Below are 115343 nucleotides of genomic sequence, written 5' to 3' on the forward strand. Positions count from 1 at the left end.
AATGAAGCTCAAATAGATCAATTTGGCGACAATAATGAAGCTCAGATAGTTCAATTTGCTGTAGATTGGAATATTACTGGAAATAATGAAGGCTCTATTGTTCAAAGAGGTAATGATAATTCAGCATTAATTAATCAAACTGCAGCAGAAGATATTGCTACAATAAATCAAGAAGGAAATTCTAATTCTGCAACAGTAATTCAGGGGAATTGATTGAATTTCAATTCATTGCAGCCTGTTAATTCAGGCTGTATCAAAATCACTTTAAGTAGGTGATATAATGGAAAAATTGGCCTTCAAAAATATAATAAGAAAACTAAACAGTTTATTTATTAAAAAATTTATGTTAGTTATTTTAATATGTGTATTTGTTCTGTCTGCTGGAATTTTTGTTCAGGCTGAAGATATTAATGATGAATTGCTAGAATTAGAATCTGAAAATCAAAAAAATTTATTAGGCGAAGTTTCAATCCTGGATTACAATGATATAAGCTATAATACTTATACAGATAATTTGGCTAATATAAACCAGGTGGGAAACATTAATTTTGCTTCAATAGAACAAGTAGGGGTAAACAATTATAGTTTGATTAAACAAATTGGTAATAATAATTCAACAGAGATTTATCAAGAAGGAGACAATAATATAGGAATTACTCATCAAGACGAATTTGCTTGGTGGTCTGGAAATAATGAAGCCTCTATTGAACAAAATGGAGATTATAATATAGCTTTAATAGCTCAATATGGAAGCAATCATACAGGACAAATAAATCAGAGTAAAGATGATAATGAAGCTGGAATTATTCAATTAGGAACAAATACAAGTAAAAGGATAGATCAAAACGGAGAGAATAACTCAGCTGATATCATGAGTTTTAAAAATGATGAGAGTTTAGAAGTAATTCAACACGGTGACAACCAGAATATAGAAATCCTGATCGGTGAGTAGAAAGGAGGTGAAATAGTGAGAATCATAAAAAGCCTCCTTTTTCTTCTGTTAATTTTACTGGTTATATCTGGAGTTACAATCCAAACCGCCACAGTAGCTGAACTCAATCTTAACTTAGAACCAGGTTTCAATTATGAAATAACAATAGATGATAGCTGGAATATCAGGATCATTTTCTCTGATAACAATAACTATCAGGAAGTTTTTCAATCTGGCGATAAAAATTTTTCTCTTATTTTTCAGCAGGGCGAAAATTCTGAAGCCCGTATTTCTCAGGAAGGTAGCGGCAATCAGGCAGTAATCAATCAGCAATCAGTTAGTGATGCTGAGAGTAATGCAGATGCAGAGACCAATAATAGTCCAGATGGTGACGATGATGATAAGGAGGATGATTAACTTTGACTAAAAACTATAAGAATATGGCAGCAATAATTACAATTAGTTTATTTCTGGCAGTAATTATTCTGGCAACACCTGCCCTGGCAGAAGAGGATGAAGATTTAGAATGGAGAATGGAGCTGATTGAGGCTTCCAGGGCAATGATGGAAGAGGAGGATACCCCGGAGTTTAGAAACCATAAACTGGGCTCTGTCTTTACAACCTATGGCGAAGGCGACAATCTAATTAATACTGGCCTGAGATTTGCACCCCAGCTAGGTTCTCCAGCTGGCAGGCCATTAAGGTTTATCGGTGAAGTCTTTTATCTCAGAGCCGAGAGCGAGATCGCCGGGTTTATGTCATTATCCTTTGAGCCAATTGAGAATATTTACATTGGCGCCGGTGGCGATGTTATCGGTGAGGCAGAATACCATCTCTTTGCCGGCTGGGATATCACAGATAATATCTTTGTTGAGGCCAGAGCTATAAATACAGGTGGAAGTTTCGAAGATAGCAATGTCTATCCAGTAGCTGGCTTCCAGATTAGCTTTTAGAGGAGGTTTAAATAAATGAAAAAGATAATTCCTATAATTGTTGCATTTGCGCTGGTTTTAGCATTTGCAGGTAATATCGAAGCCTTTAATGGCTATAACTATACCATGAGCTGGAGTTTCCAGACCTTTAATGATCCAAATGCCCGGCAGGTGGCAATCAATACCGCTGAAACCCAGAGAGAATTAGTTGATGAAGAAGAGGACCCAATTCAGGATTTTGCTGATGGCCTGGAGCGGAGACTATATAGCTCAGCCCAGCGGGAAATCGTTGATATGATCATGGATGAAGATGAAGTACCCTATGGCGAATTTGATGCCGGTAACTTAAATATATCTGTAGCCGAAGATCCCCAGACTGGCGAGGTTATCGTTGAAATAGTCGACCAGATTAGCGGTGACAGCACAATTATAACCTATTCAGATGATGATTTCGGTGGTGACTTTGGCGGCTGGTAAATCACAAGCTGTTAGGAGGATATAAATATGACATATGAAGCTAAAACCTTAATAGGTATTATAGCATTAAGCCTTGTTGCTATACTAATAATTCCCGGGGTTACCCTGGCCGAAGATTTAGATGATGCCAGTATCGATGAACTAATGGATAAAATCTTAGAAGAAGCCGATGAAATTAAATCTTCGGAGAAGAATGTAACTGTGGCCACCCAGCTGCTGGCAGCTCTGCCTGAGCCAGCTGAAGATGAAAAAGCCTCAATTGCAGTCTATAATATTGCCGATAAGACTGGACAGCGCCAGGAGACTGGTTCAGCAGTCGTCACCCAGGGGGCAACAGATATGCTAATTACCGCCCTGGCCAGGTCAAGGCAGTTTAATGTCCTGGATAGATCCAGTCTCGGTGATTTCATGAATGAACAGCAGCTCCAGGCTGAAGACCGCCTTGCATTCGGTGAAGGACCTGATCTCGGCGAGATGAAAGGCGCCGACTATGTCCTTGAAGGCGCTATCACCGAATATCAAGTCGATAAAACCTCTGGTGGCATGGGTATTTCAGTCGGTGGCGTCGGCGGCTCCACTGAAACTGCCGTTGCCAGAACTGCCATAGATTTAAGGCTGGTCGATACAACCACAGCTGAAGTTGTCTGGGCCAGGAGTTTAAAGGACGAGATAGAGGGCGAAAGAGTTGGAGTTCAGGCATTCTCCTTTATGGGAGATAATGTCGTTGAATTCGAGACCGGTGAAGGCAAGCAGGAAGTTATAAACCTTGTCGTTAGAACACTTCTTGAGGAGGCAGTCTTTGATTTAGCCGAGAGCGATATTGTCAATTAATCGTTATTAAAACTATATAACAATTGATCATCTCCAAATTAGGAGGCAGATTATGAAAAAATATAAATTAGCAGGAGTTATCTCTCTCTGTTTAGTTCTAATAATCAGTGGATTTTTAGCAGTAGAAAGTTCTGCCGATGGGCTGGATTTAGAGGATGACCAGGAACTAGAAGACTTAAAGGATGAGATCCTGACTGATAGCGATCAGATCTTATCTGCCGATCCCAATGTCAATACATCTACCCAGCTGCTGGCTTCTTTAGATGAACCAGAGGATAAGCCGGCAGTGGCAGTCTTTGAGATTGACGATGAGACCGGTGAATTCACTGAAGATGGCTCATCGCTGGTCAGTCAGGGAGCAGGCGATATGCTTGTTACAGCCTTAAAACGCTCCAGGCAGTTTAAAGTATTGGAGAGAATAAGTGATGAACATCTAATGAATGAACATGACTTAAAGGATAATAATCTGATTGCAGCAGATGAAGGGCCTGAGCTCAATGAACTGGCAGGAGCCGATTATATCATAGATGGTTCTGTAACTGAGTATCAGGTCGATAAAGAATCAGGTGGTACCGGCTTATCAATTGCCGGAGTCGGTGGTTCAGACGAATATGCTGTGGCCAGCACAGCCATTGATTTAAGACTGGTAGATGCCACCACCGGTGAAGTTCTCTGGTCCAGGAGTTTAAGAGATGAGATAGAAGGCGAAAGAGTCGGAGTTGAGACCTTTGAATTTATGGGTGAGAATATTGTAGAGTTTGAAGCCGGCCAGGGCAAACAGGAAGTTGTTAACTTGGTTTTAAGGAGATTGCTGGAAGAAGCAGTCTTTGAGCTCTCTGAATTTATCCATTAATTACTGTCAGCCCTGGAGAAATGGAGGTTGATAATCTTGGCAGGATATCTGAAAAAATTTGGAGTAATTCTTATTATATTAGTCTTATTGCCCGTTTTAAGCAGCTGTGATGGGCTACAGGATGAAGCTGAGATTGAATATAATTATTTAAATATATCTGCAGATAATCAGTATGGCGTTGAGCAGATTGAGCCAGATTTAGGCCGTTACCGTTATGAAGACGGTGCTGTTGTCGAAATAGAATTTGCCGAGGCTGCAGGCTATGAATTTCTCGGCTGGGAAGGCGATGACAGCGGAGATGTTGCCGGTTCTGATGGTGACTATAGCATTCAGCTTGATGGCGATAAAAATATCAGGGCAGCCCTCAGGCTTAACGAATTTAAACCCCTGGAAATAGATTTTAGCGGTATCGAACCTATCGATTATACTGATACCGATGATATAACCGGAGTTCCCCATAATCTTGAAGATGTCACCATCTTCTTTAATAATGCCCTTTATCCTGACAATGAACTGGAAGTCAGAATTGAAAAGGTTAATGATAACGGCAATGACAACGGCAATGACACTGGCGATAATGATCAGGATGAGGATATTATAGAAACTAATAATGTCGAGATAGACGAGAATAAAATAGAGATCAGTCTGACCGACTGGCGGGATAGATTTTTCACTGATGAAGATCAGGATGAATACTTAGAATTTGCAGAAGAATATCAGTTGATTGTTGAAACTCCCTATGATGATTATATCATCGATGTCGATAATCGTGAGTATCAAAATGATGAGATTGTTGTAAACTTCATGGTCGAAGAGCCTTATCCTGAAACTCCAGAGAATGTCAGGATTGAAAGAAAAGGCGATGATTACGAAATTTCCTGGCAGCGGAGCAGAGCCAATGCACAGATTGATGTCGATGAATATGTAAAAGAATACAGGCTATATAAATTCACCGGTGAGAGCGATTTTACTGAAGATGATGCTGATGAAGAAATTGAAATAGATGTTGACAATCCTGATGATAAAAAAGTAATCAGATATGAAGGAGAAATTCAGGATACCGAGAATATATATTATAGAGTCAAAGCAATTAATGAATATGATAATGATAGTGGGTTAAGCGAGACTGTTGAACTTGATTAGGAGGTGAAAGGGATGCCAACCTGGTTTAAATGCAAAAAATGTGGAAAGAAATATTATACTGCTGCCTCCAGTGATGCCGGTAAATTTGATGACTTATGCGAAGAATGCGACGGCAAGTTGGCTGAAGTCTATTATGACGTCAAACAGTATTTGAAAAAGAGTATGATGGTTAATTTCCATCTCAGAAAGAAAGAGCCAGCGAAATTATATAGTGGCAAGGTACTCTCAGTTGATGACAGAGAGATAAATTTAATTGTTTATAGCAAGCGCTCTGATATCATTCTAAAGGAACTTTCAGCCTGTCATGTCAGCTTTGCCAGAGATGAATTTCCTGAAGGCAGGTATTTTTTCCATGGCAAAATCTTAAGTTTTTACGAAGAGATGAATCCTCAGATTATAATAGAAACTCCTGAATATATTGAAAGAAAGCAGGAACGCCAGGCAGAGCGGTATCCTCTTAAAACCAGGGTTAAGTACAGACTTGGTGATGATATTAAAGAGCTGATGGCTAAAGCAGATAGCGACTATAAAGTTGGCCAGAGTCTTGATATTAGCAGAACCGGACTTTTATTGATGGATGAAATGTCCAGTTTCGAGGAGCTTAACCCTGATAAATATGTCGATTTAGAAATAGAATATGGTGATTATAATATCTCAACTATCGGGAATATTGCCAGGGTCAATCGCTTAAAAGAGGCTGATGGTAAGCTGGCTTTAGGTATAAAATTTCTTGATAGAGATTTCAACAATTTAGATATAATAAAAGAGCTCAAGGACAGAAGAATTGTCAATTAATATTCAGGTTTTGCTCTGGTCTGGATATAAAACTATTTAAATTTCTCCCCTTATAAATTGCCCTCTATAGTAATTGCTGAAATTCAGATGCTTTTGCTATAGAGGATATTTTTTTGCGTTATCACAGCGTCATTTAAATTCAGTAGAAATTATAATATAATTAAAGATATCTTGTTTTAGATAATGCTGATGACAAAAGATGAGTTGTGAAGGAGATTTCAATCTGGCAGAGAATACAATAATATAAAGCTAAAAGATAAATATTTAGCTTTGAGTGAGGGGTGATGAAAATGCCTGCATGGTTTAGGTGTGAGCAGTGTGAAGAAAAATATTATACTGCATCTTCAAGAGAGGCAAGTAAATTTTCCGATGAATGTGAGAAATGTGGCGGTGATCTGCAGGAAATTCTTTGGGATGTTCCAGAGCTGATTGAACGGGAGACAATTGTTGATTTTCACTTAACTGAGAACCAGCTGACAAGTATCTATCAAGGAAAAGTTTTATCTCTTAATAGTGATGAGATCGGGTTGCATGTATATAGTAATAAATCTAATAATCTCTTGAATGAGCTGGCTACCTGTTATCTTAGTTTTAGCAGGTCTAAGAGACCTAAAGGGAGGTTTTATTTTAACAGTCAGATACTTGGGTTTTATGATCATGATGATCATCAAGTTGTAATTAAAACTCCTGAATTCCTGGTCAGAAGAGAAGAGAGAAGCTCGCCACGGTTTGAGCTTGAAACGACTGTTAAGTATCGGATTGCCGATGATTTTGGAAAATTAATGGCTATCTCTGATGATAATTATAATATTGGTGAAACCAGGGATATCAGCAAAAAAGGTCTGCTCTTAGTTGATAATTTAGGCTTGAGTGTAGTTAATGATAAATATATTGATCTAATGATTGAATATGATGATTACAAAATTTCAACGATTGGTAATATAGCAAGGGTCAATTCAATTGATCAATCTGGTGATAAGAAAGCTTTAGGTGTAAAGTTTTTGAGGCGGAATGTTGATACTCTTAAGATAATTGATGAATTAGGCCTTAAGAAAGTCGCCAATTAATTTTATATAAGATTGACTAAGCCTCTCTCCAGATTGCCTGGATAGGGGCTTAAAATTATTGAATAATATACAGGATATGTTAAAATAATAGTAGGAGGTGACCTCATGCAGACTATCGCTAACTGGGCTTATAATATGTATTTTGGGCTACCTTTAGTTGGCTGGCTCGGAATTTTAACCTATATTTTTCTGATCTCTACAGGTGCCGTCATGGTTTTAACCAGAAAGAAGATCAAGCGATTTCCTTTATCTGTTCATGTTACTCTTGCCAGGATTACAATAGTTTTAGCAACAATACATTTTATCTTTGGTATTTCAGCATATATTTAACTTATACTAAAACAATGATTTTTAATTTATAGGAGGATTTATAATGCCATATACAGGCAAAGTTTATCGGCCACCAAGTGAGGCCAGGAGTCTGATTCTCCAGGCTACCACAGGCTGCCCCTATAATCGCTGTAATTTCTGTTCAATGTATAGCGATCAAGATTTTTCAATCAAATCTCTGGCTGGTTTTAAGGAGCACATCCAGGCAGTCAAACAGTTTCATAGAGGTCCAGTTGAATCAGTCTTTCTGGCTGATGGCAATACAATTATTATTAAAACAGAGCAGCTCCTTGAGTTCCTTGAAACAATCAGGGAGGAGTTCCCCAAAGTTGAGAGGATTACCTCTTATGGTTCAGCCAGGTATGTTAATAAGAAATCGGCTGAAGAATTAAAAAGTTTGCGAGAAGCAGGTCTGGCCAGAACTCATACTGGCATGGAATCTGGCGATGCAGATACCCTGGAGCTTATCAATAAAGGGACAACCCCTGAAGAGATTATCGCTGCCGGCAAAAAGGTTAAAGAGGCTGGCATTGAACTCAGTCAGTATTATCTGGTCGGTGTCGGGGGTCAGGATTTATCAGAGCAGCATGCTGTTAACAGTGCTAAAGTATTAAATCATTTTGATCCAGAGTTTATCAGGCTCAGGACATTTATTCCAATTGAAGGAACTAAGCTCCATGAGCTGTATCAAAAAGGGAAATTCAAACTTTTAAATGCCCATCAGGCCCTGGCAGAGACCAGGATTTTGATTGAGAATTTAGATGTAAGCTCTCAATTACTCAGCGACCATATTTCCAATCACTGGGATATCAATGGCAGACTGCCTGATGATAGGGAAGAAATGCTGGCAGAGATTGAAAAAGCCAGCAGAGTTGAGCTCAGTCAATTCAGGGATCCAGCAGCAGGCCATTTATAATTAGCTGATTGTGATTTTATTATAATGACAAACCCCATAACAGGCAGGAATTATCAGGTTTGTCTTAATTATTTTCGATTTAATGCAGGGGAATCCACTCAAGTATACAATTATATAATATAACGGCCAAGAAATCATTGTCTGGTCGGGCTTCATATTTTATAGAGGAGGAGAAATATGACTGCTGTGAACCATAAGTTATATGTTTATACTTTTGGCAATCTGCTGGTGAGAAAAGAAGAGGAAGTACTCTTCTCTGGAGAGAATAAGAATTTGAATAAGCGCTGGCGGCTCTTTTTGCTCTTGCTTTTTAATAAAGGAGAAAAATTGACTGACCAGGAATTAATCCGGGAACTTGAACTTGAGGAAAATGTTGCACCCAGGCAATCCCTTAGAGCTTTAGTTTATAGGCTCAGGAAAGATATTGAAATGAAGGGTACAGAATTTATTCTCAGCGAACAGGGCGGCTATACCTTTAATCCAGATAGCAAATACTGGCTTGATATAGATTATTTCTTTAATATTATTGAAAAGGCCAAGGAGAAGGATGATAAAGAACGGGCATTGAGATTATATCGGCGAGCACTTGATCTTTATGAAGGGGCATTTCTAAAAAATCAGTATATTACAGATAGGTATCTAATTAAGTTAAGACAGTATTACCGGGAACTCTACCTTAAGGCTGTGGCTAAAACAGGAGAGATTCTCGTTGATTTAAACAGGTTCCAGGAGGCCATTGAAATTTATGAGTTGGCTTTAAAGACCCATCCCAAAAGTGTCGGGCTTTACTTAGATATGATCGATGTCTTTAAGAAGAATAACCGACCTGATCTGGCCCTGATCAAGACCGAGGAAGCAATGGCCTTTTTGAAGAATTCCAATCTGCCGATGCCACCTGAATTGCAGACAGAAATCTCCGATTTTTTTGAAACTGATATCGATGAAGATCCAGCCAGTATTTTTGAAGATAATAAATTATGTCAGGGTGAGATCTTCCAGTGTGGTCCAATGACTTTCTCCAGCATCTTTTCACTGGAAAAGCGGCGGGCTGAGCGGAATAGAGATGATATTTCTTTAATCCATTTTCAGTTAAATGGCGAGGCCCCTCCTGAAGAAACAAATAAGGCGGAGACTATTCTAAGAGATATCTTAACTGAAAATTTGCGGTCCAGCGATCTTATTACCCGCTGGCAACCCAGGCATTACCTGATGCTGGCCAAAGAACAGAATGAAGAAGAGATTGAAGCTCTGCTTGCAAGAATAGACGAGCTTTATTATGAAGAATTTCCACCAGCTGAGGTTAACCTCAGTTATAGCTATCAGAAATTAAATTAGCAAATTCTGTCCCTGCTTATTAGCAGGGGCTAAATTTTTGTTCGAGAATGAAGAAAAAGGAAATATAAGTTTAATCTAGAATATATTCATAAGCTTTAAATATTCTCATGGAAAGAAGCGGTGGAAAGATTACTCTAATAGTATTGATTAAATGTAGAGTATAAGTAATACCAGAAAGTGAAAGGTGGTTTTAATGGAAAAGCAAGGTAGTATCAAGGACTGGATAGAGTTACTCAGGCTATTTTCCTGGCCCTGTATCTTTTTGCCAGCAATTTTAGGCGGTAGTTTTGCTTATAGCCATGGAGTTTTTAATGCCAGTATATTTTTTCTGCTCCTGGTCGGGATTCTAATGATCCATATCGGGATCACAATTGTTAATGAATATTATGATGTTAAAAATAATATTGATACTTTAGAGCAGGAAAAACCGAGCAAGGTCCTGGTCGAAGAGAGGATTGCTCCTGATTTCGCCCTGAAAGTTAGCAAGATTTTTATGCTGGCAGGTGGTTTAGGTGGCAGTATTTTTATAATTATTACAGGCCACTGGCCATTATTTATTCTTCTGGCAATTGGTCTTAGCGGAGGTTATTTTTATACTGCTCCGCCGATAAGTTTAAAATATATTGGCCTGGGGGTTCCTGCTAATTTCATTATTCTCGGTCTCCTAATTCCCCAGACCATTTATTATGGGATGGCCGGAGAATTTTATCTGCCAGGGATTGGACTGTCCCTACCGATGGGTTTATTGACAGTCGCTATCCTGTGGTCCAATGATATGCGGGATATTGAGGCTGATAAATCTATTATTACACTGGTTGGTCTATTAGGTTTAAAGAACAGTTTTTACGTTTATTTATGGATTTTACTGATGCCCTATCTACTGCTGGTATATTATGTGCTGGAAGGAACTTTTGGGATAGTTGCCCTGGCAGGGTTTATAACACTTCCGCTGGCAAATAAGCTGGCCTGGTCTGCTTATTTAGGAGTTAAAGGGAATAAAAGGAAGCTGGCCTTTATCGATCAGAAATCAGCAGTATTAATGCTTACTTTTAATAGTATCTGGATTATTAGTTATCTTATTAGTTGAGGAGGGAGAAGCCAGACATTGACTTCTATAAATCATGAATTTGAGACAAGATTTAAATTATGGCTCGATGAATTAGATAAATTTATAAATAATAATATTACCTCTACTGAACCAGTATTTAATCAGGCTCAGTCCAGATTAATAAATGCTGGTGGCAAAAGGATCAGGTCACTACTCTTTTTAATCTCCAGCCAGGCTGATAGAAACAGGGAAGAACTCTCTAATAGATTAATTGAAATAGCTGCTGCCATTGAGATCTTACATATGGCTACCCTGGTTCATGATGATATTGCCGATCAGGCCAGGTTAAGGCGAGGAGAACCTTCGGCTTTAGATGAGTTTGGTTCTGAACCAGCCCTTTTTATCGGTGATTATTTTCTGAGCAAAGCCTATCATTTATTCTTTAAAAACTTATCAGCAGAGAGTTTAAAGTTTTTAAGCAGCAAATTGCCGGAGATCTGTGCCGGTCAGATGTCTGAGTTCAAAAATAGATATAATTACGATATTACAGTTAGAGACTATTTAAAGCAGGTTCGGAGAAAAACAGGCTTATTATTCGGGGTTGCGTCATATACCGGAGCGATTGAGGCAGGTTTTTCTAAAGCTAGCTCTGTGCATTATTACAGGTATGGCCTGGCTCTAGGGATGGCCTTTCAGATCCAGGATGACCTTCTTGATATTCTTGGAGATACTGAAACTATGGGTAAGCCCCCGCTTCAGGATATCAGACAGGGCATTTATACTCTGCCAGTAATTCTGCTCCTGGAGGATAATGAGCTTAAGGTTAGATTTATTAGACTTATTGAAAGTGAGAGCTATCTTAAAATTCTGGAACTGCTGGAGAATAATCAGTATTTGAATCAGGCTAGAAAAATTGAAGAGCAGTATTTTAAGAGAGCGGCAGCAGAATTAGATTATTTTGTAGATGACCCTGCTGGAGATGATCTGGAATTTATCTTAAACTGTCAGAATAATAGAAGAGAATAAAAAAAGCCCTGGAGCAAAGAGCTCCAGGGTCTTGCTTTTTATATTCAATTATTCTTTAGTCCCAGCCTAAGTTTTCAAGGTCAAGTTCAAATAGTGCTCCATCTTCAGTTTCTTCAACAAACTCGATACCCTGAACTCTGTCGAATTCTTCGATGTATTCAACAGCATCAGCATGGGTTTCAAACTGAACTGGACCGGCTGTATCAACAGGCTTTAATCTCCAGTTGCCAGACGGCTCAGGATTGATTGTGCCGTATTCTTCGATATAATGGATGATCTGATCTCTATTGGCATCTGCAGATGAGAAGATTACCTCTGCATCATCACCGGTATGTGGGAAGTCGCCACCGCCACCGGCACGGTAATCATTGGTGATTACTGCAAATTCCTGATCCATATCAAGTGGTTCGCCATTATATTCAACATTGGTGATTCTTTCGCCTTCTGGCTGAGTTATATCTATCTCGTAATCAATACCTTCAACAACATCGTAATTGAAGGAAGGTCCCAGTGTATCAATTACCTGTGGATCTGGATCATCAGGATCTATCTCGCTGAAATGGAGGACTGAATGCTCGAGGAATTCAACCAGGCCTTCTCCAGTCATCTCCAGGATATAGACAGTATTGTCATAGAGGTAAATATCAGTAACATCACCGATTGTAATATCGCCTTCTACTGAAGTTGAAGTCTGGAATGGAGCTGCTACTCCAACAATTGGGTGATCTTCATAATCAGTATTGGCTAGCTGCTCTTCAGCAAACCAGAGCTGGGCCTCATTAACAACCTGGGTTACTGCACTATCTTTAACCTCTGAGAAATAAGCCTTTACTGGAACTTCAGTTGAACCAATTGGTGTTCTAACATATTCTACAGTTGCATCATGAACATCGCTTGCTATCTCAACGATATCAGGATGCTCAGGAGTATCTTCATCGATTTCTCTTAAATCAACATTGAAGTCTACAATATCCCATTCGCCATTCTCATGAGCAATTTTTAAGTCGATTATACTGAGAGCTTCACCCCAGCGTCCAGGCATTGAAGCTGGCTTACCAAAGATTGTACCTTCTTCAACATTAATGTTTTCAACATCAGCATAATCTTCAGATGGGAATGTGCTGTGTGAATGGCCACCTAAATAGGCGTCAACTTCATCCATCTGGGCAAGATGATAACCGGCATCATAGGAATCAGCATGATCTCTTGCTGTGCTGCCAACTCCGGTATGGGAGGCAACAACAACTAAATCAGTAATACTTTCTAGCATTGGGATATAATGTTCTGCTGATTCTATAATATCATCTATAGTTACTTCACCATGGAGATGAGTTCTACCCCAGGACATTGTCTCATGGGGAACAAAACTGATAACTCCTATTCTAACTGTCTCGCCATCAATATCTTTTTCAAAGATTTCAAATGGCTGGGTATAATATTCGCCTTCCATTGTATAGAAGTTAGCTCCTAGCCATGGAAATTCAGAGCCTCTTAAAGCCTTGTCAAAGAAATCAAGTCCAAAGTCCTGCAGCTCATGGTTACCAACTGCTGCTGCATCATAACCTGCAAAGTTCATAGCCTCAATAATTGCCTGAGTTTCAAACATTTCGAGAGGCTCTACTAAAGCTTCGTAATTACCGATCATTGAACCCTGAATAGCATCACCGGTATCAAATAAGAGTGTGTTTTCGCCAAATTCCTCTCTGGCTTCCTCGATTAGTGTGAATGTTTTTGAAAAACCATAGGCATCAAATGGTTCATCATTCATATAATCATATGGAACTAAATACTGATGGAGGTCACCAGTTGCCATCATTCTCAAATTGTAATCTCCATCTTCTGCCATTGCCGGACTGGCTATTAAAGTTACTGCCAGGAATGCCATAGCAATTGTTAAACCAATAAGTTTCGTCTTTTTCATGTTTTTAATTGAATACATTAAACCCCTCCTTGATAGATTATTGTACTTTTAATTAAAGATTTGTATTTTAAATTATATAAAATATTCTGTTTTATTTCAAGTTTATAATTGGGAAATTTTTATTTAAGTTTTTCTCTAATTTAAAGGAGTTATCATGTTTAAGCTAGAAGTAATTAAATAATAGAAATCAGGAGAAATTAGGAGGAGTGATTTTTGATGGATAAAAAATCTTTGAACTGGCAGGTCGGGCAGGCCATGCAGGTTAAGTTGCCGGCAGAATTGCCGGAGAAGAAAGAATTCAAACCAGGAATCAGAAGAGCACCAAAGCGGAAGCTAAATCTTGACAGAGAAGAAATTAAACTGGCTTTAAAGAATGCCTTAAGGTATATCCCTGAGGAATTACATGAGGAGCTGGCACCGGAATTTCTAGATGAATTAATGACCCGGGGTAGAATTTACGGCTATCGCTATCGCCCTGAGGGCAATATCAAGGCCAAACCAGTTGATCAGTATCAGAGTAAAACCCTTGAAGGCAGGGCTTTACAGCTGATGATCGATAATAACCTTGATTTTGATGTAGCTCTATACCCCTATGAACTGGTGACCTATGGCGAGACCGGTCAGGTCTGCCAGAACTGGATGCAGTATCGTTTAATCAAAAAATATCTCCAGGTGATGACTGAGGAGCAGACTTTAGTTGTAAATTCTGGCCATCCTTTAGGTTTATTTCCATCAAAGCCTGAGGCACCCAGGGTTCTATCAACTAATGCCCTAATGGTCGGTATGTTTGATGACTCAGAGCATTTCAATAAGGCTGCAGCTTTAGGCGTTGCCAATTACGGTCAGATGACTGCCGGTGGCTGGATGTATATCGGTCCCCAGGGAATTGTCCATGGAACCTATCTAACCCTTTTAAATGCCGGGCGGAAGTTCTTAAATAACGACCAGGATGAGGATTTAAGCGGTCAGCTCTATATAACATCAGGTCTCGGCGGGATGAGTGGAGCCCAGGCCAAGGCAATTGAGATTGCCGGTGGCGTCGGCGTTATAGCCGAAGTCGATAAGTCGGCAATTGAGACCAGAAAGAGTCAGGGCTGGCTCAGCAAAGTCTCCGATGATTTAGATCAGATCTTTAAATGGGTCAGAAGATATCAGGCCTCAGGCGAAGCTGTTTCTATTGCCTATCATGGTAATATTGTTGATCTATTGGAATATGTAGTTGTAAATAGTATCCATGTCGATCTCCTTTCAGATCAGACCTCCTGCCATGACGCCTATACTGGCGGATATATACCGGTAGGCTATCAGTATGATGAGGCCAGAGAACTCCTGGCTGAAGACACAGATAAATTTAAGGAAGCTGTTGATAAGTCTCTAAGAAAACATTATGATCTAATCAGCAAATTAGTCGATAGCGATACCTATTTCTTTGATTATGGCAATAGTTTTATGAAGGCTGTATATGATGCCGGAGTTAAAGAGATTGCAATCGATGAAAATAATCCTGATAAAGGCTTTATCTTCCCATCCTATGTTGAAGATATCATGGGGCCAGTCTGTTTTGATTATGGCTACGGGCCATACCGCTGGGTCTGCTTAAGCGGCAAAGAGGAAGATTTAAAGAAGACTGACCGGGCTGCCCGGGAGATCATTGATCCTGATAGAAGAGCCCAGGATTATGATAACTATCAGTGGATTAAGGATGCCGAGGAGAATGATTTAGTTGTCGGTTCAAAGGCCAGGATTCTCTATACTGATGGCTTTGGCCGGGTCGAGATGGCACTGAAATTTAATCAGATGGTCAGAGATGGAGAGATTGGACCGGTAATGCTTGGCCGGGACCATCATGATACCGGCGGTACCGATTCGCCATTTAGAGAAACCGCCAATATCAAGGATGGCAGTAATATAATGGCTGAAATGTCGATTCAGTGTTTTGCTGGTAATGCAGCCCGGGGTATGACTTTAGCTGTTCAGAGTAATGGCGGCGGTGTCGGTATCGGCAAGGCCTTTAATAGTGGCTTTGGCCTGGTACTTGATGGCAGTGAAAGGGTCGATAGAATTATTAAAGCTTCAATTGACTGGGATGTTCATGGCGGTGTGGCCAGAAGGGCCTGGGCCCAGAATCCCCATGCTGTTGAGACGATGCTGGAATGGCAGAAAAAGCGGGGCGATAATGGCGCAGTGACCCTGCCCTATCAGGCTGATCAGAATTTAATCGATAATCTGGTAGAAGACCAGTTTGAATAAAAACCTCTGTTAGAGATAGTTATTCTATCTGAAATAAAAATGCAAAACTCATGTTTGCCAAACCTCTGTATGGATGGTAAAATTAATCTATAGACTGATTAATAATATGTCAGTTATCGTTAGATTAATAAATTGTCATCCAGGAGGTGGGGCAGATAGATACCCGGAAGAAAGTTGAAATTTTAGCTGAAGCGGCCAAATACGATGTTTCCTGTTCATCCAGTGGCAGCAGCAGGGCAAATCAAAAAGGTGGAATCGGTAATGCTGCTCCATCTGGGATCTGTCATAGCTGGTCATCTGATGGCCGCTGTATATCCTTATTAAAACTACTCTTTTCCAATGACTGTATCTATGATTGTGCTTACTGTATCAATAGGGCCAGCAATCATAAACCCAGGGCAAGTTTTACAGCTGAAGAGGTTGCAAAATTAACGATTAATTTTTATAAACGTAATTACATTGAAGGTTTATTCTTAAGTTCGGCAGTTTTTCTTAATCCTGACTATACCATGGAGCAGCTGGTGAAAACTCTAAAGATTTTACGGAATAGCTATCAATTTAACGGCTATATCCATGTCAAAGCCATACCTGGGGCTGATTATAGGCTAATCCGCCAGGCAGGTGAGCTGGCTGACAGGATGAGCATTAATATCGAGCTGCCATCCAGGGATAGCTTAAAAAGTCTGGCTCCCCAGAAGAAGGCAACTGACATTCTCCAGCCAATGGAGCAGATCGGAACTGACTTAGTTGAGTATAAAGAAGATAAGAAAAAGTTCAAATCGACACCTGATTTTGTTCCGGCAGGCCATACGACCCAGTTAATAGTCGGGGCCAGCCCTGAGAAGGATTTCCAGATCTTAAAACTCTCAGAAGGCCTGTATAACAGGTTTAATCTCAAAAGAGTATATTACTCTGCCTTTATGCCTGTAACTCCAGATAAGAGGCTTCCTGCCGTCTCTGGGCCGCCTTTATTAAGGGAACACAGGCTCTATCAGGCTGACTGGTTACTCAGGTTTTATAATTTTGGAGCAGATGAGATTTTAGGACCTGACAGGCCAGATTTCAATCTTGACTTTGACCCAAAACTTGACTGGGCTTTAAACAATTTAGATAAATTTCCAGTAGAGGTCAATCAGGCCGGTTACTGGCAGCTTTTAAGGGTTCCAGGGATCGGCCCGACTTCAGCCAGGCGGATAATTTCTGCCAGAAAAGAGGCCAGGCTTTCCCCTGATAACCTTAAAAAGCTTGGTCCAGTTTTAAAGCGGGCAAAATACTTTATCCTCTGTGATGGCAAATATCTGGCCGGGATCCCCTTTGACCCTGATTTAATCAAATCCAGGGTCGCCCGAGATCAAAAAGGTAAAAATCAGCAGCTCAGCTTATTTGCTGAGACCAATCTGGATAAAGAGCAGGTGATCGGCTAGATGAAGACCTATTTGTATGACGGTACTTTTACTGGTTTTATGACCCTTATCTACTGGACCTTTAAAGATAAAGTTAGACCGACCAAAATTTTTAAGCAGGCTGATTTTCACGGCGATTTATTTTCAGAGACTGTTAAGATTGAAACTGATGGGGAACTGGCTGATAAAGTTATTAAATCGGCAAAGGCTAAGCTCTCTACCAGAGTTTTCAGGAAGGCCTATTATTCCTTTTTATCTGAATTTCCAGGAATTGAGCTTGCGATTTTTGACTATCTCTATCTAGGTTTTGCTGATAGGGTCAATCTAAAGAAAAATTGGACAGATAGTTCAGTCCTTAAAGTCAAAAAGGTTGCCAGAAAGGTCAGTAGAGAACGGCATCGTTTTAAGGGGCTCCTCAGATTTAGGGAACTTGATCAGGGTATTCTTTATGGCCCCTATAAGCCAGACTATAATATTTCAGGATTACTTGCGCCCCATTTTGCAGCAAGACTGGCCAGTGAACAGTGGATTATCCATGATCTGGGCAGAAAGATGGCGGTTATTTATAACGGTAAAAGCTGGCTTGAAATTTCAGATGATCTCCTGCCCCGGCTGGAATTAAGCGAGCAGGAGGCTGATTATCAGGAAATCTGGCAGGAGTTTTTTAGAAGTATAGCAATTGATGAAAGATATAATCCAGAACTTCAGGCCAATTTTATCCCCTATAAATACAGAGAATTTTTGCTTGAATTTGAGAATCAGGATAGGAGGCTATAAGAATGGGAGAAGATTCAGGTTGTTTATTTAATTTATTAATACTTGCATTAATGGTCTCTTTATTTTATGGAATTACCGGTTATTATCTGCTTTTGCCGATTCTCTATTTATTTGGAGTTGTTGCTGTTATAGTAATTGTAGTCGGATTTTTTACCGGTGATTGAATTAATCTTAAGTTTTTCTTGCAATTTATCTAAATAGGGGATATAATGGTTAGCAATAATAAATACTTGTTAAAGGATTAAAGTCGATGATCAGGAGAGTAGGTCTAAATTAGTGGAAAGAGCGAGCTGGGTTTGGTGGGAGCCAGGGAAGCTATTTAGATTGAACCGCACCTGTGAGATGTTTCAGTCAAAGCTAATATGCTGATAGCTGAAATCGCCTACCGGCGTTACAGAGTAGAGTGGATCGTTATCCAGTAATGACTGGATGACCGTCAACTAGAGTGGTACCGCGGTGAAATTATATCCCCGTCTCTTTCTGGCAAATTTGCTGGTCTGGGACGGGGTTTATTATTTTAATAGGAGTGAAATAATATGATAGATCAGGAAATAAACTTACCGCCAGCAAATTTTGAAGAGCTCTATGAAAATGCAGTTGATATTTCCAGCAGGATGGCAGCCCAGAATCTTATAATAGCCGGACCAGAAAATAGGGCTATCATGGAAGCTGTAGATCAGGCCTATCAGGATGGCCTGATTATGCCCTACTTAGTCGGTGATAGAGAAGAAATCTTAAAGATCGTTGAAGAACTTAATCTAAATCTCGATAATTATAAAATATTTAATGCAGTTGAAGCCAGCTCTAAATCCCTGAAATCTGTTGAACTTCTTACAACTGAAGGAGATATCCTGATGAAAGGCTTAATCTCAACATCAACAATTTTAAGTACATTCCTGGATACTGGCAAAGAGCTTTTAAAAAGAGAAACATTAAGCCATTTAATTCTAGCCGATATCCCAATTTTAGATCGGTTGATTTTTATTTCAGATGGCGGGATGAATATCTCCCCTGATTTTCAGGCAAAGAAGGCCATAATTAGTAATGCAATTGAAGTTGCTAAAAACTTTGGCTGGGAGAAACCTAAGGTTGCTCTCCTGGCAGCTGTTGAAAAGGTAAATCAGAATATGCCAGAAACTGTTGAGATTGAAAGAATCATCTCTGAATTTGATGAATGCATGATAGGTGCCCGACTTGATGGCCCATTTGCTCTAGACCTTGCAATCTCTAAAGAAGCTGCAGAAATAAAGGGGGTTAACAGTCCAGTTGCCGGTGAAGCTGATATCCTGATAACCCCGGAGATTGTTTCAGGAAATCTATTAGGAAAAAGCAGCATTTATTTTGGCGGCGGCAAAATTGCAGCACTTTTAGGCGGTGTCGTCAAACCGGTCTCTATTCCATCAAGGGCAGCAGATAAAGAAACCAGGCTGGCTTCAATAGCAGCGGCTGTCATCCAGGGGAGTCGATATAATGAATAAAGTAGTCTTATTTGCAGGAACCGATCAGACCAGGGAAACCCTTGCCAGTCAGTTAAAAGAATATCTTCCAGATTATATTGAATTAAGCAGTTTTGCAATAGATGAGTATTTACCTGAACAACTCCCTGATGGTTTAATAGTTATATCAAGCAGGCTGGCCTATGAGGAGCTTCTGGAATTCTGGGATTTAGATAAGATAAGCTCCAGGCTGATTATTGCCAGAAGAACTATTGATTTTGATGCCCTGGATGAGCTTTTCTTTCTCCCTGAAGGCAGCCCGGTGATCTTTGTTAATGATGTTAAGGAAGCTGCAATTAATGGCATTGAAGCTTTAGAGGAGGTAGGCCTTGATCATTTAGAATTGATTCCCTTTTATCCTGGCCTGGATGAAAATGAGATCCAGGAAGCCAGGCTGGCTTTAACACCTGGTGAAGTTGATAAAGTTCCTGGCTTTGTTGAGGAGGTTATAGATATTGGCCCCCGCCTAATGGATTACACAACTATTGTCAGCATTTTAAATTCCCTGGGTATCCTTGAAAATCAGGCCAATCGCTTTTCCAATAAATATCTCCAGAAGATTATCAAGATGGGTAAAAAACTGGCCCATTCTGCTCGGGAAATCAATAGATTAAACTCTCAGTTAAACCAGATCATCAACGGTTTGAATGAGGCAGTACTTGTTTATAATCCTGAAGGCAAGATTTCTGTGGCCACTGGCCAGGTTAGAGAATTGCTGGATCTCGGAGATAAGGACCTGCAGGGTAGAGCTGTCCAGGATATTATTTACAGGAAAGACCTGCTCTCATTTTTAATGAATATTGAGCAGGAAGAAAAAGAGATTTTTGCCCTTGGCGGCACCAGCACCTCAGTAAATAAGTTTTATCTTTCTGAATCTGATAATATAATAGCTGTCTTCCAGAATGTCCAGGAGACCCTGGCCAATAATCGCCAGTTAAAGCAGGACCTAATTAATCGTGGCTATTATGCCCGCTATACCTTTAAAGATATTATTGGCACCAGCAATAAGATTAAAAAAGCAAGAAGAGTTGCTAAAAAGTTAGCTGAGACTGAATTGACTATTTTACTGGAAGGAGAGACTGGAACAGGCAAAGAACTCTTTGCCGGGGCCATCCATAATGCTTCCAATAGGCGGGAAGGGCCTTTTCTGGCAGTGAATTTTTCTGCTCTCCATGATGATCTAATCGAAAGTGAGTTATTTGGCTATGAAGAGGGGGCCTTTACTGGAGCTAAAAAAGGCGGCAAAGCCGGACTCTTTGAACAGGCTGAAAGCGGAACGATCTTTTTAGATGAAATCGGTGATGTATCTAAAAAGGTGCAGGCCAGATTATTGCGGGTATTACAGGAAAAAGAGGTTATGAGAATAGGTAGTAATGAGATAAAACCTGTTGATGTAAGAATAATTGCAGCCACCAATAAGAATATTGCCAGTCTGGTGGAGGCTGGAGAGTTCAGACAGGACTTATACTATCGACTTAAGACAGGTTATATTAGAATCCCGCCATTAAGGGAAAGAAAAGGCGATATCAGAGAGCTTTTAGATTATTTTATCGAGATAGAATCTGCCCATAAAATTGAAATAACTAATGAGGTAATCGATGAACTCTTAAGTTATAACTGGTATGGCAATGTCAGAGAGTTAAAGAATATTTTAAATTATATGCTTGCTGTCAGTGATGACAACTATTTAACCCTTGAAGATATTCCAGATCCAGGATTCTTTCAGATAGGGAGTCAGGAGAAATCCAGAGTATTTGACGATTCAACCGGTCTTGAAGATTCAGTTGTTGTTAAAGGTTCACCCGGCTATGCAAAAAGCTTAGCTGGTTTAAATAATGACTTAAATAAAGAAGAGTTATATATTCTTAAAAAGATTAAAGAGATAAGAGCTGAAGGCGATTTAGTTGGCAGAAAAACTCTTGCAGAAAGCCTTAAGGGTTCAGAATATGAATTAACAGAGTACCAGGTTCGAAATCGCCTGGTTAATTTAGAGGATAAAGGTTATCTGGAAAGAAAAAGAGGAAGACATGGAACATTATTATCAGGTAAGGCAAAGAAATTATTAAATTAATTGGTGTATTGGCGCCGATAATGCCAATAAGACCACCAATGAACAACCAATAAAGAACCAATTAGATTTTAAAATCTCTTGATAATGTAATGGAGAGGGCATATTTAAAAAAATATACATTTATAATTCCTATAATATCAACGATCATAGAAATAATAGATAAAAATCAGGCAGAAACTCTATATCTGGCATAAAAAATGCAATTATTAAATAGTAAGATATTTTCTAAAATAAAAACTATTTGGTCTATCCTGGAGGTGCCGTTTAAATGGGTTTTAGTTCAGATTCTGTTTACTTAAAAAATTGTAAGATATTAGATGGTCAAAAAGAAGAAATTGCTGAGATAATTATTGCCGGAGGCGAGATTATTGCTATAGATAAAGAATTTAATTCTATTGCAATTCCAGGCTTAAAAGAAGTTGATCTTGGAGGAGACTATATTCTGCCTGGGTTTATAGATAATCACGTCCATTTAACAGGAGGTGGAGGAGAAAGTGGATTTGCCAGCAGAACACCACCAATTAAATTGAGTCAGATAACATCTGGTGGAGTTACAACAGTTGTTGGCTGCCTTGGAACTGACGGCACAACCAGAAATATGGCCGACCTACTGGCTAAGGCCAGGGGACTTGCTGAAGAGGGTATCTCTACATATATTTACACAGGTTCATACCAGTTTCCAGTTAAAACCTTAACCGGCTCCATCGATAAAGATATTATTTATATTGATAAAGTAATTGGCTTAGGCGAGATAGCAATTGCTGACCATCGTTCAGCTCATCCTGGTTTAGGTGAATTTCTTAGAGCTGTATCACTTGCCAGGACTGGCGGAATGCTCTCAGGGAAAAGTGGAGTCGTTAATATCCATTTAGGCTCTGGCGAGTCAGGCTTTGATTTTATTGAAGAAGCAATCAATAGGAGTGAAATTCCCAGGTCTCAGTTTCTGCCAACCCATGTTAACAGGAATGAAGATATATTGAAAAAAGGGCTGAAATATGCAAAAAATGGTGGCAGAATTGATTTTACAACATCCAATGGTGGAGTTGAACCGAAAGCAGGTCTTAAGAGCAATGATTTATTAATGGCTGCCAGAGAAGCGGGAGTAGATTTTGATTTGATCTCATTTAGTTCTGATGGCCAGGGTAGTTTACCAGATTTTAATGAAAAGGGAGAGTTAGTTGGTTTAAAAGTAGGAAAAGTCACATCTCTTTATGATGAAGTCAAAAAAATATTGTATTCTGAGGATTTTGAGTTAGGAGAAATTATTCCATTAATAACATCTAATCCAGCAAAAGCAATAGGATTAGATAATAAAGGTAAAATTGGTGTAGGTTTCGATGCAGATCTAGTGATAGTTGATAAAGATGATTATAGTATTGACAAGGTATTTGCCAGCGGCAAATTAATGGTTGATGGAGGAAATCCTCTTATAACTGGAACCTTTGAGGAAACAAAAGAGGAAGGTGGCAATAGTGAATAAAAAGTTTTTATTAAATAGATTAGGAAGAACATTATTGACTCTGGTTGGTGTTTCTATTATCGCTTTTATGATTCTCCATTTAGCACCAGGCGATCCAGCTAGAATAATGTTAGGTCAGTTTGCAACTGAAGAAAATATTGAGATTTTTAGAGAACAGCATCATTTAAATGAACCATTGCCTGTTCAGTATGGTGCCTGGATTGGCGGAGTTCTCCAGGGTGATTTCGGTTATTCAATCAGATATAACCGGCCTGTTCATGAACTTATTTTGACCAGGATGTGGCCTACTTTAACCCTGACAGTCTCTGCGCTGGTGCTGGCTGTGATTCTAGGATTTACTTTAGGAATTCTGGCCGCTATTAAAAGAAATAGCTGGCTCGATTATTTAACTACTATACAGGCAATGTTCTGGATATCGATTCCAGCTTTCTGGCTTGGAATATTATTTCTCTACTTTTTTGGACTCCGGCTCCGCTGGTTTCCAATCGGTGGAATGGCTGGTGTAGCATCATTAGTTCTGCCAGTATTTGCCCTGGGCCTTAGAGAAGAGGCCTGGTTTGCCAGGCCAATGCGGTCTGAGATGCTTGAAGTATTAAACCAGGCCTATATTAGATCAGCCCGGGCCAGAGGAATCAAAGAACGGGTAATTATTGCCAAACATGCCCTCAGGAATGCGCTGATACCTCTTATAACAATGATTGCCTTGAGATTGCCCTGGATAATAGGAGGCAGTGTTGTTATCGAAGTTGTTTTTGCCTGGGGCGGTATGGGTTCATTGCTGGTTAATAGCGTTCTTTCAAGGGATTTCCCGGTTGTTCAGGCAATCCTATTACTGATTTCTTTTGCAGTTGTTATGGCTAATTTACTTGCTGATTTATTATATTCTGTTATCGATCCCCGGATCAGATTGGAGGACTAACCGATGGAAGATACTTTAACATATGAAGAGATTAAAAAAGATATAGATAATTTAAAACAGGAAAAAACCAGTCAGCTGGCCCTGGTCTGGTCCAGGTTTAAAAGAAATAAGCTGGCTTTAATAGGTGGAATAATTGTTTTAATAATGGTTTTAATAGCAATTTTTGCTCCGGTACTGGCGCCTCATGATCCCTACAGAACCGCTCCTTTAAGAAGACTTGAGGCGCCCTCCTTAGAACATCCACTTGGCACTGATGCCATGGGAAGGGATATGCTTTCCAGGTTAATCTATGGTGCCAGGATTGAATTATCAATTGGGATTTTAATAATCCTGTTTGAAGGTACAATTGGAATAACTATGGGACTTTTAGCCGGTTATTTTGGTGGCTGGGTCGATAGTGTTATCATGCGGCTCGTTGATATTTTAAGGTCATTCCCTGTTATAATTCTGGCTATGGCTATTGCAGGTGTTTTAGGTCAGGGAGTTTATAATGTTGTTATTGCCCTGGGAATAGTGGGCTGGACAACCTTTGCCAGGATGGTAAGGAGTAAGATTCTATCCATTAAAGAAAGTGATTATGTGGAAGCGGCAAGATCGATTGGAGAATCTACCCCTTCAATAATTATTAGATATATACTCCCTAATGCTGTCTCAACTGCTATCATCATGGTCTGTATAATGATGCCAACGGCATTAATAGCCAGTGCAACATTAAGCTTTTTGGGGCTTGGAGTTCAACCTCCAATAGCTTCCTGGGGCTCTATAATCTCAGCAGGTAGAGATTATTTATTACAGGCTCCCTGGATTTCAACGACTGCCGGATTATTTATCATGTTTACTGTATTAGGATTTAATTTTATTGGCGATGGGCTGCGGGATGCTTTTGATCCGACAGCTGATAGATCGTAAGACTGGAGGCGAATAGATGATGTCACCAATACTCGATATCAATGATTTATATCTCTCCTTTTCAACAGAAGAGGGAGAATTAGAAGCAATAAATGGTTTGAATTTAGAAGTTGAACAGGGTAAAATCCATGGTTTAATAGGCGAGACTGGCTGTGGCAAAAGTGTTACTGGTAGAACAGTTTTAGGCCTCTTTGACAGTAATACTATGATTAAAGGCGGCGAAATCCTTTATAATGGAGATGATCTTCTGGCAAAGACTCAGCATGAGTTGCAGAGGGATTATCGAGGCAATGAAATAGCCATGATTTTTCAGGACCCGGGCTCATCATTAAATCCTGTTTTTACAATTGAAGATCAGTTAGATGAAGTATTAAGAATATATCAGCCTGGGAAAAAGGCTGATAGAAAAAAGAAGATGATTGAAGCCTTAGATAGTGTCAGGTTACCTGATCCAGAAAGATTGTTAAAAAAATATCCCCATCAGCTATCTGGGGGCATGAAACAAAGGGTGATGATTGCTTTAAATCTGGCCTGCCAGCCAGCTTTATTGATTGCAGATGAACCGACAACAGCTTTAGATGTCTCGATTCAGGCCCAATTTATCAAGGTATTAAAAGACTTACAAAAAGAGATTGATATTACGATTCTATATATAACCCATGATATGGCAGTAGTTAGTGAAATCTGTGACCAGGTTTCTGTTATGTATGCAGGTCGAATAGTTGAAAATGTTCCAATGGAAGAACTTTTTAATAATCCTGTCCATCCCTATAGTAAATTACTGGTAAGTTCTGTTTTAGGACCTGAGACCAGTATTGATAATCTAGTTGAGATTTCAGGGTCTGTACCGAGGTTAATTAATCCTCCTCCAGGCTGTAGATTCCATCCCAGATGCGATCATGCAAAGCCAGAATGCAAAGAAGAGCCACCTGAATTAAAGGAAGTAGCTCCAGATCATCAGGTTGCCTGTTTTAAGGAGGACTTATCATGAATTCAACAGATATAATATTAAAAGCTGATAAGATACAGAAAATTTTTCCCAGCAAAGAAGGTGATGTAAGGGCAGTTGATGGTGTAGATCTGGAATTAAGGTCTGGTGAAGTTTTTGGTCTCGTTGGCGAATCAGGCTGTGGCAAATCAACCCTTTCTAGATTATTACTTAAATTATTAAATTCAAGTGGTGGAACGATCAAATTTAAAGGAGAAGATATCACTGGTTATGAAAAAAATCAGCTAAAGAGACTTAGAAGACAGATGAGCCTTGTCTTTCAGGATCCCCATACTTCCCTTAATCCTAGAATGACAATCTATGATAACCTGGCCAGACCCTTTAAGATTCATAACCTTGCTAATGGTCGAGAAGAAATAACTGTTGAAATTGTAAGGTTGTTAAAAAGTATGGGGCTGCAGGCAGAACATATGATCCGCTATCCCCATGAACTGTCTGGAGGTCAGAAACAGAGAGTCGTTGTTGCCAGGGCTTTAGCCGTTGACCCAGAGGTTGTCTTTCTGGATGAGCCGACATCAGCTCTGGATGTTTCAGTCCAGGCTAAAATCTTAAAGTTACTGGCAAAAATAAAAGAGGAGAAGGATCTAACATATTTCTTTATCTCCCATGATATTAATCTAATCCGTGTGATTTCAGATAGAATAGGTGTTATGTATCTTGGCAGAATGGTGGAACAGGGAGAAGTTGGAAAAATGTTTAAAGAACCCTTGCATCCATATACTAAAGGTTTATTTAGTTCAGTTCCAGAGCCAACGCCAGCCAGGAGACTCGACTCAGTATTGATGGGCGAAGTTCCAAGCCCGGTAAATCCACCGGCTGGCTGTCATTTTCATCCAAGGTGCCCGGAGAAGATGGCTATCTGTGAAAAGGAAAGTCCAGCATTTGAATATAGAGAGGGTAGAAAAGTTGCCTGTCATTTATATGATTTAGACTGATTCTTTTATTTGAAATTTTAGCAACTAATTTGGGGAGGTGGTTTTAACTAAAATAGCGATAGTTTTTAGATCTATTATTATAAAACTCAGGAGGGATTAATTTGAAAAAATTAAGTATCATTTTAGCATTAAGTTTAGTTTTAGGCCTTGTTGTGATGGCGAATGGAGAAGTTATGGCCCGTGATACTGTCAGAGTAGCGATACAATCAGAACCTTCCAGACTTAATCCAGTTACCCGAGAAGATACTGAAGCTGGATATATTCTTAGCATGATCCATGATCCATTAATTGAACTGGATTCTGAAGGTAATTATATTACTGACGGCGCAGTTGCTGAGGATTATGAAGTATCTGAAGACGGAACTGTTTATACATTTTATATTAGAGAGGGTATCACCTTTCATGATGGCAATGAATTAACTGCTGAAGATGTTAAATTCTCATATGAGCAGTTTATGGATGAAGAGATGGGCTCACCTCATCACAGTTATTATGAGGGTATTGAAGAGTTAAATCTACTTGATGATTATACTCTGGAAATAGTTTTAGAGAGTCCAGATGTAGCTTTTCTAACAACAGCCCGTTTAAGAGGCCATGTTATGCCTAAAGATTATATAGAAGATGTTGGCTGGGAGGCATATGAAAGAAATCCAGTCGGTAGTGGACCCTATAGATTTGTAGAACATCATTCAGGAGCCTTTATTGAATTGGAAAGAAATGAAGATTTCTGGCATCATGTTGCAGAGATTCCGAATCTAGAGTTCCGCTTCTATCCTGAAATTAGTACAGCAGTTATGGCTCTAGAGGCAAAAGAAATTGATTTTATCGCTGAATTACCTGCAGATGAATATAATAGCTTAAAAAATAATCCAGCTGCAGAGTTAAAATTTGGCTCCTTTGAAATTTTCCAGGACCATAGAATTGTATTTAACAAGAGAGATGATTCTATCTTTTCTGATAAGAGATTGAGGCAGGCTGTTGCCTATGCGATAAATAGAGAAGAATTAATTGCCTTAACCCGTGGAGATCTTGCAGTTCCTGCAGTTGGTAGAGTTCCAGGTTTCCATGCAGCCTCAGCTCCTGATGCCAATGCCTATGAGTATAATCCTGATAGAGCAAGAGAGTTACTAGAGGAAGCAGGTTATCCAGATGGTTTTGAGACTGAGATCTATGCTCCTTCAGGTTATCGTGAAAGAGTTATGGAATCTGAACAGATTCAGCAGCAGTTAGCTGATGTTGGAATTGAGGCTGAAGTTGTAACCCTGGAATGGGGTACTTATCTGGATGCAACCGGTGAAGGCGAGGCTCCTATCTTTAGAGAAAGATGGTCTGCTACAGCTCCAGATCCCTTCAGTTTTATTGAGAACTGGTACTCAGAATCCAGCTGGAATCCTATCTTTGGTGTCTATCACAATGATGAAGTCGATGAATTAATTAGCCAGATAAGAGTTGAGACTGATACAGAAAGACGCTGGGAGTTATTTAGAGAAGTTCAGGAAGTTGCCATGGAAGATGTTCCTTCATATCCACTATACTGGCCAATTGATGGTTTAGCTTATAATGACCAGCTCCATATTCCAGAAGATTTATTTAATGACTTTAGAAACCCAATTTCCCATATTAATCTCTGGAGTTTTGAATAAATCTCTATAGTTGAATAGAAAATGGTAAAAGATAATTAAAATAGATAATTTAAATTGATAAAGGCCCTGGTTTCAATAGCCAGAGCCTTTGTCTTTTGGATTTATCTATAAATTTTAATTTAAGTCCTTTATAATTCTAAATCAACAAAATCTCTAGGATCTAAAAATACACGATTATAGGATATCGACCAGTGGAGATGGGGGCCTGTTGAAAAGCCTGTCGAACCAACAGCACCAATTTCCTGGCCCTGTTTAACAGATTCACCTTCTTCAACAGACAACTCACTTAAATGTAAATATGATGAATAAATATTCCAGCCATGATCAATTATTATTGTTTTGCCAGTTACAAGTAGATTAGCTGCCAGGGTAACCCTGCCAGTATTACTGGCTATAACCGGTGTGCCTGTAGGTGCTGCTATATCTATACCATTATGTCTATTAGCCAGTTCATTATTATGATACCTGGTTGCCCCAAAATCTGTTGTTAAGCGTCCTTCCAGAGGCCAGATAAAACTGTCAGACCAGAGCCGGTCTGGATGGCTATCAGCTCTAGCTGCCTGAACCATTTCCTGATCCCTGGCTCTCCTTGCCTGATTCTCAGGATCTGTTGGCCTCACAGTTTCTTCCTGCTCGTCATCAATAGTTAAGTAACTTTTATCAAAATCGGCATCTTTTATTTTAACATTCTCTTTAAGCCAGGTTCTTCCCTGGTTATCAACAATAGTAGCGGTATATTCACCTGGAGACCACCAGTAAGAGATAGGCACAATGCTTATACCACGGTCACTATCAGCCCTGATCGGAAAACTTTCATTATTTAAAATGACTTCACCATCTATCAGGTCAGCATTGGTTTTTACAGTTATAAAACTACCGACTTCAGGCTCCAGTGTATTAAATGAAATATCAGCAGTAAAACCTGATTGAGTTAAAAAAACTAATGTAATTAAAATAAAAATTATTATATCTGGCGATCTTTTTTTAGTCATAATATCTATCCCTTCAATTTAGTTATTTGTTTTATTAAGATTTGATGCTATAATTATATTGTAACAGGATAATTGATATTTACAAGTAAATAGGAGGGGAAATCATGTTATTATCAACTACTGATTTAAAAAGAGAATATGAGACTTTAGGCCTTGTTAGAGGCAGTGAAATGAAAGCCGTTCATCTTGGCAAAGATGTGACTGCTGGTATTAGAAAGATTTTTGGTGGAGATGTTAAGGAGTATTCTGATCTATTAAAAGAGGCCAGAGATCAGGCCCTAGAAGAGATGAAAGCTGATGCCGAACAGTTAGGAGCAGATGCAGTAATTGGTGTTAGATTTGCAACCTCAACTATTACTTCTGGTGCTGCAGAGATTGTGGCCTATGGCACTGCCATTAAGTTTTAGGTGATATAATTGGTTTTAATAAATTTATTTGTTGCCTTTTTCAGGGTAGGAGCATTAAGCATTGGCGGAGGCTATGTATTATATCCATTAATAGAAAGAGAAGTCGTTAATAATTATCAATGGATGACAGGGGATGAGTTTGTAGAATTCACTGGAATAATTCAGGGGATTCCAGGTGCCATTTCAATCAAATTTGCGACCTTAACAGGTTATAGAGTGGCAGGGATTCCAGGGATGATAGTGGCTAATCTTGGAGTTATTTTGCCGCCGGCAATAATTATAATCCTTTTAATTTCTTTAATGGCTCAGCTGCAGGACTCGCCAAACTTTGCATCCTTTTTAAAAGCAGTTGGCTTTGCTACAGCCGGTTTAATAGCTTATTTCCTGTATACATCTTCAGCTGCACTATCCTGGAACATATCAGGTTTTATAATAGCAGGTTTAGTATTTCTTATATTATTATTAACTAATTTACATCCTGGCCTTTTGATTTTACTGGTAGGTATATTAGGTATATTTATATTTTAAAAAAAGCCCCGGTGAAGGGGCTTAAATTTATGCTGATTTGTCTGTCTGGATCTCTTCAACTGTTATAAATAATTGAGAAAAAATCGGTAATCTATTCTCCCAGATACTTAAGAATCTATCAGTCGATAAAGTTTTGTTACCAGGCTTTTCCCGGGCTACCATCGATGGACCAGTCTCAGGGTCATAGAAATACATCTCATTGTCATCTTCACTATATCCGACTAAGACCATATAATGTTGCCATTTCAAACCTTCACCCACCAGGACAATTACAGGTATTTCTTGAGAGGAGAAATATTTTAGCTCATCTAAACCACCAGTTCTGGCAGAGGCATTTAAATTGTTATCTCTAAAGTGTGAGATTAATCTATGAGGTGGAACGCCTATATCAAAGGGCAGTCTGTATGCAATTTCTCGATAAATCTGAGTTCCAGTTGCAGGTTGGCCATAATATCTACGAATAAATGCTGCTGCATAACCTGAACACATATTATAACCCTGCTTATCAAAACTTGTAGTTTCTAGATCTAAATTAAGACTAAAATTGATAGGATTAAATGGGTCTGCAGATAACCTGGTTTCAGTTGGCAATAAATGATCTATAGAAATTAATGGAGTTGTAAAAGTTCCAATAAATATGATTGCAATCACTAGAGGTATTGCTGTTAGATATTTTAACATATAGCCATCTCCCTTTTGTGAAGTTTTATCAAAATATATTCACAAAACTATCACATTTACTGTTTCAATTATACCTTATTTTTTTGTAAATGGCAAGAGAATAGCTCTTAATGATATGAATTACTTAAATAAATTTTGTAAATTAATAATCTGTTTTTTGACCTGCTCAGGAGCAGGGCCACCTGGAATATTTTTTCTTCTGACAGCATTATTTAAGTCTAACCAGCTATAGATTTCCTGATCAATCATAATATTATAATTTTCGCTCTGATTTTTATTATTCTGGCTGGATTTTATAACTTGATCCAGGATTTCTTGGAATTTTTCAATTTTAATTTCAGAGAGCTGGCAGTCATTCTTTATTCCATAATTTACTGTCTTACCGGAAACCTGATGGGCAAGTCTAAAGGGCAGGCCTTTATCGGCTAAATAATCAGCAAGTTCAGTGGCATTTAAATATCCACTATAGGTTGCCTTCTCAAGATTTTCTCTATTAAAAGAGATAGATTCTAAAAAATTAGGGAGGATATTTAGAATTTCTTTTAAATTATCAACAGTATCAAATAGGCCCTCTTTATCCTCCTGTAAATCCTTATTATAGGCTAATGGTAAACCCTTTAAAGTTGTTGCAAGGGCAGTATGGTTGCCTAAAATTCTACCTGATTTTCCCCGGATAAGCTCAGCAACATCTGGATTTTTCTTCTGTGGCATAATGCTACTTCCTGTTGACATTTCATCACTTATTTCAATGAAATTATAATTTGGGCTATTCCAGACAATTATTTCTTCAGCCAGGCTGCTGAGATGGAGTATTATATTAACAGCTGAGCTGTGAAAATCAAGAATAAAATCCCGGTCACTAACAGTATCCAGAGAGTTTTCTGTTATTCCTGAAAAACCTAGTTCCTCTGCCACCATCTCTCTATCCAGAGAAAAACTACTGCCAGCCAGAGCTCCGGTGCCAAGTGGGGAGAGGTTGTGTCTATTATAGATATCAGCTAATTTATCATAATCCCGTTTTAATTTCCAGGCATAAGCCATTAGATGATGACCTAAAGTAACTGGTTGAGCCGCCTGGAGGTGAGTATAGCCAGGCATTAAAGTTTCAACTTCCTGTTCAGAAATTTTAGCCAGGGTGATAATTGATTTTTTTAAAAGATCCTGAAGAATTTTTATCTGATCCTTCAAATATAGCTTAATATCCAGAGCTACCTGATCATTTCTGCTTCTACCGGTATGCATTTTACCGGCTACTGAGCCTATTTCCTCAGTTAATAATTCTTCAACTAAACTGTGAATATCTTCGGCATCAAAATCAAGATAGGCATTATTTTTAATAGCGTCTTCGATCTGATTTTCAACTATCGCCAGGCCATTTAAAATTTTATCTTTATCCTCTTCAGCGATTATATTTCTGGCTGCAAGCATTTTTACATGGGCCCTGCTGCCTGCAATATCATATTTATATAATTTAATATCAAAGGGTAGTGAAGAATTAAAGCTATTTAATTTACTGTCCTGTTCCCCCTTGAAATTTCCGCCCCAGAGTTTCATATTATCTGCCTCTTATTTATCTTATTTTCATCTTCTATATTATTATCTTCTCCTGTTGAATTTTTAGCTTTGCCGGCAGTCTTTAATGGCAGTGACCAGAGCTTGATAAAACCAGCTGCTGCATCGTGATCAAAACTATCACTCTTATCATAGGTGGCAAGGCCGTTGTCATAGAGGGAATTATTAGACTTTCTGCCAACAACTTTGGCCTGGCCTTTATATAATTTTATCTTAACTTCTCCATTGATTTTATCCTTAAAGCTATTAAAGAATGACTGCATGGCCTGTCTTAATTCAGAGAACCAGAGGCCATAATAGACTGTCTCGCTATATTTAGGCATTAAAGTTTCTTTAAAATGCATTGTTTCCCTCTGAAGGACCAGGGCTGATAAATCCTGATGGGCCTGCATAAGAATAGAGGCAGCTGGAGCTTCATAGATTTCTCTGGATTTAATGCCGACCAGTCTATTTTCAACCATATCAATTCTGCCTACTCCATAATTTGCTCCAATCTTATTTAACTTTTCAACCAGTTCAATCGGTTTTAATGTCTGGCCGTTAAGTGTTACAGGCACTCCTGACTTAAAACCTAAAGTCAGATAGATTGCTTTATCTGGAGTATTTTCAATGTCATTTGTCCACTGATAGGCATCAGAGGGTGGCTCTAACCATGGGTCTTCCAGCTGTCCACATTCAACACTTATTCCCCAGATATTCTCATCAATACTATATGGAGACGAACTTGTAGCCTTTACAGGGATATCATGTTTTTTAGCATATTCAATTTCTGTATCTCTAGTTGTAAAGCCCCAGTCTCTCAAAGGAGCTATAACTTCTAATTCTGGGTTTAAAGCCGCAAAGGCAGTCTCAAACCTGACCTGATCATTACCTTTGCCGGTGCAGCCATGGGCGACGGCATCTGCGCCAACAGCTTCGGCAGCTGCAACCATTTTTTTGGCGATTAAAGGCCTGGCCAGGGCTGTAGCCATCGGATATTTGCCTTCATAGACAGCACCTACCTGGAGTGCCGGGAAGACATATTCATTGATAAACTCAGATTTTAAATCTTCAATTATTACCTGACTGGCTCCTGTTGCTAATGCCTTTTCTTTTAATTCCTTTTTATTTAAACCCTGCTGTCCTAAGTCTGCTGTATAAGTTATAATTTCTGCGTCATATTTCTCCTGTAACCATTTAATTGCGACTGATGTATCTAGACCACCTGAATATGCTAAAACTATTTTATTAATCATTATTTATTCCTCCTAAAATTTTTTAGTCAATCTTTATTTTCTGCGATAATGTACTTATCAATGATTTCATTCTTTTCAGTTAGTCTATATCGTCGCCTGTTAGTTTTTAAGTTCATCTTAACCTCTCCTTTAAAATTAAAATTTTATAAAACTAAAAAATCCCCGTCTCAGCCAGCTGTTGCTAGCAAGAGACGGGGATATAATATCACCGTGGTACCACTCTAGTTGACGGTCATCTGGTTATTGCCAGATAACGATCCACTCTACTCTGTAACGCCGGTAAGCGATTTCAGCTATAAGCAGTTAGCTTTGACTGAAATATCTCACAGGTGCGGTTCAATCTAAATAGTTTCCCTGGCTTCCACCAACCCAGTTCGCTTTATCCACTATTTTAGACCTACTCTCCTGATCAACGATTTTTGCAAACTTATTTTATTGCTTTTTATTATAACCTGTATTAAAATTAAATGCAAGCTTTATTTTTAATTTTTCACTTTAATTTGTCGAAGAGATGAATTCACTGTATAATAGGTATTAGTGGATTATAGTATTTATTATATAAAGGAGATATGATTTTTATGAATTACTTAGAAGTTAAAGTGCCTGTAACTTCAGCAAATTTAGGGCCAGGCTATGATACATTAGGGATGGCTCTCCAGATTTATTACAGGTTTAAATTTGAAAAGATCGATGGTGAAATATTAGAAATTAATTTAAAAATTTCAGGAGATAAGAACTATGATCTCCAGGATGATTTGATTAAAAGAACTTTAAACTATCTGGAAAACAAAATTGATAGAGGCTTTAAGGGCCTTAAGATCACAGAAGAATTACCCTTTTTAGCCGGTAAAGGGCTTGGAAGTAGCGCAGCAGCAATTATCGGGACCCTTGTTGGCTTAAATAGTTTATATGAATTAGGTTTATCCCAGGGTGATATTTTAAGTATGGCCTATGAGATTGAGGGTCATCCAGATAATATCACTCCGGCCCTTTTTGGTGGCTTGAATATAACTGCTGTAGGCGATAGGATTTATCGGGAAAAACTCCATCCCCACCCGGATCTCTCATTAATTCTAGCAGTTCCTGATTATATGGCCAATACTGAGGAACAGAGAAGGTTGCTGCCTTCCAGGATTAAAATGAAAGATATTACATATAATCAGAGTAGAACAGCTCTATTGCCATTTGCACTGGCAAGTGGCAACTGGGAGATGTTACAGGAGTTATTAAATGACAGAATCCATCAGCCATACAGACTGGCTGAAACACCGGCCTGGAATCAGCTTGTGGATCAGGCCAAAGCTGAGGGGGCAATTGGTGTTGTCTTAAGTGGAGCAGGGCCATCAATTCTAGCATTTGCCCGGGATAGAGAGGAAGAGATAGCAGAAACAATCAGGAAAGTCTGGCTGGAATATGGTGTAAAGGCTAAAACAGTAATTACTGGAGCCGATATTTTAGGAGCTCAGGTTACAAACTTTAATTCAAAAAGGGAGGATAACGATGAGTGTTAATAAAAATTTATTGAATAATAACTGGCCAGGAGTAATTGAGGCCTATAGAGAATTTATGCCATTAAAAGCAGGGGCAGCTCCAATTACATTACAGGAGGGGAATACCCCGTTATTGCCTGTACCAGAACTGGCTAAGAAGTTTAATCTTGATATAGAGCTATATTTAAAGTATGACGGGGCCAATCCAACTGGCTCTTTTAAGGATAGAGGGATGACACTGGCTGTAAGTCAGGCAGCTGCTGAAGGCAGTAAGGCTATAATATGTGCCTCAACTGGTAATACATCGGCAGCAGCTGCAGCCTATGGGGCCAGGGCTGGGATTGAGACAATTGTTGTTGTTCCTGAAGGTAATATAGCATTAGGAAAGCTGGCCCAGGCTGCAATCCATGGGGCTAAAATAATCCAGATTAAAGATAATTTTGATAAAGCACTGGAGCTGGTCAAAGAATTAACTGATAATTATCCTGTAACTTTAGTGAATTCCCTGAATCCATACAGGATTGAGGGACAGAAGTCAGCAGCCTTTGAGATTGTTGATGCTTTAAGTGCTGCCCCGGATATTCTGGCGATACCAGTTGGGAATGCCGGGAATATAACAGCTTACTGGCAGGGTTTTAATGAATATTTTGAGGCTGGCAGGATAAGAGAGAAGCCTGAGATGTGGGGCTTTGAGGCTGAAGGAGCAGCGGCAATTACATATGATAGAGTAATTGAAAAGCCTGAAACACTAGCAACTGCGATCAGAATAGGTAATCCAGCCAGCTGGGAGAAAGCAAAAAATGCTGCCAGAGAATCTGGTGGTCTAATAAGCTCAGTAACTGATGCTGAAATATTAGAGGCTTATAAAGCTATCGCAGCAACTTCCGGGATCTTTTGTGAACCGGCCTCAGCAGCCTCTGTTGCCGGGTTGATTAAACAGGCCAGAAAAGGTGAATTGGCTAATGGGAGTAAAGTTGTAGCAGTTCTATCAGGTCATGGTCTGAAAGATCCTGAACTTGCTTTAGAGGAGATCAGTCCTCCAAAAGCAGTTGAGGCTGATCTAAATATTTTATTAAAAGAAGCAGGTATTTCAAAATAAATTTAGAAGTAATATAGTACAAATATTTAAAAATAAGGGGGAGGGTTTAATTGAAAAATTATAAATTATTTAGTTTTGTTTTAGTCTTAGTTGTCATCATTACTCTTTCAATGGCAGTCTCTGTTAATGCTTCTGATAGAGTCTCAGCGATTGATTTAACGACTTACTTTGGCCGTATTCTTGATTCAGCGCCAACTCAGTTAATTAATGAGGCTCAGATCTGGTATGGCGAAAGGGAACTGGCTGATACAGAGTATGCAGATCTTCCAGTTTTATCGGCAGCAGCACCATTTAAAGCAGGTAGACTTGGCAGAAATGATTTTGCCTATGTTGAGGCCGGTGATTTGAGCTGGGATGATTTAAATGAGATCTATATCTATCATGATAATGAAGTCAGGGGAGTCAAATTAAATGGAGTTCAGATTATTGACTGGTTAGAGCATGTTGGCAACCATTTTGAGCTGATTGATCCTGAGCTTGAAGAAGAACAGCATATTGTCAATTATGATCAGAATGCCTATAATCATGATATTATTGAGGGTATTGAGTATCAGTATGATTTGACTAAACCAGTCGGTGAGAGGGTAGTATATGCCACTTATATGGGCGATGAGTTGAGTGAAGACCATGAATTTATTGTGATTACCAATAATCACCGGGCAGATGGCGGTTTTCCCCATATGGATGGAGAATCAACTGTATATAGTTCTGATGACAGAAATCTTGACATTCTGATTGAATATGTTGAGGCCCATAGTCCAGTTGAACCAACTCCGTCTAATAACTGGAGTTTAAAACCTTTTGAAACTGCAAGCCCTTTAGTCTATCAATCCCATCCTGATGCAGTTGATTTTATTGAAAAGTATGAGATTCAAGGCCTGGAGTTAATTGAGACAACTCTTCGTGGCTGGGGAGTATTTGAAGTAGATTTATTTGAGTTAAGTAATTAATTTATATTTTAATAGTAGCTTTATTTAATCATTACAGGAGGCCAAGTTAATGGAGAAAAGGTGGAGTTTAGAAAAGTTATTTCCGGCAATTGATAGTGATGAATTCAAAAATACCAGGAAAGAGTTTTCAGCTAAGCTGGAAAGTCTGTCTGGCTGGGAACCTGCTGAAGATAAGAGTAACCAGGAAATTGCAGAAGAATTCATTGAAAATATGCAGGAATTCTACAGGCTAATGACATTATTAATGGCATATTTACAATTGAAGGTAAGTGTTGATGCCCGGAACCAGCAGGCATTAAAGTTGATCGATGAGCTAGAAAAAGAAGCTGTAAAGATTACAGCTCCTAGAGTTAAATTTATGCTCTGGCTAAAGGAGATAATCTCTGATGAAAAGACTGTCTCTGGTTTTGTGGCAGGCTCTGATTTATTGGAGGAACATCAATTTGTTCTTGAAGAATTACTGGAGGAGAGTCAGTATTTATTGTCTGAAAATGAAGAGGTTTTAGTTGCTGAGATGAAAAGAACTGGCTCTTCAGCCTGGACAAAATTACAGCAGAAATTAACTTCTACTTTGATGGTTGATATTGAACTGGATGGTGAAGAACAGGAGCTACCTCTTTCTGTTGTCAGGAATTTATATTTCAAAGCTGATCCTGAAGTTAGAAAGACAGCCTATGAAGCTGAGCTGGCAGCCTATGATAAGATAGATGAATCTGTGGCAGCAGCTCTAAATGGCATTAAAGGTGAAGTCCTGACAGTTACTGAAAAGAGAGGTTTTGATGAACCTCTAGATGAAACTCTTGTTAATTCAAGAATGGATAAAGAGACTTTAGATGCGATGCTTGAAGCCATGAAAAATAATCTTTCGGCTTTCCATGATTTCTATAATGCTAAAGCAAAAGTATTAGGCCATGACAGAGGCCTGCCCTTTTATGATATCTTTGCGCCTTTAGGTGAGGTTGAGATGGAATTTAGTTATGAAGAGGCTAAAGACTTTATTATTGATAATATAAGGGAGTTCAGTGATGAAATGGCCGACCTTTATGAGGAAGCCTTTAATAATAATTGGATTGATGCTGAACCTAGAGATGGCAAAAGAGGCGGTGCTTTCTGCTATAATATTAATCCGATTGAAGAGAGCAGGATTTTGAGTAACTTTACCGGTTCATTCAGTGATATGACAACTCTGGCCCATGAACTTGGCCATGCCTATCATGGTTACTGCTTGAGTGGCGAGAGTATCTTAAATACTGATTACCCAATGCCATTAGCTGAAACGGCTTCTATCTTTAGTGAGACTATCGTGACCAATGCAGCTTTAAAAGAGGCTGATCAGGATGAGCAGTTTGTTATTTTAGAAAACAGTATTTCTGGCGCAGGTCAGGTGATTGTTGATATCTATAGCAGGTTCTTATTTGAGAGCAGGCTATTTGAGGCCAGAAAGAATGCTTCTTTAAGTGTTGATGATTTAAAAGAACTGATGGTAGAAGCTCAAAAAGATGCCTATGGTGACTCATTAGACCATGATTATCTCCACCCCTCAATGTGGATTAATAAATCCCATTATTATTCTGCAGGCAATAATTATTATAATTTCCCTTATGCATTTGGCTTACTATTTGGTCTCGGTGTATATGCGCTGTATCTAAAAGATGAGGATGATTTTTTAGATAAATATAATGAGCTATTGCGGGCAACAGGTCAGAAGAAGGCTCTTGATGTAGCTGAAATGGTTGGCATTGATCTTCATGACCCTGAATTCTGGGAAGGTTCCCTGGAAGTTATAAAACAGGATATTGATAGATTTTTAGAATTAGCTGAAGATCAATACTAGGATTAAAATTAGGATTAAAATTCAGGACAAAAAATATAAATTAACAATTTAAAGTAATAAAGAGCCGCTATCTGAGAGGATAGCGGCTTGCCTGTTATATTGAATTTTTTATGTTAGTTTCTGTATAATGGCCAATTCTGTGAAGCAGATCTATTAACCATATTCTGGTGCTCAGAATCTACTCTATTATTGCCATGGGTTCTGCTACCTTCGAAATGGAGACAGAAGTGACCGTTAAAATTATTATTATTAATGCTCTGGCCTCCATGTGGAACTCCATTAATTGAGCCGGCAATTAATCTACCATTGATATTAACAACAACAGCTCTCCGGTCCCAGCTCCAGCTGCCACCATATATTCGACGCATTACATTTGTATCCTGGGCAGTTAATGGTTCTACATCTGCATGGTTAGTTCCATATAGACGTTTAATTCTAAAGCTCAGGCCAGTTTGGACATCGGTTACTGTTGCTGTGCTATTTCTCGGGAATAGTCGATTGACCTGACTCCAGCTCAATGCTTCTACAGATTGTTGATTGATATTACTGTCGCCATTACCTGGTATTGTAATACTCTGGCCGGCTCTAATGGTATCTCCGTTGATATTATTAGCTGCTCTGATATCATTAACTGAAGCGTCAAATCTATTGGCAATCGTCCAGAGACTATCACCAGACCTGACCTGATAGGTTGAACTCTTTTCCTCACCTTCTTCATCAGTCAGGAGTTCTTCCCAGGTTGCCGGACCAACAACACCATCAACATCCAGGCCTGACATCTCCTGAAATTGGCGGACCGCCATTTCGGTTTGATGACCGAAATCTCCATCTGCACTTAATGGGTAAAGTCCAATTGCAATTAAATTTTCCTGTAATTCTGCAACTGCCTCTCCTGAATCACCGCTTCTGATTATTTCCATTTCATCAACATTTACTTCTGCTGTTTGCTCGGTTGTTTCTTTTTGATCTTCAGCTTCGGCTACTGCTTCTTCAGTATCATCTTCTATATCTTCTTCAATATCATCTGTATCATATGTAGCGTCTCCTAATTGATCGAACTCTTCTTCTAATGCCTGCCAGGTAGATCTGCCTACAATTCCATCGCTATCAATTCCGTGATCAGTCTGGAATTCTTTTACGGCTGATTGGGTCTGATTTCTAAATAAACCTGTTGGTTCAGTAGCCAGGTAACCTAGCTGACTCAGCTTATATTGAAGATAAATAACGTCTACATTATGGGTATAAATTTTTAGCTCTTCTCTCTGGGATATATCGATACTATTTAAAGCTCTATCGATTGCGTTTAATGTTTCTGGACCTGCAATTCCATCTGGCCTTAAATCTGCTGCTGCCTGGAATCTCTCGACTGCTCTCCTTGTTTCTTCACCGTAGAGTCCTGTCTGAGAAACAGAGAAGAAACTGAGCTCTTCAAGTTTGTTTTGTAATTCTTCAACACTTTCATCTTCCTGGCCTGGACTAAAGACTTCACCTGCTAATAGATTGTTATTCTGTGCAATGACTAATGTTGCTAAAAATAAAATCAAAAAAACTGTAGTTTTAAAAATTAAGGACTTGCGTACGCTCGTTAGTTGAAATTTAAAACACAATTTTTTTAACACCTGCCTTTTCTTTTTAGTTTATGTTGCTTAAAGCATTTAGTAGATCTTCATTTTTTTCATAGATATCTTCATGGAAGCTTAAATCGCCGTTCTCATCAGGAACTACTGTAAAATAGGTGAGATAGATAGGTAAAGTACTATTAAGGTTTAACCAGGTTTCATCTCTGTCAGAAATTTTTTCTTCTAATCTTTCTTCAGGCCATTCAGGCATATCTTCCAGCAAATATTTTGCTAACTCCATAGGTTTTTCAAGTCTGATACAACCTGAGCTTCTTGCTCTATCATCTAAAGCAAAGAGATGGGTATCGGGAGTATCATGGAAATAGATACTCTGATTATTTGGAAAGCGAAAGACTAAAGACCCTAGAGCATTGCCTGGGCCAGAATCCTGCCAGAAAAAATATGGGAACTCATCTTTATCTGCTTCAACATCTTCCCAGTCAACAGTTTCAGGATCGACCTGAACATAATCGCCATTTTCCAGGGTATAGACCCTATAATTTCCACGTTCCAGATGTTCTACATCTTCTTTTACCTTTGGCAAGTGATCTTCAACTGCTATAGAAGTTGGCATAAACCAGCGAGGGCTGATTGTCATTCTATTTAAATTGCCTTCCATTACAGGAGTAGGCCGATTTTGAGTTCCAACAACAGTCTTCATGTTAATAACAGATTCGCTTCCCTCAAATACTTCTAAACGGAATGATGGAATATTAGAGATCAGATGGTTGTCAGGTAACTGTCCATATTCCATTCTCCAGCGCTCAATATTTAAAATGATTTCGTCTATTTGATCATCGCTAAAATTATTTCTGTTTTCTAATCCTTCTAATAAAGCAAGATAATAGGGATGGTCTGGTTCATAGTCTGATAAAACTTCTTTAACTGGACGACCTGATTTAATTGATTCAATAATCCAGGGGAAGCCATTAAGAATCTCTTCATTAACAATTTCTCTTTCTAAAGTTTCAGAATCTAATCTTCCAGTTGCTAAATCACTTGTATATTTAAGTAAAGCTCTGGTTAGTAGTTCATCCAGTTCCTTTAGATTTTCAGTTTCTATATTGTCTACATCCTGGTAGCGGATATTCATCCAGATACCGTTTATATCTCCGAGTAAATAATCCTGGCTATTTAAACCCTTTGCCTCTGCCTGGTTGATTAGTTCATATATTTCTAGGCCGTGCCGGTTAAATTCACCATCTTCAAGCCAGAGATAATCTGTTTCTATATCATTTTCAGTCTCTAATAATTCATGAAGTTCATCAATATATTCAGAGGCATCTACTGAAGGAGTAAATAATATGCCTGTAATTAAAAAGATTAATAAAAACTTGGTTATCATAAATACTTCACCTCTTATTATAATTGGCCATAAGTTGAGAAAATCCTTCTTATTGCAACAAATTTTATTACTTTTTTATTATCATATCATATTATTAATAACAATGCATATCAATAGTATATAAAATTGTGGTATTATTGTGGAATATTTATAAAATTTATTGTATATTTTACTCTGTTAGACTTTGTGAAATTTGTTAAGAGATACTACTTGGTAACCGTCGGGTAAGGAGGGGGTCAATTTTAGTCTGTGGTATAATTATGCAAAAAAGAAAGTTTGGCTTAACTTGATTTCTATTTCTGCAAATAGTATTAATTTATGATATTATAATTAAAAGAGATAATAATTTTTTATTTTACAGGAGGATTATAAATCATGACAGATTCTCAAGAGAGTAGAAGACGAAGAATCAGAGAATGGGGAATTATTCCTGGAGTCTTGCCAACTGGCGATAAAAACTCTATTACTGATATTAATGGAGTTAAAGTTGGTCATGTTACAATTATGAAAGGTGATGGCAAATTGGTCCCTGGGAAAGGTCCTATCAGGACTGGTGTTACAGCTATTTTGCCTCATTCAGATAATATATTCTCTAATCCTGTTGAAGCAGGAGTTCATGTTATTAATGGTTATGGGAAACCTACTGGCCTGGAGCAGATAAAAGAGTTAGGCCGTTTATCTTCACCAATTTTATTAACATCAACTCTGAATGTGCCCAGGGTTGCTGATGCCTTAATCGATTATGTTTTAAAGGATAATCCTGAAATAGGGATTAATGGGCCCAGCTTTAACCCTGTTGTTCTTGAATGTAATGATGGTTATTTAAATGATTTGCAGGGTAGGCATGTTAAAGCACAACATGTTCATCGGGCTCTGATTTCAGCCAGTAGCGATAGAGCAAGTGAAGGCGATGTTGGGGCTGGAACCGGTATGACTGCCTTTGGTTTTAAAGGTGGGATTGGCTCTGCATCTAGAAAAATAAAATTTGATAGCACTGAATTTAATCTCGGTGCTTTAGTTTTAAGTAATTTTGGCCGCCGGGAAGAGTTAAAGATAAATGGATATCCTTTATATCAATTGGACCAGGACCTTTTGAATTTACATGAAACTGGCGGTGGAGATGGTTCGGTAATTGTGATTTTAGCTACTGATCTGCCTCTAAATAATCGGCAGTTAACCAGGCTTGCCTCAAGGTCTAATATTGGCCTGGGCCGGGTTGGTTCTTTAGCTGATAATGGCAGTGGCGATTTTGCCCTGGCATTTTCAACTACTAAAAAATATAAGCGAAATGATAAAGGTAAGATTATTTTAAATCATGAAGATTCACAGAAACAGGAGTTGCCAGTTAATTTAACTGAGAGTGATTTAATGAAGGAATTATTTCAGGCAGTCGTTGAAAGCACTGAAGAGGCGGTTTTAAATTCATTATTTATGGCCGCAACTGTTAGGGGCAGAGATGGGCATAAAGCTAAGGGGCTCCCAGGTGATAAGGTGGCAGCAGCTTTAGAAAGAAATAGGTTATGTCGTCCTAATAAATAAGGAGTTGGTTTTAATGGAAGAAGTATTAAATATAATTAAAGATGGCACTTTGACTCAGCAGCAGAAGATTATTGCATTAGCCAGGCAGGCTGAAAATCAACTTGAACTTCCTGGTTTAACTGAGAAGGAAAAAAACTATTTAAATTCAGATTTAATCTGCGATCTGGCAGAAGGGCAGGCACCCTATCGGCCAAGATATAATCTTGTGGATTTTGATAAATTTATGGAACAGGGGAGTGAGTTTTTAGAGCTTTTCAGCCCGGAATCCCTGGAAGAGGCTACTAATAATCTGATTATCTTATATCAGAATATTCCTTCTGTGACTGGTATGCCAGTTTATATTGGAGAACTTGATAAATTACTGGAGCCTTATATTGATTTAAGTTCTGATCCACTAAAAACAATCAGGCTTTTTTTGACAGCAATCGATAGAACATTGCCAGATAGTTTTGTCCATGCTGATATTGGCCCTGAAAAGACACGGGCAGGGGGACTCATTTTAAAGGCTGAAAAAGAACTTGCCAATTCAGTACCTAACCTGACACTCAAATATGATTCAGAGTTAACAGACAGGGATTTTGCTCTTCAGGCTATTGAAACTGGCCTTGAAGTCTCAAAACCCTACTTTGCCAATCATAGAGATTATCAGGGGATTTTTGGTGATGATTATGCAATTGTAAGTTGTTATAATGCCCTGCCAGTTGGTGGTGGCAGCCATACATTAGTTAGAATGAACTTAAAAGCTGTTGTCGAGAAGGCTTTAGAAAAAGAAGAGTTTTTAGCAGATACTCTAAGAGATGTCAGCAAGACAATGTTATCAATTATGGATAAAAGAATAGCATTTCTCTGTGAAGAGAGTCCATTTTTTCAGAGTAATTTTCTGGTAAGAGAAGGCTTGCTGGATAAAGAAAAATATACTGCCATGTTTGGCATTTATGGTATGGCTCAGGCTGTTAATCTATTTTTAGATGGAGATAGTGAGTCTGGTTCCTATGGCAGGACAGATGAGTCCCAGGAGGTAGCTAAAAATATTTTAGAGGTTATTCAGAATGAAATTAATGAGCATGAAAATGAGCATACTTCATTTAATAATGGCCATTACCTGCTCCATGCCCAATCCGGAATAGGGGAAGATGTTGACACTTCACCAGGCTGTCGGATTCCTTATGGTGAAGAGCCATCGATTCCTGAACATCTAAATTTTATTTCGCCACTCCATCAATATTTCCCTGCAGGGGTCAGTGATATCTTTACATTTGATAAGACCTATAAAAGAAATCCTGAAGCTATTTTAAATATTATCGAAGGTGCTTTTGAAAAAGGGTTAAGGTTATTCTCTTTTTATAATTCAGAGAATGATTTAGTAAGGATTACTGGCTATCTGGTTAAGAGATCTGAAATAGAGAGGCTAAATCAGGGAGAGGCAGTCCATAAGGATACTGTAGTTCTGGGCCGTGACACCTTAGAAAACTCTCCTGAGGAAAATAGGAAAGTTAGATAGTTGATGCCAGTGAAGAAAAAAGCAGTGGTTAATAGATGGATAGATTTTAGCCCGATTGATGGTCCAGGTAATAGAACAGTAATATTTTTTCAGGGCTGTAATTTAAATTGTAGTTACTGCCATAACCCGGAAACTATTGAGATTTATGAGGATGATAAGGTTCCAGAATCGCTATATTTGTTAACTGTAGATGAGCTAATAGAAAAGATAGAGCATAATTTTTCCTATATATCAGGAATTACAGTTTCTGGCGGTGAACCATTGCTCCAGGTGGATTTTTTAAAAGAATTATTTTCTAGAACTAAGGAGTTCGGTTTAACTAATTTTATTGATACCAGTGGGACAGTTCCTTTTTCCAGGCAGAAAGAATTATTAGCATTGACCGACGGTGTTATGATTGATTTTAAGGCTGGAAATAATAGTGATTTTCTTAAAGTAACCGGATCTGACAAACTTGAAATCATTAAAGAAAATATTATTCTTTTAGATGACCTAGGCTTATTACATGAGATAAGAACAGTAATTGCAAAAGGGTTAATTGATTATAAGAAAAATACTGCCGAGATAGCAGGCTTTATAGCTGAAATAGATCCAGAAATTAAGTTTAAAATGATTGGATATCGAGATCATGGCGTTGAAAATGGTGAAGATATCAGGGAGCCGACTGAAGAAGAGATGAATAAACTGGTAAAGCTGGCAAACTCAAAAGGCTGTAATAATATTCAGATAATAGGTTAGTATAAATTAGCCCCAGGCCTGAATAGGTCCTGGGGCTTAAAATATTAAGGAATAATTATTTAATTCTCCTCCAAGAAGAATTTAGCTTACTTTTTTTGCTGTTATTTATCCAGGTAGTTAAGGTTTATAAGGCCAATTTATTTTAGAATGCTTAATTATGCTCAAGTGTCTTTGGATCAAGAGCATCGCGTAAGCCGTCACCAAATAAATTTAATGATAAAACAGTTACAACAATAGCGATTCCTGAAAATGTAACTGGATAATGGGATAGCCTGATAAACTGTCTGGTACTGGCAATCATACTTCCCCATTCAGGTGTTGGAGGCTGAGCTCCTAAACCAAGGAAACTAAGACCGGCAGCTGATAAAATAGAACCAGCCATTGCTAGAGTTGCCTGAACTACTATTGGATTAATTGAGTTTGGAATAACATGTTTAAAAATTATTTGAAAATCATTTCCGCCAATTCCTCTGGCTGCTGATATATAATCCTTTTCGATTACTGACATAACAGCACTCCTCATTAATCTTGCAAAGACAGGTATATAAGATATTCCTACTGCAATCATAACGTTGTTAATTGTTGCTCCAAGGGCAGCAACAATCGCAAGTGCAAGTAGAAATCCTGGTAGTGCAAGCATTATATCAATAAATCTCATAATTACACTATCTATCCAGCCACCATAAAAACCAGAAAGAATTCCCATTATACATCCAAAAAATATAGCAATTCCAACAGAAATAAAGCCAATTCTTAATGAAATTCTTCCTCCATATAAAATTCTGGTTAAAATATCTCTACCAAAGTTGTCTGTTCCTAAGGGATGTTCTCTACTCGGGGGCTGCAGTCTATTTCTCATATTCTGTTCAATAGGATCATAGGGGCTAATAAATGGTGCAAAAATTGCTGATAATGCTATCAGAAATAATAAAATTCCCCCAACTATAGCTTTTTTATTGAACAAGATTCGCTTTAAAGTTCTGCTATTAGCAAATTTTTTTCTTTTTAATTTTTGATTTTTTTCTTTAGCCATAATAACTCTCCTTTATAATGCTATTCATATTTGGCTCGTATTTTAGGGTCGAGAAATCCATAGAAGATATCTGTTCCAAGATTTACTAATGCATAAATAATTGCAAATACCATAATAGTTCCCTGGACAACTGGAAAGTCTTTTGTCCTGATAGCATCAACAAGAAGACGACCAATACCTGGCCAGGCGAAAATAGTTTCAGTCAAAACTGCTCCACCCATTAACCGTCCAAAAGCTAGTCCGATAATTGTTACAACAGGAATTAATGAGTTTCTTAAGGCATGTTTATAGATAACTGATCTTTCATTTACCCCTTTTGCTCTTGCAGTTCTTACATAATCTTCTTTTAAAACATCGAGCATAGTAGATCGTGTTATTCTAATTATACTTGCAGTTGTTACAGTAGATAGCGCTATTGTTGGCAAAATGAAATAACTGATATTAGGGCCCATTCCAGATGAGGGGAACCAGCCTAAAAATACTGAAAAAATTAAAATTAACATGATTGCCTGCCAGAAGACTGGCATACCTACTGCCGTAAAAGCAATTGCAGTAAAGAGGTTATCAAAAAATGAATTAGGTTTAGCTGCTGAAAGTACACCAACCGGAATTCCGATTATCACAGCCAGTGTTACTGATGCTACTGCTAAAATAGCTGTGTTTGGCAGCCTATCGAGTATTTCCCAGATGACTGGTCTACGAGACCTTATTGATCTTCCAAAATCTAATTGAACTGCATCTGCTGCCCAGGTTGCGTACTGAACAGGTAGAGGCCTATTTAATCCCATTTGTTCACGCATTATCTCGAGTTGTTCAGGAGGGGCCTGTTCTCCCATCATAATTAAAGCAGGATCTCCAGGGGTTAGATGGATTAATAAAAAGACGAATATTGATACTCCAATTAGTACTGGTATTAATGCTAGTAATCTTTTAACTATATATTTCCACATAAAACTAGCCACCTCTTTGGCATAAAAATTTTATAATTTAATAAAATATTAAAATAATATTAACGATAGGCGGAATTAACCGCCTACCGTTAATATATAAAGCTATTATCTTAGAGATTATTTATTAATCTTTGACTACATCCTTAAGTCTATGATGTCCTGCAGGATGAGGCTCAAAATTAGAGATGTTATCTCTTAAAGCATTAACAGCACTTGTATGGATTAAGAATACCCATGGTGCTTCTTCTGCTATAATTTCCTGAGCTTCCATATAGGCTTCATATCTTTCATCCGGGTCAGCACTGGCACGGCCAAGATCTAATAGTTCATTAACTCTTGGTGATGACCAGAAAGTTCTGTTACCGGCTGAACCAAAGTTGTCTTCATGGAATAGAGCATAAAGACCATAGTCAGCGTCACCAGTTACAGAAACCCAACCTAGAATGAACATGTCGTGGAGACCATCGCCAGTATCCTGGAGATAGGTACCCCATTCTAGAACCTGAATTTCAACATCTACGCCAATTTGACGGAGATCAGATTGAACCATTTCTGCAATCTGCATTCTTAATGGATTATCATTGGTCCAGATAGTTGTTGAGAATCCATCTTCATAGCCTGCTTCTTCAAGTAATGTCGCTGCTAAATCTGGATCATAAGCATATGGCTCTAGATCAGTATTAGCACCCCATACGTTTGCAGATAGAGGGCCACTGGCAGTAACAGCCTGGCCGGTATAAACAAATTCAGTAATAGCTTCTTTATCGATAGCATGGTTGATAGCTCTTCTTACCCTTACATCGTCGAAAGGCTCTTTATCGGCATTAAAGCCAATATAACTTGTTGATAGAGTATCATACTTTTGTAGATATAATCCATCGACGCCTTCTAATCTTTCTTCATCGACAGGATCAATATCGTATGCTATATCTACTCCACCTGTCTCAACTTCTATAGCTCTTACAGTATTTTCAGGAATAGCACGCATTCTAACTGTTTCTGCCTGGGCATTTTCTCCCCAGTAATCTTCAAATCTTCTTAAATCAATATGAGAACCAGTTGACCAGTCAACAAATTCAAATGGACCAGTACCGATAGCATACTGGGTACCATAATCATCGCCAGCTTCTTCTACTGCTTGCTGATTTAACATACCAGTGACAGGGTGAGCAAGGTGGCTGAGCATTGGAGCAAATGGATACTCAGTATGAATTCTGATGGTATAATCGTCAATAACTTCTACATAATCTAGAAATCCAACAATAAATGCGCCATCAGCAGCAGTTTCAGGATCTGCTAATCTTTCTAAGGTAAACTGAGCATCATAAGCATTAAATTCTTCTCCATTATGGAACATAACGCCTTCACGGAGTTTAAATTCCCAGACTAACTCATCGACATGTTCCCATTCAGTTGCTAGTCCTGGTAATAATTCGAGGTCAGTATCCTGATAAACTAAAGTTTCATAAATCTGTGAACGGACTCTAGATGATGGCTGATCATTTTCACCATGAGGGTCTAAAGTTACTGCATCAGCACCCTGTCCGACTGTTAAATTAAATGCCTGTGCCTGAGCACCCAATAAAGCAACTGATAATACTAGAATAAAAGTAATAAAAAGGCTCTTTTTAAACATTAAAATACACTCCTCCATAAGTTTTTTCTACTTCTCAAAATTAATGTTTTCAGACAACCTTACTGAAACTATCCCCCTTTTTGTTAAATTTTTACTTCACAAAAGAAACAAAAAAACATTAAAAAAAGTTAAAATATTATACTATAATATTAGCACAATTGTTTTGCATTGTAAAGAAGAAAAGACATTTAAAATAAATATAACCTTATAGCTCAAGAATTTACAGATGGGTATCCATTAGAATTTTCAAAAAATTAATGACATCTGCAGGGCTATCAAGATAAAAATTGGCCTTAGTATCAAGCTTTTTATCTTCATTTTTAACATAAATATTAATACAGGGTTCTGATAAGATTTCAAATACATCTTCATCAGTTCTATCATCACCGATATATATTGCCATGATATCTGAATCACGATACTTCTTTACTGCATTGCCTTTATTCCAGTCAGCAGGTCTTAATTCAATTACTTTTCGTCCAGAAATGAACTCCCAATTATCATTGAAATTTTGATTTATCAATATCTTATTCAAGGTATGGTAGATAATCTCCTGCAAGTTTGAATTATTTTTTATATGAATTGCATACGAGTTATTTTTCTGCTCTAATTTAACCGGGTAATTTTCATTGATTTCAATGATCTTTTTTAGTAATTTGTCTGGAATGGTTTTCACCTCTGGCCCAATTTTAATTGGTTCATCCTGTTCTGCCGGCAGGAACTCACGGCCATGGAGGCCTATAACAGGAACTATTGGTTTTATAAACTTATTTCTTATATCTAAAGCATTACGCCCGGTGACGATTGCCACCGGAATATTGGTTTTTAAATAATCTCTAATTACTTGATTGGTTTCATCAATTGGATAAGCCTTATCAGGGTTTTCATTAAAGGGAGCCAGTGTGCCGTCATAATCTAAAAATAATTGAAACTTGTTGTTTTTAAGTTTTTCTGGCCACTTTTCAGGTGATAAAGGGTCTAAATATTTGACTTTATTTTTCATAGATATCATTCCAGATTTTAAGGAATTTATCCCTCCACCAGTTTATATCCTGGTTTTTAGCAATTTTGCTCATCTGTTGATATCTGGCTTCTTTAACTTTTTCTTTAGAACTAATAGCCTTAGCAATTGCCTCTGCAGTTGCATCAACATCATATGGATTGGTTAAGACGGCTCCTTCTAATTGGTTGGCAGCTCCAGCAAATTCAGAAAGGATTAGTTGGCCATTTTCTTTTACAGCAATATATTCCTTTGAGACCAGGTTGAGACCATCGATTAATGGTGTTATCAAAGCAGCATCAGCTGCCAGGAAATAAGGGAGTAATTCATCCTGGGGAACAGCGCCTTTATAATAGACAATAGGTTGCCAGTCTGCTGTCTGATATCTTCCATTTATGTCGCCAATAGTTCTGTCAATTTCATTTTCCATTTCTTCATATTCAGATATATGGACTCTGCTTGGAGCTATTCTCTGGATCAAAGTGATTTCCTCTTTATATTCAGGGTGTTTTTCCAGTAAGCGATCAATAGCCTGTAATCTTTGTATTATTCCTTTTGTATAATCTAATCTATCGACTGCCACTAATAGTCGACTGGCAGAATAATATTTTTTTAGGTCTCTGGCTTTGCCAATAATCTCTTTAGATTGAGCTTTTTTATTAAGTCCAGTAAAATCAATCCCTAAAGGTAATGCTACTATTCTGGTCTTATGATTATCCTGTTTGATAAATCCTATAAGATCAGACCCTTCTTCATATTTAATTTCCGAGCCATTTTTTCTGGCTGTTTCCATAAAATTAATAGCCTGTTCTTCAGTATGAAAACCAATTAAGTCGTTAGATAGCAATCCCTCCAATATTTCTCTGCGCCAGGGTATTGTATTAAAAATTTCAGCTGGAGGCCAGGGGATATGCCAGAAATGAGCAATCTTAGTATCAGGCCTTTCATCTCTTATAAATTTAGGCACCAGAGATAATTGATAATCCTGTACCCAGATCATCTCATTACCATTAATTTCAGCTAGAGCAGCTCGGGCATACTTTTTGTTTACTTCTTTATATATTTTCCAATTCATTGGAGAAAAGTTTGCTTTAGTGATAAAATTATGACAGATAGGCCAGAGAGTTTGGTTTGAAAATCCATAATAGAAACCGTTTTCTTCAGTTTTGTCCAGGTTAATTCTCTTTAATTTATATCCGTTTTCATCAGGCACTTTAATTGAGTTGTCGTTGTCAGTGACTTCAAAATCTGCTTCACCTCTTGCCCAGGCAACCCAGATGCTTTTATCAAGATCCTGCATAAGTGGGTCTAAGCCAGTAGTTAAACCCCCAGGCTGTTTTTCTTGAATAATTTTATTGTTTTCGTACTTGTGAGCATATGGTTCAGCATTTGATATCATTATAAGTGACTTTTTAATCATTTAAAGCACCTCCTCAACTTCAATTATAGCAACCTGATAATATAAATCAAATTCATCTATAAAGGGGGAAAATTCATGGAAAAGAAAAAGTTAAGAAGAGCAACAGAAATTATTAAAAATGCAGAATATCCAGTTGTTTTAACAGGAGCTGGTATTTCAGCAGAAAGTGGAGTTCCTACTTTCAGGGGGAAATCAGGTCTCTGGAAAAAATATGATCCTGAAGCAGCAGTATCTATTTCTGGATTTAAAAAAGATCCTGAGCCATTCTGGGACTTTGCCCAGGAACTTTTGCTTAAAAATGATATTAAACCAAACCCTGGCCATAAAGCTCTGGCAGAACTTGAGAGCTCAGGAATTATAAAAACGATTATAACTCAAAATATTGATTTTTTACATCAGAGAGCAGGCAGTCAAAATGTACTTGAACTCCATGGCACCTTAAATAAAGCAACCTGTCTGAAATGCCGAAAAAAATATGATTGGGAAGATCTAGTCCCAGTAATTAAAGCAGGCAATATACCAGAATGTGATAATTGTAAGAGCCAAAAGATTAAGCCTGATATAGTCTTTTTTGGTGAGAGACTACCGGAGAATGCTTTAAATCAGGCCTGGCAGGCGGCTAAAAATTCTGATTTAATGATTGTAATTGGAACTTCTCTGGCGGTTTACCCGGTAGCATCTCTGCCATCATTAACAAAAGATAATGGCGGTAAGTTAATTTATATTAATGCTGCTTCAGGCCAGCAGGATTATTTATTTGATTTAATTATTAAGGGCAAAGCTGGAGAGGTTTTGCCTGAAATATTAAGAATGATAGATTAAAATATCTGGAAGATTATATATAAACTTGACAAATAGAATTAGATATTTTAGTATAGTTATATGCAAACGATTTGCAAATAGCTAAAGAGGTGATTATTTTATGAAAAAAATTCTAATGGCAATTTTTATTCTGGCAATGATAATTTTCCCGGCATTTAGTAATGTTCAAGCAGAAGAGCCTAATGTTCATGTCAGTATTTATCCGATTTATGAAATAGCTGACAGAATCGGAGGAGAAAGGCTTAATATTCATCAGGTAACACCAGATGGAACAGAGATTCATGGTTATGAACCTTCTCCAAGAGTCTTAGGGCAATTAGAGAACACTGATTTATTTATTTTTATTGGTGAAAAATTACAGGGATGGACTGATAATGTAGCAGAAAACTTAAAAGCAGATGGTATTCAGGTTATCGATTTAACAGAGCATGTAAATTTAATTGAGTATAGAGGTGATCATGACCATAGTCATGACCACGGAGATGATGACCACCATGGCCATGACCATGGAGACGATGATGATCACGGGCATGACCACGGAGACGATGATGATCACGGGCATGATCATGGAGACGACGATCACCACGGCCATGATCACGCTCATGGAGAATATGATAATCACATCTGGTTAGATTTTAATAATATGATAATGATAGCAGAATTAATTGCAGAAGAGTTTTCAGCATTAGATCCTGAAGGAGAAGATGAATTTCATGCTAATGCTGATGAAGTTATTAATGAACTAAGAGAATTAGACCAGGCATATAACGAAGGTCTTCAAGACTTAACCCATAATACTATTATAGTTTCCCATGCAGCCTTTGGATATTTAGCTGAGAATTATGGTTTAAATCAAGTCGCTGTAACTGGATTGGATCCACACTCAGAGCCATCTTCTCAGACTATTCGTGAATTAATTGATCTTGCTCATGAAACAGGACTTGAGCATATTTTCTTAGAAGTTCTTGCAAGTCCTAGAGCTGTTGATGTAATAGCTGAAGAAGCTGGTTTAGAAGTTTTAACTTTAAATCCTGCAGCAGGTCTCAGGGAAGAAGATATAGAAAATGATGAAAATTACTTTACAATCATGTATAATAATCTTGAGAACTTAAAAGAAGCATTGAAATAATTTCAAATAAATCCTGGCTTACTATATAAAACTGTAAGCCAGGTAGTTTTTTATTGGAGGAGATCATATGAATGTTCTTAAAATTGAACATGTCGATTTTTCTTATGATGATGAAAAGGTTGTAAATGATGTTTCACTATCTTTTCGAAAAGGAGATTTCGCAGCTTTTGTTGGCCCAAATGGATCCGGGAAAAGTACTTTGATAAAGATGATTACTGGAAATTTAAAACCTGATGCCGGTGAAATTAAAGTTTTTGATCAATCAGTTGACAAAGTTAAAGACTGGACAAAAATCGGCTATATATCCCAGGAGGTAAGAGATTTTAATCAGAGCTTTCCAGCAACTGTTAGAGAGATTATTGCCAGTAACCTTTATGGGAAAATGGGATTAATTAAAGTTATGACATCCAGTTTAGAATCAGAGATACTTAAGGCTTTAAAACTGGTAGATATGGAGAACTTTATAAACAGAAAGATTGGAAATCTGTCTGGTGGTCAACAGCAGAGGGTCTTTATTGCTAGAATGATGGTTAATGATCCAGAATTGATTTTACTCGATGAACCATTAGTCGGTGTAGATATTAAAGCTCAGGATGATTTTTATCAAATCATCGGAGATATTAATCATAACCTCGGTAAAACAGTTATTATGGTCTCCCATGATGTTAACCTAATTAGCATGCAGGCTAATAAAATTGTATGTTTCGAAGAGGGGAAAGCTTATCCTCATAAGTCAGACGACTTCAGTTATGATCATTATATTGAAGGTTTAAGAGATACATCTATTAGAATTTTACCAGAGCATGGTCATTAAGGAGGTGTTTTAGCTGGAATTTTTAAATTATGCATTTATGAGGCGTGCCCTTTTAGCAGGTAATCTGGTAGGGATAGTTGCTCCTTTAGTTGGGGTATTTTTGAATTTAAGGAGGCTATCATTAATCGGACATGCTTTATCCCATGTTGCCCTGGCGGGAGTTGCCATTGGGCTTTTTGCAGGTTTTTTTCCGATTTACTCAGCAATCATTGTTTCAATTATTGCTGCCTTAGCTATTGAAAAATTGCGTAGAGATTATTCAGATTATGCAGAATTATCACTGGCGATAATATTAGCTGCTGGACTTGGAATAGCAACGATTTTAATAAACTTATCTCAGCGCAGTGCAGGTATCCAGAGTTATTTATTTGGCAGTATATCTTTAGTTGGAACTAGAGATATTTATATAATTTTTTCATTAGCTATACTGATAATTGCAATTATAATTAAATTTTATTATGGATTTTTCTTTTTAGCTTTTAATGAAGATGAAGCAAGGTTAGCGGGTGTTCCAGCAAGGTCATTAAATATAATCTTTATGATAGTAACATCACTTACAGTAGCTCTATCAATTCAGATAGTAGGTACTTTATTAATAGCCTCTCTAATAACAATTCCTGTTGCGACAGGTATGTTACTGGGGAAAAGCTTTAAAATGACAATCTGGTATAGTATTTTATTTAGCTTAATTTCAGTTAATACAGGAATAATATTATCATTTTATTTTGATTTAGCTTCAGGTGGAACGATTATATTATTTAGTGTTATTCTTTTATTGTTTGTCATTATCTTTAAAAAGATATTTAATATAAATATTTAAGTTGGTAACTTTTTAAACAGTTTGATATAATTAAAGCAATCAGGTTAATATAAGTTTAAAGGGGGGCTTATTTTGCTTAGTGGACAGGTTTTAGTTGCTACAGATTTTTCTGATGAAGCTAATATGTTAAAGGAAAGATTAATTGAATTCAAAGAGGCAGGGTTAGAAAAGATTCTTCTTGCCCATGTTTTAGAGACTAAGTTAACAAAAAAAATAGGTGGTATTGAGGAAATAAAGGAAAAAATAGACGATTTAGCTAAAGAGTACAAAGATGAAGGCTTAGATGTTGAAACCCAAATTTTAAAGGGAGAACCGGCAGTCAAACTTAAGGAACTGGCAGATGAGAAAAACTGTTCTTTGATGCTAATAGCTTCTCATGGTCAAAGTTTTATAAAGAATATTCCGATTGGTCATACTGCCTATGATATTGCTCGCCAGGTTAAGACTCCTTTAATAATAGATAAATTTACAAATTACGCAGATAAAGAATATTTGCAGAAAAATAAAGAACTTAAAAGTCTTGAGTTGATTTCACCAAAAATTTTCAGGAGACTTTTATTGCCACTTGATTTATCTTCTGCAAGTGCTAAAGTTGTTGAAATGATAAAATCTTTAAAAGGTAACGCAGAATTTACAAAAATAGAGTTACTCCATGTTATTGAGAGTTCAGTTGATAAAGATGATTTGGTTGAACAAAAATCTTATGCAGAATCTGAATTAAATAAATTAGCAGACTATTTAAAAAAACATGATCTCACTGAAGATATAGAGATTAAAATAGAAGAAGGTACTGCTTCAGATAAAATTAATGAGATTGCAAAAAAAGAGAAGATTAATTTAATAATGATGACTAAAACTGGTGAGAACTTTGCAGACAATAAATTTTTGGGGAGCACTACAGATACAGTGATAAAAGAAAGTTCAATACCTGTATTAACTGTTCCTCCATCAATATATTAAGATACTTGACAGCTTTTATTTCGTGTTATATCATGATAAAGTAAGTTATAAGAATAGATGTTTTTGAAAATGAATATTGCTCGTTAAGTGAGGCTACTATTTTGAATACAGGTTGCTGCCCAAAAACGTCTAGAGACGCCAATGGGTATAACAGGCTACTTCGGCGTAAGGAGAGCTTAAAGTAACTGATAGCATGAGCTATCTACGTCTTATAGTGCTAAACCCTGGACGAGGAGCTTGAACTATACCTATTAGAACGTATCAGATAAAATTTTAAAAAGTGGGTATGTATTACGGCTTCCAGACCAGGGAAGTCGTTTGTTTATTTAGGGGAGGGATTGAGATGGCAATATATGATAAAGTAATCGAACTACTTGAAAATGAGAATGTTACAGAGTTAAAAACGTTACTTAATAACGAAGACATGGTTGATTTAATGCAGATAATGCGTGAACTGGACAGAGCTAACAGGGTTGTATGTTATCGTCTATTAAATAAAGATTTAGCAATGGAAGTCTTTGAAAGACTTGATATTGAAGTTCAGGAAGATTTAATCTCTGATTTTGCTGAAACAGAGGCAAATTCTGTCTTTAAAGAATTGGCCCCTGATGATAGAGTTCGTTTGCTTGATGAATTACCAGCTAGAGTTGCCAAAAAGTTATTAAATAATCTGAGTAAAGAAGAAAGAAATCAGACTTCAGAATTAATGGGTTATGAGGATGAGACAGCAGGGCATATCATGACTCCTCATTATATACGTTTTAAAAGAGGGACGACGATTGATGAAGCTATGAAAAAATTAAGAGCTGTTGGAGAAGATAGAGAAACAGTTTATAATCTTTATGTTACAACAGATACCCGCTTGTTAGAGGGAAGTGTGTCTTTAAGAGATTTGATCATGGCAGATGGTGATCAAAAAATTGAGGAGATCATGAAGCCTGACCCGATAAAGGTTGCTACAGGGACTGATCAGGAGGAAGTAGCTCGTTTACTCCAGGAACAGGATCTTCTTGCAGTCCCAGTTGTTGATAAAGAAAATAGACTTGTCGGTATCATTACTGTTGACGATGCCTTTGATGTTATAGAAGAAGAAACAACTGAAGATATTTTTGATAAAGTTGGTATTAGTGCTTTGAATCAGAGACAGGAAGGTAGGAGCCGCGTTTTAATAGAAGGGTCTTTACCAGAGATCTGGAAAGCTCGCTTGCCATTTCTAGTTATAACTTTAATAGGTGGTTTCATGGCTGGATTTGTCATTGAAGGTTTTGAGGCCAGCCTTGAAGCAGTCGCAGCAATAGCTGTTTTCATTCCAGTAGTGATGGATATGGGAGGTAATGTTGGTACTCAGTCTTCTACAATATTTTCTAGAGCTCTTGTCCTCGGGCAGATAAATGTTCGTTATTTTATGCGCCATCTTTTTAAAGAAATATTAGTTGGTATTACAATGGGGGGCATACTTGGAATTATATCTGGTCTAGTTGCTCATTTATGGCAGGGGATGGCAGGCTTTGGTATTGCAGTTGCGCTTTCAATTGCTTTTACTGTTACACTGGCTAGTAGTCTTGGTTTTATAATACCTTATATACTTTTCAAGCTAGATTTTGATCAGGCTGCTGGGGCAGATCCAATTATAACAACCATTAAAGATATCACAGGTTTATTCATCTATTTTTATTTAGTAAACTTTTTCTTAGGTCATTTAATGGGATAAGTGAGGCAGGTGACTAATTGATGTTAAAAGAAATGGAAAGTTGGGCCAGGAAAGCTGGTCGACTTCAGATGGATAACTTTCAAAAAAACATAGAAATAGATAGCAAGGACAGAAAGATCGATCTGGTTACAGAAGTTGATAAGAAATCAGAAAAAATACTGGTAGATAAGATTTCAACTGCTTATCCTGATCACTCTATCATGGCTGAAGAGGGGAGCAACAAAAGTAATGATTCAAGGTATTGCTGGATCATAGACCCTCTTGACGGTACAGTTAATTACGTTCATGGGTTTCCCATATTTGCTATTTCTCTTGCTTTATATAAAGATGATCAGCCAGAATATGGACTGGTATATCTTCCATATTTTGATGATTTTTATGTCGCTCAAAGAGGTCAGGGCAGTTATTATAATGGAAAAAGAATTCATGTAGATGAAGATTACACTGTAAAAGATGGTATTATTGCAACTGGGTTTCCTTACTCCCATCAGGAGAGTAATGAGTCTCTTGAACTATTTAATAAGATTTTACCAGAGGCTGGAGGCATCAGGAGAACAGGAGCAGCAGCCTATGATCTTTGCCAGGTAGCCAGTGGAGTTTTTTCAGGATTTTGGGAGATCGAATTAAACCTCTGGGATATTGCAGCAGGTATATTATTGATAGAAGAAGCTGGTGGAGTGATTACTGATTTTAAAGGTAAAACTTTAAGAATGGATAGTGAGCAAGTAGTTGCAGGAAACAAGCAAGTTAATTATAGATTGAGGGAAATTTTAAATAAATAGAGCAGGGGGTAGCCTAATGTTCGATACAAAAATCTTGCTGGCAACAGATTTCTCTAAAAGTGCACATAAATTGATAGATTGTCTGGATGAATTTAAAAGCCTGGGGTTAAATACTGTTATCTTGTTTCATGTAGTTGAGGCAAAAAGGCGTGGAGTTAGTGCTGATGTTATTGATGAGAGAAGAGTAAAAATGAACAAACTAGAAGAAGAGGTTAGAGATAAAGGCTTTAAAGTTGAATCTGAAATAGTAATTGGAAAGCCATCAAAAGAGATAACAAAATATGCTGAAGAAAATAGTTGTGCAATGATTTTAATTGCTTCTCATGGCCAGGGAATCATCAAGCAAATAATATTAGGAAGTACGACTTTTAAAGTTCTTCATAATAGCAGGGTTCCAGTTTTTATTGAGAAATATGAAAAGGGCAAGGAAGACGAGATTGATCCTATTTGTAAAATTAAGTTTAGCCGAGTTGTTGTTCCTATTGACTGTACAACTTGTTCAGACTTAATTGTCAGGATCTTAAAGTCTCTTGACAATATTTTTCATGACATTATCTTAGTCCATTCAATAGAGAAAAGTTTTGATGAGGAAGAATTTATGATTAAAAAGAGCAAGGCACTGGAAGACCTTTCTTCTTATAAAAAAGAGTTAGAAGATCATGATAAGATAAAAAAGGTTACTATAAAAATTGGGTCTGGCTCAGCATCTGACTTGATTTTAGAAGCTGCAGAAGAAGAAAATGCAACAATGATAATGATGCCGACATTGGGAGTAAATCATCTAGAAGAATTGAAAATCGGGAGTACTGCCGATAGAATTGTCAGGAAAGCAGAATTACCTCTTTTCATGATCCCATGTGATCCTGTCCTGAATCAGGACTTAACAACTCTTTTTAGTGAAAAAAAGGATGATTAATTGTGAAAACACTTATTGTTTTTTACTCCAACACAGGAAACACTTCTAAACTTGCTAAAATTATAGGTGATAAGCTTGATGGTGAAACTTTAGAAATTAAAGACCAGCGGAACAGGAATGGTTTAATTGGATTTTTAAGAGCTGGTTTTGATGCTGTTACATCAAATGTAACTATTATAGAAAACTTTAATCTAGAGTTATCAGAATATGATCTGGTCATAATTGGAACTCCAATTTGGGCAGGCAGGTTAACACCTGCTATTAGAACTTTTTTAATAGGAAATAGTGAAGTTTTGCCTGAAGTTGCTTTTTTTACAACCCATGCAGGTGGAGGTAGCTCCAAAGCTTTATTGCAACTTGAAGAGCTAGCTGGAAAAGAACCATTAGCCTGTCTTTCAATTGAGAAAAGCAAGCTTAAAGAAGATTCATCTGATAGTGAACAAGAGATTGATAAATATGTTAAGACTTTACAGAATAAGTTTGAATAATTATTTTATAATTGATATGATATAGATTGAGTTCAAAGAAAATATCAAAGGGGGTTAAACCATGGAATATGAAGAAAGAATTCAAGAAGCTCTGGAAGCGACTGAAATTTTAAAATCCCCCCGCCAATTGCTGTCGAATGAAGAAGACACAGAATTAAAGTATTATGTTTTAACTGAACCTGCTTATCTAGATATCTATCCAGATGAGGGGCCTGAAACAAGAATTAGAGAAGGCTGGATCAACTGGAATAAACCTAAATTAATAACTCCAGGTTATCTATTAAAAGCTGATGGTTTTAGCGAAGAAGCTAAAAAAGCAATTAAAATGATGGCCGGTCAGGATCCTGATATGGCAAGTATAGCTTATCAGATGCATTATACTCAAAAAATTGATAATGTGAGAACTATTAGTGCTGATATTGATGAGACTGCCAGACGTTTAGAAGAAGAGATTGATGAGGCATCAGAATTTCTAACTGCAATTATTGTAGGCCTTGATGATCTCTGGGATGTTTCATTGATGAAATTTGCTCAGGAATATATGACAAGAAGTGCTCAGGAGTCACAGGTTCCAGAGATGGAATCAAAGGGTTATTTAACTAGAGGCCGGGATGGTAGAGCAAGAGTAACCAGGAATTTAGATGGCCTTCCAATAGCTGCTAAAGATGAGATAGAAAATTTATTTCAAAAAGTAGAAAGTGGAGACAAAGATCCATCAGTCTTAAAACAGGAATTGGACCGCTGGGGAGTTTATCATTTATATGAGGATCGCTTCCTGAATTTATTCAGATAAAAAATTAACCTACCTCAATTATGAGGTAGGCATTTTTTTATTTATTCATAAGACTTTTGCCAGTTTCTTCAGCCAGATAAGAACTTCTTACATGTGGGCCAGCTGCTACTGTTTTAAAACCAAGCTTTAATGCTTTATCTTTAAGTTCTTCAAACTTTTCAGGTCGAATATATTCTTTTACCTGGATATTTCCATGGCCAGGCTGTAAGTATTGTCCCATAGTTAAGATTTCACAACCAGATTCTAAAAGATCTTTCCATACCTCGATAAGCTCTTCTTCAGTCTCTCCCAGGCCAAGCATTAATCCAGATTTTACTATTATATTACCTGCATCTGAAACTGCTTTTAAAACATCCAGTGATTGTTGATAATCAGCCTCTGGTCTAACCTCATCATATAGAGAAGGAACTGTTTCTATATTATGATTAAATATTTCAGGACTGGCTTTAATAATATTATTTATTGCCTGCTTATTATTATTAAAGTCTGGAGTTAGAATTTCAATAGTAACATTTGGATTCATATCTCGAATTGCATTTATAACCCTGACAAATTGCTCTGATCCCCCATACTCTAGATCATCTCGAGTAACTGAGGTTATCACAGCATGCCTGAGCTTTAATCTATCAACAGCCTTAGCTATTCTGGCTGGTTCTTCAGTATCGACTGGTTCTGGCTTTTCTCCTGGGACTGCGCAAAACTTACAATTTCTTGTGCATTTATTACCAAGGATCATAAAAGTTGCGGTTTTTTTAGCATAACATTCACCTATATTAGGACAGCGAGCACTCTGGCAAACAGTATTTAATTCAAGTCCATCTAACATCTTTTTAGTATCTACCATACCCCTTTGTAATGGGTCTTTTCCCCTTAACCATTCAGGCAGCCTTTTCCTTCTATTACTAGTATCTTTAGCCATGAATAACCTCCTAACGTTTTTTATTCCAGTGATTATTTGAATACTTTTCTTCTCTCAATTTTTTAGCTAAATTTATTTCCTCAGGTGTTAACTTTTCATATGAATAATTAAAACCTAAGCTTTTTGCTAATCCATCTATTAAAGCCTGTTCAAGCTTATTTTTTTTAACATCATAACCTGCTGATTTTAGTGCAGTAGATTTAGCTGCAAAGATTCTTCGTGCTTTTTTCCTTTTCTTTTTATCTTTATAATTAAATAATTCAAATGTCTTTTTAGGATCTATTTCAAATGGTAATGATCCATGTTGGAGTATAGTCCCTTTTTTTCTTGTTTGGGCACTCCCTATTAATTTCTTATCTTTAAGAATTACTTCATACCAGGATGGTGCATCAAAGCAGGCAGCTGAATTACCTTTTGGAGATTTTTTGCCCCGTTCCATTGGCTTAAGCTCCGCTGGTATTTTTAATAAATTTAGACCAGCTACTAAACCCTGGCTAATCTCTTTATAACTTTTAACAATTGAATTAGAAAGGAGATTATAATCTTCTCGAATAGTAATGCTATAAGTTAACTCTTTATCATGAAGAATAGCACGTCCTCCAGTTAAGCGTCTAACAATATCTATGCCTGCATTCTGACATGCTTCTTGATTAACTTCTTTTTCTAGTTTTTGAAAGTAACCAAGAGACAAAGCTGGTGGATTCCAGCTATAAAACCTTACTGTAGGCGGGACTTTTTTATCTTGATGACATTTCATAATAGCTTCATCAATTGCCATATTATAATATCCATCATTTGCTTCTGTTTTAATTAAGCGCCAATTTTCCAAAATAAAGCCTCCTTGCAATGTTTCATATTTTACTGCTAATATAATATTTACTATATATAATATTAACAGAACGATAGAGAAGAATCCAGTAAAAAAGAAGAATAGCTTGGAGGTAAAAATTATGTTAAAAGAAAATAAAAAGATAATTGCTGTTGAAAAGCCGGAAGGTGATGGCGCAGTAGTAAAAAGATTATTTCCAACTGTTTATCATAATCACTTTGATCCCTTTGTCTTAATAGATGAGTTTTTTGTTGAAGCTCCCAATGAGTTTGCCCCCCATGAGCATAGTGGCTTTGAAGCGATAAGTTATATGCTTGGAGGAGCTTTTCGTCATGAAGATAATCAGGGAAATGAAGAAGAAGTTGATCAGGGTGGCTTACAAACTTTCAATGCAGGTAAAGGTATTGTTCACTCTGAAGCTCCAGGTACAGCCGGTTACGCACATGGTATGCAAATCTGGGTTAACCTGCCATCTGAAATGAAAGAATCAAAACCTGAATATCAAGCACTTAATCCAGAAAATGTTCCTGTTCAAGAAAAAGAAAATGTTATAATTAGAAGTTTAATTGGACCTGGTTCACCAGTTAAGTTAAAAACAGAATTATTGCTCCAGGATATCACATTAGTTAAAGGTGGGAGTTATAATATTCAGCTGTCAGATAAAATGCATGGAATTATTTATGTAATTGATGGTATAATAGAAACAGAGAAAAAACTAAATGAAGGAGAAGCTCTTTTATTAACTTCTAAAGCTTCTATTGAAATCAAGACACTTGCAGATGAATCTAGATTTATATTTATGGCTGGTAAACCCCATGGCCAAAAAATCAAAATCGAAGGATCACATGTTCTTTAGATGCAGAAAGGTGGACTTTTTTGATGAAATTTGAGTGCTTAAAATGTGGCAAAAAGTATCCACATGATGGCAAAATGTTCAAATGTAATTGTGGAGGTTTATTTAAAATTCCTGAAAAACCTCTCCAATACAAAACTGATCTTGAATTAGGAGAAGTAAAGACACCTTTATTAAAAAAAGAATTATTAGGGCATGAAATTTTCTATAAACTCGATTATTATCACCCTTCTGGTTCTTTTAAAGATAGAGGAGCAAGATTAATGTTAGGTAAATTAAAAAATGCTGGAATAGATGAAATAGTCGAAGATTCATCAGGGAATGCCGGGGCAGCAGTTGCTGCCTATTCAGCTGCTGCTGGCATTGACTGCAATATTTTTTTACCAGAAGCTACAAGTTCAGCAAAGATATCGCAGATACAGTCAACAGGTGCAATTATCCATAAGATTTCAGGTGATAGAGAAGCAACATCCAGGGCGGTAAAAAAGGCCGCTAGAAATAAATATTATGCTTCTCATATATATAATCCTTTATTTTTTGCCGGGGTTGCAACTATAGCTAAAGAACTTATTGAAGATCTTAAAAAAATTGATGAAATTATTCTGCCTGTTGGCAATGGTTCTTTATTATTAGGTATCTGGCATGGCTTAAAAGAAATATTGGCTAAAGATAATCTCCCTAGATTAATAGCTGTCCAGGCAGAGCCAGTTTTCCCGATCTGGGAAAAATTTCATAGTAAAAGTAGAAAAAGTAATACATATTTAAATAATTTAGCAGAAGGTATAGCTATTAAAGAGCCTGCAAGAATAAATGAGATTATTAATGCAATTAAAGAAAGTAAGGGAGATGTTATTTTAGTAAATCAAACTGAAATAAAGAATTCTTTAAAACAACTGTGGAAGCAGGGTATTTATATAGAACCTACTTCAGCAGCGGCTCCTGCAGGGGCTATAAATCATCTTAAAGATAAGAATACTTCTTTTGGTAATATTGTTATTATATTAACAGGGTCTGGTTTGAAATATAATTAAATTCGGGAGGGATGACAATCCAACTAATATACAATGCAAAAATAATTTCTGAAAATAAAATTATTGATAATGGCTGGTTAATCATTGATGAAAATAAAATAAAAAAAATAGGTGAAGGTGCTCCGGAGCAAAAGCAATATCTAAAAAAAACTGATATTGGAGGCTTATTTTTAGGGCCAGGTTTGATTGATATCCACTGTCATGGCGGAAATGGATACGATGTAATGGATAACCAAGAAGATGTTTTAGATAAGATAAGCAAGTATAAATTAAAAAATGGTGTAACAGGTTGGCTGGCTACACCATTAACTGCCCCCCCTGAAGAGCTTGAATCTGCCTGTAAAAGAATAAAAAATGTAATTGATACTAAAAATAAAACAAATTTACTGGGGGCTCATATTGAAGGACCATTTATCAGTCAGGCTAAAAAAGGGGCTCAAAATGCAGAATTTATAAGAACAGGTGCAATTAAGGAAATTAATAATTGGATAGATATTTTAGGTGAATATTTAAGAATTGTAACCCTTGCACCAGAAAAACCTGGCGCAAAGGCAATAATTCAAAGCCTTAAAGATAATAATACATTAGTAGCAACAGCTCATACTGCAGCTGATTATGAAACTATGACAGAAGCTATTAAAAATGGTGTGGAACAGGCAAGTCATTTCTATAATGGCATGACAGGTTTTCATCACCGTAACCCTGGTACTGTTGGAGCATTTTTAGATAGCAAAGATACTACAATGGAGATTATTGCCGATGGCATTCATCTTCATCCAGCTACCATAAGAATAACTTTGAAAATAGCTGGCTTTGAAAGGATTATATTAATAACTGATGCAATGAGGGCAGCTGGTATGGAAGATGGAGATTATGATTTAGGTGGTTTAAATGTTTCTATAAAAAATGGTGAAGCCCGTCTGGCAGATGGAAACCTGGCTGGCTCAACTTTAAAGCTTATAGATGCTGTTGAGTATATTTATAATAATACAGAACTAGACTTAATTGATAGCTGGCATCTGGCCAGTTATAATCCTGCAAAGCGGCTTGGCCTTGATAGCTTATATGGTTCTTTAAAAGGTGGTAAAATAGCAAATATAGTTGCCTTTAATAACAATTTTTCAATTAAAAATATCTGGTTAGAGGGAGATGATCAAATTGGCAAATAAAACATTAAAACCAGGTGATAGGCGCCAGGAAATCGTAAATATTTTAAAAAATAGTGAAGAACCTCATACAGGCTCTGAATTAGCAGAAAAATTTCAAGTAACCCGACAGGTTATTGTTCAGGATATAGCTCTTATTAGAGCAGAAGGAGTAGATATTTTATCAACATCTAGAGGGTATTTACTTCAGAAAAATAAGTCGCCATTTTTAGAGGCTACCATTGCCTGTCGCCACAGAGACGATCTTGTTAAAAACGAATTAATGATAATGATAGAACACGGGGCTAGAATATTAGATGTTAGAGTTGAACACCCTATTTATGGAGAATTAAAGGGTAATTTGATGTTAACTAATAAAAAAGAAGTTGAAGAATTCTTGAAAAAGGTAGAAGAAAATGATGCAGGTTTATTGGCTGAATTAACAGATGGAATCCATCTCCATACTGTAGAGGTAGCTAATAATGAGGTCTTAAAAAACTTGAAATCATCATTATCAGCAGAAGGGTATTTATTAGAAGGGTAAAATAAATTTAAATTTACTGTATATACACTTGACAAATCACCTGTATATTGAGATAATATAATAGAAATAAAATATGGAGGAGGATTTTGATTTGTTAAAAAGAAAATTGAAAGTTAAGGAACTTGTATATGCAGCTTTATTAACCGCACTGGCACTAATGATACCTTTAGTCTTTGGAACTTATTTAAGAATTTATATTCCACCATTTTCAGCTACTCTGGCTTCACATTTACCGGTATTTTTATCAATGTTAATTAGTCCCTTTGCAGCAATCTTTGTTGGATTTGGCTCTGCTTTAGGATTTTTCCTAGTCACCGGACCAGTTATTGGGGCCAGGGCTGCTATTCATATTCTAGTTGGAGGAACCGGAGCACTATTAATTAAAAAGGGCTATAGTTTTAAACTTGCTTTATTATTAGTTTTGCCAATCCATGCTATTGGAGAAGCGCTAATAGTATTACCATTTGGTTTTTCACTGGCAGACGCAGGAATAATTGTTGGAGTTGGTACAGCCTTGCACCATGTAGCAGATGCATTTCTGGCAGTAGCTGTTTATGAACTATTAAAAGCAGCCTCTTTTGATTTAAAACAGGAGGGAATTCCCAAACAGATTAGTAATTAAAAAATATAAATTGCAGGCAGATTAGTTCTTGCCTGCAATTTCTTTATTTTTATATATTAGAGCTTTTTAATACTTTTTTAGGGACCCCCTTGAATAAGGAACTAACAGAAATTCCATTATGAACCCGATAGATAGTTTCTGCAAAAAGAGGTGCCACAGAAACTAATTTTATTTTTCTAGAATCTGTAATCACCTTATTATTTACAGAATCGGTGCTTACCAGTTCTTCTATAGGGCTATTTTCAATTCTTTCTACACCTGAATCATTTAATAATATATGTGATAATCCAGCAAATATTCTTCTAGCTCCCCGTTCCTTTAAGCCTCTGGCTAGATCGACTAAAGTTCCACCTGATATGCTAAAATCATCAAAAATCAAGGCATCTCGATCTCTAACATCACCTATTATTTCAAGTATTTCTGCGCTCTCATTATGATATAATCTTCTTTTATCTCCAATAGCAACTGGTCTATTTAAATAAGCTGAATATCTTCTTGCTTCTTTAGCAAACCCTGCATCAGGAGACACAACAACTGTATTACTCAAATCATAATTTTTCATAAAATATTCACAGAGAATAGGCATTGCATATAAATGATCAACTGGATTTTTAAAAAAGCCCTGTATTTGAGGGCTGTGGAGATCCATTGTAATAACTCTATCAGCACCTGCAAGCTCTATTGATTCTGCACAGACTCTTCCTCTAATTGAAACTCTAGGTTCATCTTTTTTATCTCCCTGGGCATAACTGAAAAAGGGTATAATAGCGGTGACTGACTGTGCACTTGCCCTTTTAAATGCATCCATCCAGAATAATATTTCTGTAAATTCATTATTGGGCTCAAGACCAATAGACTGGACAAGGTAAACATCTTTATCTCTGACAGTCTCTTTACTTTTAACCATTATATTTCCTTCAGTAAAATTAATAACTTCAGATTTTCCAGGTTTAATCTTCAAATACTCACAGATTTTGTCTGCAAACTTTTTACCTGAACTTCCTGCAAATATTTTAATTTCATTATTATCAGACATAATTATCAACTCCAGAGTATTAAAATATATTTCTTATTCATTACTTATATAAAAAGTTAGATAATCCTGCATTTGCATAATTAAATTTATTCTGCTATAATTTTATTTCTAGGAAGCAGGAGGTTATAATATGAAAAAGTTGATTTTTAAATACTATATAGAGCTCCATAAAGTTATTAATAAAAAGTTTGATATTAAGCATATATTACAATATTTTATTGGTATTTTCGCAGGAGCAGTTGGTCTATATTCTTTATTATATCATGATTTAGTTACAGCAGTTATTGTATTGATTGGTTTTTCAATTTTGAACCAATTATTTCATAAGTTATTTAAGAAACTTCCAATGACAAGGATTATGATTAAAGCTGATGATATGTCTAAAGAAGATTTTAAAAAAGAGGTAAGAGATGTAATCCAGAAAGATATCGAGCAGAAGATCAACAATAATAATAAAGATTAATTTTAAAAAGCAACCCTTTCAGAAGAGAACAGGGTTGCTTTTATCATTGGTTTTAAATTATTTATGAAACATTAAATCTAAAGTTGCAGACGTCGCCATCATGAATTATATAATCCTTGCCTTCTAATCTCAAAACTCCTTCTTCGCGAGCGTCTTTATATGAGCCAGTTTCATTTAAATCCTCAAAACTAACAACTTCTGCACGAATAAATCCTCTTTCCATATCTGAATGAATCTTACCAGCAGCATGGGGAGCAGTTGAATTTCTTTTTACAGTCCAGGCTCTAACTTCCTTTTCACCTGCAGTCAAGAATGTAATTAAATCTAATAATCTATAACCTGCTCTTATTAATCGATCAAGTCCAGAATTTTCAATTCCTAAATCTTCTAAAAATAATTGTTTGTCTTCTTCATCAAGCTCAGCAATATCAGCTTCAATTTGTGCGCTAACAGTTATAACTTCTGCGCCTTCTTCTGCAGCATATTCCCTGACCATTTCAACATATCTATTATTATCATCGTTAATCTTATTTTCATCAACATTACAAACATAGATTGTAGGTTTTGCAGATAATAATTGAAGTTCTTTTGTCAATCTCTGGCCAGTTTCATTTAATTCAACTTGCCTGATATTTTTTCCGTTTTCCAGTTCTTCTATTAATTTATTCAATTCCTCTAGTTCTTTTAAATATTCTTTATCTCCACTTTTGGCTTTCTTTTCTGTTTTCTCTAAACGTTTTTCAATTGTAGCCATATCAGCTAGCATTAGCTCCAGATTAATAGTTTCAATATCATCTATAGGATCAATTTTATTATTAACGTGGGTTATATTATCATTAGTAAAGCATCTAACAACCTGAGAAATAGCATCTACTTCTCGAATGTGAGATAAAAACTTATTTCCAAGACCTTCACCCTTACTTGCTCCCTTTACCAGACCAGCTATATCTACAAATTCTATCATTGCAGGGGTCTTTTTTTCTGGATTATATATATTCGTTAAAATATCCAGTCTCTCATCAGGAACATTAACAACTCCTATATTGGGATCAATTGTACAAAAAGGGTAATTTTCAGCATCAACCTGGACCTTTGTGAGAGCATTAAATAATGTGGACTTTCCAACATTCGGTAAACCAACAATTCCTATTTTCATTTTTTCCTCCTTATAATTAGCTTTCCTTATATATCATATATCATTTGAAAAGATTTTTAAAGGCTTTAAATAAATTATTATTAAATAAAAATTACTTAATAAAATAAAAATTAATTTTGTTGCTGAAAACTATAGATTTTTAGATTTAAATATGTTATATTGAATACTGATTTATTATATTGAGTAGATAGTAGGTAAATATAAATTGCTAAATATTATATTAGGGGGAATTCAAAATGAAGAGAAAAATTGTGTTTTCATTAGTGTTTATTTTAACAATCACGTTTATAGGTGCTGCATCAACTAATATTCTTTCATTAAACATTAATCAAGAAGAGACTATCTGGAGATTCAGTTATACAGATAAAGCAGGTAGTTATATGGATCAATATGCTCATAAGTTTAAAAATAAGATTGAAGCTGAAACTAAGGGGAAAGTTAAGGTGGAACTATATCCAGCCAGTATTTTAGGAACAGGGGAAGATATGATAGAACAGGCCCAAAATAATGTAGTACATTTTAATTTAGTTTCAGATAAGAATATAGCTAGTTATATACCTGAAAGCCAAATTTTCCAGCTGGAATATCTATTTCCAGATGATATTAATAAGTTAACTGATTTAATCAATAGTGAGAAATTCTCTAATCTTATAGAAGAATCTTTTATTGAGAAAAATATCTTTCCATTAGGATATTTTGCTTCCGGTTGGGAACTTATCTCTGCAAATGACTATATCAATCATCCAGATAAATTAAAGAACTATAATCTTAGGGTAGCGCCAAATAAGTTTAATATAAGAAATTATGAAGAATATGGAGCAAATGTTACAGCTATAGATTCTGTTGAAGCCTACAGTGGCCTTTATTTTGGGGTTTTTAATGGGCAGGTAGCTAACCTGTCAACTATTAAAGAAATGGGATTTTATAATACACAAGAATATTTAATTGAGACAAAATCAAATCCTGATATTAATATTTTGATTACAAATCCAACTTTTTATAATTCATTGACAGATGATTTAAAAGATATATTGAATAATGTTATCTTAGAAATGAAAGATTTCTCAAAGAAATTACAGCAAAAACATTATGATGATAATTTAAGAAATATTAAGCATGCTAAAGAAAACATAAAAATTCTTAGTTTAACTAAAGAAGAAAGACAGTTATTTAAAAGAGATGCTCAAAAGATTTGGAGTTATTATGAAGAAATTCCAGGTGATAATGCCTCAGAGCTACTAAATTATTTAATAAATATAAATTAAATCTTAAATACTCCGGAAAAAGCCCTTGCAAAAGGGCTTTTTTAATTTTTTTTCCAAAAAAATTTTATTAATTTATTATTTAATAAAGTCTATAAAATGATATCGATTAATCAATTATTTTTGATAATTAAATAAAAGTATTAAATTAATGTGATAATATATTGATATTTGAATACTTTAAGTGTTTTTTAAAACTTTAAATTTTTGAAGGACTTTTATATTTTATCGAGTATTATAATATTAAGATATTATTTTTATTTATTAATATTTGAATTGAAAGGGGGATAGGGGAGATACATTTTAAGTTGTTTTCATAGAAAATCAAGAATTGAGAATCAATAAAAAAATTAGGAGGAGTATTTTTATATGAAAAAACTTACCATATTAGTCTTATTATTTGCTTTTGTTTTATCAGCATCTGTTGTAACGATGGCCGAAGAAGTAGAACTTAAAGATCCCTGGGTTTCAGAAAAACCTCAGGGTGAGCATGGAGGAACTATAATGCAGGCAGTATTAGGAGATCCAAGAACTTTTAATACTGTAATAGCTAATGAAACATCGTCAACCGATGTTACTGATGGTCCTATATTTGAGGGCTTAGTGACCAGGCATGGTGTAACCACCGAATTTATTCCTAGGCTAGCACATGACTGGGAAATTAGCGAAGATGGAACAGTTTACACTTTCTATTTAAGAGAAGGAGTTCAATGGCATGATGGTGAACCCTTTACTGCTGACGACGTTATCTTCACAATGGATGTAATTAGCGATGAAGATATTCCAACAAGTACTAGAAGTGTCCTAAGAGTAGCTGGAGAATTTCCTGAGTATAGGAAGATTGATGACTATACAGTAGAATTTGAGCTTCCAGAGCCTTTTGCTCCATTTATGAATTCTATTGGAACTTATATTATTCCGGAGCACAAACTCAGAGATGCTTATGAGGCAGGAGAATTTACAGAAGCCTGGGGTGTTGATACTGACCCAAGTGAAATAGTTGGTACAGGTCCATTTATGTTAACAGATTTTGTTCCAGGTGAAAGAATAGTTAAGGATGCTAATCCTTATTACTGGCGTTTAGATCCTGAAGGAGAAAGACTTCCTTATTTAGATAGATGGGTTAAAGTTATTGTAGAAAGTACTGAAGTTCAGGATTTATTATTCCAGAATGGCGAGGTTCACTTTAACTCCATACAGGGTAGAAACTATGGCCGTTTTGAACAGTTAAAAGAAAGAGGAGATTTTGAACTAATAGATGCTGGTCCAACCTTTAGTACAAATTTCTTGGTTTTTAATCTTAATCCTAATAATCCTAACTTAGAAGATAGGCCAGAGAAAAAGGAATGGTTTGACATTCTTGAATTTAGAAGAGCTGTTGCCCATGCCTTTGATAAAGATACAATGATAAATCAGGCCCAGGCTGGCTTTGGAACTCCTCAGTGGAGTCCGGTTAGTACCCCTAATCAGCAGTTCTTAAACGAAGATGTTAGAACCTATCCTTATGATCTAGATCGCTCAAGAGAGCTTCTTGAAGAAGCAGGATTTGAATGGGATAATAATGGTAATTTAGTTGACTGGGAAGGCAGAGAAGTTGAGTTTAATATTGCTACCAATGCAGGTAATGATGAGAGAGAGACAATAATGAATATAATTGCTGATGACCTGAGAGAATTAGGTATGCAGATTAACACAGCTCCAGTTGAATTTAATGCATTAGTCAACCAGCTTCAGAGCGAGTTTGATTTTGATACAATCTTAATCGGTCTGACTGGTGGAGTAGAACCACATAGTGGCGCTAATGTTTGGACATCTGATGGTCCTCTTCATATGTGGCATCCAATGCAGGAAGAGCCTCACAGAGATTGGGAAGCTAGAATAGATGAACTCTTTGAATTAGGGGCTCAGGCTGTTGAAATTGAAGATAGAATTGAGTATTATAATGAGTTCCAGGAAATCATAGCTGATCAGGTGCCATTAATTTATACAACAGCACCTAATGCTATTTATGGAGTTAGAAACAATTTAGAGAATCATAATATCAGTGCTTATGGTGGGGTAACCTGGAATCTATATGAACAGTATCTTGCATACTAGTATTTTATCATTATAGATTTAGTACTGCCAGGAAGGGGGGCTATCCCCCCTTCTTATTTTTAAGCAATTATAATATTTTTATAGAAAGGAGCCTATAGTTCATGAAAACGTATATAATAAGAAGAATACTATATGCTATCCCACTACTTTTAGCAATTTCATTATTTTCATTTATGATAATGCAATTATCACCAGGTGATTATCTTGATCAATTGAGAATGAATCCAGATATATCTAGACAGGTGCTTAATACAATGGAAAGAGACTTTGGACTGGATAGATCAGTACCTGAACAGTATGCACTCTGGTTAGGACAGGTGCTTAGAGGAAATTTAGGTCGCTCTTTTACTTATCGAGTTCCTGTTACCCAGGTTATTGGGAGTAGAATAATGAATACACTTATTTTATCTTTTGCAGCTATGGTCCTGGCCTGGGGTGTTTCAATCCCGGTAGGAATCTATTCTGCAACAAGAAAATATACAATAGGTGATAATATATTTACCAGTCTGGCCTTTGTTGGCTTATCCATTCCAAATTTCTTTTTTGCCTTACTTTTATTATATGGAATAGTTACTTTCAACTTGAATTGGCCGATTCAGGGCATGACTAGCATTACTCATGATATGATGACCCCGGTGCAGCAATTTATTGATATTTTAAAACACTTAGCTGTTCCGGCAGTGGTCTTAGGTACAGCTTCAATGGCTGGACTAACCAGACAGATGCGAGGGCAGATGATTGATGCTATGACTTCAGATTATGTAAGAACAGCCAGATCTAAAGGATTAATGGAGAGGGTAGTAGTTTATAAACATGCTTTAAGAAATGCTATTAATCCAATGATTACGATCTTTGGTTTTCAAATTAGTGCATTGCTTGGAGGAGCAGCCTTAACTGAAATAGTAACTGGCTGGCCAGGTTTAGGTACCTTAATGCTAAATGCGGTTAGATCAAAAGATCTTTATCTTGCTATGGCAGGTTTAATGATGGGTAGTGTATTATTAATATTAGGAAATCTTATTGCTGATGTTCTTTTAGCAATGAGTGATCCAAGAATAAGGTATAATTAAGGGGGGGATAAAATGGAGAGAAAAGCATTTAACGAGAATGATCAAAAAGAACTTGCTCAATCGACAATAAAAAGTAAAGATCAATATTCTTTCTGGCGTGAGATGTGGAAACGTTTAAGCAGACACAGGATAGCAATAGTCGGAGGAATAGTTGTTTTGACTTTATATATCATGGTTATATTTGCTGGTTTTCTGTCACCATATCATCCAAATAGAACTTTTAGACAATATTTTTATCACCCCCCAACAAGAGTCCATTTCACTGATGAAACTGGAAGTCTTACAAGGCCATATATTTATGGAACTGAATCAGTCGGCTGGGGCCAATATGAAACTGTTGAAGATGAGAAATATGAAATTCAGTTTTTCCATAGAGGTGATCCACACACAGTTGGGCCCTTTACAACTAATTTTCAACTCTTTGGGATTGAAGGATATGAACAACCGTTTTTTCTTCTCGGAAGTGATGGATATGGTCGGGATTTATTTACCAGGTTATTATATGGTGGTAGAGTCTCAATGTTTATTGGATTTGTTGCTATCTTTATTTCAACATCGATAGGTATGCTAGTTGGAGGAATATCTGGATATTATGGTGGCTGGGTAGATGAGGTATTAATGCGATTTGCCGAAGTGATTATGTCAATACCAGGATTTTATTTGCTTTTAGCCCTGGCTGCAGTCATGCCCATTGATATACCTTCACAAATGAGATTCTTCTTTATTATTTCTATTCTTGCTTTCAGAGGCTGGGCTGGAATGGCTCGTGTTATTAGAGGAATGGTTCTTTCAGCTAAAAATGAAGAATATGTACAGGCTGCAAGAGCTATTGGTGCTTCAGATAAAAGGATAATAATTAAACATGTATTACCTGTTACAACTACCTATGTAATAGTTAGTGCAACTGTTGCTGTTCCAGGATATATTATAATGGAATCTGGCTTAAGCTTTATTGGTTTAGGAATTCAGGAGCCAGCAGCCAGCTGGGGTAATATGCTAGCAGCTGCTCAAAATATTACTTCTATTACGGGTTTTCCATGGATGTTAATACCAGGCTTTATGATATTTATTGCCTGTTTAAGTTATAACTTATTAGGCGATGGACTAAGAGATGCCCTGGATCCAAAATCGACGATCAGGTAAAATAAAAATATGAATTAAACTTCCTGGACCAGTTAGTTCTGGTTCAGGTTTCTTAATTAAGTAATAACTAGAGGTGTTTTATATAATGAAGAAATTGCTTATTATAAAGGCAGGAGCATCATTAAATAAAATAGTAAAAAAATATGGAGATTTTGAAGAATTAATTATTAATAAAGCTAATTTAAGGATTGAAGAAATAGAAATTTATAAACCCTTTGAAAATAAAACTTTTCCAGATATAGATAATATAAAAGGTATAATAATAACAGGCTCTCATTCAATGGTTACAGATGATTCGCAATGGATAAAAAATTTATCCCAGGAACTTAAACATTATCTTGACAATTATAATATTCCTGCATTAGGAATCTGTTTTGGTCATCAGCTTCTGGCTAAAATATATGGAGGGAAAGTAGATTATCATCCAGTTAAAAAAGAAATCGGAAGTAAAGAAATATTTTTAACAGAAGCAGGTAAAGTTAATAGTCTATTTAAAGGTTTACCTAATAAGTTCTCAAGTTTTCTTGTTCATGAACAGTCAGTTTTAGAACTTCCTGAAGGAGCCATAAGACTTGCCAATAATAATTTTGAAAATAATCAGGCATTCTATTTAGAAGATAATATCTGGGGAGTTCAGTTTCACCCGGAATTTACAGCTGGAGTAATGAAGGAATATATTTTAAATGATAGGGATAAGCTAATAAAAGAAGGTTATAATCTGGATAAATTGATCAGAGATTTAAAGAAAAATACTCCTGGTGAAAAGCTAATAAAAAATTTCATAGAAATAATTAATAAATAATTAAGACTAATAAAGGAATTTCAAAGTATTTATAGAACTATACTTCAAGCAGAAATATATTCTAAGGGGTGGAGATATGGCAAATAATAATAACTTCTTGTATATTGGAATAGCTGTTGCAATTGGTTCTGGTATTGGCTTAATTGTTAGTATGTTTTTTGGAGGAAGTATTGCTTTAGGTTTAGTGATTGGTGGAGCAATAGGACTATTAAAAGAAACTTTTTGGAAGAGTATATAAAATATCATAACAGGAGAGATAATTTATATGGTTAAAGAAGATACATCAGTTTTTATTTCTGCAGATATGGAGGGTATTAGTTCTTTAGTTGTTGGAGATGAAGTAAGAAAAGGCAAGAGTGAATATGATGAATTTAGAGAAATTATGACTGGTGATGTAAATGCAGCAATAGAAGCAGCTTTTGATAATGGGGCAACCAGGGTTGTTGTTAGAGATGCTCATGCAACTGCCAGAAATATTCTGCCGGCTCAACTAGATAAAAGGGCAGAATTAATTAGAGGCTGGTCAGGAAGACCCTATAGTATGATGGATGGTATAGATAATACATTTGATACAGTTTTTTTCGTTGGATATCATTCAAGCCCGGGGCTTGAGAGTGGAACACTTGCCCATACCATCTCTGGAAAATTTCATAAGATTTATTTAAATGACCAGCCTGCCAGTGAAGCTTTAATTAATGCTTATACTGCAGGTTATTTTGGAGTACCGGTTAGCTTTATTTCAGGAGATGAAAGTTGCTGCAATCAAACTAAAAAGTTAATTCCAGGAATTGAAACTGCAACAGTTAAATATGGTTTAGGAGGCGCAATCAGGGCGCTCCCAATTGCTGAAGCCAGAAAAAGGATTAAAAATGGAGTAGAGTTAGGGCTGAGAAAATTAGAAATTCTCAACCCATTAGGTCAGGAGATTGAAGAATTTAATGCCCACCTGATATATAGAAGAATAGAAGATGCTATAACTGCAGGGAATTATCCTGGAGCTGAACAGGATAATTATGAAGTCAAATTTAGTGCCAGTGATTATTTTGATTTAATTACATTTCTTCACTTTGTGAGTTAATTTAAAACAGATTGGTAACATAGAAATTTAACAGCAACAGAACCAGTGCAAAAAGAACCCAGGAGACATATCTTACCATATCTCCAGTATGAATTTTAGATACTGTATTGTCAAATTCTATGAAGGAGTTACAGATATCACAGTAAAAGTCAGGCTCGATCGGTTGTTCTGGATGGGGTTCAATTGTGTTTTGTAAAATCGGGAATAATGCCAGACCAATAAGGATAGGTTGAACTCCATTCCAGACTTCATAGGCTGAGAAATAATTAATCCCGGTAGAAATATTAAATAAAGATTCCATCTGTTCCGGCAATAAAGCTATTACCATCATAATACCCGCAATAAAGACCATTGAGAATCTCATTGAAAATAAAGGCTTCTTTTTCATTCTAGGGTTATTGCCCTTCCTAATAAATCCAAAATACATAATTTTTATAAATGAAAGAGCAGTTCCAATTCCGGCAATCATCATTCCATAATAGATGATTTGATTATCAGTACTATGTTTAATCATTGTTTTACTCAAATAACCATTAAAGAATGGGAAGCCTGCAATCGATAGGGCTGCAATTAAACTGGTTACAAAAGTTATAGGGATCTTCTTCCAGAGACCACCTAAGTCCTCAAGATTTTCATATCCGAAAGAATAAATTACAGTACCGGCCATTACAAAAAGTAAACCCTTATAAAGTATATGGTTAATTATGTGAAAACTACCACCAACAATCCCTAATTCATTACCTATACCAATACCTATAATCATATATCCGATCTGACTGACTATATGGTATGATAATATCTTTCTAATATCTGAATGGGTCATAGCAAGGATAACACCAAGAATAGCATTAAACACCCCAAAATAAGCGATTAACATATTATCCATTTCTATCAGTCTGTATAATCCGTAGACTCCGATCTTTGAGGTGAAGGCAGATAGGATTACACTGATATGATAAGGAATATTTGAGTATGTCCTTGGTAACCAGGTATGAACTCCAACATAAGCTAGTTTAACACCAATAGATATCAAGAAAAAGATTAAGCCCCGTTCAGGAACTGTCAGGAGAATACTACCTGTCTCTGTTACATGGAGAACTATTCCCCAGAGTAACATTAACCCACCAAAAACATGCATTAGTATATAATATTGAGCAGTATGCTGTCGGACAGCATCATTAATATCATAAATTAAAAAGAAAGCAGAAATAGTAATAATTTCCCAGGCAACAAAAAAACTAATAAAATCGCCTACAAATAATATCATAAATGAGAAACCAAGATAGAAATTGATTAAAGGAAATTCTTTCTTGCCACATAGATTATATGAGTATATAAAGGCTCCAGCCCCAAAAATCACAAATACTAAAGCAATGTTTCTGGATATAGCATCAACTTCCAGTAAAATTATTTCAAAATCTAAAAAGACAAAAGTTAATAACCTTTCACCCTCCGGTAGTCCCAGTAAAATAAACAAAGATGTGGCCAGGCCGGCCATAGAAAAGATAAAACGTTTTTTGCTATTTTTTATAAATATAGATAGTATCCCGGTTAGAATCAGGATAAATCCAGGGTTAATCAGTATCGATGGCATAATTTAACCTCCCAGGATATGAAGAATAAAGTTGGATTGTTCAAGTAAAAAGTCTGGAGCTGCATCAATAATATTCAATATATAGCCAGGAAATAAGCCGATCATTAAACAGACACCTGCTAAAAATAGAGTTGGAATATACTCATTAAATTTTAAAAGTGGTAGCTTTCCTGGAAAACCAGAATAACCTGTATAAATAGTAATTACAGGTCTTAAATAATATCCAAGTGAAATAAAACTACCTACAAGTATCATAAAAGCAGGAACAAGATAACCTGCTTCAACGGCAGCTGTTAAAATCAACCATTTACTAACAAAGATATTTGAAGGTGGAATCCCAACCATAGCTATTAACATCAAAACAAAAATTATACTCATTACCGGCATCTTTTCAGCCAGTCCTTTCATATCTCTGATTTGATAACTATTGGTGGCCTTATACAAATTACCAGCAGTAAAGAAGATAGCTCCTTTTAAGAAAGCATGATTAATCAAATGGAAACTTCCTGCAACTATTCCAGCCTCAGTCCCAATGCCAAAGGCAATAATAACATAGCCTAGCTGGGCTATTGTTGAATAAGCAAAAAGCCGCTTAAGATTATCCTGCTGCAGAGCTGCGCCATGGCCAAAGAGCATTGAAGCAACTCCCCAGCCGACAATTAAGTTGGTGAAGATAGTCTCCTGAAAGAACTGGACTCCAAAGAAGATAAAAAGAATCCTTACCAGCACAAAGAAATAGACATTAACAACCAGACCAGAGGATAAAACAATATATGAGATCGGTGAACCCTGATAGGCATCTGGCATCCAGGCATGTAAAGGTACAAGAGCAAACTTAACCCCTAATCCAATAATAAAGAGTGACATTAATACCTGGCGAGTAACAACAGGTATTTCAGCCATTCTTTCAGGAATTATTGCCATATTTAAAGTTCCGGTAGCCTGGTAGGTTAGCACTATTCCCAGTAATAAGAAAACAGCACCAATTGAACCAATAATTAAATATTCAAAAGCAGCCTCTAAACTGATATCCTCGTCTTTAAAAGCAACAAGGGCATAAGAACTGATTGAAGCTATCTCAAAGAAAACATAGAAATTAAAGAGATCAGCCGTCATTACCATACCAGAAGCCCCTAACAATAACACATTTATTAACAGATAAAATTTAGCCGGTTTCCTCTGGATTTCAGTAATTGAATAAAGCAGGCTCAACAATGGCATGACAGCAATCAGCACAAAGACTACAAGAGTAAAATTATCAACTGAGAGGTTAATAGCTATATCATTCTGCCAGTTTCCAACATTATAAAGTTGTGGCAATAAATTATTTCTATTGAGAATATAATAGATAGCTATTCCAGACTGGAGAATAGCAGATGTAAAAACCACTGGTAAAACATATTTTTTATTTATGTAATTAAAAATCCCAATAGAAAAAATAGTAAATAAAGGTATTATAATTAGCCAGATTAAAAGCTCCATATTTTATTATCCCCTTAATCTCTTGATTTCGTGAATATTCAAAGTGTCATAGCGGTTATGCAATTTAATAACTAAAGCAAGCATTATTGCAGTTGTGCTAGCATTAATAACAATTGCAGTTAATCCTAAAGCCTGGGGCAGCGGATCTGCAACTAATTCAAAGGGCTGGTCCAATACTGGAGCAGCAGCATCAGGAAAATAAGCCATAGCCCCTAAAAGCAGAATAATTGAAGATTCAACAATGCTGATCCCAATTATTATTTTTATCATATTTGTCTGAGTTAAAACTGTATATAATCCCATACAGATTAACAATACAATTGTTGGGTATAATAAGATCATTATTTAATCCTCCCTGGTTAATGAGATAAAGATAATACTTAATCCGGTACCAACTTTAGCCCCGACGGCAAGATTTGATAATGGCATAAGTCCGCCACTTAATAATTCACCAGGGGTACCTAAATAAATTCCAGCCTGGCTATTGGCCAGAAAACTGCCACCATAGATCAATCCAAAGATACCGATCAATAAGAATAATAAAGCACCAAAATCTTCAATTAAAGAAAGCCTGGTTACATTAAAGCGTTTAGTCATATAATGGAAGCCATAGGTAAAGATTATCAGGATAGACATCGCACTGATTATAACACCACCAGAAAACCCTCCGCCAGGGGAGAGGTGACCATAAGCAATTAAGAATATACTGATAACCCAGAAAAAAGGCAGTATAAAAGCAATTGATTGATGAACTATTGGTGTAAATTCAGTTTTAAGCATTGAAGCTTCATGCTGGGGCAAAATTAAAGCTACAATTGAGGCAGCAGTAAAAATCACAGTTGCCTCACCGATAGTATCAAAAGCTCTATAATCAAATAATATAGCAGTAATCAAGTTTATAGCACCAGTTTCTTCAACGCCATAATTTATATAATGTTCAGAAAGGCTGAGAGTAACTTCTAAATTTGAAATATCATAAAAAGTAATCAGCAAAAAAATGCCTAATAATGAAACCAATCCAGCACTAAATAATTTATTGAAGGAAATATTATTCATTCTATCTCCTCCGTCTTATTAATAGTTATAATAAAGAAGCTGGTCATGATTCCAGCAGCTATAACAGCTTCAGCCAGAGCCAGATCAGGTGCCTGGAGAATAATAAGTAATATAACTAAAAGTGTACTGAATAATGATAGGATTACAACAGAGTTTAAAAGTTTCTTAGAAAATAATGCAAGGGCAGCCGTTACAACAAGCATCACCAGAATTATACCAAAGATTAGATCAATCATTGTCAAAAACCCTCTCATGTAAATCATCTCTAGTCATTTTTATAACATGGCCATAATGATATGAAGCTCTACTTAGGGCATGGCCAACAACAGGATTAGTAATTAGTAAAAAGACAATTAAAAGCAGTAATCTAAAAGATAGAGGTGATGGACCTTCCTGGATAATTAAAGCTATTAAGATTGAAATACCTCCACCGATCAGACATTTAGAAGCAGCATGCATTCTTGAATAAAAGTCAGGAAAGCGGATTAAAGCAATGGCAGTTGTTAAGAAAAATACCATTCCGCTAAATAAAAAGAACCTGATAATCCAATCTACAATCATGACTCTTCCTCCTCATGTCTCCCTGGAGTCCCAAAGTATTTAGCCATTACCAAAACATCAATAAATAAGAGGACACCATATACTAAAGCAACATCAATAAATAATGCCCGATTAAAATGGGCTCCAAGCAGAACAAGCACTATCAAAAGCATAATACCAATAGCACTGACAGCCGCTATTCTGTCAAGGGGATGGGGCCCTTTTATTAACCTGTAAAATGAAATCATTGAGCAGAATAAAACAAAAATTATAACAAATTCTAGATTCAAGGCAAATCCTCCTGACTTTTAATAGGGTTTTAATCTTCAAAAATTCTAAGTACCCAGGGTTCAAAAGCCCCGATAATCTCTTCTTTATGATTAATCGTTTCTTCCATTGGGATATTAATACAGTGAATAAATAGTTCACCGGTATTTTCATCAATATCAACAGAGATTGTACCTGGAGTTAGAGTAATTAAATTAGCCAGCATAGTTCTGCCACTTAAGTTCTCAACATCAGTCCTTATCTTAACAATCCCCTGATGTAAATCTAAATCTTTTTGAAAGACTAATTTAAGAACAGTAAGTGAAGATTTATAGGCCTGATAGAAGAAGACAGGCAGAAAAAGAAAGAAAATAATAGTTCGGCGTATGTAAGAAAAGACTGAAGATCTATCCTCTGGTTCCTGCAAGAGAAAGCCCCGGAAAAAATAGAGAGTAAAACTGCAGACTAAAAAACCCAGGATTAAATTGGCTGGAGCCAGATTTCCGGATAAAAGTAACCAGAAAGAATAAAAAGCAATAAAAACAAAGGCTATCCTAGCTTTATACATAAACTCATCCCCTGAAAAATTAATATTTCTTAGTTTTTCAAACTATTGTTTAAATTATATCAAATAGAATAAACTATTTCAATCTTATAAAATAGCAAAACCTCCCTGAATAATCAGGGAGGCAATAAATCTAGATTACAATTTATACCATATGGTTATGATTATAGAAATAAGCTTTCTGGAATAATTCTCTCTCAAAATTCTTAGTCTCTTTGTCAGGGTGGTGGTCACGTGTGATATTATCTAAAAATGTACCTTTTTTTAAAAGTTTCATTATTGCCACCTCCATAATAGTAATGGACTTTTATTTTATCTTTTTCTTAATTACATTATATATTGTTATAATTCAAATAAACGTTAAGTAATTTACAAATTTCACATAAAAAAGAGGTAGGTTCTCACCTACCCCAGACCTGATCTTAATTACCTGCTCTCATTCGCTGTGCCCTTTTTTGGTCCTGCCTGTATTCACCATTTTCCCCATTCTCTAATCTTCGACTTTCCTGGAACTGTCTCTGTAAATTTTCAGGCTCACCGTCACATTCACCACAATAGACTCCTGGACCTGTCTCAGCTCTCTGGAACTGGGCTGCATTATTTACAGGTTCGTTTTTGCTTTCGACTGCAAGAGTTGAAACTCCGACTAAAAAGACTAAACCTAAGATTAAAACTGGAACTAAAAACTTTCTTTTCATCTCTTCCACCTCACTTAATTTATATTTATTTGATTCTAAATAAATTATAATAATCAATTGTAAAGGAAATATGAATTAAATCTTTAATATAATATAGTAACAGGAAAAACATTAACAAGAAGATCAGGAGGTAGAGCCTATGAAAATAATTATAGCCCCGGATTCATATAAAGGTAGCCTGACAGCTTTAGAGGTAGCTGAAAATATCGAAACTGGTATTAAAAAAACAATCCCAGAGGCAGAAATCATTAAAGTTCCAATGGCTGATGGCGGTGAAGGTACAGTTCAGGCCTTAGTCGACGCCCATAATGGTCAGATCATTGAAGAAGAAGTGATTGGCCCTGAAGGCGATAGGGTTAAAGCATTTTACGGGATCTTAAATGAGAGCCAGGCAGTTATTGAAATGGCGGCAGCCTCTGGAATAAGTTATATAGATCCAGCTACTGCCGATCCCAGGAAAACAACAACCTATGGCACCGGCCAGCTTATCAAGTCAGCCCTTAAAAGAGGTGCCAGCCATATTATCCTGGGTATTGGCGGTTCTGCCACCATGGATGCCGGAGTCGGAGCTCTCCAGGCCCTGGGTTTTAGTTTTAAAGATAAAGCTGGCCAGGAAATCGGCAGAGGTGGCGGCCAGATTGGCAAAATAGCAAGTGTTTCTAAAGAAAATCTGTACCCGCCGGCAGAAGAACTTTATTTAGAGATAGCCTGTGATGTTTCCAATCCTTTTTATGGTGAGAATGGAGCAGCCTATATCTATGGTCCCCAGAAAGGCGCCAGCCAGAAACAGGTAGAAGAGCTGGATCAGAATTTCCGCAAATTCAATCAATTTGTCAGAGATAATTATAATAAAGATCTCCAGCAGCTGCCAGGCGCCGGGGCAGCAGGTGGCCTGGGGGCAGGATTGATAACATTTCTAAATGGTGAATTAAAAGAAGGGGCAGATATTGTGGCCAGAGCCAATCAACTGGCAGCTAAATTAAAAGGAGCAGATCTGGTGATTACAGGAGAGGGCCAGCTCGATTACCAGACAGTCAATAATAAAGCTCCAATCCATGTAGCCCATCTGGCCGGAGCAGAGGGGATTCCTGTGCTAGCAATAGCCGGCAGTTTAGGTGAAGATTACCAGAAAGTATTCCAGAAAGGAATCGATGCAGCCTTCTCGATCATAAATAAGCCAGCATCATTAAATAAAATAATCCTGGCCACTCCTGAATTACTCCAGGAGACAGCCAGGAATATAGGCAGATTAATTACTTTAGATATTGATTAAACCAGTCCAGCATTTCCTGATAGCGGCGGATCCTGTGCTCAGGCTTGCCGCTTCTGGAAAGCTCATGGTTTTCCCCTTTAAAAATAGTCAGCCTGCTCTCAACCCCATGATACTTAAGGGCTGTAAAGAACTGGAGCGCCTCAGTTAGCCAGCAGCGATAATCCTCCTCTGAATGAATCAATAAGGTCGGAGTTGAAACCCTGTCAGCATACTTTAAAGGCGAACTATCCCAGAGCTCATCAAGATTATTCCAGGGGGTTGCACCGTCAGCCTGATCCTTAACGAAATAATAACCAATATCAGTAGTTGCAAACATCGAAACCCAGTTAGAGATACTCCGCTGGGAGACAGCAGCCTTAAATCTATCAGTCTGGCCAACGATCCAGTTAGTCATATAACCACCATAGGAACCGCCAGCAACTCCAAGCCTATCAGCATCGATCAGATCATAACGCTCAAGTGCAGTATTTGCTACCTCCATTAAATCCTGATAATCCCTCTGGCCGTAACCGCCTCTAATATCAGCAAATTCATTACCCCGACCATCACTACCTCTAGGATTGCTAAAGATAACAGCATAGCCTGCATTGGCGAGTATCTGAAATTCATTAAAGAAGATAGAACCATAAACAGTCTTGGGACCACCATGGATCTCCAGCACTGCCGGGTATTTCTCGCCTTCCTGATAGCCAACTGGTTTGATTATCCAGGCATCCAGCTCAACTCCATCAGAGGCCTTAACAGTAAAATGTTCAGGCTCAGAGATCATCTTTTCAGCCAGAAGTTGATCATTAAATGAACTAACCTGCTTCTCCCTGCCAGATTCAAAGAGATATAACTCCTGGAGCTGATTGCCTCTAAATCCGATAAAAGCTATCTGACCATCATGAATATCAAACATATCAACGGCACCTTCAGTTTCGATAATTCTTTCAATATCACCGGAATTCAAACGATTTAAATAGGAATTATAACCCTCAGTTGAAATAAAATAAAGCTCACCATCATCAGCTATAAAGGTCTGGCCGCCACCTAAGCGACAGTCATTCCCGACAGAAGTCCAGAGACTCCTGTCCATTCCATCAGTTAATTGACTGATTTCATTATTATCAGTATTAACCAGATAAAGCTCAGGGTTAGAATTAAGCCCCATTCCCTGAAAATCATTGGCAGCAAAACAAATTTCATCTGTATTCTTAAATTCAATCATACTTATTGACCAGTCTCTATCAGTTAGCTGAAATAAATTGCCGCTATCAAGCTCATATAGATAAAGATTATTTATAATTTCAGCCTTATCCTCAAAATAATTCATGGTAAAGGCAATCTTATCACCTTTAATCACAAAATTGCCAACATTGTTTTTACCTTTAACAAGTTCCTCAATTTCTCCAGAGTCAATATCCATGCTATATAAATGGTTCCTGTAACTATCAGTATAACCCTTGCCATTTGCCCAGAAGGGAATCTCCTCTAAAACCTGATAATCCTTATCTTTCTTTAATTCCTCTTCATCCCGCTCCTTTAAATCTTTCATGGCAGTAAATATTAGCTTCTCCTGGCCCTTAACTTTAAAATCACCGACAGCCTTTGCAACTGTCTTAATATGAACGGCCTCGCCACCATTAATATTTATTTTATAAAATTCAGTCTCAGATATCAGCTTTTCTTTATCTTTATCCTGTTTATCCTGGCGCTTAGAAGTAAAGATTATCTCATCGCCATTTAACCACACAAAGCCACCATCATTTTTGCCAGAGGTCAGCTGATAAAATCTATCACTGGCCAGATTATAAATCCAGAGGTTTGAATCATAGTTATTATCATCCTGATTGGCCTGACTGACTTTAAAAGCCAGATTCTCTCCATCAGGTGAATATTTTAAATCAGATAAAAATCTATAATCTAAAAAACTATCGACTTTAATCTTCTCCACAAATTATCATCCTCTCAAATATTTTTAATTATAAAATAGCCCCGGAATATCCGGGGCTGAATATACTTTAATAATTAATTTCTTTTAGATCCTGGATGAATTTCTCCAACTTTTCTTTGTTTTTATTTTCCCAGTCAATAATAAAGTCCTTGACCATACCCTTTTCAGTCTCAGTAAAATTTTCTAGCGCCTTTTTAATATTCTTCTCATCAGTATCAATCTTTCTTAACTTTGCAATCGCTTTCTTCATAGGATACTGAATCTTATAATAAATTTTATCAGCCATTAGAATCACCCTCTATAATATCTTTAATCTTTTTGAAATCCTCAATTCCGTCTCTTTCTAGAAATCTTAAATAACTCTCTATAGACATAATCCTGTTATCCATAATTTTTTCTTCCATTTCGATTTCATCCAGATCAATATCATCTATCCTCTTGAAGGCAGCATTAAAATTCTCGATTGCAAAAAGAACAGATTCTCTCAAATTACCCATGATTATGACACCTCTCTTTAATAATTGGTATTTTAAAAACTAATCTTATTATTCAACTATATTTTTTCAATATAATTATATCACCATGAAAAAATATTATCAAGTTTTTACATATTACATTCTAAAAAATAATAAAAAAACATAAAAGTGGCTAATATAGCAGATAAAATGCCTTATTTCAATTAATTTAAAATAATTATACGATTGATTGCATAAAGACGACTAATAGTGTATAATAAACAATGGTCTTAAAAAGGAGTAGATACAAATGAGAGAAAAAGAAATTATCAATATAGCAATAATTGCCCATGTAGATGCAGGCAAGTCGACTCTGGTCGATGCATTTTTAGATCAGAGTGGAATTTTTAGGGAAAATCAGGAAGTCGTTGATTGTATTATGGATAGTGATGACTTAGAAAGAGAAAGAGGAATCACCATTTATTCCAAAAACTGTGCCATCGAACATGATGGATATAAAATAAATATAGTCGATACACCAGGACATGCCGATTTTTCATCAGAAGTTGAAAGGGTTATCAGGTCAGTCGATACAACAATATTACTGGTAGATGCCGCTGAAGGTCCAATGCCCCAGACCAGATTTGTCCTTCAGAAATCCTTAGAAAAAGGTCTTAAGCCAGTTGTTTTAATCAATAAAATTGACAAGAAGAATGCCAGACCAGAAGAAGTTAAAGATATGATCCTTGATTTATTTATCGATCTCAATGCCAGTGACGAGCAGCTTGAATTTCCAACAGTCTATGGTGTGGCAACTGAAGGGATTGCAAAATATAATCTAGAAGATGAAGGTGAAGACTTAACCCCGCTCTTTGATACTATTATAGATAGAGTCGAAAGTTATCCAGATAAAAACGAAGAACCGCTCCAGATGCAGGTTTATGACCTGGCCTATGATGATTATTTAGGCCGAATGGGAATTGGCCGAGTCTATCAGGGCCAGATCGCAAAAGGCCAGAAAGTAGAGGTCAGCAAGCGAGACGGTTCCATTAATAAAGGTAAGATCAACAAACTCTTTAGCTATGTCGGATTAAGTCAGTCTGAAACCGAAAAAGTTGAGAGTGGTGATATAGCAGTTATTACAGGCCTGCCAGAGATTTCAATCGGAGATACAATTGGCCAGCCAGGTAAAGTAGATCCACTACCAGTAATCGATATTGAAGAGCCAACCCTGTCAATGAATTTCCAGGTTAATGACTCTCCCTTTGCCGGTCAGACTGGGGAATACCTGACAACCCGTCACCTAAAGGCCAGGTTAGACCGGGAGCTTGAAGTTAATGTCGGCCTGGAAGTCGAGCGAACCGAAGATAAAGATGCCTTTAAAGTCTCAGGCCGGGGAGAACTCCACCTTTCAATCCTCCTGGAGAATATGCGCCGGGAAGGTTATGAAGTGGCAGTCTCAATGCCTAAAGTCTTAATGAAAGAGATCGATGGCAAACGCCATGAACCGATAGAGAGAGTTTTAATCGATGTTCCAGAAGAATATTCAGGGACAGTCATCGAAAAATTAAATAAAAGAAAAGGTTTGATGCAGTCAATGATGCAGGAAAATGGCTATGTCGAACTGGATTACCTGGTACCGACCAGAGGACTGATAGGTTATAAGAGTGAATTCATCAATGACACCAGCGGTGAAGGAACAATCATCCGTTCCTTTGATAGATATGAGCCCTTTAAAGGCGAGGTCCCAGAACGGAATAATGGCGTTCTTATCTCAGCAAATAAAGGAACTGCCAGAGGTTATGCCCTCTCTAACCTGACAGATCGGGGCCGGTTATTTATTGAGCCAGGCACAGATGTCTATGAAGGGATGATCATTGGACTTCATAATAGGGAGAACGATCTAACAGTAAACCCCTGCAAGAATAAGAAATTGACCAATGTCAGGTCCAATAGTTCAGATGATGCCATCCAGCTTCCTCCAGCCAAAAAGATGACCCTGGAAGATGCCCTGGAATTTATCGCTGAAGACGAATTAGTTGAGGTCACCCCTGATGCCATTAGAATTAGAAAGAAGATAAGAGATGAGAAGATGCGCCTCAGACATGCCAATTAATTAGTAGATAAAATATAAAATCCTGGCCAGAGCATTCTTAACTGCTCCAGCCAGGATTTCTTTATTAATAAGTTGATTTTACTCTATATCCAGTATATTTCTACTCCAGGAATGCTCCAGGTTTCCTCCGGGAATGCTCCGGGAATGCTCCGGGAATGCTCCGGGTCTGCTCCGGGTCTGCTTCAGGAATACTTTAGCTTTTCTCCAGCTATAATTAAAAGCTTTCAAATCTATATAGACCTGAAGAACCGGTAATTATCTTTTCATTACTTTCAATGCCAGGAAACTTTTTAATGGCTTTTGCTCCAGAATCATTAAATACAATTTGTGGAGGGATAGCCTTGGCTATTAAACCCTCATTTAAACCTAGATTATTACTAAATCGATAAAGGTAAAATTTATCAAAGGTTTTAAAACCCTGATATTTAAGTTTTACAGGATTATTTTCATTAATTGTATCATTATCCAGTTCAATTTTTTGGTAGATAAGTTTTTCTTCTCCTGTTTTATTGATACATAGTAGGCCATAATTAATAAAGAAATCTCCAGTAGTAATATCTCCAGCTTGAATTAGTTTTCCAGAGAAGTTAGAAAGAATTTTTTCAGATTCAAATATAAAACTGTACTCTGACTCACTATTTAAATTAGAGAGAGTAAAAGAATTCAATTGATTCTTTCTGGCTTTTAAAGAATAGGTCTTGATCTTATCATTTTTAATATCTGTAAGGGTTAATTTTAGATCTATATCAGCTGTTACATTAAAATTAATCCTTGCTTTTTCAGGGACTAAATTATCGATATAAAGATTGTGAACTAGAGCAAAGTCGCCAGTCTCTTTCAAAGAATTTCTAGCCAATTTAGTTAAAACATTATGGCCAGTTACTCCCCTGCCAGCAATCCGATTCCAGGCCTCTCTATCATAATCAGTTAATAAATTATAATATTTACTGGCGGCACCAAAGAGGTCCCGATTTTCTTTCTGTTTTTCAGTATTACTGGGGTTAGAACTTACATAAGACCTGACGATATCAAATTCCTTCCATTTATAATTAACTAAATTCGCAAACTTACCACTGGCTCCAATCGACATTAATGGTCCAGTAACTTTAGCCAGAATCATCACACCTTTCCAGATTTTATTTAAATGCTATTTCCAGTCTACCCTATTTTAATCAAAAAGAAAAGAGGGGGCAGGTGCATCGAAGCTTTTTTCTGAAAAAACTTATTATATCTGATATAATAGGAATAACTATTAAAAAAATAGAAGGAGCAGAGCATATAAATGCTAAATACTAAAAATACTCCAGACGAAATTACTGACCCAGTAGAATTAAGAAGAAGACTTAAATCAGTAAAATCAGAGCTTAAGGCACTTGATACAATTTTAAATGAGGCCTATGAAGGCATCGTAGTTGTCGATAAAAATGGCTATATCACCAAATTCAATCAGGCCTATGAAAAATTTCTCGGCCTTAAAGAAGAAGAGGTTAAAGGTGAGTTTGTTGCCGATGTAATTGAAAATACCAGAATGCATCTTATCGTCCAGAATGGAGAAAAGGAGATCGGCCATATTCAGAGAATCCAGGGCAATGATATGATCTGCCATCGTCTGCCTATTTTCGATGATGATGGCGAGACAATTCTGGGTGGGGTTGGCGTCGTGATCTTTAAAGATGTTAAAGAATTAAAATCTCTAAATCGTCGGATGGAAGTTTTAGAAGAAAAATTAAATAAACATAAAGGTGAGTTAAAAAGGCTCCAGGAGGCCAAATATTCCTTTGATAATATTCTTACTGTTAACTCCAGGATGAAATACTTAAAGAAGATAGCCAAAAGAGCGGCTGAAAATAATTCGGCAGTTCTTTTGGATGGGGCTACTGGAACTGGAAAAGAACTATTTGCCCATGCAATCCATAAGGCAAGTTATAGAAAATTCGGCAGATTTATCAGAGTTAACTGTGCAGCTATTCCCTCAGATCTTCTGGAATCAGAGCTATTCGGGTATGAAGAGGGGGCATTTACAGGGGCCAGTAAGGAAGGAAAACCTGGCAAATTTGAATTGGCCAATGGCGGAACCATCTTTCTTGATGAGATTAGCAGTCTGCCATTAAAGATGCAGGCCAAACTCCTTAGAGTTCTCCAGGAGAAGGAATTTACCAGAGTGGGGGGGACAGAGACAATTGAGCTGGATGTTCGGGTTATTGCCGCCAGTAATGAGAACCTGGAAACCAAGATAAAGAATAATAATTTCAGAAAAGATCTCTATTATAGACTTAATGTAATCAGGTTAAAACTCCCACCATTAAAGGAAAGAAAAGATGATATTCCGTTACTGGCCAGAAAGAAACTTAAAGATTTAATCTCTGAATTTGAAATTGAAGACCTGGAATTTGCCAGTGAAACCTTAGATTATTTGAAGGCCTATGACTGGCCAGGCAATATCAGGGAACTATTTAATGTAATAGAGAGAACGATAAATTTTGTTGAAGGAAGAGTAATCAAGCCAGAACATCTTCCGCCAATAATCAGCGAGCAGGCAAATCCTGTCGAACAGGTTTCTCTAAATAACCAGGACTTTCAATTTGGCGAAACATTAAATCTAAAAGACAATGTGGCCAGACTGGAAAAGGAATCAATCCAAAAAGCACTGGCCATGACAGGCTGCAATAAATCTAAAGCAGCCCGGTTATTAGGAATTCATCGCACAAACCTATATGATAAGTTAGAAAAATATGACCTTAATTGTGATTAAATAAAAAATTATAGCCTCAAATTTTCTACACCCTGGACAGGGTGTAGTTTTTTTATACAATTTTAAAAGAGTGTATTAAAATAATACAGAATGCTATCATCGCCATTAATTCATAGAATTACACTCTATAAAAAGCCAAGCTGTATATAATAGCGACAATTGTTTGAAAATTTAAAGTAATAATATAATAAAGATAATATTTTCACTAAAAAGCCAGAGTCATTCTAATATCAGTAATCTTAATTTTTTTTAGCAAAATTTAATCACCTGGCATAGAATATGCATATTAATATAAGTGAGTATTAATAAGCAGCTTTATAAAATCGAGGAGGTTTGCAAATGTCAGTATTAGGAATCGTAATAGGATTAATCGGAATTATGGTAGCATGTATGAAAGGTTTAAGTATTTTGATCGCAGCCCCAATCTTTTCAATGGTCGTCGCAGCTTTTGGCGGAATGGAACTACTACCTGCATTTATGGAAACTTACATGGGAGGCGCATCAGGTTACATAATGGATTTCTTCCCGATGTTCTTCCTGGGAGCAATCTTCGGTAAGATCATGGAAGATACAGGTGCCGCAGCAGCAGTCGGTAACTGGATAATCGATAAGATCGGTGCCGACAAAGCTATTCTTGCAGTCGTTGTAGCCTGTCTGGTCTTAACATATGGCGGTATCAGTCTTTTTGTTGTTGTCTTTACAATGTATCCTCTAGGCATGGCTATCTTTAAAGAAGCCAATGTGCCAAAGAGATTTATTGCCGGTTCAATTGCCTTCGGTTCATTTACAATCACAATGACAGCAATTCCAGGTTCCCCTCAGATTCAGAATATTATCCCGACAGAATTTTTTGGCACAGATGCCATGTCAGCTCCATTTTTAGGTCTGGCTGCAGCAGTAATAATCTTTATAGCAGGTTATACTTATTTGCAGAGAGAGCTTAAAAAGGCCTGGGCCAATGGTGAAAAGTATATAGAAGCAGAAGATGATAATTTTGGCGGCGAAGATCAGGAAGGCTTGCCGTCTGTTGCCCTTTCAATCATCCCTCTTGTTTCAGTGGTTGTTCTCTTAAATGTTTTTGAAATGAATATAAATGCAGCTCTTTTCTGGGGTAATGCAATTGCATTAATTTTACTCTGGAATAGATTTGAAGTTATCAAAGATGTTGCAGGTACATTAAATGAAGGTGCCAATGGCTCCCTGACTGCAATTATGAATACAGCTTTAGCAGTCGGTTTTGGCTCAGTCGTTCAGGCAGTACCTGGTTTTGATGTCCTGGTCGATGTATTAGGTGAAGTTACATTAGGCAACCCATATCTCTTTGGAGTAGTTTCAACTAATGCCCTGGCAGGTGCAACTGGCTCAGCTTCCGGTGGAATGAGTATTGCTCTAGAAGCTCTATCAGAAAGCTTCCTGGCCATGGGTGGACAGCCAGAATTATTACACAGATTAATTGCAATCGCCTCAGGTGGTTTAGATGTACTACCTCATAATGGCGCAGTTATTACACTATTAGTTGTCACAGGTTTAACCCATAAAGAGGCCTATAAAGATATATTTGTCGTAGCTTTACTTATTCCAGTAATTGTTGGCCTACTTGCAGTTATTCCAGCAACAATTATTGGATAATCACTAGAAAGGAAGATTTCTTTTGGATATTTTAGAAAGTTTCATCAATGCAGCTCCCTTTATCAGCGAGCTGGTAACAGTAGATATAGCAATCGCAGTTACAGATAGAGAAAAATATTTATCATATTGTCCTGGAGATGAGTTAAATCATGGCGTTCAAACAGGTCAGGAATTAAAGCCAGGCTCCCTGGTCGTCAGAGCCATGGAGGAAAACCGGAAGATAACAGAAAGAGTCGATGATAAAACATTATTCGGTTGCCGCTATATTGGAATCGCAATCCCTTTAAAGGATAGCACTGGCAATGTGGTCGGTTCAGTCTTTGCCGGTGAAAATACTGAACGGCAGGATTTAATCAATGAGATCTCCAATCACCTGACAGCCAGCTCATCAGATTTAAAAGAAGCAACCCAGGATATAGCCGAACAGGCCCAGGATCTTTCCAGTTCAGTCAATAAATTAAATCAGTATGCTGAACACTCGACTGCTGAGATGGATGAAATTGAAAAAGTGATTGGTTTTGTCAGAGAGATAGCCTCCCAGACCAACCTTTTAGGCTTAAATGCAGCCATTGAAGCAGCCAGAGTCGGTAAGGCCGGTCGTGGCTTTGGAGTTGTAGCAGATGAAATTAGAAAGCTTTCTAAAGAAAGTGATCAATCTCTGGAACAGATTACTGAAATTTTAAACTCAATAGAGGAATTAAGCTATAAAATCAAAGGTGTTACAGAACAGGTACAGGAAATTGCAGATAACCAGGCAGCGGTCATGGAAGAGACCGCCGCTTCAAGTGATGAGCTAAACGAAGTTGCCAGTAAGCTTGAAGCTCTGGCAGGAAATTTTAACAAAGGAGAGGAATAAATTATGGTTAGAAAAGATAAAGTTGTTTCAGTTGAACAGGCATGTCAGCTTATTGAAGATAATTCAACAGTAGCAGTTGGAGGTTTTGTCGGTTTCGGTCATCCAGAAGAGATAACCAGCAATCTTGAGCAGAGATTTTTAGATGAAGGCAAGCCAGAAAATCTAACAGTCGTATATGCTGCCGGTCAGGGCGATGGCAGAGATAGAGGTATGAACCATCTGGCCTATGAAGGCCTGATCAAAAGAGTTGTCGGTGGCCACTGGGGTCTGGCTCCAAAGCTTGGAACTCTGGTAATCGAAGAAAAGATTGAAGGCTATAATTTTCCCCAGGGAGTTATTACCCATCTCTTTAGAGATATTGCTGCAGGCAAGCCAGGAACTATCACCCATGTCGGTTTAAAAACTTTGGCAGATCCAAGAGTTCAGGGCGGTAAGCTCAATGAAAAGACAACTGAAGATTTAATCGAATTAATGGAGATAGATGGAGAAGAATATCTCCGTTACAAGCCATTTCCTATCGATGTTGCCATCATTCGGGGAACAACTGCCGATGAAAAGGGCAATATCACCATGGAAAAAGAAGCTCTAACCCTGGAATCATTACCGATGGCTCAGGCTGCCAAAAATTCTGGCGGAATTGTTATTGCCCAGGTAGAGAGAATTGCCAGCAATGAATCTTTAAATCCAAAGGATGTTAAAATCCCTGGACTTCTGGTAGATTATGTTGTTGAGACTGAAGATATGGATAATCACCATCAATCCTTTGGCGAAGAATATAATCCTGCCTATACCGGTGAGATTAAAGTTCCACTGGGATCATTAGAACCATTACCACTTGATGAGAGAAAGATCGTTGCCAGAAGAGCAACTATGGAATTAGTTCCAGATGCAGTTGTCAATCTCGGATTCGGTATGCCAGAGGGAGTTGCAGCAGTCGCCTCTGAAGAAGGTGTCAATGAGGAGATGAAATTAACAGTTGAGGCAGGTCCAATTGGTGGAGTCCCAGCCGGTGGTTTAAACTTTGGAGCAGCAACCAATCCAGAGGCTATTATCGACCAGCCCAATATGTTTGATTTCTATGACGGTGGCGGAATCGATGTTGCATTCCTCGGTTTAGCCCAGGTCGATCAGATCGGTAATGTCAATGTCAGCCGGTTCGGCCCGAAAATAGCCGGTGTCGGTGGTTTTGTAAATATTACCCAGAATGCTGAAAAAGTTGTCTATTGCGGAACCTTTACAGCTAAAGGTTTAGAACTTGAATTAACTGATGGTAAACTCAATATCAAGCAGGAAGGCGAAATCACTAAATTCATCAATGATGTTGAGCAGATTTCCTTCAGTGGTGAATATGCAATTGAAGAGGGTCAGGAGATTATTTATATCACTGAAAGGGCAGTCTTTGAATTAAATTCAAGGGGTCTGGTTCTTACAGAGATAGCCCCAGGTGTTGACCTTGAAGAAGATATCCTGGCCCAGATGGAATTTAAACCTGCAATCGCAGATGACCTTAAAGAGATGGATTCAGCCCTATTTAAACCAGAAAAGATGGGCTTAGAAATTAATTAATAAATCCAAGGAGTGATAAATCATGAGATTAAAAGAAAAAGTTGCAATCGTTACAGGTGGAGCATCAGGAATCGGTAAAGGTGTTGCAGAACTATTCATTGAAGAGGGAGCAAAGGTTGTTGTCGCTGATTATGATGCTGAGACCGGTCAGGAAACAGCAGATCAATTGAATGAAAATGGAGAGGCTATCTTTGTTCAGGTTGATGTTTCAGATACCGAGGCAGCAGAAGCAATGGTAGAAAAGACAGTCGAAGAATTTGGCAAAGTCGATATTCTAATCAATAATGCCGGAGTCACAGCTGACGGTTTTCTTTCAAAGATGTCAGAGGATGCCTGGGATAAAGTTATCGATGTCAACCTAAAAGGAGTCTTTAACTGCTCAAAATTTGCAGCCCAGAAGATGATGGAATCTGATGGCGGGGTTATTTTAAATGCCTCCTCAGTCGTTGGCCTCTATGGTAATGTCGGTCAGACCAATTATGCAGCCAGTAAATTTGGTGTAATCGGACTAACCAAAACCTGGGCCAAAGAACTTGCCGGTAAAGGCGTTAGAGTCAATTGTATAGCTCCAGGTTTCACCAATACAGAGATGCTTGATGCAGTACCGGATAAAATTTTAGATAAAATGAAAAATAAGACTCCAGTCGGGAGACTTGGCGAGATCGAGGATATAGCCAATGCCTATTTATTCCTGGCTTCAGATGATGCCAGCTTTATCAATGGCGCAATTCTGCCAGTCGATGGCGGTTTAGTCTTAGGTTAAAAAATCAATTAAGAGGTGATATTAAATGACAATTAGTATAATAGGAACAGGCCATACCCCTTTTGGTCGTTTAGATGAATCATTATATGATCTATTGGAGAATGCAGGCAAAGAAGCATTAGACAGTTCAGGTGTGAGCGGAGAAGATATCGGTAGAATCTTTGTTGCCAATTACAGTGCAGGTAGTTTTAATAATCAGGAACATTTAGGAGCCTATAGTCTTGAGATTTCAGAGGATCTTAAATATACTCCAGCAGTTAGAGTTGAAAATGCCTGTGCCTCAGGTTCAGCAGCCATTCAGGCAGCAAAAGATGCCCTGTTATCAGGGGCCATCGATTATGCCCTGGTTGTTGGCGCAGAAAAGATGACCAGTCTGGATACCAAGGGAGCAATGAAAGCTCTATCCAAGGCCTCATACTGGCCAACAGAGGGTGCTGAAGGTATGACTTTCCCGGGTCTTTTTGCAGAGTTTGCTAAAGGTTATAAAGATCATCATGATCTATCTGATGAAGAATTAAGAGAGACCTTTGCCATGATAGCTGCTAAAAATCACCAGAATGCAACAGCCAATGATTTTGCTCAGATGCCCTGGGACTGCAACTATCAGGAGATCCTTGATTTAGAAGATGATAAAAACCCGGTGATAGCATCACCATTAAGATTATATGACTGCTCACTGATTACAGATGGTGCAGCTGCAGTTGTTCTAACCAGAACAGAGCTGGCTAAAGAAAATAATCATGAGGCTGTTGAGATCACAGCTCTAACCCAGGTTACAGATTCTTTAGAGCTGGCTAAAAGAGCTGATTATGAATTTACTGCCGGTAAGATGGCTGTTAAAGCAGCCTATGAAGAGGCTGGAATTACAGTTGAAGACCTGGATTTTGCCGAGGTCCATGACTGCTTTACAATTGCTGAACTCCTTGCCTATGAAACTCTAGGATTAACAGAGGATGGCCAGGGTCGAAAAGCAATAGAAGAGGGCTGGACAGCTGCCGATGGCAAACTGCCTGTCAATCTTTCAGGTGGTTTAAAGGCCAAGGGTCACCCAGTTGGAGCAACAGGAGTCTCAATGGCTGCCCTGGCTGCCAGACAGCTTAATGGCAATCCAATTGGACTTGCCGCTGATAATCCTGAGATCGGCTTAAGTTACAATGTTGGTGGCAGTGGAGCAACAAATTATGTTATCGTTTATCGCAAAATATAAAGCTTTACCTTAAATTATATAACTCCCTGAAAACCTCCCTGATTTTCTCCAGGGAGGTTTTTTTATCTAAAAAAAGGTCTAAACCAGATTCTGTAGAATATTATTTATAGAGCTAAAGCAATAAAATCAATAAAAAGAGGTGTTAAAGATGGCCAGCAGGGTACCAACCAGAGTATTAGGTTCAACCGGTGAGGAAGTTTCTATCCTTGGACTTGGCGGTTATCACATTGGACTTCTGGAAGAAAATGATTCGATTGGTTTAATTAGAGAGGCTATCGATCAGGGTATAACTTTTATGGACAATGCCTGGTGTTATCATAATGGACTCAGCGAAAAGCTAATGGGCAAAGCACTTCAGGACGGATATAGAGAAAAGGCATTTCTAATGACAAAAAATCATGGTCGGACAGTTGAAAGTTTTAATAAACAATTAGAAGATAGCTTAAAGAGATTGCAAACAGATTATATTGATCTTCTTCAATTTCATGAGATAATAAATGAAGGAGAGCCTGCCAGAATCGAAAAAGAGAAAGTTCTGGAGGCAGCCCTTAAGGCTAAAGAAGCTGGCAAGATCAGGTATCTCGGTTTTACAGGTCATCGAGATCCCCATTATCACCAACAAATGCTGGAATTAGATATTGATTGGGATACATTTCAGATACCGGTTAATATTCTTGACTATCATTACCGGAGCTTTCAAAATCAATTAATTCCCCAGGCAGAAGAAAGAGGAATCGGCGTAATTGGAATGAAAAGCCTGGCTGCAGGACGGATTTTTAATACCGATTTATCTGTTGAAGATGCAATAACCTATTGTCTTTCATTACCTATTTCAACCCTGGTTAGCGGGATAGACTCATTCCAGGTTCTGGAGCAGAATTTAAAGATAGTAGAAAACTTTAAACCAGCTACAGAGGAAGAACTTTACAGTCTGAGAACTAGAATAGAACCTGAAGCCTATAAAGGTCAGCATGAATATTACAAACATTAATAAAAGGGGGTATCTGATATGGTAATTTCACCAGGGAATAATCCTAATGCAATTGTTCTGCCAGACCAGGATGGCAATGATATTTATATAAGTGATTATGATCAACAATATAAATTACTTTCTTTCCATCCACTAGCCTGGACATCAGTCTGTGCCAATCAGATGACAGATTTAGAACAGTATTATCAGGATTTTATTGATAATAATACAATTCCTTTTGGTATCAGTATTGAGCCAGTGCCAACTAAAAAAGCCTGGGCCGAAGAACTTGGACTTGAGAATTTAAAAATATTATCAGATTTTTATCCTTTAGGATTTGCAGCCAGGATGATGGGAGTATTTATAGAATATAGAGGTCATTCAAAACGGGCCAATGTTTTAATAAATCCGAAAGGAGAAGTTGTCTGGTCTAAAGAATACAAACCGTCTGAAAGACCTGATATCAAAGAAGTATTAGAGGAGGTTGAAAATGCAGGGAGTTAACCATAAAATTTTAAAGGTAGATCTTACTAATAAAGAATTTACTGTCGATGAACATGATGATAATTTTTATCGGAAATATATTGGAGGTCGAGGTTTTGCCCTTTATTACATGCATAAGGAGATGGATCCAAAAGTAGATCCATTTAGCCCGGAGAATATGCTGGTCTTTGCAGCTAGCATCATTGTTGGTGCTCAGGGTCCGGCCATTCCCAGGCTGACAGTATGTAGTAAATCTCCATTGACCAATGGTTTTGGTGAAAGCGAAGCCGGCGGTTACTGGGCTCCAGAATTAAAGAAGGCCGGTTTTGATGCTATCGTTATTACCGGTAAGGCAGAAAAACCGACTTATCTCTATATTGAAGATGGCCAGGTAGAATTTAAAGATGCCAGCGACCTCTGGGGTAAGGAGACAGGTGCAGTCCAATCAGAGATCCGCAAAGAACATGAAGATGAGCGGGTTCAGGTTGCTCAGATTGGCCCAGGCGGAGAAAATCTAGTCCGCTATGCCTGTATCACAAATAATCTCGGCCATTTTAATGGAAGGAATGGCCATGGAGCTGTCATGGGCTCAAAAAATCTAAAAGCTATTGCTGTTAGAGGTCGGGAAAACCTTGAACTGGCAAATAAAGATAAGGTTTTAGAGATTAACCGGTGGACAGCCAAAGAGGGTATGAAAAATCCATTAGGTTCATCTCTCCATGATGTTGGAACCTGGGGCACAGTTGAATCTAATCAGGAAGCAGGAGCCCTGCCAACTAGAAACTGGAATCTTGGGCAGTTCGATCAGGTTGAAGAAATTTCAGCTAAGGCCTGGAAGGAATCAATTTCTAAAGAAGGTCGGGGCTGTTTTGCCTGTCCGATTCGTTGCAAGCGGGTCGTTGAAATTACAGAAGGCAAGTACCAGGTCGATCCTAAATACGGAGGCCCTGAATATGAAACAGTCGGTTCTTTTGGCTCAACCCTTGAGATAGCTGACAAAGAAGTTATTGCCAAGGCCAATGAACTCTGCAATAAATATACTCTGGATACAATCTCAACAGGGATGACAATCGCCTTTGCCATGGAGGCCTTCGAAAATGGCATTCTTACTGAAGAAGATACTGGCGGAGTGAAACTGGAATTCGGCAATGGCGATGGAACTCTAAAAATGATTGAAATGATTGCCAAACGGGAAGGCTTAGGCGATCTACTGGCTGAGGGCAGTTTGAAGGCTGCTCAAGAAATAGGAAATGGCGCTATTAAATATACCCATCAGGTTAAAGGCCAGGAAGTTCCAATGCATGATCCAAGAGTTAAAACAGGTGTCGGCATCCAGTATGCAACTGCTGGCTACGGGGCCGATCATATGAAAGCGCCCCATGATTCTTTCTATGCAACAATCGATAGTTATGGCACAAAATCAACAAAGTCACTGGGTATCTATGATCCTGTTGATCCTCTATCTCTCGGCGAGGATAAGGTTCGCCTTTATGTTAATCTTGATCTTTACTGGACACTTATCGATATTTTAGGAGCCTGCCAGTTTGGTTATGCTCCTAGAGGACCAGTTTCGATTAAAATGATGTTAGAGTTAATCCATGCTGTTACAGGAGAAGATATCAGTTTAAAGGAATTAATGGAAGCAGCAGAAAGATCAATAGATATGGCCAGAGTCTTTAATAATAAGGCTGGCTTAAAACCAGAAGATGATTTTTTACCAGAAAAGTTTTATGAAGATTTCATTGATGGTCCTTTAAAGGGTAAAAATGGGATAGATAGAGATGACTTTGCTAAAGCCCTAAAACTCCGCTATCAGATGATGGGTTGGGATCCAGAGACTCTTGAACCAGCCAGGTCAAAGCTTGTTAGAATGGGTATCGAGTGGATAGAATAACCCATGGGAACTGAAAAAAAGCTAGAAGTCGTTGTAAAAATTGTCGGCCATCTGGAGAAATATATCTCTGGAGACCAGAATGAGCTAAACTTAAAATTAAATGCTGGCAGTAGAATCATTGATATTTTTCAAAAACTTGAATTCCCAGAAAAAGAGATTAAATATATAATGATCTTAGTTAATGGCCAGCCAGCAAGTAAAGAAACAGCTCTAAAGTCAGGGGATAGAATCAGCCTTTTAACCCTGGCTGATGGTGGTTAAATAAAAAATGCCCTGGGAGCATTCATTTCCAGGGCATTTATATTCAATATTATTAAGGTTTACTTTTCAATTTTTCCGCTTAATTCAATAATCTTATCTATAGATTCGCCAATAAAATCAATAGTATCATTTAATGGTTTGGCTGTAGTAATATCAACTCCAGCCATCTTAGCAAGCTCCACCGGGGTTTTAGTGCCACCAGCTTTAAGAACATTTATCCAGTCATTGACAGCTTGCTGACCTTCTTCTTTAATTCGCTGATTGGCAGCAGTTGCGACTGTTAGACCGGCGCTGTAGGTATATGAATAAAGACCCATATAATAGTGAGGCTGGCGCATCCAGGTCAGTTCGGCACCGTCAGTAATCTCGACAGCATCGCCCCAGAACTCTTCAAGAACTTCTTTCTTTAATTTGTTTAGCTTTTCAGCATGAATACTTTCGTCATCATCGATTAATTTATAGACTTCTCGCTGGTAGGCAGCTTCCAGAAGATGGGTGACAAAATTATGATAATAGGTATTGCCAATCATTGTAGCCAGGGCCCAGCGCTGAAAACGGGGTTCATCTTTTTGTTCTATCAGGTAATTTGTTAAGAGCAGCTCATTGATAGTTGAGGGCGCTTCAACAAAATAGGTTGATGGTCTGTCTTCAAATAATCTATTATTCTGCTGGGATAAAATAAAATGACCGGCATGCCCTAATTCATGGACCAGCGTATATACCTGACTCATCAGGCCAGTCCAGGAGAGGAGAATATAGGAATTAACTCCATAGGGTGTGGAACAGAAGCCTCCTGTAGATTTTCCTTTGTTTTGAGCAAAATCAACCCAGCGTTCATCATATGATTTCATAACTAAATCTTTATATTCTTCTCCTAATGCTGAAAGGGCACCTTCAACATATTTTTTTGATTCTTCAACTGTAACCTCTGGCTCAAAGTCTGGATCTAAAGGAATTTTTAGATCAGCATAGGTCATTTTATCTAAATTATATAATTCTTTGAGGTGGGTAGCGTATTTTCTCATATGGGGAGCCAGCTTTTCCATGATCAGATCAATCTGTCTATCATATAACTCTCTATCGACCTTCTGATCAAATAGTAAATATTCAAAGATATCATCATAACCACGCATATCTGCCATGATCTTCTCTTTTTGAATCTGGGTACTATAGGTTGATGCCATTGTATTCTTATAATCTTCAAGGTTTTTAGAGAATTGCTCAAAGGCTTTTCTTCTCACCTCAGTATCAGCTTCCTGCTGGTATTCATTTTCAAAGAGAACAAAACTTAATGGATATTCCTCGCCATTGATCTCAAATTTGTCAAAATCTAAATCAGCCAGTTTGGCCTGATTGTATATATTTTGAGGGGCATCAAGCACCGGTGAAAGAGCAGATAAGGATTTCTCAACTGCCGAATCAAGCTTGTATTCTTTACTTCTTTTTAAATCACCAAGATAAACCTGATAATTCTCAGATTTAGATATCACCTTATCTAAAATTTCATCATCTAACTCCTTAATCTCACTTTCTATAAACGATGTCTGGCTCATTAAATTTGAAAAGTTCATTCTGATTTTCATCAGCCGTTCCTGGTTCTCTGAATTGGCCTCATCTACTGAAGTTGCCAGATAAGCATAGGTATAAAGATGATGTCCTTTAATCATCATTTCTTCATAATCTTTTAGGCACTTGAGGATAGTTTCTGGATTATCTAACTCACCCTGATAGTTTTCAACTATTCTGGCAACACCCTCTTTAACTTCTTTTAATGTTTCTTGATACTCAGATTCATCCTTAAAGAGCCTGGTCAGGTCCCATTTTAATGATTCTTTAACTTCTTCCCGTTTTTTCATATTTTCTTTTGGCAAAATTACCCCTCCTGTGAAATATATTAACTTTATGGTACTTTATTTGAAATAAGACTAATTATATTATAGAATAATAAAATAAACTTAACAACTAGATCTTTAGATTTTAGTGAAAAAAGTTTTGATTGAGGTGAGCTAAAGATGCTTAAAAAAACATTAGATAAATTAGATTATTCAACTTCTAAAGATGATATTATTGATGACATAACTGCCGGACTTTCAGTAGCAGCAATTGCCTTGCCTCAAAATATGGCCTATGCTTTAATTCTTGGACTGGATCCAATCTATGGCCTCTACACATCATTGGTATCAATGTTTATAGCCTCATTCGTTGGAGTATCCAATTATTTAATAGTTGGTCCAACTAATCTAATTGTTGTAGCCATTGCCAGTGGCCTTTCTGGAATCAGTAGTGACCAATATCTGGAAGCTGTACTTTTATTAACCTTTATGATGGGAGTATTCCAGCTCTTGCTGGCCTTCTTTAAGCTTGGTGATCTGGTTAATTATATCTCTAGATCAGTGATTGGAGGCTTAACAGCAGGGGTGGCTATTATAATATTTAGTGGTCAGCTTGATAATCTTTTTGGATTAGAGTTGCCTTCAGCTCCTAATGTCTTTATGGAATTATATTATTTTATAATAAATATTGAAGAGGCTAATCTTTATTCAGTCTTTATCGGATTTTTAACAATTTCAATCTTAATTCTCTTAAAAAAATTCAGGCCAGGAATGCCAAATTATCTTCTGGCAATGGTTATTCCAGTTGGCCTGGTTTATCTAACTGGATGGCATAATAATCTTGAAGTAGTTGAAAACTTTCCAGCAAGATTACCTTATTTTTCAACCCATTCACTTGACCTGGGCTTTATTGCTGAATACTGGAGTACAGCTCTTTCTGTTGCCCTTTTAGGATTTATTCAGACATTATCTGTGATCAAATCATTGGAATTAAAATCCGGGCAGGAAGTTGAGCTTAATCAGGTCTTTTTAGGCCAGGGAATTATTAATCTGGGCTGTTCATTCTTTAGTAGTTTTGGAATTGCCGGTTCTTTTACAAAAAGTTATACCAATTACCAGGCTGGAGCCAATAGCCGTCTCTCTGGTTTAATTACTGCAATTACTGTAACCCTATTTATTATCTTCTTCAGCCCTCTGGCAGGCTATATTCCGATTGCCAGTCTGGCTGGTCTTGTTATTGTTGTTGCAATAAAAATGGTTGATTTTGAAGAGATTAGAAATAGTTTTAAAAATAGATTTGATAGCTTGATATTTATGGCAACGTTTATTACAACAATCAGTTTGCCCCGCTTAGATTATGCAGTCTATTTTGGTGTGATAGTTTCATTTATTCTGGTTCTTAAAAATACCAGTTCACTAAATTACTCTCATTTTGAATATGAAGATAGGGGGGAGCAATTTCATAGACGGGAGATGTCAGAGATTGAAAATGGTAATTTTGACAAAGAGTCTTATATTCTGATCAACCTGGCAGGAAATATTAATTTCAATGCATCTGAAAATCTTAAGCATAATTTAGATGAAAGCTATGTTAAAGATCAGGTCTTTATCATCAGGCTTAGAGATGTAGAAAATATTGATTTAACTTCATTAAAAGAACTGGAATCCTTCATAGATAGAGTTAGTGATTCAGGGGGTCAGGTAATTCTCTGCGGAATAGATAGTAAAATATATCAAATGTTTGTTCGTTATGGCATAGTAAATAAAGTTGGCAGGGATAATGTTTTCAAAGCTGATGATCACATCTTTTCATCTACTAGATCGGCAATTGAAAAGGCCAGAGAGGAGGATTAGTTTTCTCTGGCTTTTTTAATATATTGACAGCGGTATTGGAATAATTGTTCTCCAAATGCTTCTCCCTGATATTTATCCTGGTCAATATCATCTCCACCGGTATCTGCATACATTCTATGATAGAGATTAATCATTTCATCAATATAATCAGGAATTTCTTTGTCTTTAGCCCGGCCCTGATCATCAGCAATCAGTAAAAGGGCAAATTCTTCAATTGAAAGTGGCGATCTCTTTATATCTTCAAACAGGCGAACAATTTTACCTGGTTTCATCTTATTAAAATAATAAACACGCATATGCTGTTTGATTACAAGGCTGGCTGCTTTATAAGTTTTTTCAGGTAGTATATAGTCCTGCCTGGCTTTGATAGTATCAAGAATAGCCAGTCCATACTCCTCATGATCATAATGATGGGGATACTCTTCTGGAGGAGTTGCTGCTTTGCCAAGATCATGGACTAAAATTGCATATCTTAACATAAATTTTTTTCTGTCAGTAAATTCTGGTTTAGCTGTAAGCCTGATTATCTCCTCAAAGGCAAGCATAGTATGAGTGAAAGCATCCCCTTCAGGATGATGTTCTTCAGGCTGTTTTACGCCTATTAATTCCTTTAATTCTGGAAAATGGTACTTTAATAGGTCTAATTTTTTGAGTAACCAGAAAAACTGGCTGGCCTCATCGATTAAGATTATTTTTTTTAGCTCTTCAAAAACCCGCTCAGGATAAATCCCTTTAAGTTGTTCAGCATTTAAAAGCAGATGCTTTAGAGTTTTCTCAGAAATTTTTAAATTATATTTAATGGCAAGCCTGAAACTACGATATATTCTTAAAGGGTCTTTTTTGAAGCTATTTTTATCTGTTATCTCCAGCCTGCCAAGAATAAGATCCGATAGACCATTAAAAGGGTCTATTAATCTTAGCTCCTTTAATTCTATTGCGATACTGTTGATGGTAAAGTCCCTTCTTTTTAAATCTTTATGCAGCTCATCATCTTTAATTAAGGTGATTTCATATTTTATATTTTTCTCTCTATCTTTTAATAAGAAAACTTCAAAATCAGTACCTACTTTTTTAGCATCAGAAAATAGTTCTAAAAATTTCTCTTCTGATAAACCTGATATGATTAAATCTAGATCATTGATTTTTTCAGCAAGTAATAAATTTCTGACTGCCCCACCAACCAGGTAGGCGTTACCCCTGGCTTTATAAATTTTATTAAGATCCATAATTTAATCCCTCCTGTATTAATAATAACATAAAAAGACCTTTGCTGGATATAAATTATAGAATAAGTTATAATGATAATATCAATTAGATGGTGGTGAGATAGGTGAATAAATTATTGTTAGTCATCTTAATGCTCTCAGCTGTTTTGATATCCAGCTTCTTTCTTGCAGATGAACTGCTTCAGGCGGCTGAAAGTAGAGAGATTGTTGTTCTAATACATGGTTATAATAAAGATCATAGAGATATGATCCAGTTAGAAGAATATCTTGAAACTAAAGGTTATGAGACAGTTACTGTTGATTTGCCTTTAAGATTTAGATCTGTTGAACATGCTACTGATGTTTTTAAAGATAAAATGGACGATATTCTCATCAACATGGATACTGATCAGAAAATTAGTTTTGTCGGTCATAGTACCGGTGGACTGGTGATTAGAAAATATTTAGATCAACTTGATAATAGAGATTTGATCAATAGAGCAGTTCAAATAGCCACACCAAACCAGGGGAGTAGTCTGGCAACCCTTGTTTCAGATATCTCAGAAATATGGACCAGTATCTTTACTACTCTTGAATCTCTTGAAGTAGAGAATGTTGAGGCAATGGACTTAATAGAGGGTGATGCTATTGAAATAGGGGCAATAGCAGGCAATAAAACTACCAGATTCTTTGGCAGATTTCTTGAAGGAGAAAATGATGGTCGGGTAAAAGTAGAATCAGTAAAATTCTCTGGACTCTCTGATTTTATTGTAGTTCCATATCATCATAAAGAAATTCATTATCAGGAAGAGACAGCAGCTCTGGTTGCCAGTTTTTTAAGAACTGGGAAATTCAATTAAAGTCTTGATTTTGCAAGGGTATGATATGCAATTATTATATAACTATATTATAATTAGTAGTAGCATATATTTTATAAATATTGTTTTAGCTATAAGGGGGTAATATTTTGAGAGAAACTAACTGGTTAAAATTAGAGAGCGGCTCAGATATTAGGGGTATAGCGATTGCTGATAATGAGCAGGATATAGAATTAACTGAAGAGGTCGTTGAAAAGATCGGCAGGTCATTTGCTTTCTGGCTAGGTGATAAGTTAGATATTGAAACTAATAATTTAGAAATTGGGATTGGCCATGACTCAAGATTATCAGCTGATAAATTAAGTCAGTCTCTATCAACTGGCATTCGTTCAGCAGGTGCAGATACTTACTTTACAGGTCTGGCTTCAACGCCAGCTATGTTCATGTCAACTGTCTTTGCCAGTTATAATTATGATGGAGCAGTTATGATTACAGCCAGTCATCTGCCATCTGATAAGAACGGCTTTAAGTTTTTTACAAAAGAAGGTGGACTTGAGAAAGCAGATATTCAAGAAATCTTAAAACTTGCAGCCAGGAATGATTTTAGATCTGTAAATAGAACCGGTCAAGACTTTAAAATTGATTTAATGGAGGATTACTCTAATCATTTAAAAAACTTGGTTCGAGCTAATCTGAATGAAGAGGTTGATCAAGAAAAGCCTTTGAAGGGTTTTAAGGTAATACTTGATGCCGGGAATGGCTCTGGAGGTTTCTTTGTCGATAAAATTTTAAAACCACTGGGAGCAGATACAGAAGGTAGTCAGTTTTTAGAACCAGATGGTAACTTTCCTAATCATCCTCCGAATCCAGAGGATAAAGAAGCTATGGCCTCAATTCAGGGGGCTGTTAAAGTAACTAATGCTGATTTAGGCATTATCTTTGATACTGATGTTGATAGGGCAGCAGTTGTAGATGGTGATGGTAATTCAATTAATAGAAATAAATTAATAGCCCTGGCATCAGCCATAGTTTTAGAGGAAAACCCTGGATCCACAATAGTTACAGACTCTGTGACCTCAGTTGGTTTAAATAAATTCATAGAAGAAAAATTAGGTGGTAAGCATCATCGCTTCAAAAGAGGCTATAAAAATGTCATTAATGAAGCTATTCGCCTGGAACAGGAGGGGATTAAGGCTCCACTTGCCATTGAAACTTCAGGCCATGCAGCTTTAAAAGAAAATTATTTTCTCGATGATGGTGCCTATTTAGTTGCTAAAATCTTAATTAAAATGGCCAATCTGGCAACGGAGGGTATAAAATTAAAAAGTCTAATTGAAGATCTTGAAGAAGCGAATATTAAAAAGGAATTCAGAATGGACATTGACCTGGAAGATTATAAAGATTATGGGCAACAGGTAATCGATGATTTAAAGGAATACGTAACTAAGATTCCAGGCTGGAAGCTTGCACCGAATAATTATCAGGGGGTCAGAATTAGTACCGGTGGCAATGACTGGTTTTTATTAAGAATGTCTCTCCATGACCCGGTTTTAGTTTTGAATATTGAATGCGATCTTGATAAAGACTTAAATCAGACCCTGACAGAAATTAAAGAATTTTTAAATAGATATAATGCGATTAAATCTATTGGTTTTTAAATAGGTAAAATACTGGAGTGATAATATGGACCATGAATCAAAATATGAGAAGTTAAAAGAGATATTAGCTAAGATTGATAGACCTTTGCTGGCTTTTTCTGGAGGTGTAGACAGCACTCTTTTAGCAGGTGTTGCTGCAGAGATGGGGCTTGATCTTAAAGCTATAACAATAAACTCTCCTTTTATTCCAGAAAAAGAGATTGAAGAGGCGGCTGAGCTGGCCAAAGATTTAAATATAGATCATCAGATCATTAATATTGAATTTGAGCAGTTAGGTAAGGCCTTAAAGAACAGCCCTGAGCGTTGCTATTACTGTAAAAAGATGATCTTCTCAAAGATCAAAGAATATGCTGAGGCTGAGAAAAGAACTGTTATAGAAGGTACTAATCAGGATGACCAGGGAGATTATCGCCCTGGGCTGAGGGCATTAAAAGAGTTAAAAATTAGAAGCCCTTTATTTGAGGCCGGATTACGTAAATCTGAGATCAGAGAGCTATCTGCCAGCCTGGATCTGCCAACCTGGGATAAACCTTCATTATCCTGCCTGGCTACTAGAGTAGCATATGACTCGGAAATTACTGAAGAAAAACTTGCAAGAATAGAAACTGCAGAAAAATATCTGGCTGAACTCGGATTTAATCAGTACCGGGTTCGTGATCATAACGATCTTGCCAGAATTGAGGTTCTTCCTGAAGAAAGGAAAAAGCTATTTGATTTAGAGGTTCTTGATGATTTGAATAATAAACTTAAAAGTCTTGGTTTTGATTATGTAACCTTTGATTTAGGAGGCTATAAATCTGGAAGTATGAATCAGAGTCCGGAGGTTGAAGATGAATAAAAAAGATTTAAGAGAATTACTAGAAAAAGTTAGATCAAATGAAGTTGATATTGAAACAGCCCTTAATTCTTTAAAAGATCTACCCTATAAAGATATAGGTCTTGCCAGGGTAGATAATCATAGAAGCTTAAGAAATGGTTTTCCTGAGGTGATTTACTGTGAGGGAAAATCTTTAGAAGAGATTAAAGCCATTATTACTGAAATGTTAAAGACTAATAATAATATCCTGGCCAGCAGAGCCAGTCAGGAAATTTTTGAGATGGTTAAAGAGATAGCCCCTGATGCTATTTATCATCCAAGGCCAAAAATGATTTTTATTAAACAACAGGAGCTAGAGGAAACTAATAGCAAAATTTTAGTTGTCAGTGGTGGCACATCTGATATGCCAGTTGCTGAAGAGGCAGCAGTCACAGCAGAAGCTCTTGGAAATAAAGTCGATAGGCTTTATGACGTTGGTGTAGCAGGGATTCACAGACTTTTAGGCAGTCTTGATAAATTGGATCAGGCATCTGTAATAATTGCTGTTGCCGGTATGGAAGGAGCTCTAGCCAGTGTTGTTGGTGGCCTGGTTGATAAACCAGTAATAGCCGTACCTACCAGTGTCGGTTATGGAGCTAACTTTGGCGGGGTTTCTGCTTTGTTAACAATGTTAAATAGCTGTGCCAGTGGTGTTGGCGTTGTTAATATTGATAACGGATTTGGGGCAGCCTATCTGGCCAGTACTATTAATTTGCAGATCGAGAATGCTTTAAAAGGGAGCGATTAATTTGGAAAAAATACTTTATTTTGATATAAATTCAGGGATTAGTGGCGATATGACAATTGGAGCTCTGCTGGATCTAGATATAGACCAGAATGAATTCAAAGAAGAGTTAAAGAAACTAAAGCTGGATGAATATAGACTGGAAATAACCAGGCAGAAGAAGAATGGTATAACTGGAACAGATTTTAAAGTTATTCTAAATAAGAGTACTGGTCATCATAATCATGGCCATAATCATGACCATAGTGCAAGTCTTTCTGATTGTAATAACCATAGCCATAAATCCAGCCACTCTCATCACCACAGTCATAATCGCAATTTCAATGATATCAAAAAGTTAATTAATAATAGTGACTTAAGTGATGCTGTTAAAGAATTAAGTATTACAATATTTGAAAAAGTAGCCAGAGCCGAGGCAAAGGTCCATGATAAAGATATTAGTCAGGTTCATTTTCATGAAGTTGGAGCTGTTGATTCTATTGTGGATATAGTTGGGACTGCAATACTTATTGAGATGTTAAATCCTGATCATATCTACTCTTCAAAGATACCACTGGGGACAGGCTTTGTAAATGCCGATCATGGCAACATTCCTGTGCCTGCACCGGCAACTATTGAAATTTTAAAAGATGTACCAGTCTATTCTAATGGCATTAAAAGTGAACTGGTTACTCCAACAGGAGCAGCTATTATCAAGACCCTTGCCGAGGAATTCATTTCTTTACCTGAATTAAATATTGGAAAAATCGGCTATGGTACAGGAAAAAAGGAACTCGAGATAACAAATGTATTAAGGGTCTATCAGGCTAAAAAAAAAGAGTAGATAATTTAGTCTTACTTGAGACAAATATTGATGATATGAATCCTGAAATCTACTCCTACCTTTTTGATGAGCTATTTGCAGAGGGTGCTCTTGATGTATTTTTAACTGATATTAAAATGAAGAAAAATCGACCTGGGGTCATGCTGTCTGTTCTCTGTCCTGAAAAGAAACAGTTAGATCTGGAAAAGATAATTTTTAAAGAAACTACGACATTAGGTATTAGAATTAAAGAGATTAAAAGAAGTTGCCTTAAAAGAAAGTTTCTTAATTTTAATTCCAGTTTTGGAACTGTTACTCTTAAAGCAGCTTTTTATAATGGTGAGTTAATAAAGTTTTCTCCTGAATATGAAGAATGTAAAGAAATAGCAAAGTCAAAGGGTATGCCATTGCAGCAGGTTTATCAGCAGATTATATCTGAAAAAATGTTAGACCAGTAAGATAGTTAAATTTTATTTATTGAAAGAGGTGAAGCATGAATATTAATCCAGAAGAGATTCTTATTCTCAAAGAATATGATGAGGTTAAAGCAGGCAGCAGAATTAATGATTACCTTGACAAACAGTATAATATAGATTCGGCTAAAATAAAAGATAAATTAATTGAAAAGAGCTTAATGGAGGTTAATCAAAAGAAAGCCAGTTATGCATTAACTGCAAGGGGTGAAGAGATTATTAATGATCATCCCCATTTGATTTATTACCATAGAAGAAAATTATTGCAGAAAAATATTGATCTTAATAAATTTCATAATACCTATCTTGAATCTAAAGAAAGCAGTTATAGAAAAGTTGCCCTTGATCTTCTTAAAGAAAATAGCAAAAAAGCTAGAAAGAAAAAAGCCTGGAATGATTATAGAAATATATTTTTAAGTATGGCCAATATTTATAGAGATATTGATAAAGATCAAAAAACCTTAAAGAATTTAATGAAAGTCTATCATATTGATCTTAGTGGTTTGAGTAATAACAATAACTTTAACCCAATTATGATTAGGATAGCTCCAGGAATTATTGATGAAATAAAAGAATTGATAGTGGAACTACAATATCAGGAAGATGAATTAAAGACTATTTATCAATCAGTTGTTGAGAGACTTGACCTTCCAAGACAGAATTATTCAGTTTCAAAGCAGTTTGAGTATTTAATTACTGCTCTTAAAGATGGGGCAGAGAGTGTCAATATTAAAATCCAGAAAGATAATATTAAATTAACAAAAAAGCAGGAAAAAGACAAAGGTATTATAAAGGGGATTTTAAGTAAAATTTTCTCTAAATAATTATAAAGGCTGGTGTTAATTTTGTCGTTGATGAGTCAATTAATCGAGTCAGATTCCAGCCAGCTATTAAAGTATAATGCTGGCGATATAATTTTTGATTATGGGGATTCTGCTGATGATATTTATATAGTTGTGCAGGGAGAAATTATTCTATCTAAAAAAGCTAGAGGTGCTGAAGAAGCCTTTGAAATCATAAAATCTGGAGGTTTATTTGGTGAACTAGCTCTAATCAATAATCAAACTAGAAAGATTAGAGCTACTGCAGCTCAGAATGGTGCTTCCATTTTCAGTTATTCAGCTAAAGATTTTTTTGACCTGATTGGAGCAGATACAGAAATAAATCAACAATTAATTAATACCCTGGTTTCAAGAATACAGCAATTAGAAGATCCAGTTAAGATTAATTTAGATTTAGACTCTATTAAGTCAAACCAGAATGAAGAGTCTAAAAAAGAGTCACCAGGCGAGTTTTTCCTGGATGGCCATGGGAATTACAACAGGGAGGCTCCAGAATCATATCAGCATTACCTTTACTCAAAAGATATAGACTGCCCTGCCTGTGGCAATAACTTTAAAGCTAAAATTATTCGAAGATCAAGATTGAGACTTGAAAAGATAAAAGATAATTTAAGAAAAGTCTATAAAAATTTCGAACCTATCTGGTATCGAATTCGGGTCTGTCCTCAATGTTATTATGCAGCCCCAGGAATTAAATTTAATGATATTTCTAAGGCCAATAAGCAAAAAATAAGAAAAGAATTTAAAATTTATGTAGAAAGAAAAATATCAAGTCAATTTCAAGCAGGCTTTAGTGAGCCAAGGAATTTAAATCAAGTCTTTAATAGTTATTATCTAAATATTGCCTGTTATAATTTTATTGGTGTTGAAAAGGAGCAGGTTGCAGCATCCTGGCTCAGATTAAGCTGGCTTTATAGTGATCAGGATGAAGTTGAGCTTGCAAATAAAGCATCAGAAAATGCTTACCAGGAGCTCAAGGATTTTTATTATAAAGAAAATAATCAAAACTTGAATTCCCAGGCTAAAGAAAAGCTATCTTTACTGCTGGCAGATCTATCAATTGAACATGGTCATCATGAAGAAGCAATGCCTATTTTAGATAAAATTGTTAGAAAATCAACAACTAAGCCATATTATAAAGAGTTAGCCAGAGATAAATTTATTAAAATAAGAGAAGAAAATAATCAGAAAGAACGGTGATATAATGAAAAGCAGTCAATTTTTCATATTATTAATTCTTATAATAATGATTTTGATGGCTGTAACTAATCCAGGTATGGATGATTATGTAAGCTGGGTTGCCGATCAGTCAAGTGAAGAAGCATCTAATCAATTTGAAGAATTACTCACCAGATTTGTTGGAGAACCAATGATTAGAAGGGCTTCCAGTCGAAATAATTATGTTATATTTAGTATTTATGAGACTAATATCCCGGATTTAAATGGTGAAGAAAGTTCAACAACTATTGGTATATTCGGTAATTTTTTTGTTTTAAATAGTCCTGACTAATCTTATTATCTGGAGGTTTTAAAAATGAAATCGATAGTAGATGTTCCTGGAATAAAGGTTGGCCATGCCCAGCTGGAAAAAGAGTTGACAGGTTGCACTGTTATTTTAACAGGCGAAAAAGGTGCAACTGCAGGAGTGGATATTAGAGGAGGGGCACCAGGCAGCCGGGAATCAGCCCTGCTGGCCCCGGAGAAAGCTGTTGATAAGGTACATGGAATCCTTTTAACTGGTGGCAGCGCTTTTGGACTTGATGCAGCAGCCGGGGTAATGAAATACTTAAAAGAAAATAATATTGGTTTTGAGACAGGTGTAATACCAGTCCCAATAGTTCCAGCTTCAGTTATCTTTGATTTTCTGATAGGAGAACCTGCCTGGCCAGATGCCAGCCTGGCATATTCAGCCTGTAAATCGGCTTCTTCAGCAGAAATGAAAAAAGGAAATATTGGAGCAGGAATTGGAGCTACAATTGGAAAGGTCAAAGGGCCCGCGTTTATGATGAAATCAGGTATCGGTACTGCCTACTATCAATTTCCAAATGGCATAAGTATTGGAGCTGTTGTTGTATTGAATGCTTTTGGAGATCTAAGGTGTCAGCATTCCGGTAATATAATTGCCGGGGCTTATGATAGAGAAGAAAATGAGTTTTTAAATACAATGAACATGCTGGAAAGTCATGAAGGTAATAAAGAATTTGGTATAGAAAATACAACCCTTGCAGTCATTGCAACTGATGCCAGTCTTAATAAAAATCAGGCGAAAAAAGTAGCCGAACTTGGCCAGAATGGACTGGCCAGAAGTCTCACCCCTGCCCATACAATGCTTGATGGAGATACAGTCTATGCAGTTTCTACTGGAGATAAAAAGATAGATATTTCACTGCTTGGTAATAAGGCTGCTGAAATTATATCTGAAGCAATTTTAGATTCAATCCATTCAGCTGAAAAGATCGCTGGTATTCCTTCACTGAAATATCTAAAAGAAAGAAAATAAACGCATACAGATTTCCCCATTACCCCAGTATTATCACAATTATC

The 115343-nt window shown here is 36.9% G+C and carries 114 protein-coding genes, 1 riboswitch and 2 other annotated features (1 of these 117 cut by a window edge); of the genes, 82 read left to right on the top strand and 32 right to left on the bottom strand.

Annotated features, from left to right (window positions below):
• The 15 genes from I0Q91_RS08115 to I0Q91_RS08185 form a co-directional block, all read left to right on the top strand.
• A protein-coding gene (locus I0Q91_RS08115; protein WP_270454223.1) for a hypothetical protein crosses the window boundary here: on the top strand, positions 1 to 213 show its end. 336 nt of this gene lie to the left of the window's left edge; 213 of the gene's 549 nt are visible here — the last part of the coding sequence; its start codon lies off the left edge, out of view; the stop codon is at positions 211 to 213.
• A 67-nt stretch (positions 214 to 280) separates the two neighbouring features.
• Positions 281 to 952, top strand: a complete 672-nt coding sequence (locus I0Q91_RS08120; protein WP_270453958.1) for a hypothetical protein — start codon at positions 281 to 283, stop codon at positions 950 to 952.
• Between the two features lie 15 nt (positions 953 to 967).
• Positions 968 to 1348: a hypothetical protein gene (locus tag I0Q91_RS08125; RefSeq protein ID WP_270453959.1), complete on the top strand. Its 381-nt coding sequence runs from the start codon at positions 968 to 970 to the stop codon at positions 1346 to 1348.
• A 2-nt stretch (positions 1349 to 1350) separates the two neighbouring features.
• On the top strand, positions 1351 to 1884 hold the full coding sequence (locus I0Q91_RS08130) for a hypothetical protein (protein WP_270453960.1): 534 nt from the start codon (positions 1351 to 1353) through the stop codon (positions 1882 to 1884).
• 15 nt (positions 1885 to 1899) lie between these two features.
• Entirely contained in the window at positions 1900 to 2340 is a 441-nt protein-coding gene (locus I0Q91_RS08135; protein WP_270453961.1) for a curli assembly protein CsgF, read from the top strand.
• A 27-nt stretch (positions 2341 to 2367) separates the two neighbouring features.
• Entirely contained in the window at positions 2368 to 3171 is an 804-nt protein-coding gene (locus I0Q91_RS08140; protein ID WP_270453962.1) for a CsgG/HfaB family protein, read from the top strand.
• Between the two features lie 52 nt (positions 3172 to 3223).
• The gene (locus I0Q91_RS08145; RefSeq protein WP_270453963.1) at positions 3224 to 4024 is read left to right on the top strand and encodes a CsgG/HfaB family protein; all 801 of its coding nucleotides are present in this window, start codon (positions 3224 to 3226) and stop codon (positions 4022 to 4024) included.
• Positions 4025 to 4060: 36 nt separating this feature from the next.
• Positions 4061 to 5167: a hypothetical protein gene (locus I0Q91_RS08150; RefSeq protein ID WP_270453964.1), complete on the top strand. Its 1107-nt coding sequence runs from the start codon at positions 4061 to 4063 to the stop codon at positions 5165 to 5167.
• A gap of 12 nt (positions 5168 to 5179) precedes the next feature.
• Entirely contained in the window at positions 5180 to 5962 is a 783-nt protein-coding gene (locus I0Q91_RS08155) for a PilZ domain-containing protein (RefSeq protein WP_270453965.1), read from the top strand.
• Positions 5963 to 6252: 290 nt separating this feature from the next.
• Positions 6253 to 7029 carry a PilZ domain-containing protein gene (locus I0Q91_RS08160; RefSeq protein ID WP_270453967.1) on the top strand — a complete coding sequence of 259 codons (777 nt, stop codon included), beginning with the start codon at positions 6253 to 6255 and terminating at the stop codon, positions 7027 to 7029.
• A gap of 105 nt (positions 7030 to 7134) precedes the next feature.
• A complete protein-coding gene (locus tag I0Q91_RS08165) occupies positions 7135 to 7359 on the top strand; it encodes a hypothetical protein (protein WP_270453968.1) in 225 nt (74 codons plus the stop codon).
• A gap of 43 nt (positions 7360 to 7402) precedes the next feature.
• Positions 7403 to 8275 carry a radical SAM protein gene (locus I0Q91_RS08170; RefSeq protein ID WP_270453969.1) on the top strand — a complete coding sequence of 291 codons (873 nt, stop codon included), beginning with the start codon at positions 7403 to 7405 and terminating at the stop codon, positions 8273 to 8275.
• A 177-nt stretch (positions 8276 to 8452) separates the two neighbouring features.
• The gene (locus tag I0Q91_RS08175; RefSeq protein WP_270453970.1) at positions 8453 to 9610 is read left to right on the top strand and encodes a BTAD domain-containing putative transcriptional regulator; all 1158 of its coding nucleotides are present in this window, start codon (positions 8453 to 8455) and stop codon (positions 9608 to 9610) included.
• Between the two features lie 193 nt (positions 9611 to 9803).
• Positions 9804 to 10697, top strand: a complete 894-nt coding sequence (locus I0Q91_RS08180) for a prenyltransferase (RefSeq protein WP_270453971.1) — start codon at positions 9804 to 9806, stop codon at positions 10695 to 10697.
• Between the two features lie 18 nt (positions 10698 to 10715).
• Entirely contained in the window at positions 10716 to 11684 is a 969-nt protein-coding gene (locus I0Q91_RS08185; protein ID WP_270453972.1) for a polyprenyl synthetase family protein, read from the top strand.
• A 55-nt stretch (positions 11685 to 11739) separates the two neighbouring features.
• On the opposite strand, the gene I0Q91_RS08190 is transcribed toward I0Q91_RS08185, so the two are convergent.
• Positions 11740 to 13623 (bottom strand): bifunctional 2',3'-cyclic-nucleotide 2'-phosphodiesterase/3'-nucleotidase, encoded by a 1884-nt coding sequence (locus tag I0Q91_RS08190; protein WP_270453974.1) that lies wholly within the window; start codon positions 13621 to 13623, stop codon positions 11740 to 11742.
• 198 nt (positions 13624 to 13821) lie between these two features.
• On the opposite strand from I0Q91_RS08190, the gene hutU reads away from it, so the two are divergent.
• From hutU to I0Q91_RS08250, 12 genes are all read left to right on the top strand, one after another.
• Complete coding sequence (hutU, locus tag I0Q91_RS08195; RefSeq protein ID WP_270453975.1) at positions 13822 to 15855, top strand: urocanate hydratase; 2034 nt, start codon at positions 13822 to 13824, stop codon at positions 15853 to 15855.
• Positions 15856 to 16010: 155 nt separating this feature from the next.
• Positions 16011 to 17279, top strand: a complete 1269-nt coding sequence (locus I0Q91_RS08200; RefSeq protein ID WP_345790971.1) for a putative DNA modification/repair radical SAM protein — start codon at positions 16011 to 16013, stop codon at positions 17277 to 17279.
• Positions 17280 to 18035: a TIGR03915 family putative DNA repair protein gene (locus tag I0Q91_RS08205; RefSeq protein WP_270453977.1), complete on the top strand. Its 756-nt coding sequence runs from the start codon at positions 17280 to 17282 to the stop codon at positions 18033 to 18035.
• 2 nt (positions 18036 to 18037) lie between these two features.
• The gene (locus I0Q91_RS08210; RefSeq protein WP_270453978.1) at positions 18038 to 18199 is read left to right on the top strand and encodes a hypothetical protein; all 162 of its coding nucleotides are present in this window, start codon (positions 18038 to 18040) and stop codon (positions 18197 to 18199) included.
• Between the two features lie 77 nt (positions 18200 to 18276).
• Positions 18277 to 18516, top strand: a binding site (T-box leader).
• Between the two features lie 55 nt (positions 18517 to 18571).
• Positions 18572 to 19513, top strand: a complete 942-nt coding sequence (locus tag I0Q91_RS08215) for a phosphate acyltransferase (protein WP_270453979.1) — start codon at positions 18572 to 18574, stop codon at positions 19511 to 19513.
• The gene (locus tag I0Q91_RS08220) at positions 19506 to 21602 is read left to right on the top strand and encodes a sigma 54-interacting transcriptional regulator (protein WP_270453980.1); all 2097 of its coding nucleotides are present in this window, start codon (positions 19506 to 19508) and stop codon (positions 21600 to 21602) included. The genes I0Q91_RS08215 and I0Q91_RS08220 overlap by 8 nt, the downstream gene beginning before the upstream one ends.
• 268 nt (positions 21603 to 21870) lie before the next feature.
• On the top strand, positions 21871 to 23082 hold the full coding sequence (gene iadA, locus I0Q91_RS08225) for a beta-aspartyl-peptidase (protein WP_270453981.1): 1212 nt from the start codon (positions 21871 to 21873) through the stop codon (positions 23080 to 23082).
• Positions 23075 to 24001 (top strand): ABC transporter permease, encoded by a 927-nt coding sequence (locus I0Q91_RS08230; RefSeq protein WP_270453982.1) that lies wholly within the window; start codon positions 23075 to 23077, stop codon positions 23999 to 24001. Before iadA ends, I0Q91_RS08230 begins: the two co-directional genes overlap by 8 nt.
• Positions 24002 to 24004: 3 nt before the next feature.
• Positions 24005 to 24910, top strand: a complete 906-nt coding sequence (locus I0Q91_RS08235; protein WP_270453983.1) for an ABC transporter permease — start codon at positions 24005 to 24007, stop codon at positions 24908 to 24910.
• A 16-nt stretch (positions 24911 to 24926) separates the two neighbouring features.
• Complete coding sequence (locus I0Q91_RS08240) at positions 24927 to 25901, top strand: ABC transporter ATP-binding protein (protein WP_270453984.1); 975 nt, start codon at positions 24927 to 24929, stop codon at positions 25899 to 25901.
• The gene (locus tag I0Q91_RS08245) at positions 25898 to 26854 is read left to right on the top strand and encodes an ABC transporter ATP-binding protein (protein ID WP_270453985.1); all 957 of its coding nucleotides are present in this window, start codon (positions 25898 to 25900) and stop codon (positions 26852 to 26854) included. The genes I0Q91_RS08240 and I0Q91_RS08245 overlap by 4 nt, the downstream gene beginning before the upstream one ends.
• 101 nt (positions 26855 to 26955) lie before the next feature.
• Complete coding sequence (locus tag I0Q91_RS08250; RefSeq protein WP_270453986.1) at positions 26956 to 28497, top strand: ABC transporter substrate-binding protein; 1542 nt, start codon at positions 26956 to 26958, stop codon at positions 28495 to 28497.
• 128 nt (positions 28498 to 28625) lie between these two features.
• On the opposite strand, the gene I0Q91_RS08255 is transcribed toward I0Q91_RS08250, so the two are convergent.
• The gene (locus I0Q91_RS08255) at positions 28626 to 29489 is read right to left on the bottom strand and encodes a M23 family metallopeptidase (RefSeq protein ID WP_270453988.1); all 864 of its coding nucleotides are present in this window, start codon (positions 29487 to 29489) and stop codon (positions 28626 to 28628) included.
• A 104-nt stretch (positions 29490 to 29593) separates the two neighbouring features.
• Between I0Q91_RS08255 and I0Q91_RS08260 the strand changes: the two genes are divergently transcribed.
• Together I0Q91_RS08260 and I0Q91_RS08265 are read left to right on the top strand one after the other, a co-directional pair.
• The gene (locus tag I0Q91_RS08260; protein WP_270453989.1) at positions 29594 to 29896 is read left to right on the top strand and encodes a YbjQ family protein; all 303 of its coding nucleotides are present in this window, start codon (positions 29594 to 29596) and stop codon (positions 29894 to 29896) included.
• Positions 29897 to 29905: 9 nt separating this feature from the next.
• The gene (locus I0Q91_RS08265; RefSeq protein WP_270453990.1) at positions 29906 to 30424 is read left to right on the top strand and encodes a chromate transporter; all 519 of its coding nucleotides are present in this window, start codon (positions 29906 to 29908) and stop codon (positions 30422 to 30424) included.
• A gap of 27 nt (positions 30425 to 30451) precedes the next feature.
• Here I0Q91_RS08265 and I0Q91_RS08270 read toward each other — a convergent pair whose 3' ends face one another.
• From I0Q91_RS08270 to I0Q91_RS08280, 3 genes are all read right to left on the bottom strand, one after another.
• On the bottom strand, positions 30452 to 31105 hold the full coding sequence (locus I0Q91_RS08270; RefSeq protein ID WP_270453991.1) for a C39 family peptidase: 654 nt from the start codon (positions 31103 to 31105) through the stop codon (positions 30452 to 30454).
• 120 nt (positions 31106 to 31225) lie between these two features.
• Positions 31226 to 32659 carry an argininosuccinate lyase gene (gene argH / locus I0Q91_RS08275; RefSeq protein WP_270453992.1) on the bottom strand — a complete coding sequence of 478 codons (1434 nt, stop codon included), beginning with the start codon at positions 32657 to 32659 and terminating at the stop codon, positions 31226 to 31228.
• A complete protein-coding gene (locus I0Q91_RS08280) occupies positions 32656 to 33912 on the bottom strand; it encodes an argininosuccinate synthase (protein ID WP_270453993.1) in 1257 nt (418 codons plus the stop codon). Before I0Q91_RS08280 ends, argH begins: the two co-directional genes overlap by 4 nt.
• 184 nt (positions 33913 to 34096) lie before the next feature.
• Positions 34097 to 34334 (bottom strand) — a binding site (T-box leader).
• A 156-nt stretch (positions 34335 to 34490) separates the two neighbouring features.
• Between I0Q91_RS08280 and thrB the strand changes: the two genes are divergently transcribed.
• The 4 genes from thrB to I0Q91_RS08300 are packed head-to-tail and all read left to right on the top strand — an operon-like array spanning position 34491 to position 39285.
• The gene (thrB, locus tag I0Q91_RS08285; RefSeq protein ID WP_270453994.1) at positions 34491 to 35423 is read left to right on the top strand and encodes a homoserine kinase; all 933 of its coding nucleotides are present in this window, start codon (positions 34491 to 34493) and stop codon (positions 35421 to 35423) included.
• Entirely contained in the window at positions 35413 to 36501 is a 1089-nt protein-coding gene (gene thrC, locus I0Q91_RS08290; RefSeq protein WP_270453995.1) for a threonine synthase, read from the top strand. The genes thrB and thrC overlap by 11 nt, the downstream gene beginning before the upstream one ends.
• Before the next feature lie 50 nt (positions 36502 to 36551).
• Positions 36552 to 37451, top strand: a complete 900-nt coding sequence (locus I0Q91_RS08295; RefSeq protein ID WP_270453996.1) for a 5'-nucleotidase C-terminal domain-containing protein — start codon at positions 36552 to 36554, stop codon at positions 37449 to 37451.
• A 49-nt stretch (positions 37452 to 37500) separates the two neighbouring features.
• Positions 37501 to 39285: a M3 family oligoendopeptidase gene (locus I0Q91_RS08300; protein WP_270453997.1), complete on the top strand. Its 1785-nt coding sequence runs from the start codon at positions 37501 to 37503 to the stop codon at positions 39283 to 39285.
• 113 nt (positions 39286 to 39398) lie between these two features.
• On the opposite strand, the gene I0Q91_RS08305 is transcribed toward I0Q91_RS08300, so the two are convergent.
• Complete coding sequence (locus I0Q91_RS08305) at positions 39399 to 40829, bottom strand: peptidoglycan-binding protein (protein WP_270453998.1); 1431 nt, start codon at positions 40827 to 40829, stop codon at positions 39399 to 39401.
• An 88-nt stretch (positions 40830 to 40917) separates the two neighbouring features.
• Entirely contained in the window at positions 40918 to 42249 is a 1332-nt protein-coding gene (locus tag I0Q91_RS08310) for a L,D-transpeptidase family protein (RefSeq protein WP_270454000.1), read from the bottom strand.
• 375 nt (positions 42250 to 42624) lie between these two features.
• On the opposite strand from I0Q91_RS08310, the gene I0Q91_RS08315 reads away from it, so the two are divergent.
• From I0Q91_RS08315 to I0Q91_RS08325, 3 genes are read left to right on the top strand one after another with little or no spacing between them, the layout of a single operon-like run.
• Entirely contained in the window at positions 42625 to 43788 is a 1164-nt protein-coding gene (locus I0Q91_RS08315; RefSeq protein WP_270454002.1) for a DmpA family aminopeptidase, read from the top strand.
• Positions 43789 to 43801: 13 nt separating this feature from the next.
• On the top strand, positions 43802 to 45289 hold the full coding sequence (locus I0Q91_RS08320) for a YjjI family glycine radical enzyme (protein WP_270454003.1): 1488 nt from the start codon (positions 43802 to 43804) through the stop codon (positions 45287 to 45289).
• A 3-nt stretch (positions 45290 to 45292) separates the two neighbouring features.
• Complete coding sequence (locus I0Q91_RS08325) at positions 45293 to 46027, top strand: radical SAM protein (protein WP_270454004.1); 735 nt, start codon at positions 45293 to 45295, stop codon at positions 46025 to 46027.
• Positions 46028 to 46178: 151 nt separating this feature from the next.
• Here the strand turns inward: I0Q91_RS08325 and I0Q91_RS08330 are convergent, their stop codons facing one another.
• The 5 genes from I0Q91_RS08330 to I0Q91_RS08350 form a co-directional block, all read right to left on the bottom strand.
• Positions 46179 to 47060 carry an ABC transporter permease gene (locus tag I0Q91_RS08330; RefSeq protein WP_270454005.1) on the bottom strand — a complete coding sequence of 294 codons (882 nt, stop codon included), beginning with the start codon at positions 47058 to 47060 and terminating at the stop codon, positions 46179 to 46181.
• Between the two features lie 20 nt (positions 47061 to 47080).
• Complete coding sequence (locus tag I0Q91_RS08335) at positions 47081 to 48010, bottom strand: ABC transporter permease (RefSeq protein ID WP_270454006.1); 930 nt, start codon at positions 48008 to 48010, stop codon at positions 47081 to 47083.
• A gap of 124 nt (positions 48011 to 48134) precedes the next feature.
• Complete coding sequence (locus tag I0Q91_RS08340; protein ID WP_270454007.1) at positions 48135 to 49646, bottom strand: glutathione ABC transporter substrate-binding protein; 1512 nt, start codon at positions 49644 to 49646, stop codon at positions 48135 to 48137.
• Between the two features lie 220 nt (positions 49647 to 49866).
• Positions 49867 to 50649 (bottom strand): trehalose-phosphatase, encoded by a 783-nt coding sequence (otsB, locus tag I0Q91_RS08345; protein ID WP_270454008.1) that lies wholly within the window; start codon positions 50647 to 50649, stop codon positions 49867 to 49869.
• Positions 50639 to 52066: an alpha,alpha-trehalose-phosphate synthase (UDP-forming) gene (locus I0Q91_RS08350; protein ID WP_270454009.1), complete on the bottom strand. Its 1428-nt coding sequence runs from the start codon at positions 52064 to 52066 to the stop codon at positions 50639 to 50641. The genes otsB and I0Q91_RS08350 overlap by 11 nt, the downstream gene beginning before the upstream one ends.
• Before the next feature lie 75 nt (positions 52067 to 52141).
• Here I0Q91_RS08350 and I0Q91_RS08355 point away from each other — a divergent pair, with 75 nt between their 5' ends.
• The 10 genes from I0Q91_RS08355 to I0Q91_RS08400 all read left to right on the top strand — a co-directional run bounded on the left by I0Q91_RS08355 (position 52142) and on the right by I0Q91_RS08400 (position 61301).
• The gene (locus I0Q91_RS08355; protein WP_270454010.1) at positions 52142 to 52888 is read left to right on the top strand and encodes an NAD-dependent protein deacylase; all 747 of its coding nucleotides are present in this window, start codon (positions 52142 to 52144) and stop codon (positions 52886 to 52888) included.
• A 100-nt stretch (positions 52889 to 52988) separates the two neighbouring features.
• Positions 52989 to 54017, top strand: a complete 1029-nt coding sequence (locus tag I0Q91_RS08360) for a metal ABC transporter substrate-binding protein (protein ID WP_270454011.1) — start codon at positions 52989 to 52991, stop codon at positions 54015 to 54017.
• Positions 54018 to 54084: 67 nt separating this feature from the next.
• A complete protein-coding gene (locus I0Q91_RS08365) occupies positions 54085 to 54831 on the top strand; it encodes a metal ABC transporter ATP-binding protein (protein ID WP_270454012.1) in 747 nt (248 codons plus the stop codon).
• A 37-nt stretch (positions 54832 to 54868) separates the two neighbouring features.
• Positions 54869 to 55651 carry a metal ABC transporter permease gene (locus I0Q91_RS08370; RefSeq protein WP_270454013.1) on the top strand — a complete coding sequence of 261 codons (783 nt, stop codon included), beginning with the start codon at positions 54869 to 54871 and terminating at the stop codon, positions 55649 to 55651.
• Positions 55652 to 55723: 72 nt separating this feature from the next.
• On the top strand, positions 55724 to 56611 hold the full coding sequence (locus I0Q91_RS08375; RefSeq protein ID WP_270454014.1) for a universal stress protein: 888 nt from the start codon (positions 55724 to 55726) through the stop codon (positions 56609 to 56611).
• A gap of 72 nt (positions 56612 to 56683) precedes the next feature.
• Positions 56684 to 56854, top strand: a riboswitch (M-box (ykoK) riboswitch).
• A gap of 100 nt (positions 56855 to 56954) precedes the next feature.
• Positions 56955 to 58322 (top strand): magnesium transporter, encoded by a 1368-nt coding sequence (gene mgtE / locus I0Q91_RS08380; protein WP_270454015.1) that lies wholly within the window; start codon positions 56955 to 56957, stop codon positions 58320 to 58322.
• A 20-nt stretch (positions 58323 to 58342) separates the two neighbouring features.
• On the top strand, positions 58343 to 59104 hold the full coding sequence (locus I0Q91_RS08385; protein ID WP_270454016.1) for an inositol monophosphatase family protein: 762 nt from the start codon (positions 58343 to 58345) through the stop codon (positions 59102 to 59104).
• 16 nt (positions 59105 to 59120) lie between these two features.
• Positions 59121 to 60020: a universal stress protein gene (locus tag I0Q91_RS08390; RefSeq protein WP_270454017.1), complete on the top strand. Its 900-nt coding sequence runs from the start codon at positions 59121 to 59123 to the stop codon at positions 60018 to 60020.
• Positions 60021 to 60022: 2 nt separating this feature from the next.
• Positions 60023 to 60508, top strand: coding sequence for a flavodoxin family protein (locus I0Q91_RS08395; protein ID WP_270454018.1), 486 nt, complete (start codon positions 60023 to 60025; stop codon positions 60506 to 60508).
• A 61-nt stretch (positions 60509 to 60569) separates the two neighbouring features.
• A complete protein-coding gene (locus tag I0Q91_RS08400; protein ID WP_270454019.1) occupies positions 60570 to 61301 on the top strand; it encodes a hypothetical protein in 732 nt (243 codons plus the stop codon).
• Between the two features lie 37 nt (positions 61302 to 61338).
• Here the strand turns inward: I0Q91_RS08400 and lipA are convergent, their stop codons facing one another.
• Together lipA and I0Q91_RS08410 are read right to left on the bottom strand one after the other, a co-directional pair.
• Positions 61339 to 62220 (bottom strand): lipoyl synthase, encoded by an 882-nt coding sequence (gene lipA / locus I0Q91_RS08405; protein WP_270454020.1) that lies wholly within the window; start codon positions 62218 to 62220, stop codon positions 61339 to 61341.
• Between the two features lie 10 nt (positions 62221 to 62230).
• Positions 62231 to 63049 carry a lipoate--protein ligase family protein gene (locus I0Q91_RS08410; protein ID WP_270454021.1) on the bottom strand — a complete coding sequence of 273 codons (819 nt, stop codon included), beginning with the start codon at positions 63047 to 63049 and terminating at the stop codon, positions 62231 to 62233.
• A gap of 121 nt (positions 63050 to 63170) precedes the next feature.
• On the opposite strand from I0Q91_RS08410, the gene I0Q91_RS08415 reads away from it, so the two are divergent.
• The 5 genes from I0Q91_RS08415 (at position 63171) to I0Q91_RS08435 (ending at position 67244) form a co-directional block, all read left to right on the top strand.
• Positions 63171 to 63905 carry a pirin family protein gene (locus I0Q91_RS08415; RefSeq protein ID WP_270454022.1) on the top strand — a complete coding sequence of 245 codons (735 nt, stop codon included), beginning with the start codon at positions 63171 to 63173 and terminating at the stop codon, positions 63903 to 63905.
• 23 nt (positions 63906 to 63928) lie between these two features.
• Entirely contained in the window at positions 63929 to 64933 is a 1005-nt protein-coding gene (locus I0Q91_RS08420) for a pyridoxal-phosphate dependent enzyme (RefSeq protein WP_270454023.1), read from the top strand.
• A gap of 11 nt (positions 64934 to 64944) precedes the next feature.
• Positions 64945 to 66102, top strand: coding sequence for an N-acetylglucosamine-6-phosphate deacetylase (nagA, locus tag I0Q91_RS08425; RefSeq protein ID WP_270454024.1), 1158 nt, complete (start codon positions 64945 to 64947; stop codon positions 66100 to 66102).
• A complete protein-coding gene (locus I0Q91_RS08430) occupies positions 66092 to 66622 on the top strand; it encodes a transcription repressor NadR (RefSeq protein WP_270454025.1) in 531 nt (176 codons plus the stop codon). Before nagA ends, I0Q91_RS08430 begins: the two co-directional genes overlap by 11 nt.
• Positions 66623 to 66728: 106 nt before the next feature.
• Positions 66729 to 67244 carry an ECF transporter S component gene (locus I0Q91_RS08435; protein WP_345790972.1) on the top strand — a complete coding sequence of 172 codons (516 nt, stop codon included), beginning with the start codon at positions 66729 to 66731 and terminating at the stop codon, positions 67242 to 67244.
• Between the two features lie 49 nt (positions 67245 to 67293).
• On the opposite strand, the gene I0Q91_RS08440 is transcribed toward I0Q91_RS08435, so the two are convergent.
• Complete coding sequence (locus I0Q91_RS08440) at positions 67294 to 68280, bottom strand: ribose-phosphate diphosphokinase (protein WP_270454027.1); 987 nt, start codon at positions 68278 to 68280, stop codon at positions 67294 to 67296.
• A 130-nt stretch (positions 68281 to 68410) separates the two neighbouring features.
• Between I0Q91_RS08440 and I0Q91_RS08445 the strand changes: the two genes are divergently transcribed.
• Entirely contained in the window at positions 68411 to 68743 is a 333-nt protein-coding gene (locus tag I0Q91_RS08445; RefSeq protein WP_270454029.1) for a hypothetical protein, read from the top strand.
• A 61-nt stretch (positions 68744 to 68804) separates the two neighbouring features.
• Here I0Q91_RS08445 and ychF read toward each other — a convergent pair whose 3' ends face one another.
• The gene (gene ychF, locus I0Q91_RS08450; protein ID WP_270454030.1) at positions 68805 to 69899 is read right to left on the bottom strand and encodes a redox-regulated ATPase YchF; all 1095 of its coding nucleotides are present in this window, start codon (positions 69897 to 69899) and stop codon (positions 68805 to 68807) included.
• A 236-nt stretch (positions 69900 to 70135) separates the two neighbouring features.
• Between ychF and dctP the strand changes: the two genes are divergently transcribed.
• The 7 genes from dctP (at position 70136) to I0Q91_RS08485 (ending at position 77351) form a co-directional block, all read left to right on the top strand.
• Positions 70136 to 71164 carry a TRAP transporter substrate-binding protein DctP gene (gene dctP / locus I0Q91_RS08455; protein WP_270454032.1) on the top strand — a complete coding sequence of 343 codons (1029 nt, stop codon included), beginning with the start codon at positions 70136 to 70138 and terminating at the stop codon, positions 71162 to 71164.
• Between the two features lie 366 nt (positions 71165 to 71530).
• Complete coding sequence (locus tag I0Q91_RS08460) at positions 71531 to 73258, top strand: ABC transporter substrate-binding protein (RefSeq protein WP_270454033.1); 1728 nt, start codon at positions 71531 to 71533, stop codon at positions 73256 to 73258.
• Between the two features lie 101 nt (positions 73259 to 73359).
• Positions 73360 to 74328, top strand: a complete 969-nt coding sequence (locus tag I0Q91_RS08465; RefSeq protein ID WP_270454034.1) for an ABC transporter permease — start codon at positions 73360 to 73362, stop codon at positions 74326 to 74328.
• A gap of 12 nt (positions 74329 to 74340) precedes the next feature.
• Entirely contained in the window at positions 74341 to 75471 is a 1131-nt protein-coding gene (locus I0Q91_RS08470) for an ABC transporter permease (RefSeq protein WP_270454035.1), read from the top strand.
• Between the two features lie 85 nt (positions 75472 to 75556).
• Entirely contained in the window at positions 75557 to 76273 is a 717-nt protein-coding gene (locus I0Q91_RS08475; RefSeq protein ID WP_270454036.1) for a glutamine amidotransferase, read from the top strand.
• Between the two features lie 76 nt (positions 76274 to 76349).
• On the top strand, positions 76350 to 76511 hold the full coding sequence (locus I0Q91_RS08480) for a hypothetical protein (protein ID WP_270454037.1): 162 nt from the start codon (positions 76350 to 76352) through the stop codon (positions 76509 to 76511).
• Between the two features lie 27 nt (positions 76512 to 76538).
• Entirely contained in the window at positions 76539 to 77351 is an 813-nt protein-coding gene (locus I0Q91_RS08485) for a M55 family metallopeptidase (RefSeq protein ID WP_270454038.1), read from the top strand.
• Between the two features lies 1 nt (position 77352).
• Here I0Q91_RS08485 and I0Q91_RS08490 read toward each other — a convergent pair whose 3' ends face one another.
• From I0Q91_RS08490 to I0Q91_RS08535, 10 genes are all read right to left on the bottom strand, one after another.
• On the bottom strand, positions 77353 to 78945 hold the full coding sequence (locus I0Q91_RS08490; RefSeq protein WP_270454039.1) for a proton-conducting transporter transmembrane domain-containing protein: 1593 nt from the start codon (positions 78943 to 78945) through the stop codon (positions 77353 to 77355).
• Between the two features lie 3 nt (positions 78946 to 78948).
• Positions 78949 to 80427 (bottom strand): complex I subunit 5 family protein, encoded by a 1479-nt coding sequence (locus I0Q91_RS08495; protein ID WP_270454040.1) that lies wholly within the window; start codon positions 80425 to 80427, stop codon positions 78949 to 78951.
• A 6-nt stretch (positions 80428 to 80433) separates the two neighbouring features.
• Entirely contained in the window at positions 80434 to 80769 is a 336-nt protein-coding gene (locus I0Q91_RS08500) for a sodium:proton antiporter (protein WP_270454041.1), read from the bottom strand.
• Positions 80770 to 80772: 3 nt separating this feature from the next.
• Positions 80773 to 81483 carry a hydrogen gas-evolving membrane-bound hydrogenase subunit E gene (gene mbhE, locus I0Q91_RS08505; RefSeq protein WP_270454043.1) on the bottom strand — a complete coding sequence of 237 codons (711 nt, stop codon included), beginning with the start codon at positions 81481 to 81483 and terminating at the stop codon, positions 80773 to 80775.
• Positions 81480 to 81719: a Na(+)/H(+) antiporter subunit B gene (locus I0Q91_RS08510; RefSeq protein WP_270454044.1), complete on the bottom strand. Its 240-nt coding sequence runs from the start codon at positions 81717 to 81719 to the stop codon at positions 81480 to 81482. The genes mbhE and I0Q91_RS08510 overlap by 4 nt, the downstream gene beginning before the upstream one ends.
• On the bottom strand, positions 81712 to 82044 hold the full coding sequence (mnhG, locus tag I0Q91_RS08515; protein ID WP_270454045.1) for a monovalent cation/H(+) antiporter subunit G: 333 nt from the start codon (positions 82042 to 82044) through the stop codon (positions 81712 to 81714). Before mnhG ends, I0Q91_RS08510 begins: the two co-directional genes overlap by 8 nt.
• A complete protein-coding gene (locus I0Q91_RS08520; RefSeq protein WP_270454046.1) occupies positions 82041 to 82313 on the bottom strand; it encodes an MrpF/PhaF family protein in 273 nt (90 codons plus the stop codon). The genes mnhG and I0Q91_RS08520 overlap by 4 nt, the downstream gene beginning before the upstream one ends.
• A 29-nt stretch (positions 82314 to 82342) precedes the next feature.
• Positions 82343 to 82858: a Na+/H+ antiporter subunit E gene (locus tag I0Q91_RS08525; protein WP_270454047.1), complete on the bottom strand. Its 516-nt coding sequence runs from the start codon at positions 82856 to 82858 to the stop codon at positions 82343 to 82345.
• Between the two features lie 142 nt (positions 82859 to 83000).
• Positions 83001 to 83132: a hypothetical protein gene (locus I0Q91_RS08530; protein WP_270454049.1), complete on the bottom strand. Its 132-nt coding sequence runs from the start codon at positions 83130 to 83132 to the stop codon at positions 83001 to 83003.
• 145 nt (positions 83133 to 83277) lie between these two features.
• On the bottom strand, positions 83278 to 83553 hold the full coding sequence (locus tag I0Q91_RS08535) for a hypothetical protein (protein WP_270454050.1): 276 nt from the start codon (positions 83551 to 83553) through the stop codon (positions 83278 to 83280).
• A gap of 139 nt (positions 83554 to 83692) precedes the next feature.
• Here I0Q91_RS08535 and I0Q91_RS08540 point away from each other — a divergent pair, with 139 nt between their 5' ends.
• A complete protein-coding gene (locus I0Q91_RS08540) occupies positions 83693 to 84826 on the top strand; it encodes a glycerate kinase family protein (RefSeq protein WP_270454052.1) in 1134 nt (377 codons plus the stop codon).
• Here the strand turns inward: I0Q91_RS08540 and I0Q91_RS14440 are convergent.
• From I0Q91_RS14440 to I0Q91_RS08555, 3 genes are all read right to left on the bottom strand, one after another.
• Positions 84807 to 86762, bottom strand: a complete 1956-nt coding sequence (locus I0Q91_RS14440) for a S9 family peptidase (RefSeq protein ID WP_270454054.1) — start codon at positions 86760 to 86762, stop codon at positions 84807 to 84809. The two genes, I0Q91_RS08540 and I0Q91_RS14440, sit on opposite strands and share 20 nt — an antisense overlap.
• A 67-nt stretch (positions 86763 to 86829) precedes the next feature.
• The gene (locus I0Q91_RS08550; RefSeq protein ID WP_270454056.1) at positions 86830 to 87048 is read right to left on the bottom strand and encodes a hypothetical protein; all 219 of its coding nucleotides are present in this window, start codon (positions 87046 to 87048) and stop codon (positions 86830 to 86832) included.
• The gene (locus I0Q91_RS08555; protein ID WP_270454057.1) at positions 87041 to 87259 is read right to left on the bottom strand and encodes a hypothetical protein; all 219 of its coding nucleotides are present in this window, start codon (positions 87257 to 87259) and stop codon (positions 87041 to 87043) included. The genes I0Q91_RS08550 and I0Q91_RS08555 overlap by 8 nt, the downstream gene beginning before the upstream one ends.
• 268 nt (positions 87260 to 87527) lie before the next feature.
• On the opposite strand from I0Q91_RS08555, the gene typA reads away from it, so the two are divergent.
• Positions 87528 to 89333, top strand: a complete 1806-nt coding sequence (gene typA, locus I0Q91_RS08560; protein ID WP_270454059.1) for a translational GTPase TypA — start codon at positions 87528 to 87530, stop codon at positions 89331 to 89333.
• Between the two features lie 214 nt (positions 89334 to 89547).
• Here typA and I0Q91_RS08565 read toward each other — a convergent pair whose 3' ends face one another.
• A complete protein-coding gene (locus tag I0Q91_RS08565; protein WP_270454060.1) occupies positions 89548 to 90453 on the bottom strand; it encodes a hypothetical protein in 906 nt (301 codons plus the stop codon).
• Between the two features lie 162 nt (positions 90454 to 90615).
• Here I0Q91_RS08565 and I0Q91_RS08570 point away from each other — a divergent pair, with 162 nt between their 5' ends.
• The 10 genes from I0Q91_RS08570 (at position 90616) to I0Q91_RS08615 (ending at position 101714) form a co-directional block, all read left to right on the top strand.
• Entirely contained in the window at positions 90616 to 92085 is a 1470-nt protein-coding gene (locus I0Q91_RS08570; protein ID WP_270454061.1) for a sigma-54 interaction domain-containing protein, read from the top strand.
• A 339-nt stretch (positions 92086 to 92424) separates the two neighbouring features.
• Complete coding sequence (locus I0Q91_RS08575) at positions 92425 to 93714, top strand: GntP family permease (RefSeq protein ID WP_270454062.1); 1290 nt, start codon at positions 92425 to 92427, stop codon at positions 93712 to 93714.
• A 22-nt stretch (positions 93715 to 93736) separates the two neighbouring features.
• Positions 93737 to 94570 carry a methyl-accepting chemotaxis protein gene (locus I0Q91_RS08580; RefSeq protein ID WP_270454065.1) on the top strand — a complete coding sequence of 278 codons (834 nt, stop codon included), beginning with the start codon at positions 93737 to 93739 and terminating at the stop codon, positions 94568 to 94570.
• Positions 94571 to 94573: 3 nt separating this feature from the next.
• Positions 94574 to 96136 (top strand): acyl CoA:acetate/3-ketoacid CoA transferase, encoded by a 1563-nt coding sequence (locus tag I0Q91_RS08585; RefSeq protein ID WP_270454066.1) that lies wholly within the window; start codon positions 94574 to 94576, stop codon positions 96134 to 96136.
• Positions 96137 to 96158: 22 nt separating this feature from the next.
• The gene (gene fabG / locus I0Q91_RS08590) at positions 96159 to 96899 is read left to right on the top strand and encodes a 3-oxoacyl-ACP reductase FabG (protein WP_270454067.1); all 741 of its coding nucleotides are present in this window, start codon (positions 96159 to 96161) and stop codon (positions 96897 to 96899) included.
• 25 nt (positions 96900 to 96924) lie between these two features.
• Positions 96925 to 98106, top strand: a complete 1182-nt coding sequence (locus I0Q91_RS08595; protein WP_270454068.1) for a thiolase domain-containing protein — start codon at positions 96925 to 96927, stop codon at positions 98104 to 98106.
• Positions 98107 to 98254: 148 nt separating this feature from the next.
• Positions 98255 to 99097, top strand: coding sequence for an aldo/keto reductase (locus I0Q91_RS08600; protein ID WP_270454070.1), 843 nt, complete (start codon positions 98255 to 98257; stop codon positions 99095 to 99097).
• An 18-nt stretch (positions 99098 to 99115) separates the two neighbouring features.
• Positions 99116 to 99580: a redoxin domain-containing protein gene (locus I0Q91_RS08605; protein WP_270454071.1), complete on the top strand. Its 465-nt coding sequence runs from the start codon at positions 99116 to 99118 to the stop codon at positions 99578 to 99580.
• On the top strand, positions 99567 to 101453 hold the full coding sequence (locus tag I0Q91_RS08610) for an aldehyde ferredoxin oxidoreductase family protein (RefSeq protein ID WP_270454072.1): 1887 nt from the start codon (positions 99567 to 99569) through the stop codon (positions 101451 to 101453). Before I0Q91_RS08605 ends, I0Q91_RS08610 begins: the two co-directional genes overlap by 14 nt.
• A 3-nt stretch (positions 101454 to 101456) precedes the next feature.
• Complete coding sequence (locus tag I0Q91_RS08615; protein WP_270454073.1) at positions 101457 to 101714, top strand: MoaD/ThiS family protein; 258 nt, start codon at positions 101457 to 101459, stop codon at positions 101712 to 101714.
• Positions 101715 to 101773: 59 nt separating this feature from the next.
• On the opposite strand, the gene pepF is transcribed toward I0Q91_RS08615, so the two are convergent.
• Positions 101774 to 103570, bottom strand: coding sequence for an oligoendopeptidase F (gene pepF / locus I0Q91_RS08620; RefSeq protein ID WP_345790973.1), 1797 nt, complete (start codon positions 103568 to 103570; stop codon positions 101774 to 101776).
• A 156-nt stretch (positions 103571 to 103726) separates the two neighbouring features.
• Here pepF and I0Q91_RS08625 point away from each other — a divergent pair, with 156 nt between their 5' ends.
• Positions 103727 to 105400: a SulP family inorganic anion transporter gene (locus I0Q91_RS08625; RefSeq protein ID WP_270454076.1), complete on the top strand. Its 1674-nt coding sequence runs from the start codon at positions 103727 to 103729 to the stop codon at positions 105398 to 105400.
• On the opposite strand, the gene I0Q91_RS08630 is transcribed toward I0Q91_RS08625, so the two are convergent.
• Complete coding sequence (locus I0Q91_RS08630; RefSeq protein ID WP_270454077.1) at positions 105397 to 106626, bottom strand: tRNA nucleotidyltransferase/poly(A) polymerase-related protein; 1230 nt, start codon at positions 106624 to 106626, stop codon at positions 105397 to 105399. The genes I0Q91_RS08625 and I0Q91_RS08630 overlap by 4 nt on opposite strands.
• 104 nt (positions 106627 to 106730) lie before the next feature.
• Between I0Q91_RS08630 and I0Q91_RS08635 the strand changes: the two genes are divergently transcribed.
• The 10 genes from I0Q91_RS08635 to I0Q91_RS08680 all read left to right on the top strand — a co-directional run bounded on the left by I0Q91_RS08635 (position 106731) and on the right by I0Q91_RS08680 (position 115299).
• Entirely contained in the window at positions 106731 to 107465 is a 735-nt protein-coding gene (locus I0Q91_RS08635) for a lipase family alpha/beta hydrolase (protein WP_270454078.1), read from the top strand.
• A 107-nt stretch (positions 107466 to 107572) separates the two neighbouring features.
• On the top strand, positions 107573 to 109081 hold the full coding sequence (locus tag I0Q91_RS08640) for a phosphohexomutase domain-containing protein (RefSeq protein ID WP_270454080.1): 1509 nt from the start codon (positions 107573 to 107575) through the stop codon (positions 109079 to 109081).
• Between the two features lie 25 nt (positions 109082 to 109106).
• Positions 109107 to 109919, top strand: a complete 813-nt coding sequence (larE, locus tag I0Q91_RS08645; protein ID WP_270454081.1) for an ATP-dependent sacrificial sulfur transferase LarE — start codon at positions 109107 to 109109, stop codon at positions 109917 to 109919.
• Positions 109912 to 110685 (top strand): nickel pincer cofactor biosynthesis protein LarB, encoded by a 774-nt coding sequence (larB, locus tag I0Q91_RS08650; RefSeq protein WP_270454082.1) that lies wholly within the window; start codon positions 109912 to 109914, stop codon positions 110683 to 110685. Before larE ends, larB begins: the two co-directional genes overlap by 8 nt.
• A 1-nt stretch (position 110686) precedes the next feature.
• On the top strand, positions 110687 to 111505 hold the full coding sequence (larC, locus tag I0Q91_RS14485; RefSeq protein ID WP_270454084.1) for a nickel pincer cofactor biosynthesis protein LarC: 819 nt from the start codon (positions 110687 to 110689) through the stop codon (positions 111503 to 111505).
• Between the two features lie 35 nt (positions 111506 to 111540).
• Complete coding sequence (larC2, locus tag I0Q91_RS14490; protein WP_270454086.1) at positions 111541 to 111942, top strand: nickel pincer cofactor biosynthesis protein LarC2; 402 nt, start codon at positions 111541 to 111543, stop codon at positions 111940 to 111942.
• Between the two features lie 35 nt (positions 111943 to 111977).
• Entirely contained in the window at positions 111978 to 112781 is an 804-nt protein-coding gene (locus tag I0Q91_RS08665; RefSeq protein ID WP_270454088.1) for a hypothetical protein, read from the top strand.
• A 30-nt stretch (positions 112782 to 112811) separates the two neighbouring features.
• A complete protein-coding gene (locus I0Q91_RS08670) occupies positions 112812 to 113999 on the top strand; it encodes a DUF2225 domain-containing protein (RefSeq protein ID WP_270454224.1) in 1188 nt (395 codons plus the stop codon).
• 4 nt (positions 114000 to 114003) lie between these two features.
• Positions 114004 to 114309, top strand: coding sequence for a DUF4359 domain-containing protein (locus I0Q91_RS08675; protein ID WP_270454089.1), 306 nt, complete (start codon positions 114004 to 114006; stop codon positions 114307 to 114309).
• 24 nt (positions 114310 to 114333) lie between these two features.
• Positions 114334 to 115299 carry a P1 family peptidase gene (locus I0Q91_RS08680; RefSeq protein ID WP_270454091.1) on the top strand — a complete coding sequence of 322 codons (966 nt, stop codon included), beginning with the start codon at positions 114334 to 114336 and terminating at the stop codon, positions 115297 to 115299.
• The last annotated feature ends 44 nt before the right edge of the window (positions 115300 to 115343 follow it).

Source organism: Halonatronomonas betaini (assembly GCF_015666175.1).
Lineage (GTDB): Bacteria > Bacillota > Halanaerobiia > Halanaerobiales > Halarsenatibacteraceae > Halonatronomonas > Halonatronomonas betaini.

Excerpts from the sequence above, each read along its gene's own strand:
- I0Q91_RS08120 (WP_270453958.1), top strand. The coding sequence starts at position 281 with ATGGAAAAATTGGCCTTCAAAAATATAATAAGAAAACTAAACAGTTTA.
- I0Q91_RS08135 (WP_270453961.1), top strand. The coding sequence starts at position 1,900 with ATGAAAAAGATAATTCCTATAATTGTTGCATTTGCGCTGGTTTTAGCA.
- I0Q91_RS08140 (WP_270453962.1), top strand. The coding sequence starts at position 2,368 with ATGACATATGAAGCTAAAACCTTAATAGGTATTATAGCATTAAGCCTT.
- I0Q91_RS08145 (WP_270453963.1), top strand. The coding sequence starts at position 3,224 with ATGAAAAAATATAAATTAGCAGGAGTTATCTCTCTCTGTTTAGTTCTA.
- I0Q91_RS08155 (WP_270453965.1), top strand. The coding sequence starts at position 5,180 with ATGCCAACCTGGTTTAAATGCAAAAAATGTGGAAAGAAATATTATACT.
- I0Q91_RS08160 (WP_270453967.1), top strand. The coding sequence starts at position 6,253 with ATGCCTGCATGGTTTAGGTGTGAGCAGTGTGAAGAAAAATATTATACT.
- I0Q91_RS08165 (WP_270453968.1), top strand. The coding sequence starts at position 7,135 with ATGCAGACTATCGCTAACTGGGCTTATAATATGTATTTTGGGCTACCT.
- I0Q91_RS08170 (WP_270453969.1), top strand. The coding sequence starts at position 7,403 with ATGCCATATACAGGCAAAGTTTATCGGCCACCAAGTGAGGCCAGGAGT.
- I0Q91_RS08175 (WP_270453970.1), top strand. The coding sequence starts at position 8,453 with ATGACTGCTGTGAACCATAAGTTATATGTTTATACTTTTGGCAATCTG.
- I0Q91_RS08180 (WP_270453971.1), top strand. The coding sequence starts at position 9,804 with ATGGAAAAGCAAGGTAGTATCAAGGACTGGATAGAGTTACTCAGGCTA.
- I0Q91_RS08190 (WP_270453974.1), bottom strand. The coding sequence starts at position 13,623 with ATGTATTCAATTAAAAACATGAAAAAGACGAAACTTATTGGTTTAACA.
- hutU (WP_270453975.1), top strand. The coding sequence starts at position 13,822 with ATGGATAAAAAATCTTTGAACTGGCAGGTCGGGCAGGCCATGCAGGTT.
- I0Q91_RS08205 (WP_270453977.1), top strand. The coding sequence starts at position 17,280 with ATGAAGACCTATTTGTATGACGGTACTTTTACTGGTTTTATGACCCTT.
- I0Q91_RS08210 (WP_270453978.1), top strand. The coding sequence starts at position 18,038 with ATGGGAGAAGATTCAGGTTGTTTATTTAATTTATTAATACTTGCATTA.
- I0Q91_RS08215 (WP_270453979.1), top strand. The coding sequence starts at position 18,572 with ATGATAGATCAGGAAATAAACTTACCGCCAGCAAATTTTGAAGAGCTC.
- I0Q91_RS08220 (WP_270453980.1), top strand. The coding sequence starts at position 19,506 with ATGAATAAAGTAGTCTTATTTGCAGGAACCGATCAGACCAGGGAAACC.
- iadA (WP_270453981.1), top strand. The coding sequence starts at position 21,871 with ATGGGTTTTAGTTCAGATTCTGTTTACTTAAAAAATTGTAAGATATTA.
- I0Q91_RS08235 (WP_270453983.1), top strand. The coding sequence starts at position 24,005 with ATGGAAGATACTTTAACATATGAAGAGATTAAAAAAGATATAGATAAT.
- I0Q91_RS08240 (WP_270453984.1), top strand. The coding sequence starts at position 24,927 with ATGATGTCACCAATACTCGATATCAATGATTTATATCTCTCCTTTTCA.
- I0Q91_RS08245 (WP_270453985.1), top strand. The coding sequence starts at position 25,898 with ATGAATTCAACAGATATAATATTAAAAGCTGATAAGATACAGAAAATT.
- I0Q91_RS08255 (WP_270453988.1), bottom strand. The coding sequence starts at position 29,489 with ATGACTAAAAAAAGATCGCCAGATATAATAATTTTTATTTTAATTACA.
- I0Q91_RS08260 (WP_270453989.1), top strand. The coding sequence starts at position 29,594 with ATGTTATTATCAACTACTGATTTAAAAAGAGAATATGAGACTTTAGGC.
- I0Q91_RS08270 (WP_270453991.1), bottom strand. The coding sequence starts at position 31,105 with ATGTTAAAATATCTAACAGCAATACCTCTAGTGATTGCAATCATATTT.
- argH (WP_270453992.1), bottom strand. The coding sequence starts at position 32,659 with ATGAAACTCTGGGGCGGAAATTTCAAGGGGGAACAGGACAGTAAATTA.
- I0Q91_RS08280 (WP_270453993.1), bottom strand. The coding sequence starts at position 33,912 with ATGATTAATAAAATAGTTTTAGCATATTCAGGTGGTCTAGATACATCA.
- thrB (WP_270453994.1), top strand. The coding sequence starts at position 34,491 with ATGAATTACTTAGAAGTTAAAGTGCCTGTAACTTCAGCAAATTTAGGG.
- thrC (WP_270453995.1), top strand. The coding sequence starts at position 35,413 with ATGAGTGTTAATAAAAATTTATTGAATAATAACTGGCCAGGAGTAATT.
- I0Q91_RS08300 (WP_270453997.1), top strand. The coding sequence starts at position 37,501 with ATGGAGAAAAGGTGGAGTTTAGAAAAGTTATTTCCGGCAATTGATAGT.
- I0Q91_RS08310 (WP_270454000.1), bottom strand. The coding sequence starts at position 42,249 with ATGATAACCAAGTTTTTATTAATCTTTTTAATTACAGGCATATTATTT.
- I0Q91_RS08315 (WP_270454002.1), top strand. The coding sequence starts at position 42,625 with ATGACAGATTCTCAAGAGAGTAGAAGACGAAGAATCAGAGAATGGGGA.
- I0Q91_RS08320 (WP_270454003.1), top strand. The coding sequence starts at position 43,802 with ATGGAAGAAGTATTAAATATAATTAAAGATGGCACTTTGACTCAGCAG.
- I0Q91_RS08325 (WP_270454004.1), top strand. The coding sequence starts at position 45,293 with ATGCCAGTGAAGAAAAAAGCAGTGGTTAATAGATGGATAGATTTTAGC.
- I0Q91_RS08330 (WP_270454005.1), bottom strand. The coding sequence starts at position 47,060 with ATGGCTAAAGAAAAAAATCAAAAATTAAAAAGAAAAAAATTTGCTAAT.
- I0Q91_RS08335 (WP_270454006.1), bottom strand. The coding sequence starts at position 48,010 with ATGTGGAAATATATAGTTAAAAGATTACTAGCATTAATACCAGTACTA.
- I0Q91_RS08340 (WP_270454007.1), bottom strand. The coding sequence starts at position 49,646 with ATGTTTAAAAAGAGCCTTTTTATTACTTTTATTCTAGTATTATCAGTT.
- otsB (WP_270454008.1), bottom strand. The coding sequence starts at position 50,649 with ATGAAAAATAAAGTCAAATATTTAGACCCTTTATCACCTGAAAAGTGG.
- I0Q91_RS08350 (WP_270454009.1), bottom strand. The coding sequence starts at position 52,066 with ATGATTAAAAAGTCACTTATAATGATATCAAATGCTGAACCATATGCT.
- I0Q91_RS08355 (WP_270454010.1), top strand. The coding sequence starts at position 52,142 with ATGGAAAAGAAAAAGTTAAGAAGAGCAACAGAAATTATTAAAAATGCA.
- I0Q91_RS08360 (WP_270454011.1), top strand. The coding sequence starts at position 52,989 with ATGAAAAAAATTCTAATGGCAATTTTTATTCTGGCAATGATAATTTTC.
- I0Q91_RS08365 (WP_270454012.1), top strand. The coding sequence starts at position 54,085 with ATGAATGTTCTTAAAATTGAACATGTCGATTTTTCTTATGATGATGAA.
- I0Q91_RS08370 (WP_270454013.1), top strand. The coding sequence starts at position 54,869 with ATGAGGCGTGCCCTTTTAGCAGGTAATCTGGTAGGGATAGTTGCTCCT.
- mgtE (WP_270454015.1), top strand. The coding sequence starts at position 56,955 with ATGGCAATATATGATAAAGTAATCGAACTACTTGAAAATGAGAATGTT.
- I0Q91_RS08385 (WP_270454016.1), top strand. The coding sequence starts at position 58,343 with ATGTTAAAAGAAATGGAAAGTTGGGCCAGGAAAGCTGGTCGACTTCAG.
- I0Q91_RS08390 (WP_270454017.1), top strand. The coding sequence starts at position 59,121 with ATGTTCGATACAAAAATCTTGCTGGCAACAGATTTCTCTAAAAGTGCA.
- I0Q91_RS08400 (WP_270454019.1), top strand. The coding sequence starts at position 60,570 with ATGGAATATGAAGAAAGAATTCAAGAAGCTCTGGAAGCGACTGAAATT.
- lipA (WP_270454020.1), bottom strand. The coding sequence starts at position 62,220 with ATGGCTAAAGATACTAGTAATAGAAGGAAAAGGCTGCCTGAATGGTTA.
- I0Q91_RS08415 (WP_270454022.1), top strand. The coding sequence starts at position 63,171 with ATGTTAAAAGAAAATAAAAAGATAATTGCTGTTGAAAAGCCGGAAGGT.
- I0Q91_RS08420 (WP_270454023.1), top strand. The coding sequence starts at position 63,929 with ATGAAATTTGAGTGCTTAAAATGTGGCAAAAAGTATCCACATGATGGC.
- nagA (WP_270454024.1), top strand. The coding sequence starts at position 64,945 with ATGACAATCCAACTAATATACAATGCAAAAATAATTTCTGAAAATAAA.
- I0Q91_RS08440 (WP_270454027.1), bottom strand. The coding sequence starts at position 68,280 with ATGTCTGATAATAATGAAATTAAAATATTTGCAGGAAGTTCAGGTAAA.
- I0Q91_RS08445 (WP_270454029.1), top strand. The coding sequence starts at position 68,411 with ATGAAAAAGTTGATTTTTAAATACTATATAGAGCTCCATAAAGTTATT.
- ychF (WP_270454030.1), bottom strand. The coding sequence starts at position 69,899 with ATGAAAATAGGAATTGTTGGTTTACCGAATGTTGGAAAGTCCACATTA.
- dctP (WP_270454032.1), top strand. The coding sequence starts at position 70,136 with ATGAAGAGAAAAATTGTGTTTTCATTAGTGTTTATTTTAACAATCACG.
- I0Q91_RS08460 (WP_270454033.1), top strand. The coding sequence starts at position 71,531 with ATGAAAAAACTTACCATATTAGTCTTATTATTTGCTTTTGTTTTATCA.
- I0Q91_RS08465 (WP_270454034.1), top strand. The coding sequence starts at position 73,360 with ATGAAAACGTATATAATAAGAAGAATACTATATGCTATCCCACTACTT.
- I0Q91_RS08470 (WP_270454035.1), top strand. The coding sequence starts at position 74,341 with ATGGAGAGAAAAGCATTTAACGAGAATGATCAAAAAGAACTTGCTCAA.
- I0Q91_RS08475 (WP_270454036.1), top strand. The coding sequence starts at position 75,557 with ATGAAGAAATTGCTTATTATAAAGGCAGGAGCATCATTAAATAAAATA.
- I0Q91_RS08480 (WP_270454037.1), top strand. The coding sequence starts at position 76,350 with ATGGCAAATAATAATAACTTCTTGTATATTGGAATAGCTGTTGCAATT.
- I0Q91_RS08485 (WP_270454038.1), top strand. The coding sequence starts at position 76,539 with ATGGTTAAAGAAGATACATCAGTTTTTATTTCTGCAGATATGGAGGGT.
- I0Q91_RS08490 (WP_270454039.1), bottom strand. The coding sequence starts at position 78,945 with ATGCCATCGATACTGATTAACCCTGGATTTATCCTGATTCTAACCGGG.
- I0Q91_RS08495 (WP_270454040.1), bottom strand. The coding sequence starts at position 80,427 with ATGGAGCTTTTAATCTGGCTAATTATAATACCTTTATTTACTATTTTT.
- I0Q91_RS08500 (WP_270454041.1), bottom strand. The coding sequence starts at position 80,769 with ATGATCTTATTATACCCAACAATTGTATTGTTAATCTGTATGGGATTA.
- mbhE (WP_270454043.1), bottom strand. The coding sequence starts at position 81,483 with ATGAATAATATTTCCTTCAATAAATTATTTAGTGCTGGATTGGTTTCA.
- I0Q91_RS08510 (WP_270454044.1), bottom strand. The coding sequence starts at position 81,719 with ATGATTGATCTAATCTTTGGTATAATTCTGGTGATGCTTGTTGTAACG.
- mnhG (WP_270454045.1), bottom strand. The coding sequence starts at position 82,044 with ATGATTGTAGATTGGATTATCAGGTTCTTTTTATTTAGCGGAATGGTA.
- I0Q91_RS08525 (WP_270454047.1), bottom strand. The coding sequence starts at position 82,858 with ATGTATAAAGCTAGGATAGCCTTTGTTTTTATTGCTTTTTATTCTTTC.
- I0Q91_RS08530 (WP_270454049.1), bottom strand. The coding sequence starts at position 83,132 with ATGAAACTTTTAAAAAAAGGTACATTTTTAGATAATATCACACGTGAC.
- I0Q91_RS08535 (WP_270454050.1), bottom strand. The coding sequence starts at position 83,553 with ATGAAAAGAAAGTTTTTAGTTCCAGTTTTAATCTTAGGTTTAGTCTTT.
- I0Q91_RS08540 (WP_270454052.1), top strand. The coding sequence starts at position 83,693 with ATGAAAATAATTATAGCCCCGGATTCATATAAAGGTAGCCTGACAGCT.
- I0Q91_RS08550 (WP_270454056.1), bottom strand. The coding sequence starts at position 87,048 with ATGGCTGATAAAATTTATTATAAGATTCAGTATCCTATGAAGAAAGCG.
- I0Q91_RS08555 (WP_270454057.1), bottom strand. The coding sequence starts at position 87,259 with ATGGGTAATTTGAGAGAATCTGTTCTTTTTGCAATCGAGAATTTTAAT.
- typA (WP_270454059.1), top strand. The coding sequence starts at position 87,528 with ATGAGAGAAAAAGAAATTATCAATATAGCAATAATTGCCCATGTAGAT.
- I0Q91_RS08565 (WP_270454060.1), bottom strand. The coding sequence starts at position 90,453 with ATGATTCTGGCTAAAGTTACTGGACCATTAATGTCGATTGGAGCCAGT.
- I0Q91_RS08570 (WP_270454061.1), top strand. The coding sequence starts at position 90,616 with ATGCTAAATACTAAAAATACTCCAGACGAAATTACTGACCCAGTAGAA.
- I0Q91_RS08575 (WP_270454062.1), top strand. The coding sequence starts at position 92,425 with ATGTCAGTATTAGGAATCGTAATAGGATTAATCGGAATTATGGTAGCA.
- I0Q91_RS08585 (WP_270454066.1), top strand. The coding sequence starts at position 94,574 with ATGGTTAGAAAAGATAAAGTTGTTTCAGTTGAACAGGCATGTCAGCTT.
- fabG (WP_270454067.1), top strand. The coding sequence starts at position 96,159 with ATGAGATTAAAAGAAAAAGTTGCAATCGTTACAGGTGGAGCATCAGGA.
- I0Q91_RS08595 (WP_270454068.1), top strand. The coding sequence starts at position 96,925 with ATGACAATTAGTATAATAGGAACAGGCCATACCCCTTTTGGTCGTTTA.
- I0Q91_RS08600 (WP_270454070.1), top strand. The coding sequence starts at position 98,255 with ATGGCCAGCAGGGTACCAACCAGAGTATTAGGTTCAACCGGTGAGGAA.
- I0Q91_RS08605 (WP_270454071.1), top strand. The coding sequence starts at position 99,116 with ATGGTAATTTCACCAGGGAATAATCCTAATGCAATTGTTCTGCCAGAC.
- I0Q91_RS08610 (WP_270454072.1), top strand. The coding sequence starts at position 99,567 with ATGCAGGGAGTTAACCATAAAATTTTAAAGGTAGATCTTACTAATAAA.
- I0Q91_RS08615 (WP_270454073.1), top strand. The coding sequence starts at position 101,457 with ATGGGAACTGAAAAAAAGCTAGAAGTCGTTGTAAAAATTGTCGGCCAT.
- pepF (WP_345790973.1), bottom strand. The coding sequence starts at position 103,570 with ATGAAAAAACGGGAAGAAGTTAAAGAATCATTAAAATGGGACCTGACC.
- I0Q91_RS08625 (WP_270454076.1), top strand. The coding sequence starts at position 103,727 with ATGCTTAAAAAAACATTAGATAAATTAGATTATTCAACTTCTAAAGAT.
- I0Q91_RS08630 (WP_270454077.1), bottom strand. The coding sequence starts at position 106,626 with ATGGATCTTAATAAAATTTATAAAGCCAGGGGTAACGCCTACCTGGTT.
- larE (WP_270454081.1), top strand. The coding sequence starts at position 109,107 with ATGGACCATGAATCAAAATATGAGAAGTTAAAAGAGATATTAGCTAAG.
- larB (WP_270454082.1), top strand. The coding sequence starts at position 109,912 with ATGAATAAAAAAGATTTAAGAGAATTACTAGAAAAAGTTAGATCAAAT.
- larC2 (WP_270454086.1), top strand. The coding sequence starts at position 111,541 with ATGAATCCTGAAATCTACTCCTACCTTTTTGATGAGCTATTTGCAGAG.
- I0Q91_RS08665 (WP_270454088.1), top strand. The coding sequence starts at position 111,978 with ATGAATATTAATCCAGAAGAGATTCTTATTCTCAAAGAATATGATGAG.
- I0Q91_RS08670 (WP_270454224.1), top strand. The coding sequence starts at position 112,812 with ATGAGTCAATTAATCGAGTCAGATTCCAGCCAGCTATTAAAGTATAAT.
- I0Q91_RS08675 (WP_270454089.1), top strand. The coding sequence starts at position 114,004 with ATGAAAAGCAGTCAATTTTTCATATTATTAATTCTTATAATAATGATT.
- I0Q91_RS08680 (WP_270454091.1), top strand. The coding sequence starts at position 114,334 with ATGAAATCGATAGTAGATGTTCCTGGAATAAAGGTTGGCCATGCCCAG.